The following is a 107079-nucleotide window of genomic DNA, read 5'->3' on the forward strand; positions in this document are numbered from 1 at the left end:
GGCAGCAGCGGCTCGATCAGCCGCCACTCCGCTTCGCTCAGATCGTATCGCGCCATCAAAGCCTCCTGACGGAGACGTTGAATCAGCCAAGACCAGCGGCGGCAACCTTTATGGGTTCAGAACCTAGCGCGCCGCCTTGACGACGTCGAGGAAGGCCCGCAGCGCCGGCGGCACGGCGCGATGGCCGGAATAATAGATCGCGACCCGCTCGGGAGCGGGCGTCCAGGCTGTCAGGATCCGCCGGAGGCGCCCCTCGGCCAGCGCCGTTTCAGCGGCTGGGCTTGCGACATAGGCGATGCCGAGGCCCTTGATGGCGGCGTCCACCATCAGCTCCTCGTCGTCGAGGATCACCGGCCCGCCGGTCTCGATCGTCAGCGACTGTCCGGCCCGGGCGAACTCCCAGCGGTAGAGCTTGCCGTTCGGCACGCGGTGGCCGATGCAGCGATGGCGCGCCAGCTCGTCGGGCGCGACGGGCTCGCCGAAGCGTTCGAGATAGGCGGGCGATGCGACGCAGACGAAGCTGATTTCGTCGCCGAACGGCACGGCGATCATGTCCTTCGGGATCGAGTCGACCAGGCGAACTCCGGCGTCGAAACCAGCCGCCACCACGTCGATCAGCTTCCCCTCGACGACGAGATCGACGATGACCTCGGGAAAACGCTCCGCCATCGCCGGCAGGATGCGGCGAACGAGCAGGGCAGCCGCCAGCCGCGGCGCGTTGATCCGGACCGTGCCGGCCACGCCGCCGCGGAAGCCGGCGACGCTGCCGAGCGCCTCGTCCAGATTGGCGAGCGCGGGCTGAAGCCGGGCGAGCAGTTCCGAGCCGGCCTGCGTCGGCGAGACGCTGCGCGTCGTGCGGTTGAGCAGGCGCACGCCCATGCGCTCCTCGAGCGCGCGCATTGCGTGACTCAAGGTCGAGGGCGCGGTGCCGAGTTCGTCGGCCGCGCGCCGGAAGCTGCGCCGGGTCGCCACGGCGACGAAGGCGGCGAGATCGTTGAGCGATGGGCGAGGCATTACTGGTGATCTTGCATCAGCCTGTGCCGGTTTCAACGGCTAATCCGAACAATGCTCGCCCGCTACCTCCTGTCGGCAAGAGTGCGGCCTCACGAATATCCGCCTGCGCTCGCATAACCGAGAAAGGAGCCAACATGGCCAAACGTGACGCCATTTTCCCGGCTAACGGGCATGCCCTCTACGACGTCCATCAGTATTCGGCCGCCATCCGGCATGGCGACCTGCTCTTCGTCTCCGGGCAGGTCGGCAGCCGTGAGGATGGCACGCCCGAACCGGTGTTCGAGGATCAGGTGCGGCGGGCCTTCGCCAATCTGCGCGCCGTGCTGGCCGCGGCAGGCGCGAGCTTCGACGATGTGATCGATGTCACCTCGTTCCACACCGATCCGCAGGCGCAGTTCGACACGGTGCTGGCCGTGCGCGCGGAGGAGATCGGCGAGCCGCCCTATCCGAGCTGGACCGCCGTCGGCGCGACCTGGCTCGCCGGGTTCGATTTCGAGCTCAAGGTGATCGCCCGCATTCCGCCGGTGGCGGCGGCAGCGCCGACGCACGGAGCTGAAAGCCGTTTCAGCCCGCGCGCAGCAGCCTGATCGCGACGTCGCGCTCGAACAGGTAGAGCAGCGTCCTCGCCGCCTGCCCGCGCGGCGTCTCCAGATGCGGGTCGCGCTCGATCAGCAGGCGGGCATCGTCGCGGGCCGCCGCGAGGAGATCGCCGTCGATCTCCGGCCGGGCGATGCGCCAGTCGGGTGAGCCGGACTGGCGCGTGCCGAGCACCTCGCCTTCGCCGCGCAGGCGCAGATCCTCCTCGGCGATGCGGAAGCCGTCCTCGCTCTCGCGCATGATGGTGAGGCGCGCCTCCGCCACCGGGCCGAGCGGACCCTTGTAGAGCAGCAAGCAGGTCGAGGCGGCGCTGCCGCGGCCGATCCGCCCGCGCAGCTGGTGGAGCTGGGCGAGGCCGAAGCGCTCGGCATGCTCGATCACCATCACCGAGGCGTTGGGCACGTCGACGCCGACCTCGATCACCGTGGTCGAGACCAGGACGCGGGTCCGGCCGGCGGAGAAGGCCGCCATTGCGGCGTCCTTGTCGCGCCCCGGCATCTGGCCGTGCAGCAGGCCGACCTCGTCGCCGAAGCTGGCCTGCAGCGCCTCGAAGCGCTCCTGCGCCGCGGCGACGTCGAGCGTGTCGGATTCCTGCACCAGCGGGCAGACCCAGTAGACCTGGGCTCCGGCCTCGAGCGCGCGGCCGACGGCGCCGACGACCTCGTCATAGCGCTCGAGCGAGATCGCCCGCGTCGTGATCGGCTTGCGGCCCGCCGGCTTCTCCGAGAGGATCGAGACGTCCATGTCGCCGAACCAGGTCAGCGCCAGGGTGCGCGGGATCGGCGTCGCGGTCATCACCAGGATGTCGACCGCCTCGCCCTTGGCGCCGAGCAGAAGGCGCTGGTGCACGCCGAAACGGTGCTGCTCGTCGACCACGGCCAGCGCGAGGTCGTGGAAGGCGACACCTTCCTGGAACAGCGCATGGGTCCCGACGACGATGTCGATCTCGCCATTCGCCAGGCCTTCCAGCACCTGCCGGCGGCCCGGCCCCTTCTCGCGGCCGGTGAGCAGCGCGAGCTCGAGGCCGGCCTTGTCGGCGAGCGGGGCGAGACGCTCGGCATGCTGGCGCGCCAGGATCTCGGTCGGCGCCATCAGTACCGACTGCCGGCGCGCCTCGGCCGCGGCCGCCATCGCCATCAGCGCGACGACGGTCTTGCCCGAGCCGACATCGCCCTGGAGCAGGCGCAGCATGCGCTCGGGTTTCTCCATGTCGTCATGGATATCGGCGATCGCTTTGCGTTGGCCGTCGGTGAGCACGAAGGGCAGGGCGGTCTCGATGGCATGACGCAAGGCGCCGTCGCCGGCCGTGGCGCGCCCGGCCGCCTTCTTCTGCTGGCGGCGGACGAGCGCGAGGGCGATCTGGCTGGCGAGCAACTCGTCATAGGCGATGCGTCGGCGCGCGACCGTCTCGCCGGTCGCGGCCTTGAGGTCGGCAGGGTGATGCAGGGCGTGGACGGCGCCGCGGAAGGGCGCGAAGTCGTTGCGGGCGAGGAACGCCGGGTCCTGCCATTCCGGCAGTTCCGGACAGCGCTCGGCGGCGCCGGCGGCGATGCGCGCCATGACGCGTCCGCCGATGCCCTCGGTCAGCCCGTAGACCGGCTCGACCGAAGGCAGTGTGGCGGCGAGCCTGGGATCGAGGATTCGGTCGGGATGCACCATCTGGCGCATGCCGTCCCAGAGCTCGAGCTTGCCCGAGATGATGCGATGGGCGCCGATCGGCAGGCTCTGCAGGAGATGGCGGACATCGGCATGGAAGAAGACCAGCGTGACGTCGCCGGTCTCGTCCTCGACGATGACGCGATAGGGCGCCTTCGCCTTGGTCGGCGGGGCAGGACGATGCTCGGTCACCCGCGCCGAGAAGGTCGCGACCTCGCCGATCGGCGCCTCCGCGATGCTATTGCTTGGCCGCCGATCGATCGCGCCGGTCGGCAGATGGAACATCAGGTCGATGACGCGGGCGGGATGGGTCTCGTCGCCGAGCAGCCTGTCGAGCGCCTTGGCGAGCTTGGGGCCGACGCCGGAGAGCGCCGTGGCCGGGGCGAAGAGCGGATCGAGGACGGATGGGCGCAATGGTCTCACGGCATGTCAGGAGTGCGGAGCCGGCGGCGTCTCGGCCGCTGACTTCGCGAGATGGCATCGCTATATAGCTCGCCAGAGCAGGATGCGAAAAAGTGGAAACCGGTTTTTCGCGGGAATCCTGCTCTCGATCAGAGGCAGGCTCCGCGACGGGGCCGGCCCAATTTCCATTTCCGCGAGGCCGATGATGAGTGGCTCGACCCGTAGCAGCGCCGATCTCGACCCGCGCCGGCGCAAGATCCTGTTCCGCGCCTGGCATCGCGGCATGCGCGAGATGGACCTGATCATGGGCCGCTTCGCCGATGCCGAGATCGGCGGGCTGAGCGAGGCCGAGCTCGACGAGTTCGAACGGCTGATCGAGGTGCTCGACCGCGACCTGTTGAGCTGGGTGACGGGGGAGGCGCAGGTGCCGGAGAACTACGACAGCGACGTGTTCCGTCGGCTGAAGACGTTCCATCGGCACGACAAGCCGATCCATGTGTGAGGGCTTGGCCTGCTCCCTCCATTGTCATTCCGGGACTTCGCGCAGCGAAGAACCCGGAACCCGCGACCGGGTGAGCTGCCAGGAACTTGCACCAGATTTTCCACCCAGTCGTGGGTTCCGGGTTCGCGCCTGCGGCGCACACCGGAACGACAAGCCATAGTCAGAATTGAAGCGTCCCGATGAGCATTCCGCCTCCTACCCAGATCGCCAAGCCGCAGCTCGAGCGCATCCTCGATGCGCTGAACCGCGGCGACAAGCCGGTGCTCGCCGGTGTGCCCGACGGTTTCGACGCCGTCGTGCTCGCCGACCTGACGCGCGCCCGGGCGAAGAAATCGGAAGGCCCGGCGCTACTCGTCTTCGTCGCCCGCGACGGCCAGCGCTTGCAGGTGCTGGAGAACGCGCTGGCCTTCGTCGCGCCCGATCTCGAGGTGATGACCTTCCCGGCCTGGGACTGCCAGCCCTATGACCGCGTCTCGCCGGCGCCTTCCATCGTGGCGCACCGGATGACGACGCTGTCGCGCCTCGCCAAGACCAAATCCGGCGACCGGCCGCGCCTGCTGCTGACCACGGTCAACGCCGCGCTCCAGCGCGTGCCGGCCTTCGGCAAGGTGGCATCGGAGAGCTTTTCGGCCGCGCCGGGCAACATGGTCGATACCGAGGAGCTGGCGCGCTGGCTCGACGTCAACGGCTATCTCAGGACCTCCACCGTGCGGGAGACCGGCGAATTCGCCGTGCGCGGGGGGATCGTCGACCTCTACCCGCCGGGCATGCCGGCGCCGATCCGGCTCGACTTCTTCGGCGACACGCTCGAATCGATCCGCACCTTCGATCCGGAGACGCAGCGCACCACCGGGCAATTGCGCGGGCTCGACCTGGTGCCGATGTCCGAGGCGCAGATGACGAGCGACTCGATCCGTCGCTTCCGCCAGTCCTATATCGCGACCTTCGGCACGCCCGGCCGCGACGACACGCTCTACGAGGCGGTGAGCGAGGGAAGGCGTCCGGCTGGCCTCGAACACTGGCTGCCGCTGCTGGCCGAGAAGCTCGATACGCTCTTCACCTATCTGCCTGATGTGCCGATCGTGCTCGACCATCATGCCGACGATGCGGTCGGCGAGCGCATCAGCCTGATCAAGGACTATTACGACGCCCGCAAGAGCGCGCTCGACCAGCCGTCGCCGGGCTCGGTGCCGTACAAGCCACTGCCGCCGGAGGCGCTGTATCTCTCGCCGGCCGACTGGCGCGGTATCGTCGGCGAGGCCGGGGTCGCTTCGCTGACGCCGTTCCAGCTGCCCGAGAGCGAGGGCAAGCTCGTCGTCGATCTCGGCGGCAAGCAGGGCCGCAGCTTCGCGGCCGAGCGGGCCGACAATTCCGGTGGCGTCTTCGACGCGGCGGTCGCGCATGTGAAGGCGCTGGAGGCGGATGGGCGCCGCGTCATCCTCGCGGCCTGGTCGGAGGGCTCGCGCGAGCGGCTCGCCCATGTGCTCGCCGATCACGGCCTCAAGACCGTGCAGATGACCGGCAGCCTGCGCGCCGCCTTCGACCTCAAGCCCGGCACCACGGCGCTGGCGGTCTGGGGCTTCGAGACCGGTTTCGAGGCCGGCAAGCTCGCAGTCATCGGCGAGCAGGACATTCTCGGCGACCGGCTGGTGCGGCCGCGCCGCAAGACGCGCCGGCCGCAGGACTTCATCAATGAACTGTCCTCGCTCACGCCGGGCGACATCGTCGTCCATGTCGACCATGGCATCGGCCGCTTCGTCGGGCTGCAATCGATCACGGCGGCCGGGGCGCCGCATGACTGCCTCGAGATCCATTATGCCGGCGACGCCAAGCTGTTCCTGCCGGCGGAGAACATCGAGCTGCTGTCGCGCTACGGCTCGGAGGACACCGAGGTCGTGCTCGATCGGCTCGGCGGCGGCGGTTGGCAGGCGCGCAAGGCCAAGCTGAAGCAGCGCATCCGCGAGATGGCCGGCAAGCTGATCCAGATCGCCGCCGCCCGCGCCCTCAAGGAAGCGCCGCGCCTGACGCCGCAGGAAGGGCTCTATGACGAGTTCTGCGCCCGCTTCCCCTATGAGGAGACCGAGGACCAGCAGAACACGATCGACGCGGTGCTGGAGGATCTCGCCGCCGGGCGGCCGATGGACCGGCTGGTCTGCGGCGATGTCGGCTTCGGCAAGACGGAGGTCGCGCTGCGTGCCGCCTTCACCGCCGCGCTCGCCGGGAAGCAGGTCGCTGTCGTGGTGCCGACGACGCTGCTGGCGCGCCAGCATTATCGCAATTTCGCCGAGCGCTTCGCGGGGCTCCCCGTGAAGGTCGGCCAGGCCTCGCGCTTCGTGCCCTCTGCCGAGCTCAAGGCGGTGAAGCAGGGCATCGCGGACGGCACCATGGACATCGCCGTCGGCACGCATGCGCTGCTCGGCAAGGGCGTCGACTTCAAGGATCTCGGGCTCGTCATCGTCGACGAGGAGCAGCATTTCGGCGTCGCCCACAAGGAACGGCTGAAGGAACTGCGCGCCGAGGTGCATATGCTGACGCTGTCGGCGACGCCGATCCCGCGCACGCTGCAGCTCGCCATGACCGGTGTACGCGAGCTCTCGATCATCGCGACGCCGCCGGTCGACCGGCTGGCTGTGCGCACCTTCGTCACGCCGTTCGATCCGCTGATCGTGCGCGAGGCGCTGCTGCGCGAGCGCTATCGCGGCGGGCGGTCGTTCTATGTCGTGCCACGCATCGAGGACATCGCCGAGGTCAAGGACTTCCTCGACAAGCAGGTGCCGGAATGCAAGGTCGGCATCGCCCATGGCCAGATGGCGGCGGGCACGCTGGAAGACGTGATGACCGCCTTCTACGAGGGCCAGTACGACATCCTGCTCTCGACCACGATCGTCGAATCCGGCCTGGACATCCCGACCGCCAACACGCTGATCGTCCACCGCGCCGACATGTTCGGCCTCGCCCAGCTCTATCAGCTCCGCGGCCGCGTCGGGCGCTCGAAGATTCGCGCCTACGCGCTGTTCACCGTTCCCGCCAACCGCAAGCTGACCGAGCAGGCCGACCGGCGGCTCAAGGTGCTGCAATCGCTCGATACGCTCGGCGCCGGCTTCCAGCTCGCCAGCCACGACCTCGACATCCGCGGCGCCGGCAACCTGCTCGGCGACGAGCAGTCCGGCCATATCAAGGAGGTCGGCTACGAGCTCTACCAGCAGATGCTGGAGGAGGCGGTGGCGGCGCTCAAGGCCGGCGTCGAGATCGAGAGCGACGCGCACTGGTCGCCGACCATCCAGATCGGCGCGCCGGTGATGATCCCCGAGCATTATATCGGCGACCTGACGCTCAGGCTGACGCTCTACAAGCGCCTCTCGACCATGGACGACGACGCCGAACTGCAGTCCTTCGGCGCCGAGCTGGTCGACCGCTTCGGCCCGCTGCCGGAGGAGGTGAAGCAGCTGCTCGAGATCGTCGCGATCAAGGCGCTGTGCAAGCGCGCCAATGTCGAGAAGGTCGAGGCCGGGCCCAAGGGCATCATCGTCGCCTTCCGCGACAACGAGTTCGCCAATCCGGAAGGTCTCGTCTCCTATGTCGCCAAGCAGGGCACCCTGGCCAAGGTCCGCCCCGATATGCGCGTCGTCTTCATCGACGAGTTCGACGATGCCGAGCAACGCCTGAAGGGCACGCGCCGGCTGCTCACCGACCTGGCCCGCATCGCCGAGCGCAAGAAGGCGGCGTAGGCGAGGCATACCGTCATTCTCGGGCGACGCGCTGCGGCGCCCCGAGAATGACGAGAAGGCGCGGGTCGGAGCCTCCTCCGGCCTTGGATGCGTGGGTCAAGCCCGAGCATGACGGCCTACCGGCTTCAGCCCGGGCTGCGCCGCCTGACCTCGACACGCTCCGGCTCGTGCGCGATCACGTCGACGATGGCGAGGTCCGGGCGGTCGAGGCGCGGCAGCCCTTCGTCCTCTCCGGCCCGGCGCGCGACGACGAGGCTGGTCAGCGCCTTGTGACTGCCGAGCCGCGAGCGGGCGAGGGCCGGCTCCATCGCGGCGGGAATGACGAGATGGACCATGCGCCCGCCCTCGAGGCAGGCGCGCAGGTCGTCGAGCACGAACAGGCCGAGCGGCAGCAATTCGACGCCGGTCAGCAGGGCGATGCCGGGGCCGGTCGCGAGCGCGGCGAGATCGCCGCCGACCAGCGTGGTGATCAGGCGCGAGGAGGCGAGCGGCTTCAGCACGCGCGAGATTTCCAGTGCCTTGGCGAGCACGTCCTTCTCGCCGATCGCGAAGGGACCGGCGAGGCTGCGGCCGTCGACGACCCGGATCGGCGCCCTGATCGCGGCCGGCGTCAGCGCCGTGGGCGTGGCGCCGTGGCCGAGCAGCGGGTCGAGCGCCGCGACGCCGTCGGGCACCTGCGTCCCGAAGCCGCCGAGGAAGCGCATGCCGAAGGAACGCGCCGCGACATCGCGCAGCAGATGCAGCGGGCGCAGATCGCCGATCCGCGGCACGCCGAGCGCCATTACCGCGCCGGAGCGCTCGATCAGGCGCAGCAGCTCCGCCTCCTTGGCATAGGCCGGCAGGACCATCGGCGAAAGGCCGGCCCTGAGACTGGCCAGGATCGAGACCAGCGCCTCAGGACCGAGCGGGGCCAGGATCGCGACGCAGGCGCCGGGTTGGGGCTTGGCAAGCAGCAGCAGGCTGGCGAGCCGGTCGACGCGGCTGTCGAGTTCGGCGAAGCCGAAGGCGTTCGGCGCGAAATCGCTCCAGTCGCGCCGGCCGGGCGGGTCGCGAAAGGCCGGCTCGTAGCCGCGGCGGGCGGCGAGCGCCTTCAGCAGGCTGTCGAAATCGAGCCCTTCGACCAGCGCGTCGATGGAGATTTCGTCCGAGCCCATCCGCATCGCCGGGCCTAGATCACGCTGATCTTGGATCGAACCGATCCGAGATCATGAGACGTGATCGATTCCAGGAGCCTGGAGCAGGATTTCTGCGGAAAACCGGTTCCCACTTTTCGCGTCCTGCTCTAGTTGGCGGGCGCCGGCGGGGAGGGCAGCCGCGCCAGCGTCTCGTTGGAGAAGAAATATCTGGGCCGCCGGTTCGGCAGGGCGATGTCGCGCGCTCGCGCCAGCCAGGTCTCCGGCAGATAATAGAGCGGCACCACGTAGAAGCCGGAGAGCAGCAGCCGGTCGAGCGTGCGCACACTCGCGACGAAATCCTCGCGCGTACGCGCCGCCAGCAGCGCCTGCAGCGTCGCATCGACCGCCGGCGAGCGCACGCCGGCATAGTTCAGCGCGCCCCTGCGCTCGGCATTGGCGGAGCCCCAGCGGCCGATCTGTTCGTTGCCGGGCGAGGCGGAGGCCGGCCAGGTCCACTGGATCATGTCGAAATCGAAGGCGGAGAGCCGGCGCCAGTACTGGACGTCGTCGATCAGCCGGACCGAGACGGCGATGCCGAGCCGGGCGAGCGAGGCGGCATAGTTCAGCGCGAGCCGCTCCTGCGGCCGGTTGGTGACGGTGATCTCGAAGCCGAAGGGCTGGTCCTGACCGTTGGTCTCGCCCGCCTTGCGCAATTGCCCGTCGCGCAGGCGGTAGCCGGCGGCCTCCAGCAGATCGAGCGCGCGGCGGGCCTGGTCGCGGTCGCGGCCGGAGCCGTCGGTCGCAGACGGCACCCAGGTCCCGGCGAGGATGTCGTCGCGCACCGCGCCCGGGAAGGCTGCGAGCAGGGCCTTCTCGCGCGGATCGGCCGGCACGCCCAGCGCCGAGAGCTCGCTGTCGGCGAAAAAGCTGCCGGCGCGGCGGTAGACGCCGTGGAACAGGTTGCGGTTGACCCATTCGAAGTCGAACAGCATGGCGAGCGCTTCGCGGACGCGGATGTCGGCAAACTGCGGCCGGCGGGTGTTGAAGACCAGCCCGGTCATGCCCTTGGGCGCCTGGAAGCGGAGCGTGTCGCGGACGATGCGGCCGTCGCGGACGGCCGGAACGTCGTAGCCGGTCATCCAGCGGGTCGGGTCGCTTTCGAGGCGGACGTCATAAAGCCCTGCCTTGAAAGCCTCGAACAATGCGTTGGAATCGCGATAGAAATCATATCGGATCTCCTCCGCGTTGAAGAGTCCGCGGGTCAGAGGATGATCCTCGGCCCAGAAATCCTTGCGGCGCTTCAGGCGCAGCATCTCGCCGGGCTTGACCTCATCGACGAGATAGGGGCCGGAGCCGAGCGCCGGCTTGAAGCTGGTCTCGCCGAACTTCGCGGCGTCGGTGGCGTGCCTGGCGAAGATCGGCATGGCGCCGATCACCAGCGGCAATTCGCGGTTGGAGCCGTCGCCGAGCTCGAAGACGACGCGGTCGGGCGCGGGGGCCTCGACCCTGGTGACGCGAGACAGGCTGGAGCGGTGGAAGGGCTTGCCCTTGGTCTTCAGCATCTCGAAGGTGAAGATCACGTCCTCCGCCGTCACCGGACGGCCGTCGGAGAAGCGGGCGCGCGGGTCGATCTGGAAAGCGAGGCGGGTCCGCTCCGGATCGAGCTCGACCTTGCTCGCCAGCAGGCCATAGGCGGTGAAGGGCTCGTCGGCGGAGCGGAAGAGCAGGCTCTGCTGGACATAGCGCGGCACCGCGTCCGGCGCGACGCCCAGCACGACCAGCGGGTTGAGGCTGTCGAAGGTGCCCTGCTGGCCGAAGATGATTCGCCCGCCCTTCGGAGCCGCGGGATCGGCATAGGGCAGGTGCTCGAAGCCTTTCGGGAGTTCCGGCTCGCCATGCATGGCGATGGCGTTGTCGTTCTCGGCCGCGCGCAGGCGTGCGCCCTCGCCGAGGCCGAAAGTCGCGAGGCCTCCGAGGACGAGCCCGAAAATCCAGGCCGGGCGCGCCGGGGCGCGGAAACGTCGATGCATGCTCAAACCTGATTCCCTGCCGCAGGATAACATGCGATCAAACTTGTCGCGCCGCGCTGTTCGGGCTGGAAACCTGCGACGGAACTCGCTAAACGCAGGCCGGGCGTCATTCAAACGCCTCAATCGCGCTTGATGTGCTCACGCCGCCACCGGCTCCGGCACCTTGCTGGTTGAGCCTTGGGTGATGCGCGCGGCCGGATACCGGCAGCGGAACAAGTTTCCATGGTCAAGGAATCGCAGATGTCAGCTTCGACCCGCCTGTCCCAGCGTCAGGGCGCCACCGCGAAAAGCACGGTCCGCGGCCTCGCGCTCGTGCTGGGCGCCGCCGTCGCTCTCGCTCCCGTCGCCTCGATCGCGCAGCAGGCCCAGCCGCAGCGCCCGGCGGGCCGCCCGGCCCAGCCGGCGCAGCAGCCCGCTCCGGCGCAGCAGCCGGCTCAGGGCCAGGCGGCGCAGACCGGCCCGACCGTCGTCCAGGTCAAGCCCGAGCCCTCGCAGACGACCTGGACCAAGGTCTGCGGCAAGGATCAGGCCGCGAACAAGGAAATCTGCTACACCACGCGCGATTTCGTCTCGGACCAGGGCCAGCCGGTGCTCGCCGTCGCGGTCTACGACGTGAAGGGCGATCCCAACAAGATCGTGCGCTTCCTGATGCCGCTCGGCCTGCTGCTGCAGCCGGGCATCCGCTTCGGCGTCGACACGGCGCAGCCGACCGCGGGCCGCTACGCGGTCTGCTTCCCGAATGGCTGCTTCGCCGAGGCTCAGGTCAAGGACGATTTCATCAACGCGATGAAGAAGGGCACGAATCTCAACGTCAGCGTCCAGAACCAGGCCGCGCGCGAGGTCTCCTTCACCATCCCGCTCTCCGATTTCGCCAAGGGCTTCGACGGCGCGCCGATCGATCCCAAGGTGCTGGAGGAGCAGCAGAAGGCGCTTCAGGACGAGCTCGCCAAGCGCCAGGAGGAACTGCGCAAGCGTCTCGGCGGCGGCGCGGCCGACGCCACGCCCGGCGCAGCGCCGGCTCCGGGAACGCCGGCCGCTCCGGCCCCCGGCGCGACGCCGGCGCCGAAGCCCTGATATCCCTTTCAGGCTGAACGCATATCATCGACGCCGGGCCTCGCGCCCGGCGTTTTCGTTTGCTCAGGAGGCGGCGCGTTCGCTGCGCTTGACCTCTTGCCAGAGCGCTTCGAGCTCCTCCAGCGAAGCCTCGCGCGGCTCGCGCCCGTCCTTCTCCAGCGCCGCCTCGATACCGGCGAAGCGGCGCTCGAACTTGGCGTTCGCCGCCGCGAGGCAGGCTTCCGGATCGGCCTCGACATGGCGAGCGAGGTTGGCGACGACGAAGAGCAGGTCGCCGATCTCCTCCCGGATCGCCGCCTTGTCGCCCGAGGCCAGCGCCTCATCGATCTCCCCCGTCTCCTCTCGGATCTTGTCCAGCACCAGCCGCGCGTCGTTCCAGTCGAAGCCGACGGTCGAAGCCTTGGCCTGCAGCTTCAAGGCACGGGTGAGCGAGGGCAGCGCGGCCGGCACGCCGGCGAGCAGGCCCCTGGTCTCGGCGGGTTCGGGCAGGCCGGCGGCGCGGTGCGCGGCCACCTTGTCGGCCTTCTCCTGCGCCTTGATCTGGCCCCACAGGGCCTTGACCTGCGCCGGTGACAGGTCGCGCGCGTCGCCGAAGACATGGGGGTGCCGGCGGATCAGCTTGGTGGTGATCGCCTCGACCACGTCGGGGAAGGCGAAGCTGCCCTGCTCCTGGGCCATCCGGGCATGGAACACCACCTGCAGCAGGAGGTCGCCGAGCTCGTCCTTGAGATCGACGAGATCGCCGCGGGCGATCGCGTCGGCGACCTCATAGGCCTCCTCGATGGTGTAGGGCGCGATCGAGGCGAAGTCCTGCTCGAGATCCCAGGGGCAGCCCGTGCCGGGCGTGCGCAGCGCCGCCATGATCTCGATCAGGCGCTCGATGTCGCGGGACGGCTTCATCGCTGCAATCCTCTTCCGGTTGAGCTAGCCTCCTCCCATGATTCAAGTCACCCCGTCCATCGCCATCGACGAGAGCGAGATCGAGGAGAGCTTCGTGCGCGCCTCGGGACCCGGCGGGCAGAACGTCAACAAGGTGTCGACCGCGGTCGAGCTCAGATTCGACGTCCGGCGCTCGCCGTCCCTGCCCAACGAGGTGGCGATCCGCCTGATGAAGCTCGCCGGGAGCCGGCTGACGCAGGATGGCGTCGTCGTCATCACGGCGCAGGAGCATCGCAGCCAGAGCCGCAACCGCGAAGAGGCGCTGGCGCGGCTGCTGGAGCTGATCCGGCAGGCCACGGTGACGCCGAAGGTCAGGCGCCCGACCAGGCCGACCAAGGCCTCGCGCGAGCGGCGCCTCGCATCCAAGGAGAAGCGCTCCTCGGTCAAGTCGACCCGCGGCAAGCCGAGGTTGGACTAGCTTGGCCGAGGAGCGGGAAGGGGCGTCCCTGCCGCGGGAGCGCAGGGGTCCGAGGCGGATCGACGAAGCCTATCTGCGCCGCGCCGCGCTGCATTATCTCGAGCGCTATTCGGCACCGGAAGCGCAATTGCGGCGCGTCCTGCTACGCAAGGTCGAACGGAGCTGCCGCCATCACGGCCTCGAGCCGTCGGCATTCTCGACGATGGTGGACGAGGTCGTGACGTCCTGCCTCGCCTCCGGGCTGGTCGACGATCGCAGGTTCGCGGAGGCGAGGGCGCAGAGCCTGCGCCGAAAGGGGCGCTCGGCCCGCGCCGTCGCGGCCGGGCTGGCGGCGAAAGGCGTCGAGCGCGCGCTCGCTGCCGAAATGGCAACGGTGAACGACGAGGCGGAGCTGGCGGCGGCCCAGATCGCCGCGAGGCGCAAGCGCCTCGGACCATGGAGCCGCGGTGACCGGTCGGAGCAGCGCCAGAAACACATCGCGGCGCTGGCGCGCGCCGGATTCAGCCTCGCGGTCGCCCGGGCGGTGATCGACGGCCCGGGCGAGGGCGCATGACGGCGCTTCGGCTCAGTCGGGCTTGACGTTGGCTTCCGCCACGACCTTGCCCCAGCGGGCGACCTCGGACTTGACGAAATCGCCGAAGGCAGGACCGTAAAGGCTCGGGATCTCCGAGCCGTTCTTCTTCCAGGCCTCGGTCACCATCGGCGACGCCAGCGCCTTCTGCACCTCGGCGGTCATCCGGGCGACGATCTCGGGCGGCGTGTTCTTCGGCGCCCACATCGCATACCAGGTCGAGACCTCGTAGCCCGGCACGCCCGCCTCCGCGGTGGTCGGGACATCGGGGAAGGCGCCGGCGCGCTTGGGCGCCGCGACGGCGAGCGCACGCAAGGTGCCGCTGGAGATCTGCGCCGCGGACGAACCGAGACCGTCGAAGGCGAGGTCGACCTGGCCGGCGACGAGGTCCTGCATCAGCGGGCCGGCGCCGCGATAGGGGACATGGGTCAGGTTGACCTTGGTGGTGAGCTTGAACAGTTCGCCGGCGAGATGGTGGGTGGTGCCGTTGCCGGCCGAGCCATAGTTCAGCTTATCGGGGTTCTTCCTGGCGTAGTCGATCAGCTCGGCGAGCGTCTTGGCCTGGACCTTGCCCGGATGGACGACGACGACCTGAGGCGGCTGGGCGATGACGCCGATCGGGATGAAGTCGGTCTGGATGTTGTAGTCGAGCCTGGGATAGAGCGCCGGCGCGATGGCGTGATGGGCGGCGCCGATGAAGAAGGTGTAGCCGTCGGGCGTCGCCTTCGAGGCGGCCGAGGCGCCGACCGTGCCGCCGGCACCGCCGCGATTGTCGATCAGGATGCGCTGGCCCAGCTGCTGTTCGAGCTGCGCGGCAAGGGGGCGCGCGAAGGCGTCGGTGCCGCCGCCGGCCGGGAACGGCACGATGAAGCTCACCGGCCTCTGCGGCCAGGACTGTGCGGTCGCCGGCGCCGCCGGGACAAGCTGAGCAAAGGTGGCGAGCGCCAGTGCGCCGAGCCAGCCGGACTTCAACATCGAATGGACCTCCCTGGAATTGTCTGGACTCTTCACGGTCCTTGCGAGTGCGCGTCGGGCGATCGCCGAGCGGTGGCGGAGATTAGCGCATCGCGACGTCGCAATGGCAAGCCGACCAAGGTCGTGAGTGCGCGGCCTTGTGGGCGCAGGGAGGCTGCGCGCAGCGCTTGCTGATCGAAGCGGCCGCTCGCGTCAGCGCATCTCCGATTCGCATAAGACATATTATGGAACTTAAATCGATGCGCTGTCAGGCAACCGACCGAACTCCCTGGCTCAGACGACGATCGTCATGCCATCGAACGCCGGTTCAATATCGTCCGGCAAGCACTTGGACAGGCTGGCATAATCGAGATCGACATGGAGGTTCGTCAGCACCGTGCGTCGCGGCTTCAGCTGCGCGACCGCATCCAGGGCCTGCTCGAGATTGAAATGGCTCGGATGCGGCGCCTCGCGCAGGCAGTCGAGGATCAGCACGTCTAGCCCGGCCATCGCCGCCATCGCTTCGGGCGGGATCGCGCTGACGTCCGGCGCGTATCCGAGGCCGCCGAAGCGGAAGCCGAGCGCATCGTAGTTCGGGCCGTGCTCGAGCCGGAACGGCAGCGCCTCGACCGCGCCGCCGGCGCCGTCGATCGTGAGCGGCTCCCCGGCCGAGAGCGGCGCCAGATCGAGGATCGGCGGATAGAGGCTGCCGGGCGGCGTCTCGAACAGATAGCCGAAGCGCTGGCGCAACGTCGCCGCGGTCACCGCGTCGGCATGGACCGGGATGCGCCTGCGCATGTGCAGGACGAGCGCGCGCAGATCGTCGATGCCGTGGGTGTGGTCGGCGTGGTCGTGGCTGAACAGCGTCGCGTCGAGCCGGTCGACCTTCGCCGACAGCAATTGCTCGCGCAGGTCCGGCGTGGTGTCGACCAGCACGCTGGTGGCGCCGTGCGGACCGTGGCGCTCGATCAGGATCGAGCAGCGCCGCCGCCGGTTCTTCGGCTCGTCAGGATCGCAGGCGCCCCAGCCGGAACCCGGACGCGGCACGCCGCCGGATGAGCCGCAGCCGAGGATGGTGACGGTCAGGCTCATCCTGCCCTAGGCGACCTGTGGCACCGGCGCGGCATGGTCCATCTTCCAGTAGCAGCGCTTGGCATTCTGCGTCGTGATCCTGGCGATGTCGTTGAAGGACACGGCCTTCACCTCGGCGAGAACCTTCGCGGTCTCAACGACATAGGAGGGTTCGTTGCGCTTGCCGCGATAGGGCGTCGGGGCGAGATAGGGCGCGTCGGTCTCGACCAGCAGGTGCTCCAGCGGGACGATGCGGGCGATTTCGCGCAGCGCCTGCGAGGTCTTGAAGGTCAGGATTCCGGAGAAGGAGATATAGAAGCCGAGCTCGACGCCGGTGCGCGCCAGCATCTCGCCCGCCGTGAAGCAGTGCAGGATGGCGGAGAAGGCGCCCTTCCCCATCTCCTCGGTCAGGATCGCCGCCATGTCCTCGTCGGCCTGCCGGGCATGGATCACCAGCGGCAGCCGCGTCTCGCGTGCTGCCGCGATATGGGTGCGCAGGCCCTGCGCCTGGGCTTCGCGCGGGCTCAGGTCGTAATGGTAGTCGAGCCCGGCCTCGCCGATGGCGACGCAGCGCGGGTGACGCGACAACTCGACCAGCTGCCCGGCGGTGACGTCGAGCTCTTCATGGGCGCCGTGCGGATGGGTACCGACCGTGCACCAGACCGAGGGGAAGCGCTCCGCCAGCGCCGCATAGCTCGCGAAGCGGTCGACACGGGTCGAGATCGTCACCATCCGGCCGACGCCGGCCGCTTCCGCCCGGGCGACGTAAGCTCCGATGTCCTCGGCGAAATCCGGGAAATCGAGATGGCAGTGTGTGTCGATCAGCATCAGGCGGTCTCGCTGCCTTCCGGCTCGACATAGCGCGGGAAGACCGCGCTCGGCGCCGGCAGGGCGGTGCCCGAGATCAGGCGGCCAGCCTCGCCGAGCGCGGCGAAGCTGCGCGCCTCGGCGGGAACCGCCAGCAGGTCGAGCAGCTTGGCCATGGCCTGCGGCATCACCGGCTGGGTCAGGATCGCGACCTGCCGGATCGTCTCGATCGTGGCGTAGAGCACGGTGTCGCGCCGGGCCGGGTCGCTCTTCGACAGCTTCCACGGCTCGTTGTTGGCGAAGTAGCGGTTGGCCTCGGCGATCACCGCCCAGATCTCGGCCAGCACGAGATGCAGGGCGAAGTCCTGCATGGCGGCGCGTGCCTTGGCCAGGAGCCCGTCGGCCTGCGCCAGCATGGCGAGGTCGGCCCCGGTCAGCGTTCCGGCCGGCGGCACCCTGCCCTCGCAGTTCTTGGCGATCATCGACAGCGAACGCTGCGCCAGATTGCCGAGATCGTTGGCGAGGTCGGCGTTGATGCGCCCGACGATCGCCTCGTGGCTGTAGTTGCCGTCCTGGCCGAAGGAGACCTCGCGCAGGAAGAAGTAGCGCAGCTGGTCGACGCCGTAGCTCTCCGCGAGCGCGAACGGGTCGACGACGTTGCCGACCGATTTCGACATCTTGGCGCCCTTGTTCAGCAGGAAGCCGTGGCCGAAGACGCGCTTCGGCAGCGGCAGCCCCGCCGACATCAGGAAGGCCGGCCAGTAGACCGTGTGGAAGCGCACGATGTCCTTGCCGATGATGTGGACATCGGCCGGCCAGTAATGCCAGCGCGGATCATTCTCGTCCGGGAAGCCGCAGCCGGTGACGTAGTTGTTGAGCGCGTCGACCCAGACATACATCACGTGCCGGGGATCGCCCGGGACCGGCAGACCCCAGTCGAAGGTGGTGCGGCTGATCGACAGATCCTCGAGCCCGCCCTGCACGAAGGAGACGATCTCGTTGCGGCGCGTCTCCGGCGAGACGAAATCCGGCACGTCGCGATAAAGCGCGAGCAGCCTGTCCTGATAGGCCTTGAGCCGGAAGAAATAGCTCTCCTCCTCGACCCATTCGACCGGCGTGCCCTGGCCCCCGAGGCGCGTGCCGTCGGGCTGGAGTGTGGTCTCCTCCTCGGCATAGAAGGCCTCGTCCCGGACCGAGTACCAGCCGGAATACTTGGCGAGATAGATGTCGCCATTGGCCTCCATCCGGCGCCAGAGCTCCTGCGTCGAGGGCAGGTGGTCGGCGTCGGTGGTGCGGATGAAGCGGTCGAAGGAGCAGCCGAGCCGCTGCTCCATCTCCTTGAAGCGCGAGGCGATGCCGTCGACGAAATCCTTCGGCGAGAGCCCGTTCTGCGCGGCGGTGCGCTGCACCTTCTGGCCGTGCTCGTCGGTGCCGGTCATGGCGAAGACGTCGTAGCCGTCGAGGCGCTTGAAGCGGGCGATCGCGTCCGCCGACACCATCTCGTAGGCGTGGCCGATATGCGGCGGGCCGTTGGTGTAGTGGATCGCGGTCGTCAGATAGAACTTCGGGGCCGAGGCCATGGTCTGTCCGGTCTCCAGAGCCGGATGATCTCGAACAGCGTCGCCAGCGATGCCGTCTGAAATCCGAATCCGACTCTCATCAAAGCGTTAGAGCAGGATTGTCGCGAAAACCGGCTGCCACGTTTCGCATCCTGCCCCTGGTTTCAGGCCGCGCGCGAGCGGGAAACCGCCTCCGACAGATCGTGGAACAGCGACATGACGAGGGGGCGGCGATCGAGATTGTAGGTTTCGACCTCGTTCGCGGCGCGTGCAAGTCTCTCCCACACCTCCGCGAGGGGCGCAAGCCGGGCCGGCCCGGCGCCGGCATGTGCGTGCAGATGGGCGCCGAGCCAGCCCTGGACGGTCTCGATCATCACCCTGAAATCGGCCTCGCCCGCCCTGCCCGCCACGTCCTCGCCGAGCGCCAGCAGCGCCGAGAGATCGACCGAGGGCAGCGCGTCGAGCCGCGCCCGCACCGCCTCGACCAGCGCAAGCGTCGCCGGGTCGACATAAGTCAGCGCCCGCCTGACCGAGCCCTCCGAGAGCGCGGCGGCACGGCCGAGCGCCGAGGCGTCGTAAGGCAGGCGCATGCGCTCCAGCGCGATCGCGCCCGCCTGCGCGACCTCGCTTTCGCCGAGCGGCTCGAAGGCGAGCAGCCGGCAGCGTGAGCGGATCGTCGGCAGCAGGCGACCCGGCGCATGCGCGACGATCAGGAAGAGCGAGCGCGGCGGCGGCTCCTCGAGCAGCTTCAGCAGGGCGTTGGCGCCGGGGCGGTCGAGGTCCTCGGCCGAATCGACGATGGCGACGCGCCAGCCGCCGCCGCCCGCGCTGGAGCCGAAACGATCGATCACCCGGCGTACCAGGTCGACCGGAATGTTGCTGGTGAAGCTCTTGCCGTCCGGCCTGGGAATCCGGCGCAGCAGGTGCAGGTCGGGATGCGACTGCGCCGCGATGCGGCGGGCGGCGTCGTCCTCCGGCATGGCGAGGTCGACGGCGGCAGCGGCCCGGCGCAGGGGCTCGCCCTCGGCGAGCATAAAGCGCGCGGCGCGATAGGCGAAGCTCGCCTTGCCGATGCCCTCCGGACCGCCGAGCAGCCAGGCATGGTGCATGCGGCCGGAGCGCAGTGCCGTGAGGAACGCCTCCTCCTGCCGGCGGTGGCCGATCAGCGCCAGCGTCTCGCGCGGATGCGGGGCGTTTGGCAGGCGGTCCGGTTCGTTGCTCGATTCGATCATGCGGGCGCAATCTGCGGCAAGGGCAGCCGGCTGGAAAGCGCCTCCCAGGCCTTCTCCGCCAGCGTCTCCGGCGGAAGGCCGGCATCGAGCACGACGCAGCGCCGCGGCTCGGCGGCTGCGATGTCGAGAAAGCCCTGGCGCAGACGGCGATGGAAGGCGATCGTTTCGCTCTCGAAACGGTCCGTCGCCTCGCCCGGCCTGCGGCGCCGCGCCGCGCGCGCCAGGCCGGTCTCGGGCGCGAGATCGAGGATGAAGGTCAGCTCCGGCATCAGCCCGGCGATGGCGACGGCCTCGAGGGCGGCGAGCTTGTCCCTGGCAATCTCGCCGAGCGTACCCTGGTAGACGCGGGTCGAATCGATGAAGCGGTCGCAGATCACCCAGGCGCCGCGCCGCAGGGCCGGCCGGATGCGGCTGTCGACATGGTCGATGCGGGCGGCCTGGAACATCAGCGCCTCGGCGAAGGCGCCGTAGGGCTTGATCCTGCCGGCGAGCAGCGCCTCGCGGATGCGCTCGGCCTTGGGCGAGCCGCCGGGCTCGCGCGTCAGCTCGACGGCGATGCCGAGCGCTTCGAGCCGGGCGGCGAGCGCCCTGGCGAGAGTCGACTTGCCGGCCCCCTCCCCGCCTTCGAGCGTGATGAAATGCCCTTCCGGCCGCCCGGCGTCGTTCGTGCTGGCCTTCGCCACGCTCAGCTCCGCTTCAGGGCCCGGCGGACCCAGCCGGTCGCGGCCTCCATCAGCGCGTCGAGCGCCCGCTGCTGCAACGAGCCGACGGCGACGGTCTCGGCGGCATAGAGCGGGATCTCCAGCGTCTTGACCTCGCCGCGCGTGACCAGCAGGCGGCCGACCTCGGTGCCCTCGGCCACTGGCGCCTGCAGCGGGCCGCGATAGACGATGCGGGCGGCGAGGCGCTCGCTGCTGCCGCGCGGCACCAGCAGGCCGACCGGCCCCTTCGCCCTGAGCGCGACGCGGCCCTTCTCGCCGCCGAAGACGCTGGCCTCGCCGATCGTCTCGCCCTCGGCGAAGATCTGCCGCTGCTCGAAGGAGCGAAACCCCCATTCGAGCAGCTTGCGGGCCTCGTTGCCGCGGTCGCGCGCATTCTTCAGCCCGTTGACCACGACGATCAGCCGCTGTCCCTTCTGCACGGCCGAGCCGACGAGGCCATAGCCGGTCTCGTCGATATTGCCGGTCTTGAGGCCGTCGGCGCCGATGTCCATGGCGAGAAGCGGGTTGCGGTTGCTCTGCTTGATCTTGTTCCAGGTGAAGTCGCGCTGGCCGAAGATCCTGTAGAGCTCCGGATAGGTCTTGATGATGTGGTCGGCGAGCAGCGCGAGCTCGCGGGCCGTCGCCTTCTGCTGCGGGTCGGCCATGCCGGTCGCGTTGCGGAACTGCGATCTGGTCAGGCCGAGCGCGTGGACGCGTTCCGTCATCAGCCGCGCGAAGCTGGCCTCGTCGCCGGCCACCGCCTCGGCGAGCGCGATCGCGGCGTCGTTGCCGGACTGGACGATCAGGCCCTGCAGGAGATCGCCGAGCTTCACCCGGCTGTTGACGATCGCGAACATGGTCGAGCCGCCGGAGACGCCGCCGCCCTTGCGCCAGGCGTTCTCCGAGATCGAGATCTCGGTCTCCAGCGTCATCTTGCCGGCCGCGATCTCCTGGAAGGCGACGAGCGCCGTCGCCAGCTTGGCCATGCTCGCGGGCACCATCAGCTCGTCGGCGGCCTTCTCGTAGAGGACGGCGCCGCTGCCGGAATCGAGCAGGAGCGCGTAGGGAGCTGCCGACTGGAAGGCCTGGGCCCGGGCGAAGCCCGGGCCGAGCGCCAGGAGAACCGCGAGCAAGGCGAGTATCTCGCCGAGAACCCGCGGACGATCGGCGCGCGCCATCCCTGATCGACCCTGCATCATGTCGAGATCAGATGATGCGCGGCTCTGGGCGGTCAAGCCCGGCCGCGACTCAATTCCGCGCCAGCGGCTGCTGCGCCTGCGGCTTCAGCCCGGAGGAGAGCGGGTGACCCTTGGCGAGACGCCCGCCCGAGCTCTTCTCGGGGGCGGCGAACAGGCTGGCGGTGCGGGCCACGGGCATCGGCGCGGTCACGAGGTTCGGACGCAGCACCGGGACGGGCTTGCCGGCATTGGCGATGGTCTCGAGGTCGAACGGCCGCGACGGCGGCAACCGCACGCCACGCACCGGCACGCCTTCCGCGGACGCGGTCGCGGCGCTGGCGAGGATCGGGCTCTGCGCCGCGACCGTGCGCGGCTGCTCGGCGGCGTAGGCCTGCGCGGCGGGCTGGGCCGGAGCCGGTTCGGTCCGGGCGGGTGCAGGGGCGGGCCTGGCGGCCTCGTCGTCGAGATTCGGCCCGGCGGAGCGGCCGAGATCGACCTGCGGCGCAGCGCTGGCGATCATGGTGCGGCTGCTCTGGCCCGGGATCGAGGCGGGCGTGCCGTCGGTGCGCAGCGAAGCCAGCAGCATCTGGTCGTCGGAACCGGCGAGCGAGGCCTGGCCGAGATACTCGACCTTGATGCGCGCGGTGCCGAGATGGCGGAAGGCGAGCGCGTCGGCCGTCTTCTGCGAGACGTCCATGATGCGCCCGCCATGGAACGGGCCGCGATCGTTGACGCGCACGATCATCGAGCGGCTGTTGGCCATGTTGGTGACGCGGGCATAGGCCGGCAGCGGCATGGTCGGGTGCGCGGCGCTGATTCCGTGGCGGTCATAGACCTCGCCATTGGCGGTGCGGCGGCCGTGGAAGGCCTCGCCATACCAGGAGGCGGTGCCGACGGCGGTGTAGCCGACCGGCTTCTCGTAAGGCGTATAGCGCTTGCCGGCGACGGTGTAGCTGCGGCCGACCAGCTCGCGGCCGCCGCCCTTCGGAACCGGTTGCCCCTCCTCCACCACGCGCGGACTGGCGGGGCCGTATTTGGCCTGCGGGAAGGCGCCGATCTCCTTGGAGCGGCCGCGGCGGGCGACCTGGTCGTTGGCGCAATTCGCCAGGAAGACGCCGGCGAGTACGACGCAGCCCAGGCGGGCCGCGGTGGCGAGCGAGGAAGCGCGAGGAACGTCGTCGCAATCGGCCGTAAGGAGGGTGACCGCCGATGCCGAAGTGCCTGCGCCTCGCGTCATGCCGCATTCCCGTTCGTCGCGCCGAAAACGCAGCGACAGCCGAGCCACCATCGTGGCAAGGTCGCAGTTTTCGACCAATTCCATTAAGGGATCGTTAAGCGGGAGAAGCGCGTGCGCGACGCCGTCAACGGAAGCCCAGCCCGGCCTTTGGGCGGGCATAAAGGTGTCGGAAATGCGGCAACTGTCAATCCGCCACCCTTTCGCTGCCATTTTTCGGGGGAGCGTGACAGGCGCGCAACGGCTTCGACAAGGCGATCGGGACCTTGCGCCGCGGCCGCCCTCTGCCGACGCAAGCCGTTGAAAATGGAGCGGTATCCATCCGATCGACGGAAAGCCGCTGCAATCTCCCGTCCCGCGGCTTGCAAAACGCTGCGCGCGGCGGCAATGACGAGCAACCGGAAGGGTGGCCGAGTGGTTTAAGGCAGCGGTCTTGAAAACCGCCGTGGGTGCAAGCCCACCGTGGGTTCGAATCCCACCCCTTCCGCCACTTGTTCCCGATACCGGACACCACTCCAGACCGCCGTGGATTGGCACGCCGCCTTTGCGCTGCGTCAATGCAGGTCGCGGTTCGCCCCGAACCATGGCCGCCATGGCACGGCATCGATTTTCTTCGGACGAGGAACGTGGGCTCTGGGCGCGGGTCGAGGCGCTCTGGCGGCTGGCGGCGGCCCAGGATCGCGCCGGCGTCGTCGCGGCTCTCCACCCCGATTTCTCCGGATGGGTCACGGGACAGCCCGAGCCGCATGACCGCGCTGCGGCGATCGCCTCGGTGGGGCCCTCATGCCCGCGCGTCCTGTCCTATGAGCTGCGGCCGCTCGGCATCGCCATCTTCGACGGCAAGGTCGGCGTCGCTCACTACACCTATGTGGCCGAGGTCGAGTCCGGCGTGAACGGCGCCAGGACCGTGTCCGGCCGCTGGAGCGAAGTCTATCTCCGGCAGGAGGAGCAATGGGCGATGATCTCCGTCAGCGGCGGGCCGGACGGCCAGCGATAGCCGGGCTCGGGCCAACCTTCCGATCGACAGGACCGCGCTGCACGCGAACGCCACATTGCCATGGCAGATTGGAAAAAGAGGCGCGGAGCGCCGCACGGCGCTTCGTCGTGTCCTCGCCGACTGCAACGCAACCAGGAGGACGAGATGAGTCAGCTTGGCAAGGCCGAGCGCGAGATCCGCAGGATCGCCTATGCGCTCTGGATGGAGGAAGGGCAGCCCGAGGGCCGCGACCGCGAGCATTGGGAGGCCGCGAAGGCGATCTGGACCTTCCGCAACCGCAGCGAGGAGATCGCGGACACCGGCGCACAGGACGAGCTCAAGGTCGAGCGCGCCCGCCGACGCGAGCAGGAATGGCTGTCCTGACGAGCGTTTGCGGGGCTGCGCCCGGCCGCAGCCCCGCCATTCCACTCCAGCATGACAGGGCCGCAGACAAGCGGCTGCGCCGCGCCCATATGGTCGAACAGGCGCCGTCCATTCCGGCCGGCGCGTGCGGAGGACGATCATGACGCAGCGATCGGATGGCGGCGCGGCCGAGGTCGTCGAGCGGCCGGAGGCCGGGCGCTTCGAGCTCGATTTCCCGGGCGGGCAGGCCTTCGCGCTCTATCGCAGCGACGGCGACAGGATCGTCGTGACCCATACCGAGGTGCCGGCCGCCTTCAACGGACGCGGCCTCGGCTCGCAGCTGGCAGAAGGCATTTTCCGGATCGCCCGCGTCAGCGGGCGCCGCGTCGTGCCGCGCTGCTCCTTCGTCGCGGCCTGGGCGCACCGGCACCCCGACTATAGGGACGTGCTGGCCTGATCCGCCGGCGGGCCGTTGCCTTGCCGGCGGCGATCGCGTTTGAAGGTCGCCTCGCAGCACGGGGCCAGCCATGCCGGACGATCTCGCCATCACCGATTTTCCGCTGCGCACGCGGGACAAGCTGCGCTATCGCGACACCGACCGCCAGGGACACGTCAACAATTCCGTGTTCTCGACCTTTCTGGAGACCGGGCGGGTCGAGCTGATCTATGACCGCGCCCGCCAGCTGGTCGAACCCGGCGCGGCCTTCGTTATCGCCCGGCTGGAGCTGGATTTCCGGGCCGAGCTGCTCTGGCCCGGCGAGGTCGAGATCGGCTCGCGCATTGCCTCGATCGGCCGGAGCTCGATCCGGCTCGAACAGGCGATCTTCCAGGGCGGGCGCTGCGCCGCCAGCGGCATCACGGTGATGGTCCAGGTGGACGAGGCGACGCGCAGGTCGCGGCCGTTCTCCGAGGCGGTGCGGGAGCGGCTGCAGCAGCTGGCCGGCCCCGCCGCCTGAAGCGCAGGCCGGGCGATGGTCGCGCAATAAAACTTCCGGTTGCATGACGCTTGGGCATCGCGGAGAATGTGGGCGGCCGGCCTGACCAGCGGCCTTCAGTTCGTGCCGGAACCGCTGCTCGCCATGCACCAGATCGCCGATCCCAAGCCAGCCGCGGTCGAGCGGGTCTCGTTCTCCGGCGAGAGACCGGCGTTCCGCCGGCTCGTCATGCGCGGCGCCGGGCTGGAGCTCGTCACCTTCGGCTTCTACCGCTTCTGGCTGGCGACCGACATTCGCCGCCATCTCTGGTCGCATACCGCGGTCGGCGGCGATCCGGCCGAGTATACCGGGCGGCCCCGGGAGCTGTTGATCGGCTTCCTGATCGCCATGGCGATCCTGGTGCCGGTCTACCTCGTCTATTTCCTGATCGGCCTCGAAGCCGAAAGGCTGCAGGCCTTCGCCAGCATCCCGCTCCTGCTGTTTTTCTTCCTGTTCTCCGAGTTCGCCCGCTATCGCGCCCGCCGCTATCGCCTGACCCGCACGGTCTGGCGCGGCCTGCGCTTTTCCATGGGCGGCTCCGGCTGGAGCTACAGCTGGCGCTCGGCTCTGTGGTGGCTGCCGGTCATCCTCGCGGTCGGGCTCGCTTTGCCCTGGCGTCTGGCGGCGCTCGAACGCTTCAAGATGCGCCATGCCGCCTATGGCAGCCTGCAGGGCCGCTTCGACGGGACTGGCGGAGGCCTGTTCAGGAAGACCTGGTGGGTCTGGCTGTCGGCTGTGCTGGTCCTGGCGATCCTTCTGGGGACGCCCGCCCTCGCCCCGCCGACCAGCCGAGCGAATATCGTCCTGTGGCTGATCCTGAGCGGGACCGCCCTCCTGCTTTCGCCCTTCATTTACGCCGCCTTCAAAGCCATCGAATGGCGCTGGTGGGTGTCGGGCATCCGTTTCGGCGATGTCCGCTTCGGGTCACGCCTCGAGACCGGCGCCCTGGTCGGACGCTACTGGGCCTCGATCGGCTGGTTCATGCTGCTTCTGCTGCTGTTCTCGCTGTGGATCGGTTGGGTGTACTGGATCGTCAGCCAGCTCTTCGCGATCGACGGCCCCGGCGAGCAGCGCATGCTGGCGGCGCTGCAGCATCCGGCCTTCATGGTCAGCGGCGGCGTCGGCTACCTGCTCGTCGCGGTCGCGATCGGCGCCGTGGTCCGGCTCTACCTCAATCGCGATGTCTGGGCCCGCGTCGCGCAGAGCGCCCTGGTCTACAATCTCGCGGCGGCGGACGACGTGTCCGGCCAGGGCGAGGCGGCCGGAGCGGTGGGCGAAGGCTTCGCCGACAGCCTCGACATCGCCGGATTCTGAGGACGATGCGGTGGCGCTGCGATGAGTTCGTCTCCGGAAGATCGCCATCCGGCCGTGTATTACGACGGGATCTCGAGCCGCAGGCGGCCGGTCGTACTGCGCTTTGGCGCAGAGCTCGCCATCATGGACGACGATGCCGTGCTCGCCTCCTGGCGCTATGACGACATCCGGCGCGTCGACGGCGCGCGCGGGCTGCGGCTGAGATCGGCTGCGGCGACGGGCCAGGCCCGGCTCGAGATCGAGGACGAGGCCGCCGGCCGGCGCGTTGCCGAGCTTTGCCCTGCGCTCGACCGGGACGGCGGTGGCGGCCAGCCCTGGCGGATCGTCGGCTGGTCGCTCGCTGCCGCGGCCTCGATCGTGCTGATGACGCTCTACGGCATCCCGCTGGTGGCCGACCGGCTGGCGATGATCGTGCCGGCGCCGGCCGAGCAGCGTCTCGGCGAGGCGGTCGACAGGCAGGTGCGGGCGCTGATGGGCGGCAAGCTCTGCACCGGGCCCGAGGGGCAGCGCGCCTTCACGAAAATGGTCGAGGCGCTGAAGCAGGCGGGCGGCGGCAGCGCCGTGCTGGAGGCGCGGGTGCTGTCCTCGCCCGTCCCCAACGCGGTGGCGCTGCCCGGCGGGCGCGTCTACCTCTTCGAGGGGCTGCTGCGCCGTGCCCGCGATCCGGACGAGATCGCCGGCGTGATCGCGCACGAGATCGGCCATGCCGAGCATCGCGACGGGCTGCGCGGCGTGATCCGGACCGGCGGCACCTCCTTCCTGTTCGGCCTGCTGTTCGGCGACATCAGCGGCAGCGGCGCGGTGATCTTCGCCTCGCGCACCTTGCTCAACGCCTCGCATTCGCGCGAGGCGGAGACCGCCGCCGACGATTTCGCGATCAGGGCGATGACGCGGCTCGGCCGCTCGCCGGCGTCGCTCGGCGAGTTCCTCGTGCGGATCACCGGCAGTGGCGGCCGGACCACGCTGCTCGACAGCCATCCGGTCAGCAGCGAGAGACTGGAGCGCATGAAGCAGGCGGCGCCGGCGGAAACCGGGCCGCCGATCCTCACCGAGCAGGAGTGGCGGGCGCTGCAGCGCGTGTGCTCTCAGGGCTGAGCGATCCGCCCTCCTCCGGCCAGCCGACCAGTTCGGTCGGCGTCCAGCGCGCCTTCCGGCGCGCGCGCCGCCCTGCAAGCGCTTCGCCGCTGAAGTCGCGCGGCTCGGCCGGCCTGGTGAAGCGGGCGCGCTCGTCGAGGGCGTCGACATTGATCGTGGTCCAGGCCGCGCCATCCTCGCGCATCAACATGGCGAGATAGACGCCGCAGCGACGGCAGAGGACGACCTCGGAGGCGGAGAGGCCGAAATCGTAGCACTGCAACTGAGCCGGCTCACGAACCACCAGGCGAGCCTTCGCCCCGGCATCCGACACCGTCCGGGCGTTGTGCTTGCGGCAGAAGGAGCATTGGCAGGCTCCGACGATCTCCTCCTCCGGCGGCCGCGGCAGCAGAAGTTCGACGCCGATTGCGCCGCAATGGCAGCCGCCCTTCAGCCGGTGAACCATGACTCCCTCCCGACCCGTGCGCCTCATCACGGCAATTGTGCCCTTGCCGCGATCCTATCAACACAAATGATTGGATGTCGCCTCGAATCGAGGGAACGGAATCGCTCCCGCCGCGTTCGTGCCCCAAAATGCGGGAGGACATCATGAGCAGCCTTGTTGCGGTCTCGGCGCTGTTCCTGGCCGGCGGATTGTCCGGCGTGACCATGGGGATGGTGCCCCTGCAGGGCGTTCTCAACGATTTCTTCTGGGCCGGCCTCGCCCTCTCCGCCTTCATCACCACCGCCGGGCTCGAAGCGTCGAGCTGAGAGCGTCCGCGACTCCGCAGATCATCCCGCAACCGCTCCGCCCCCGCCGCGCATGTGCGCAGGCTCGGCTGCGCGCCGCGCGGCGCCATCCTTATGCCGCCCTTATGCCGCGGCCTTCCCTTCCCGCTCGACCGCTTAGCAGCCGAGGCACCACATCTCCGGCCTGAACCAGGCTGGAGATCCGTCATGGCCGACATCGTCTTCCTCGCGCTCGGAGCCGGGGCCTTCGCGCTCTTCGGCGGCTACGCAGCGCTGCTGCGCAAGGTCTGACGCGATGGCGCTCACCTTGCTCTATGCCGCCGCGGCGCTCGGGCTCGCGCTCTACATGGTCGCCGCGCTGCTGCGCCCCGACCGCTTCTGACACAACGACGAGAGGAGACCTCGCATGGACTGGCGGGGCTGGGCCGAGATCGTCTTCACGATCGCGCTGACGGTGGCCGTGGGCTGGCCGCTCGGCATCTACATGACACGCGTCTGGACGGGCGAGCGAACCCCGCTCGATCCCGTGCTGAAGCCGGTCGAGGCCGGCTTCCATGCCGCTCTCGGCATCGACCGGAACAAGGGGCAGAGCTGGCTCGGCTATGCCGTCGCCTTGCTCGCCTTCAGCGCGGCCGGTTTCGTGCTGCTCTACGCATTGCTGCGGCTGCAGGGCCTGCTGCCGCTGAACCCGCAGGGCTTCGGCGGCGTCTCGCCGCATCTGGCCTTCAACACCGCCGTCAGCTTCGTCACCAACACGAACTGGCAATCCTATGGCGGCGAGACGACGCTGAGCAGCCTCAGCCAAATGGCCGGCCTGACCGTGCAGAACTTCGTCTCGGCCGGTGCGGGCCTCGCCGTGGCGGCCGCCATGGCGCGGGCCTTCGCCGCCGATCGCGGCGAGAGCCTCGGCAATTTCTGGGTCGATCTGACCCGCAACGTTCTCTACGTGCTGTTGCCGCTCTCGATCGCAACGGCGCTGGCGCTCGTCGCCGCGGGCGTGCCGCAGAGCCTCCTCGCCGGCGTCACCGCCAGGACGCTGGAGGGGGCCGACCAGGTCATCGCCCTCTTCCCGGTCGCGAGTCAGGAGGCGATCAAGCAATGGGGCACCAATGGCGGCGGCCTGTTCAACGTGAATTCGGCCCATCCCTTCGAGAATCCGACGCCGCTGACCAACCTGATCGAGGTCGTCTCGCTGAACGCCCTCGCCTTCGGCACCGTCGTCGCCTTCGGCCGCGTCGCGGGAGCCCGCAGGGAGGCGCGTGCCCTGCTCGCCGCGATGGTGATCCTGGTCGGCCTCGGCGCCGCCGCGATCTATTCCTCGGAGACGCTGACGCCGCAGCCCGCCATGGTCGCCGCCGGCATCATCGACGCGCCCGCCAATATGGAAGGCAAGGAGGTGCGCTTCGGCGCCGCCGCCTCGGCGCTCTGGGCGGCGATGACCACCGGCGCCTCGAACGGCTCGGTCAACTCGATGCACGCCAGCTACATGCCGCTCGGCGGCGGCGTCGCGATGTTCCTGATCCAGCTCGGCGAGATCCTGCCCGGCGGCGTCGGCTCCGGCCTCTACGGCATGGTCGTGATGGCGCTGCTCGCGGTGTTCGTCGCCGGGCTGATGGTCGGGCGCACGCCGGAATATCTCGGCAAGAAGGTCGAGGCCCGCGAGATCAAGTTCGCCATGCTGGCGGTGCTGATCCTGCCGCTCGCCATCCTCGGCTTCTCGGCCGTCTCCGCGGCGCTGCCGGCGGCGCTCGAGAGCCTGCTGAACACGGGGCCGCACGGCCTCTCGGAAATCCTCTACGCCTATTCCTCGGCGGCGGGGAACAACGGCTCGGCCTTCGCCGGCCTCAGCGCCAACACGCCCTGGTGGAACACGACACTCGGCATCGCCATGCTGCTCGGCCGCTTCGCCTATGCGGTTCCGGTGCTGGCCATCGCCGGCGCCATCGCCGCCAAGCCGAAGCTCGCGCCGACCGCCGGCACCTTGCCGAGCGATTCCCCGCTCTTCGTCGGCCTGCTCGTCGGCATCATCCTGATCCTGGGCGGGCTGCAATTCTTCCCCGCGCTCGCGCTCGGGCCGATCGTCGAGCACTTCCAAGTGCTTGCGGCGGCCCGCTGAGCAAGTTCCGCAAAAGTGGGAACCACTTTTGCGATGAGAACATGCTCAACAAATTCAATTGGCGCGAATTCTTCTCGTTTGGCCGGAATCGGCCGAACGGAAAGCGCGCCGGCCGTCAAAGGAACTGTGTCGATGAGTGTCTCACTCGCCAAATCCGCTGCCTTCAACCAGGCCGTGGTGCTCACGGCGCTGAAGAGCGCCGTGAGCAAGCTCGATCCGCGCCCACTGACCGGCAACCCGGTCATCCTCGCGACCGAGGTCGTCGCGGTGCTCGCCAGCGTCTCGGCCGTCGTCGCGCTCGCAGATGGCAAGCCCGCGACCTTCCCGATCCAGATCGCGGTCTGGCTCTGGCTCACCGTGGTCTTCGCCAATTTCGCCGAGGCGATCGCCGAGGGGCGCGGCAAGGCGGCGGCGGATTCGCTGCGCGCAACCCGCGTCACCACCAAGGCCAAGCTGATCATCGACGCGTCCCGCGACGCGATGATCCCGACGCCGGCTCACGAACTCGCGCCGGGTGACGTCGTCCTGGTCGAGGCCGGCGAGGTCATCCCCGCCGATGGGGAGATCATCGCGGGCGTCGCCTCGGTCAACGAGGCCGCGATCACCGGCGAATCCGCCCCCGTGATCCGCGAGAGCGGCGGCGACCGCTCGGCCGTCACCGGCGGCACCACGGTGGTCTCCGACTGGATCAAGGTGAAGGTGACCTCGCGGCCCGGCTCCTCCTTCCTCGACCGCATGATCGCGATGGTCGAGGGCGCCGACCGGCGCAAGACCCCGAACGAGCTCGCGCTCGCCGTGCTGCTCGCCGGCCTGACCCTGGTCTTCCTGATCGCGGTGGTGACGCTGACCGGGCTCGGCGCCCTGTCCGGCGTCTCGCTCGACCCGATGGTGCTGGGCGCGCTCTTCGTCACGCTGATCCCGACCACGATCGGCGGCCTGCTGAGCGCGGTCGGCATCGCCGGCATGGACCGGCTCCTGAAAGTGAATGTGCTGGCGACCTCAGGCCGCGCCGTCGAGGCCGCCGGCGACGTCGACACGCTGCTGCTCGACAAGACCGGCACGATCACCTTCGGCAACCGCATGGCGGTTGAGGTGATCCCGGTTCCCGGCGTGCGCCCGGATGCGGCGCTGCGGGCAGCGCTGATGGCCTCGCTCGCCGACGAGACGCCGGAAGGCCGCTCGATCGTCGCGCTCGCCCGCGACCAGGGCGTCACCGCCGAGATCCCGGCCGGGGCGACCGCGATCCCGTTCAGCGCCACCACGCGCCAGTCCGGCTTGGACCTCAATGGAAAATCCTGGCGCAAGGGCGCGGTCGACGCGGTGATCCGGACGCTCGACCTCGCCGACAGCCAGGTGCCGGCGGAGCTGCGCCATGCCGTCGACGGCATCGCCCGCTCGGGCGGCACGCCGCTCGCCGTCAGCGAGAACGGCGCGCTGGTCAGCGTCATTCACCTGAAGGACGTGGTCAAGCCGGGCGTGAAGGAGCGCTTCGCCGATCTGCGCCGGATGGGCGTGCGCACGGTGATGATCACCGGCGACAACCCCGTCACCGCGGCGGCGATCGCCTCGGAGGCCGGCGTCGACGACTTCCTCGCCGAGGCGACGCCGGAGGACAAGCTGCGGATGATCCGGGCCGAGCAGGCCAAGGGCCGGCTCGTCGCCATGTGCGGCGACGGTGCCAACGACGCCCCGGCCCTCGCCCAGGCCGATGTCGGCGTCGCGATGCAGACCGGCGCGCAGGCGGCGCGCGAAGCCGGCAACATGGTCGATCTCGACAGCGACCCGACCAAGGTCCTGGAGATCGTCGAGGTCGGCAAGCAATTGCTGATCACCCGCGGCGCGCTGACCACCTTCTCGATCGCCAACGACGTGGCGAAGTATTTCGCCATCATTCCGGCGCTCTTCGTCGGCTCGCTGCCGGCGCTCGGCGCGCTCAACATCATGGGGCTGGCGAGCCCGCAGAGCGCGATCCTCTCGGCGGTGATCTTCAATGCGCTGGTCATCATCGCGCTGATCCCGCTGGCGCTGCGCGGCGTGCGCTACCGGGCGATCGGCGCGGCCAGGCTGCTCTCGCGCAATCTCACCCTCTACGGCATCGGCGGCCTGGTCGCGCCCTTCGTCGGCATCAAGCTGATCGACCTCGTCGTCGCGGCCTTCGGGCTCGCCTGATGATCGAAACTGGACACTTGCCATGATCGCCAATCTCCGCCCCGCCATCGTCTCGATGGTCCTCTTCACCGCCCTGCTGGGCCTGGCCTATCCGCTCGGCGTCACCGGGCTGGCGCAGCTCCTCTTCCCGGCGCAGGCCGGCGGCTCGCTGATCCGCAACGCCGCCGGTGGGATCGTCGGCTCGCGCTGGATCGGGCAGAGCTTCAGGGACGAGGGCTATCTGCGTCCCCGCCCTTCCGCCGCCGGCGAGGACGGCTATGACGCGTCGAATTCCTCCGGCTCGAATCTGGGGCCCCTGAACCAGGACCTCGCCGCTCGCGTCAAGGCCGACGCCGCGGCCCTGCGCGGCGAGAGCGACGCGCCGATCCCTGTCGACGCGGTCACCACATCCGGCTCGGGCCTCGACCCGCATGTCTCGCCAGCCAATGCGGAAAGGCAGGTTCTGCGCATCGCCGCGGCCCGCAAGGCTCCGGCGGCGGAGGTTCAGGCGCTGATCGCGGCGAATACTGAGGGTTCGACCTTCGGCCTGTTCGGCGAGCCGCGCGTCAACGTGCTCGCCGTCAATTTGGCTCTCGACGCGCGCTGGCCGCGCGCTCAACGTTAGGTGCTATGGCGAACGACGAATCCCAGTTCCGCGAGGCAGGGCGGCCCGATCCCGACGCCCTGCTGGCTTCAGCCGGCCGCGGCAAGCGCGGCCGGCTGAAGATCTTTCTCGGCATGGCGCCGGGCGTCGGCAAGACCTACGAGATGCTGACCCAGGCCAGGCGCGTCCAGGAGGAGCATGGCGAGGTGCTGGTCGGCGTCGTCGAGACGCATGGGCGCCGCGAGACCGAAGAGCTGCTCGACGGGCTCGAGGTGATGGCGCGCCGGCCGCTCGAGCATCGCGGCCGGCTGATGATGGAGTTCGACCTCGACGCCGCGCTCGCCCTGAAGCCGAAGCTGCTGCTGGTCGACGAATACGCCCACTCGAACGCGCCGGGCAGCCGCCATCCCAAGCGCTGGCAGGATGTCGAGGAATTGCTCGCCTCCGGTATCGACGTCTGGACGACGCTGAACGTCCAGCATCTCGAAAGCCTGGTCGACGTCGTCTGGAAAATCACCGGTGTCCGCCAGCGCGAAACCGTGCCGGACAGCGCGCTGAGCCGCGCCGACGAAATCGAGCTGATCGACATCACGCCGACCGAGCTCCGCCAGCGCATGGAAGAAGGCAAGGTCTATGTCCCCGAGACCGCGCGGCTCGCTGCCGGCAACTTCTTCAAGCCGGAGAATCTGACGGCGCTGCGCGAGCTGGCGCTGCGCCGGGCGGCGCAGACGGTCGACGACCAGCTCAGCCAGGCGATGAAGCGGGCCGGCGTCCAGGGGCCGTGGGCGGCGGGCGAGCGCATCCTCGTGCTGATCGGCCCCGATACGATGGCCGGATCGCTGGTCAGGGTCGGGCGGCGGCTGTCGGACATGATGATGGACGCGCCCTGGACGGTCGCCCATGTCGAGCGGCCCAATCGCGGCGGTCCGGACGAGGGCAAGGGCGCCCATCTCGTCGAGGCGCTGCGCCTCGCCGAGCAACTCGGCGGCGCCAGCGTCGTGCTGACCGGCGACGATCTCGTCGGGACGGTGCTGGACTACGCCCGCCGCAACAACGTCACCCAGATCGTCGTCGGCAAGTCCCATCACAAGGGCTGGCGGGCCTGGTTTCGGCGCTCGCTCGCGCCTGAGCTGCTGAAGGCGGAGAACGGGGCGGCTCTCCACATCGTCACCGAGGTCACGAGCGGGCCGGCGCGGCATACGCTCCCTCTTTCGGCCCGAACAAGGCCCGACTGGCTCGGTCATGCCGGCGCAGTCGCCATGGTCGGGGCGGCGATCGGCCTCGCCGAGCTGATCGACAGGCGGGTCGAGAACGTCAACCTGGCCATGCTGTTCATGGTGAGCGCGCTCGGCGCCGGCCTCGCCTTCGGCCTCTGGCCGGCGGTGACGGCCGCGGCGCTTGCGGCCTTCGCCTACAATTTCTTTTTCCTGGAGCCGCGCCTGACCGTCTGGATCGGCCACCCGGCCGATGTCCTGACCTTCCTGGTCTTCTTCGCCGTCGCGATGACCACGGGCAGCCTCACCGGGCGTATCCGCGACCAGGCCAAGGCGACGGCGCGGCGGGCCTCCGCGATCACTGCGCTGTTGGCCGCCAGCCGGCGTCTCTCGGCGGTCTCGCGCCGCGAGGAGGCCGCCGCCATCCTGGCGGAGCAGGTCTCGGCTGCGACGTCGGGCCGGGTGGTCGTCCTGCTGCCCAGCGACGGCGAGATCGTGGCCGTCGCCGGTGCCCCTGCACTCGAGGCGTTGTCCACCGCCGACATGACCGCCGCGCGCTGGACCTGGAATCGCGGCGAGCCAGCGGGCGCAGGCACCGGAACCCTGCCGAACGTGGCCTGGACCTTCCGGCCGCTGCAGGGCGTACGTGCCCGCTCCGGCGTGGTCGGCTTCGAGCCGAAGGCGCTGGCGACGGCCGAGAACGAGCGCTTTGCGCTGGCGCTGCTCGATCAGGGGGCGATCGCGATCGAACGGGCCGAGCTCGCCGCCGCCGCCGTCGATGCCGAGGCGCTGCGCCGCAGCGACCGGCTGCGCTCGGCGCTGCTGAACTCGGTCAGCCACGATCTGCGCACGCCGCTGGCCACCGTGCTCGGCTCGGCGACGACGCTGATCGACTATGGCGAGGGCCTGAGACCGGCGGTGCGCGACGACCTCCTGCTCTCGATCCGCGAGGAGGCCGAGCGGCTGAACCGCTATGTCGGCGACCTGCTCGACATGACCAGGCTCGAAGGCGGGGCGCTGGTGGCGCGGCGCGACTGGATCGACGTCCGCGACGTGATCGCGGCGGCGCTGGGGCGCGTCGCGAGGCGGCTGGGTCAGCGCCGGGTCCAGCGCGATTTCCCGGCCGAGCTCTCTCTGGTCCGGGCCGATCCGGCCCTGCTGGAGCAGGTGCTGGTCAACATCCTGGAGAACGCCATCGCCTATAGCGAGGATGGTGCGCTGATCGATGCCGCAGCCTATGAGGACCGCGGCAATGTCGTGATCTCGATCGAGGACGAGGGCCGCGGCATCCCGACCGCCGAGCTGGAGCGCGTCTTCGAGAAATTCCGGCGGCTGGAGGAATCGACAGATCGCGGGGGCGAGCGCGGCAAGGGGGCCGGCCTCGGCCTCGCCATCGCCAAAGGTTTCGTCGAAGCGATGGGCGGCCGCATCGCCGCCGCCTCCCCGATCCACGACCGCCCGGACGGCAGCAAGGACGGTTCCCGCATCCTGATCAGCCTGCGCAAGGACGCCGCGGGCGCCGACAGCACGAGCCCGCGATCATGACCGCCTTCCGCCCGCGCATTCTCGTCATCGACGACGAGCCGCAGATCCACCGCTTCCTGGGGCCCGCGCTGGACGCCGCCGGCTACGAGCCGATCCGCGCCGACGACGCCACCGCGGGCCTGCGCGAGATCGCCCGCAAGCCGCCGGACGCGGTCGTGCTCGATCTCGGCCTGCCCGACATGGACGGCAAGGAGGCGCTCGCCAAGGCGCGGGCCTTCTATGACGGGCCGGTGATCATCCTGTCCGCCCGCGACCGGGAGACCGAGAAGATCGACGCGCTCGATGCCGGCGCCGACGATTATGTCGAGAAGCCCTTCGGCGTCGGCGAACTGCTCGCCCGCCTGCGCGTCGCGCTGCGCCATCGCATCGAGCGGCAGGGCGCGGCCCCCGCGCTCCTGGTTGGCGATGTCGAGATCGATCTCGTGAACCGCCGGATCAGCAAGGGCGGGGCAGCGGTGAAGCTCTCGCCGAAGGAGTACGACCTGCTCGCCTGCCTCGCCGGCGGGAACGGCCGGGTCCTGACCCACAGGCAGATCCTCACCGCCGTCTGGGGCCCCGCCCATGAGCACGACGTGCAGTATCTGCGCGTCTTCGTCGGCCAGCTCCGGCAGAAGCTGGAGGACGATCCGGCCGAGCCCCGGCTGATCGAGACCGAGCCGGGCGTCGGCTATCGGCTGGGAGGACTGGTCTGAGGCACATGACGTGCAATCTCTTGCCGTGACCTGGCAAGGCTCATAGCGTTTGCGTCGTGGCGGAGACGGAACGGCGATGCGCAGCCTGACTCTGGGCCTTCTGCTTTGCGCCGGCTCAGCGGCCGGGGCCGCGGCGGAGTGGAGGCCGAGCATCTTCGACGGCGAGAGCAAACGGGCGATCCAGGGCTGCTCGGCGACGATGACCGACGACGCCTGGTCCTGTGCCTTCATCCGCTGCGAGGCGGACAGGCAGCTGGGGCTCTATCTCGATATCCCCGGCGTGCTCTCGGAAGGACCGATCACTCTCGCGATCGACGGCCGCGATTTCCGGCTCGCGCTGCAGCCGACGCGCGGCCCGTTCGGCGACGCCCATCGGGTCGCCGGCGCCGGCGCCGAGATGTTCGCGGCCTTCGCGACCGGCCGCTCGCTGCGCATTCGGCAGGACGGCATCAAGAAAGGCTATGATGCGATCCCGCTCGCCGGGATCGCCCCGGCGCTGCGGAAGCTGAGCCAATCCTGCCAGCCGCGCTGAGCGCGTTCCAGGCGGCTGCCGCGCTCGCTCGCAGAGAAGAAAGTTCCATCGCGGCCAGCGCCGCGCAGCTTGGAAGAGAGATTTCCTCTTTTCGAATGGCAATAAGAAAAATCACACTACCGACCGTGAATTGATGCTCGATGGTCGCTGCTTTATGTAAAACGTTCGGAATAGCGAACGTGTCGAGCATCATTCATGGCTGCCGCCAAGCGCCCTGCCCTGCCGGTGATCCTGCTGGCAAACGACCTGCTCGACGGCGACGTCGTCTTCGCGACGGGTGATGCTCACGGCCTGTGCTGGTCGCGCGACCCGGGCGCGGCGCTGATCGGGCATGACGAGGCGACGGCCGATCGGCTCGATGCCTTCGCCGCCGCCGAGCTCGGCGGTCAGCGCGTCGTCGATGCCTATCTGGTCGACGTCGCGGTCGAGGGCGGTGTGCCGGTGCCGCGCCATTACCGCGAGCGGATGAAGACGACCGGCCCAAGCGTCCGGCGCGATCTCGGCAAGCAGGCCGACCTGCCGCTCGCCGAGGCCTTCACAAGAACTGCCTTTGCGAGGGCCTGACGCATGTACCGCTACGACGAATTCGACGAACGCTTCGTGCGCGAGCGCGTCGCCCAGTTCCGCGACCAGGTCGGCCGGCGGCTGAGTGGCGCGCTGACCGAGGACGAGTTCAAGCCGCTGCGCCTGAAGAACGGCGTCTATCTGCAGCTGCACGCCTATATGCTGCGGATCGCGGTTCCCTACGGCACGCTGTCGGCGAGGCAGATGCGCCAGCTCGCGCTGATCGGCGAGCGCTATGACCGCGGCTACGGTCATTTCACCACGCGCACCAACCTCCAGTTCAACTGGCCGAAGCTGCGCGACATCCCGGACATTCTCGACCTGCTCGCCGATGTCGAGATGCACGCGATCCAGACCTCGGGCAACTGCATCCGCAACGTCACGGCCGACCATTTCGCCGGCGTCGCGCCGGACGAGATCGAGGACCCGCGCCCGACGGCCGAGCTGATCCGGCAATGGTCGAGCCTGCATCCCGAATTCGATTACCTGCCGCGCAAGTTCAAGATCGCGGTGACCGGCGCCGCGCATGACCGCGCGGTGATCAAGGCGCACGATATCGGCCTGCGCATCCTGCGCCATCCGGACACGAACGAGATCGGCTACGAGGTCGTCGTCGGCGGCGGCCTCGGCCGGACGCCGATGATCGGCAAGACCGTGCGCGAATTCCTGCCCAAAGCCGACCTGCTCGCCTATCTCGAGGCGATCATGCGAGTCTACAATCTCGAAGGCCGGCGCGACAACAAGTACAAGGCCAGGGTCAAAATCCTGGTCCACGAGATCGGCACCGCGGAGTTCTCGCGCCGGGTCGAGGAGGAATTCGCCCGGCTCGACGGCCCGTCGGTGAATGCCGATCCCGCCGAGGTCGCCCGCATCGCCGCCTATTTCGCGCCGCCGGCCTATGAGGCGCTGCCTGCGACCAGCGGCGCCTTCGAGACGGCCAAGGCCGGCAATCCCGACTTCGCCCGCTGGGTCGAGACGAACGTCACGCCGCACCGCCAGCAGGGCTATGCGGCGGCGACGATCTCGCTGAAGCCGATCGGTGCGCCTCCCGGCGACGCCTCGAGCGCGCAGATGCGCCTCGTCGCCGACCTGGCCGAGGCGTTCTCCTTGTCCGAGATCCGCGTCACCCATGCGCAGAACCTCGTCCTGCCGCATGTGAAGCTGTCGGACCTGTTCGCGCTCTGGCAGCGCCTCGGCGAGGCCGGGCTGGCGACGGCGAATGCCGGGCTGATCACCGACATCATCGCCTGCCCCGGCCTCGACTATTGCGCACTGGCGACGGCCCGCTCGATCCCGATCGCGCAGGCGGTGGCGAAGCGCTTCGCCGATCCGGCGCGGCAGAAGGAGATCGGTGTGCTCAACGTCAAGATCTCCGGCTGCATCAATGCCTGCGGCCATCACCATGTCGGCCATATCGGCATTCTCGGCCTCGAGAAACGCGGCATCGAATCCTATCAGATCACGCTCGGCGGCGACGCGACCGAGACCGCGGCGATCGGCGAGATCCTCGGTCCGGGCCTGGCGGCGGAAGACGTGCCCGACGCGATCGAGCGCATCGTTTCCGTCTATCTGGCGCAGCGCCGGGCGGGCGAGAGCTTCATCGACAACGTCCGCCGGATCGGGCTCGCACCCTTCAAGGCGGCTTTCCAGGAGGCGAGCCATGCCGTTGCTTGATCGCCACGGAGCCAAGGCCGATCTCTGGACCCGCAGCGAGGGCGCCGCTATCGGCAATCTCTCGCATGCGCTCGTTGCCTGGGCGGCGCTGCCCGAGGCGCTGGCGCAGAGGAGCCGCGACCAGCGCATCGGCGCCGTCCTTCCCAATACCGTGCGGATGTCCGAGTTGAAGCTGGTGATGCGGCAGCTCTCGCTGATCGCGATCGGCTTCCCGTCCTTCGCCGACGGGCGCGGCTTCAGCCTGGCGCGGCTGATCCGCAATCACGGCTTCGCCGGCAGCCTGCGCGCCAGCGGGCCGCTGATTCCCGATCAGTTCGCCTACGCGCTGGCCTGCGGCTTCGACGAGGTCGAGCTGCCGCAGGAGAGCGCGGCGCGCCAGCCGGTCGAGCAATGGCTGACGGCGCTCGGCCGGATCAGCCATGGCTATCAGCGCGGCTATGGCGACAGTGGCAACATCCTCGACCGGCGCCGCGCGGCGCGGCTGAAGCATGCCGCGGCCTGCTGACGCCATGCCCGGCTCGGCCCCATCCGGCATGCGGCGGCCGGCCGACCGCCACAGCGACGATCAATGGGAGGAGGCCATGCTGAACGACGTCCTCGAGCGTGGAATCGGCCGGTCGGCTCCCGGTCCACGCGAGCGCTGGTTCGATCTTTGCTTCCGGCTTATCATCCTGGTGCTTGCCGGTCTGTGGCTGTTCGTGCCACCTGCGGGCGACACCCGGACGCAACCCGTTGTGAAGGCCGCAGCGACGCAAAGATGAGCGCAAGACGCCCGGAAGCCACCGCCCCGCGCCGGATCGACCGGCTGGCGACCCTGCCCCTCTTCCACAGGCTGGAGGGACGCAGAATCGTGCTCGCGGGAGCGAGCGAGGGCGCGCTCTGGAAGGCCGAGCTGCTCGCCGCGGCGGGCGGAGACCTGCTGATCCTCGCCGGCGATGCGCCCGAGCTGTTCGCCGGCCTCGCCGCCGACCCGCCGGCCGGCTCGGTGACGGTGCTGCCGCGCGTCTGGCGCCCTGACGATCTCGCCGGCGCCGCGCTCGCCGTCGCCGATGTCGAAGCGCTCGCCGAAGCCGGCGCCTTCGCGGCCGCGGCGCGGCGGGCCGGCGTCCCGGTCAATGTGGTCGACAGGCCGGAGTTCTGCGATTTCGCCTTCGGCTCGCTGGTCAATCGCTCGCCGCTGGTGGTCGCGATCTCGACCGACGGGGCCGCTCCCGTCTTCGGCCAGGCGATCCGGGCGAAGATCGAGGCGCTGCTGCCGGCGGGCCTCAAGGCCTGGGCGCAGGCCGCGCACGATTGGCGTCCATTGGTGAGGGCGCGCGAGCTCGCCTTCCCCCTGCGCCGCGATTTCTGGGAGCGCTTCACCGCCAGGGCGCTGGCCGAGCCGCAGCGCCAGCCCGATGACGGCGACCGCGGCGACCTTCTGGCGGCGCTCGAGCAGATCGAGCGCACCGGAGCGGCGCATGGCCGCGTCACGCTGGTCGGCGCCGGCCCCGGCGATCCGGAGCTGCTGACGCTGAAGGCGATCCGGGCGCTGCAGAGCGCCGACATCATCCTCTATGACGATCTCGTCTCGGCCGGCGTGCTCGAGCTCGCCCGGCGCGAAGCCAGGCGCATGCTGGTCGGCAAGCAGGGTTACGGCCCGGCGGTGAAGCAGGACGACATCAATGCGATGCTGGTCTCGCTCGCCGGCCAGGGCAAGCATGTGGTTCGCCTGAAGGGCGGCGATCCCGGAATCTTCGGACGCGCCGGCGAGGAAATCGAGGCCTGCCGGCGCGCGGGCATCCCGGTCGCCATCGTGCCCGGCATCTCGGCGGCGCAGGGCGCGGCGGCAGCGCTCGGCCTTTCGCTCACCCATCGCGATCACGCCCGCCGGCTGCAATTCGTCACCGGGCACGCCCGCGACGGCAAGCTGCCGCAGGATCTCGACTGGAAGGCGCTCGCCGATCCGGCGGCGACCACGGCGCTCTACATGGCGCGCGCCACCCTGCCGCTGTTCCGCGAGAAGGCCCTCGCGGCCGGCCTCGACCCGGCGACGCCGGCGATCGCGGTGCTCGGCGCCACCACGCCCGCGGAAGCGCGGATCGCGAGCACGATCGCGCAATTGCCCGAGCAGCTCGGCGAGCTGCCGAGTCGAGGACCGGTCCTCGTCCTGATCGGGCATGCCATGGGCGCGGCCCTGCCGGCCGCCGCCAGCGCGAGGCTGGCCAAGGTCTGAAACCAACCAAAGCAGCGGAGATCGGTTTTCTCTCTGGCGCGGAAAGTTCGAAAGGGCTCTACTGCCCTCACCGGTTGAGGGACGACCGCCAATCCAGTACGTTCTGTTTGTTATTCAGAACACATTTGAACTGTTCGAACGGTTCGAAGCGCTGTTCCGCACGGAGCACTGAGATGACGCGACAGAGACTTCGCCACCTTGTGCAGGCCGGGCTGACGCTCGGGGCCTTCGCGCTGTGCTTCGGCGTGATCGGCGGGGCGCGCGCCCAGACCGAACTGCTGAACGTCTCCTATGATCCGACCCGCGAGCTCTACCGCGAGATCAACGCCGCCTTCATCGCCGACTGGAACGGCAGGAACGCGAAGAAGATCGGCACGATCCGGCAGTCGCATGGCGGCTCCGGCGCGCAGGCCCGCACCGTCATCGACGGCCTCAACGCCGATGTGCTGACGCTCGCGCTCGCCGGCGACATCGACGCGGTGGCGCAGCGCTCGAACAAATTACCCGCGGACTGGCAGAAGCGCCTGCCGCACAATTCATCGCCCTACACCTCGACCATCGTCTTCCTCGTCCGCAAGGGCAATCCGAAGGCGATCAAAGACTGGGGCGACCTGGTGAGGCCCGGCGTGCAGGTGATCACGCCGAACCCGAAGACCTCCGGCGGGGCGCGCTGGAACTACCTGGCTGCCTGGGCCTATGCCGAGAAGGCGTTCGGCAAGGACGAGGCCAAGGTCCGCGACTATATCGGCAAGCTGCTCGCCAATGTGCCCGTCCTCGACACCGGTGCGCGCGGCGCGACCACGACCTTCACCCAGCGCGGCATCGGCGACGTCTTCCTGTCCTGGGAGAACGAGGCGTTTCTGGCGCTGAAGGAGTTCGGCGAGGGCAAGTTCGACATCGTCGTGCCCTCGCTCTCGATCCTGGCCGAGCCGCCGGTCGCGGTCGTCGACGGCAATGTCGACGCCAAGGGCACCCGCGCCGAGGCCCAGGCTTATCTCGACTTCCTCTACACGCCGAAGGGGCAGGCGATCATCGCCAGGCACTACTATCGGCCGCGCAATCCGGAAGCCGCCGATCCCAAGGACATTGCCCGCTTCCCGAAGGTCGAGCTCGTCACCATCGACCAGGCCTTCGGCGGCTGGGCCAAGGCACAGCCGGCGCATTTCGGCGATGGCGGCACCTTCGACCAACTCTACAAGCCGGCGCGCTGAGCGATGACGGCGTCGGTCACCCGCTGGCGCGAGCCCAGCATCCTGCCGGGTTTCGGCCTGGCGCTGGGCATCACCGTGACGGCGCTGTCGCTGATCGTTCTGGTCCCGCTCGCCGCGCTCTTCCTCAAGGCGGCGAGCGCCGGCCCCGCCGACATCTGGGCGGTGGCGACCTCGCCGCGCACGCTCGCCGCGCTGAAGCTCTCCTTCCTCGGCGCGCTCTTCGCCGCGGCGGTCAACGCCGTCTTCGGGCTGGTCCTCGCCTGGGTCCTCGTCCGCTACGACTTTCCGGGACGGCGCCTGATCGACGCGGCTGTCGACCTGCCCTTCGCCCTGCCGACCGCGGTCGCCGGCATCGCCCTGGCGGCGATCTACGCGCCGAACGGCTGGGTCGGCGGCCTGCTGGCGCCCTACGACATCAAGGTCGCCTATACGCCGCTGGGGGTGATGGTGGCGCTGATCTTCATCGGCCTCCCCTTCGTGGTGCGCACGATCCAGCCCGTGCTCGAAGATCTGCCGGCCGATATCGAGGAGGCGGCGGCCCTGCTCGGCGCCGGCCGCTGGCGCACCGTGTTCAGCGTGCTGCTGCCGCCGGTTCTGCCGGCGCTGCTGACGGGCTTCGTCCTCGCTTTCGCGCGCGCCGTCGGCGAATACGGCTCGGTGATCTTCATCGCGGGCAATGTGCCGATGGTCTCGGAAATCGCCCCGCTCCTGATCGTGATCAGGCTGGAACAGTTCGACTATGCGGGGGCGGCCGTGGTCGCGACGATCATGCTGCTCCTGTCCTTCGCGCTGATCCTGCTGGTCAACCTGATCCAGGCCGGCGCCCGCCGGAGGATCGGCGATGTCTGACGCCACCCTGCCCTACCAGATCGAGGATCTCGCCCCGGCCCGCGCGGCCCGGCGCGTCAAGGGCGAGTCGCCGCTCGTCCAGCTCGTGCTGGTCTCGGTCTCCCTCGCCTTCCTCTGCCTCTTCCTGTTCCTGCCGCTGGTCTCGGTGTTCGTCGAGGCCGGGGCGCGCGGCTGGCAGGTGTATCGCGAGGCGATCCTCGAGCCCGACGCGCTGGCGGCGATCCGGCTGACCCTGCTGGTGGCGGCGCTCGCCGTGCCGTTCAACGTTCTGGTCGGCCTCGCCGCCGCCTGGGCGATCGCGAAGTTCGAGTTCCGGGGCAAGAGCCTGCTGATCAGCTTCATCGACCTGCCGTTCTCGGTCTCGCCTGTGATCTCGGGCCTTGTCTTCGTGCTGCTCTTCGGCGCGCAGGGCTATTTCGGCCCCTGGCTCGCGGCGCATGGGCTGAAGATCGTCTTCGCCGTGCCGGGCATCCTGCTCGCGACGATCTTCGTCACCTTCCCCTTCGTCGCGCGCGAGCTGATCCCGCACATGCAGTCGCTCGGCTCGGCCGATGAGGAGACGGCCATGACGCTGGGCGCCTCGGGCTGGCGCACCTTCTTTTCGGTGACGCTGCCGAATGTGAAGTGGAGCCTGTTCTACGGCGTCCTGCTCTGCAATGCCCGTGCCATGGGCGAGTTCGGCGCGGTCGCGGTCGTCTCCGGCAAGATCCGCGGCCTGACCACCACGATGCCGCTGCATGTCGAGATCCTCTATAATGAATACATGAGCGCCGCCGCCTTTGCCGTCGCTTCGCTGCTGGCCGGCCTCGCCCTCGTCACGCTCGTCCTGAAAACCGTCCTGGAATGGCGTTTTGCCGACGCGATCGCCGCCAGCCGCCGCCACTGAGATTGGGGAACGCCCATGTCGGTCGCCGTCATCATCGAGAGCGTCGAGAAGCGCTTCCAGAACTTCCCCGCCCTGCGCGGCGTCTCGCTCGACATCCAGCCGGGCGAGCTCGTCGCCCTGCTCGGCCCCTCCGGCTCCGGCAAGACGACGTTGCTGCGCGTCATCGCCGGGCTGGAGCAGGCGGAGCGCGGCCGCGTGCTCTTCGGCGAGACCGACTCGCGCGAGCTCTCGCTGCGCGAACGCCGGATCGGCTTCGTCTTTCAGCACTATGCGCTGTTCAAGACGATGAGCGTCGGCGACAACATCGCCTTCGGGCTGAAGTCGCGGCCGCGGGCCGAGCGGCCGAGCCCGGCCGAGATCAGGAAGCGCGTGGCCGCGCTGCTGGAGCTCATCCAGCTGCCGGGGCTGGAGAAACGCTATCCGAGCCAGCTTTCCGGCGGCCAGCGCCAGCGCATCGCTCTCGCCCGGGCGCTCGCGATCGAGCCGCGGGTCCTGCTGCTCGACGAGCCCTTCGGCGCGCTCGACGCCAAGGTCCGCAAGGATCTGCGCGCCTGGCTGCGCCAATTGCACCAGCGCACCGGCCACACTACGGTGTTCGTCACGCATGACCAGGAGGAGGCGCTGGAGCTGGCGGACCGGGTCGCGATCCTCAACGACGGCCGGCTCGAACAGGTCGGCTCGCCCGACGATGTCTACGACCATCCGGCGACGCCCTTCGTCTGCCAGTTCCTGGGAGACGCCAACCATCTGCCGGTCAAGGTCGTCGGCAGCCAGGCCTTCTTCCAGGACCGGCCTGTGCTCGGCGGCCTGCGCCAGAACCAGGGCGGGCCGGCCTCGCTCTATGTCCGCCCGCAGCACCTGCGCATCGTCGACGACGCGCCGCTCGCCCTGCCGGGCGTCGTCGAGCATCTGCGCCGCAACGGGCCGTTGCGGCGGGCCGAAGTCGCCGTCGACGGGCTGCCGAAGCGGCTCGACGTCGATCTCGCCAGCCAGGTCGCGCCGGCGATCGGCGAGCGCGTGCGGCTGCGCATCACGCATGGCAACCTGTTCGCCGCCGCCTGAACCCGGCCTCGCCTCGGCATCCCGAGCGGGTTATGCCTGTCGGCCGACAAGCCGTGGCGACAGGAGCGTGCAATGAAGGCGCGGGCGAAATGGGTCGAGGGCATGGCCTTCATGGGAGAGGCCGGCAGCGGCCATGCCGTGATCATGGATGGCGCGCCTGACTATGGCGGCCGCAATATCGGCATACGGCCGATGGAGATGCTGTTGATCGGTCTCGCCGGCTGCACCGGCTTCGACGTGGTGCAGATCCTGAAGAAGGGCCGCGAGGCGGTCACCGGCTGCGAGGTCGAAGTCGAGGCCGAGCGCGCGAGCGAGGATCCAAAGGTCTTCACCAGGATCCACATCGCCTATCGCGTCAGCGGCCGCGGCCTGTCGCAGGCGAAGGCCGAACGCGCCGTCACATTGTCGAAGGAAAAATACTGTTCCGCTTCGATCATGCTGGGGGCGACCGCCGAGATGACCACCGCGCTGACGGTCGTCGACGAGCTGCAGCAGGAGGCCGCGGAATGACGAACATCCCGATTTCGGGACTGGTATCTCCCGATGTCCTGGCCGACGCGCTGGGCTCGCCCGACCTCGTCATCATCGACATCCGCAGCGCCGCCGAGGGCGGCCGCCAGGCCTTCGAGGCGGGCCATGTCCCGGGCGCGGTGCACAGCGACTACGCGGCCGACGGCTGGCGCGCCAAGGTCGGCAACGCACCCGGCATGCTGCCGCCGCTCGATCAGCTCGCGCGCCTGGCCGGACGGCTCGGGATCGCGCCGCCGAGCAAGGTCGTGATCGTGCCGGCCGGGCTCACCGCCAGCGACCTCGCCGCCGCGACGCGCGTCTACTGGACATTGAAGCTGATCGGGCATGGCCAGCAGGCCATCCTCGATGGCGGCTTCAAGGGCTGGCAGCTCGACCCGGCCCGCCCGGTCGCGACCGGCCCGGACGCGCCGAAGACCGCTCCCGCCTATCCCGTCGTGCTCCAGCAGAAGCTGCGCAGCACCGCCGATGCCACCCTCGTCGCCTCGCGCAGCAAGCTCGCGACCCTGGTCGACGCCCGCTCCGCCAGCTATTTCGAGGGCAGGGAGAAGGCGGCCGAGGCGATGCGGGCCGGACACATCCCCGGCGCCGTCTCGCGCGACTATGCGGCGGCGTTCGACCCGGCGACGGGAGGCTTCAAGCCGGTCGCCGAGCTGGCGACGCTGTTCGGCGCGGTGCCGAAGGGGCCGGCGATCTCCTATTGCAACACAGGCCACACCGCCTCGCTCAACTGGTTCGTCATGTCGGAGCTGCTCGGCCGCGAGGAGGTCTCGCTCTATGACGGCTCGATGACCGACTGGACGCAGGACCCGGAGCGGCCGGTCGTGGCCGGCGCGGGCGGATGAGCGACTGGCGGCTGCCCTGGACCGGAGGCTGCCGCTGCGGACGGACGCGGCTGCGCGTCACCGCGCCGCCGCTGCTCGCCTCGGCCTGTCATTGCCGCGGCTGCCAGCGCATGACGGCGAGCGCCTTCTCGCTGTCGCTGACCCTGCCGAGCACGGGCCTCGAGGTGACGCAGGGCGAGCCGACCATCGGAGCCTTGCATGGGCCGACGCGGCACTATTACTGCCCGCATTGCCTCAGCTGGATGTTCACCCGGCCGGAGGGCTTCGACGCCTTCGTCAACCTGCGGCCGTCGGTGCTCGACGATCATGGCTGGTTCAGCCCCTTGATCGAGGTCCAGACGCGCGACAAGCTGCCCTGGGCGACGACGCCGGCGGTCCACAGCTTCGAGACCGAACCGGAGATCCCGGCCTATGACGCGCTGATCGCCGAGTATGCGGAGACGGGGGCCCGGCCCGGCTGACGGCCGCGGCGCGCGGATTTGCAAATCCAGCCAAAACGGGTCAAAGGAGGCGCCGACGCGCCGGCCTTGCCGCGCCATCCCCTTCTCCGTTCCGAGTTCCGCCGCCGATGAATGCCGTCGCGCCGAAAATCTCGTTCGTCTCGCTCGGGTGCCCGAAGGCGCTCGTCGACTCCGAACGCATCATCACCTCGTTGCGCTCCGAGGGCTACGAGCTCAGCAAGAGCCATGCGGGCGCCGACGTCGTCATCGTCAACACCTGCGGCTTCCTCGACAGCGCCAAGCAGGAATCGCTCGAGGCGATCGGCTCGGCCATGGCCGAGAACGGCAAGGTCATCGTCACCGGCTGCATGGGCGCCGAGCCCGAGCAGATCCGCGACGCCTTCCCGAACCTGCTCGCGATCACCGGCCCGCAGGCCTATGAGAGCGTCGTCTCGGCCGTGCACCAGGCCGCGCCGCCCAGGCACGACCCGTTCGTCGACCTCGTCCCGGACCAGGGCGTCAAGCTGACGCCGCGGCACTACGCCTATCTGAAAATTTCGGAAGGCTGCAATAATCGCTGCAGCTTCTGCATCATCCCCAAGCTGCGCGGCGACCTGGTCTCGCGGCCGATCGGCGAGGTGCTGCGCGAGGCCGAGAAGCTGGTCAGGGCCGGCGTGAAGGAACTGCTGGTGATCTCGCAGGACACCAGCGCCTATGGGCTCGACATCAAATATGCGCCGTCGCTGTGGAGGGACCGCGAGATCCGCACCCGCTTCTTCGAGCTGGCGCGCGAGCTCGGCCGTATGGGCGTCTGGGTGCGGCTGCACTATGTCTACCCTTATCCGCATGTCGACGAAGTCATCCCGCTGATGGCGGAAGGGCATGTGCTGCCCTATCTCGACATCCCGTTCCAGCACGCCTCGCCCTCGGTGCTGAAGGCGATGCGCCGGCCGGCCCATCACGAGAAGACGCTCGAGCGCATCCGGACTTGGCGCGAGATCTGCCCCGACCTCGCCATCCGCTCGACCTTCATCGTCGGCTTCCCCGGCGAGACCGAGGACGATGTCGCCTTCCTGCTCGACTGGCTGAAGGAGGCCAGGCTGGAGCGCGTCGGCTGCTTCAAATACGAGCCGGTCAAGGGCGCGACCGCCAATGATCTCGGCCTGACGCCGGTCGCGGAAGACGAGAAGGAAGCGCGCTGGCACCGCTTCATGAGGACGCAGGCCGAAATCTCGGCACGCATCGTCAAGGCGCGCGTCGGCAAGCGGATTCCGGTGATCATCGACGAGGCCGGCCCGACCGTCGCCAGGGGGCGATCGAAATGGGACGCGCCCGAGATCGACGGCAACGTCTATGTCGCGAGCCGGCGGCCGCTGCGGGCCGGGGACATCGTCACGGTGAAGATCGAGCGCGCCGACGCCTACGATCTGCACGGAATCGCCGTCTGAGCCCGGGCGGTTCAGACGAAGGCGGCGACCCACTCCGGCCGCGGCATGGAGCGGGTCTGCGCGGCGCGGGTCAGGCGAGCCCGCGCCGGCTTTTCGACGCTGACCTGTGATGCGCCGACCTGCGTCGCGATCTGGATGGTCGGGCAGGCGGAGAGCTGCGCGTGAAGCGTCGTCGTGACGATGGCGAAGCAGAGGATGAAGCCGACGCGGCGCAGGAACGGGGACATGACGCAGGGACCAGATCGTGTTGTTGGTCCCGCTTTGCCGGCTCCAGGAGCGCTTTCGCTTCCAGGTTTCGAAGCTTTCGATTTTTCGCCCGAACAGGAAACGGCCGCCCGGGGGCGGCCGCAGATCAGGATGCCCGGAACCGCGCCGTCATCCTGCACAAGCGGCGAAGCCGCGCAGCTCCGGGATCCATCCTAAGGCTCCGGCGCTCTGCGATGGATCCCGGGTCGAGCTGCGCTCGCCCAGGATGGCGATGCTGGTTCCGTGCAGAAGCAATACGCTCTACGGGATGATCACGGTCGAGCCCGTGGTCCCGCGGCTTTCCAGCGCCCGGTGGGCGTCGGCGGCGTCCTTCAGCGCGAAGCGGGCATTGACCGAGACCGTGACCTTGCCGGAGCCGACCGCGCCGAACAGGTTCTTCGCCATCTCGACCAGGGTCTCACGCCTGGCCGTATGCGTGTTCAGCGTCGGCCGGGTGACGTACAGCGAACCCTTCGCGGCGAGGATGCCGAGATTGAAGGCCTCGACCGCGCCGGAGGCGTTGCCGAAGCTCGCCAGCAGGCCGAAGGGCTTCAGCGAGTCGAGCGAGGCCATGAAGGTATCCTTGCCGACGCCGTCATAGACCACGTCGCAGAGCTTGCCGCCGGTGATCTCCTTGACGCGGGCCGCGATATCCTCGTCGCGGTAGAGGATGACGTGATCGGCTCCGTGCGCCCTGGCGATCTCGGCCTTCTCCCTGCTGCCGGCCGTGCCGATCACCGTCGCGCCGAGCGCCTTGCCCCATTGGCAGAGGATCGTGCCGGTGCCGCCGGCCGCGGCGTGGACGAGGATGATGTCGCCGGGCTTCACCTTGTAGGTGCGGTGGAGCAGGTACTCGGCGGTCAGTCCCTTCAGCATCATGCTGGCGGCCGCCTCGTAGGAGATGTCGTCCGGCAGCGCGACGGTCGCGGCGGCGGGAACGATCCGTTCTTCGGCATAGGCGCCGTGCGCGGCGACCACGGCGACGCGGTCGCCGGGCTTGAACTCGCCGACCTCCGGGCCGACGGCGAGCACCTCGCCGGCGGATTCGTTGCCGAGCGTGATCGGCAGCGGCGCGGGATAGAGGCCGGTGCGGAAATAGGTGTCAATGAAATTCAGCCCGATGGCGCGGTTGCGGAGCAGGAGCTGACCCGGCCCCGGCGCCGGCAGCGTCACCTCCTCCAATTGCAGCACCTCGGGCCCACCGGTCCTGTGCAGGCGGATAGCTTTCGCCATGGCGATCTCCTGATGTCGATATTTGTGACGATAGGGACTTGCCTTCCCTCCGCGCAACGGCTGCACTGCACGGCAGACCCGCGCAAACGCCGAGTCGGTCCGGCAAAACTGCATGATCGGTTCCTGATATGAACAGCCAAGGCGCCCCTCTCGGTGGCGACAGAATTCTGCGCGAGGCCTTCACCCCCAAGCTGATCTCCGCCCTGCGCGAGGGCTATGGCGCGGCGCGTCTGCGGGCGGACGCACTCTCCGGATTGACGGTCGCGATCGTCGCGCTGCCGCTCTCGATGGCGATCGCCATCGCCAGCGGCGCCACGCCGGCGGCCGGGCTCTTCACCGCCATCGTCGGCGGCTTCATCGTCTCGGCGCTCAGCGGCAGCCGCCACCAGATCGGCGGGCCGGCGGGCGCCTTCATCGTCCTCATCGCGGCGACGATCGACCAGCACGGCTTCGACGGGCTGCTGCTCGCGACCATGCTGGCCGGCGTCTTGCTGATCGCGGTCGGGGCGCTCCGGCTCGGCACCTACATCAAGTACATTCCGCATCCTGTGCTGGTCGGCTTCACCACCGGCATCGCGATCATCATCTTCGCGAGCCAGGTCCGCGACCTGCTCGGGCTGACGCTTCCCGGCAAGGAGCCGGCGGCGCTGATCCCGAAGCTCCAGGCGCTCACCGGCGCGCTCGGCACGCTCAACCCGGCGGCGTTCGGCCTGTCGGCCCTGACCGTCGCGACGATCCTCGGCCTGAAACGCTGGCGGCCGACCTGGCCGGGGCTACTGATCGCGGTCGCGCTCGCCGCCGCCGCCACCTATCTGTTCCACCTGCCGGTCGAGACCATCGGCAGCCGCTTCGGCGGCATTCCGCGCGCCCTGCCCGCCCCGCACCTTCCGGCCTTCAGCCTCGACAAGCTGATCGCGGTGTTGCCGGCGGCGCTCTCGATCGCTGTCCTCGGCGGCATCGAGTCGCTGCTCTCGGCCGTGGTCGCGGACGGGATGAGCGGACGCCGGCACCGCTCGAACATGGAGCTCGTCGCGCAAGGCATCGCCAATATCGGCTCGCCCCTGTTCGGAGGCATCTGCGTCACCGGCACGATCGCGCGGACCGCGACGAACATCCGCGCCGGCGGCGTCACGCCGATCGCCGGCATGCTGCACGGGCTGTTCATCCTGCTGTTCATGCTGGTGGCGGCGCCGCTCGCCTCCTACATCCCGCTCGCGGCCCTGGCGGGCGTGCTCGCCGTGGTCGCGTGGAACATGGCGGAGAAGGCCGCCTTCGCCGCGATCCTGAAACATTCGCGCGCCGATTCGCTGGTGCTGCTCGCGACCTTCCTGCTGGTGATCTTCGAGGACCTGATGGTCGGGATCGGCGTCGGCGTCGTGCTCGGCTCGCTGATCTTCATGCACCGCATGGCCAACATCGTCACGGTCGAGGCCGGCATGGACAGCGCACTCGTCGACTATGACGAGGAAGGCCGTGACGAGCCGCTGGCGAACGGCAACGGCAAGCGCGACGGCGGAGCCTTTCATTACAAGATCACCGGCCCGCTGTTCTTCGGCGCCAGCACGAATGTCGCGATGGTGCTCGACCGGATCGGGCCGTTCCCCGAGCGGATCGTGCTCGATCTCTCCGGCGTCCCCTTCGCCGATTCGAGCGCGGCGGTCTCGCTGAAGACCGTGATCGACAAGGCGCTGCATCACGGCTCCACGGTCGAGATTCGCGGCGCGGCGCGGCAGGTGCGGGCCGTGCTCGGCCATGAGGGGATCGACGAGCGGCTCGTCTCCTTCGCGGAGAGTGCGCACAAGCCGGCCGAGGGCGTCGTCTGGGGCTAGAGGCTGCGGCAGTCGCGCGCTCGCCAGCGGCGGCGGCATCGGCTACCGAATGACCATGACTGACGAGCACCACAGCGAGATCGCCATCGTCGGGGCCGGCGCGGTCGGCTTAGCGGCCGCGCTGGCGCTCGCCGCGGCCGGGCGCGAGGTCGTGCTGTTCGGGCAGGCGAGCGCTCCGCGCGACGGCCGTACCATCGCCCTGCTCGACGGCTCCTGGCGGCTGCTCGGCGCGCTCGGCCTCAGCGAGGCCCTGGATGCGATCGCGTCGCCGCTCGCCGTGATGCGCCTCGTCGACGATACCGGCAGCCTGTTCCGGCAGCCGCCGGTCGAGTTCAAGGCGGCCGAGCTCGGCCTGCCGGCCTTCGGCTGGAATGTCGAGAACGCCGGGCTGGTCGGGGCGCTGGCGGCCAGGGCGGCGACCGAGCCGCGCATCCGCATGGTCGCGCAGGCCGTGACCGAGATCGTCCCCGGAGCGGATTCCGTCAGGCTGGCGGGAGACGGCTTCGCCCCGGTCGAGGCGCGGCTCGTCGTCGGCGCCGACGGCCGCAGGTCGCGGGTCCGCGGGGCCGCCGGCATCGCCGCCCGCGAATGGAGCTATCCGCAGGTGGCGCTGACCGCGATCCTCGCCCACCGGCGCGAGCATCGCGATGCCTCGACCGAATTCCACACGCGCGCCGGCCCCTGCACGCTGGTGCCGATGGGCGGGCGGCGCTCCTCGCTGGTCTGGCTGCTGGAGCCGCGCGAGGCTGACCGGCTCGGCGGCATGGATGACGCCGGCTTTGCCCGCGCGGTCGAACGGCAGACCCATTCGATCCTCGGCGCGATGACGATCGCCGGTCCGCGCGGCCGCGTGCCGATGGGCGGGCTCTCGGTCGACCGCTTCGCCGCGGGACGCATGGCGCTGATCGGCGAGGCGGCGCATGTCTTTCCGCCGATCGGCGCGCAGGGCCTCAATCTCGGCCTGCGCGACGTCGCGGCGCTGCGCGATGCCGTCGCGGGCACCGGCGATCCCGGCGACGCGGCGGCGCTCGCCCGCTATGACGGCGCCCGCCAGGCCGATGTCCGGCTGCGCACCGGCGCGGTCGACGCGCTCAACCGGACCCTGCTGACCGACCTCCTGCCGGCCGATCTGATGCGCGGCGCAGGCCTGCTGGCCTTGTCGCGGATCGCGCCGCTGCGCCGGCTGGTGATGCGGCAGGGCCTGGCCGGCGGAACCGCGGCCGGCTGAGCTCAGATCTCGTAGTCGCCGACCGGCGGGCTGCGCCGAAGGGCTGGCGCGGCGTCGCGGATGATCGGCGCGAGCGGCAGCGGCGTCGAGACCATGCGCCGCCCGCCGGGCTCCTCGACCTGCCGGTCGAACAGGCCGCGCGCGGTCAGATGCGGATCGGCCAGCGCCTCGTCGAGCGTCCTCACCACCGTGCAGCAGCAGTCGAGCGGCTCGATCGTGGCTCGCCAATGGTCCGCCGGCCGCGATGCAATGATCTCCGCGATGGCTGCCTGCGTCGCCGCCGGATCGCGCCGGTCGTCGCGCAGCCCTTCGTCGAGGCCGATGCCTTCGCAGAAGCTCGCCCAGAACTTCTGCTCGATCGCGCCGACGGCCAGGAACCAGCCATCGGCCGTGGCATAGAGGCCGTAGCGGGGGCTCGCGCCGGTGAGCAGCCCCTCCCCGCCGGCCGGGTAGCGGCCCGAGGCCTGGCCCTGCGCCAGCGCATACCAGGCGAAGGCGAGCATCGCATCGGTCATGGCGATGTCGAGATGGCAGCCCCGGCCGGTGCGATCGCGCTCGCGCAGCGCCAGCAGGATGTTGATGACCGCGGGCATCGCACCGCCGGCGATGTCGGCGACCAGCGTCGGCGGCAGGGGCGCCTCCCGGCCGCGGGCGAGCGACTGGCCGAGCAGCCCGCCGATCGCCTGATAGTTGATGTCGTGTCCGGCCTCGGAGGCGCGCGGGCCCTCCTGGCCGTAGCCGCTGATCGAGCAATAGACGAGCCGCGGGTTGAGCGCCCTCAGCGCCTCGTAGCCGAAGCCGAGCCGCGCCATGACGCCCGGCCGGAACTGCTCGATCACGATGTCGGCCGTCCTGATCAGCGGCGCAAGGCGCTCGAGCGCACCCAGTGCCTTGAGATCGACGGCGAGGCTCTCCTTGCCGCGGTTGAGGGCGGCGAAGGGCGCGGAGGTCTCGCCGAAGCGCGGCGGAAAGCGGCGCATGTCCTCGCCCTCCGGACGCTCGATCCGGATCACGCGGGCCCCGGCCTCGGCGAGGAAGAGGCTCGCCAGCGGCCCGGGCAGCAGGGTCGAGAAATCGAGGACGAGGAGGTCGGAAAGCGGCTGCATCGGCGGGCCTGCGGGCTGCGGCCCGGCGAGCGGGCCGTCAGGGAAAGAGGTCGGCCGCCATCCTGCCCGTCTTCACCAGCCACAGGAAGCCCGTCAGCGTCACCGTCGAGACGATCGTGCCGACGAGGATGCAGGCCGAGGCGCGCTCGACGCCGACGCGATACTGCGTCGAGATGACGAAGATGTTCAGCGCCGGCGGCAATGCCGCCATGATCACCGCGGCGTAGACCCAGGGCGCCGAGAAGTCGCCGAGGCCCGAGAGCAGCAGCCAGACCAGCAAGGGATGCACCAGCAGCTTGATCGCGACCAGCGCCGGCAGTTCGCCGGGCATCCGGCGCAGCGGCTGCAGCGCCACCGTGACGCCGAGCAGGAAGAGCGCGCAGGGCGCCGCCGCCTGCGAGAGCCAGAGCGTCATCTTGTCGAGCGCCGTCGGCAGCTCGAGCTTCAGGAAGGCGGCGAGCACGCCGGCGACGGTCGCGACGTTGAAAGGATGGGTGACGACCCGCCGGACCACTTCCCCGGCCGTCGCCGCGAAGCTCTTCTTCTCGACGCCGGCCAGCGCCATCAGGAACGGAATCAGCGAGAACAGCAGCAGATTGTCGAAGACGAAGATCAGCACGACCGGCGCGCTCGCGACCGGGCCGAGCGCGGCCAGGATCAGCGGCGGGCCCATATAGCCGATATTGGAATAGGAGCCGGCGACGCCCTGCATCACCGCCTGCGGCATGTCGCCATGGGTGTGACGCCAGCCGAGCGCGAAGGACAGCACGAAGGCGCAGAAGGTGGCCAGCGTCGTCACCGCGACGAAACGCCAATTGGTGAGTTCGCTCAGCGGCTTGTCGGCGATCAGGCGATAGAACAGGCAGGGCAGCGCGACATAGATCAGGAAGAACTGCATCCAGGCGAGCCCCTCGCCCGGCAGCCGCTTGTAGCGGCCGATGACGAAGCCGAGCAGGATCAGTCCGAAGAAGGGGGCGACGAGATTGAACAGATTGGCGATGTCGGCCATGCGGCGGGTACCTTGGGCGGGCCAGGGCCGACAGGTGCGTGTTCGATCCACGGACAGCGGCGACGGCCGGCGTTATAGGCTGCCCGTCGGCGCATGAGAACCCGCCTTCCCCGCCAACGTGATGTCACCGTTTCCCAGCAGGTTAACCTTTCGGGTTCCCAACTGGAGTTGACGTACGCCAGAGCAAGGCTCGCTGTGCGCAAAGTGGCCGCATCGCCTCTGCCAGCCAAATTCTTGGGGATACAAATCGGGACTCCGTGGAGCAGCCCCGGTTTTCCCCGTTTGGATCATCGTTATTTTTCAGCCGCTTAATCCAACCTGAGAAGGTGGCGCGATCTCTTGAATAGATGGCGCGGTCTACGGGAATCGAACCCGTCTTCCCAGCGTGAAAGGCTGGTGTCCTAACCGATAGACGAAGACCGCGGGCCGGAGCGCGAAGCGCTCTTGCGAGGCGGGGCGAGCTATAGTGTCCCGGCGAAGCTTGGGCAAGCCCGCTCGTCGCGTTTTTCGCAGCCGGTCAGGCGGGCCGGGCGAGATCAAGGACGCGCAGCTCGGCGCGCTCGCTGCCGCCCCAGCGATTCAGCGTCAGCGTTCCGGCGAGATGGACGCTCTCGCCGCGCGCCGCCAGGAGGGCCTGCCCGAGCGGCTCCTGCGCGGCGCGGAAGGCGATGCCGCCGATCGTCGCGCCGTCGCCAGCGCGCAATCGCACGCGCAGATGGCCGCCGGAGCCGACCTCGACCACATCGGTCAGCCGGTGCGCGGGCAGGACGAAGACCGGTTCGGGGCAGCCAGCGCCGAACGGTCCGGCCCGATCTACCTCGGCGAGCAGGCGCGGATTGGCGCCGCCGGCGCTGATCGCCGCGTCGACCAGCAGCGCCTCCGCCTCGCGCGAATTGGCGACGCCCGCCGCCAGCCTCTCGCCGACGAAGGCCGCGAAGGCGGCCTCCTGGCCCGGCGCCAGGGTGATTCCGGCCGCCATGGCATGGCCGCCGCCCTTGACCGCGAGGCCGGCCTCGACGGCCTGCCGGACCACCGAGCCGAGATCGACGCCGGCGATCGAGCGACCCGAGCCGGTCGCAGCACCATCGCCATTGCGCGCGAGCGCGAAGGCGGGGCGCCGGAACCGCTCCTTCAGCCGCCCGGCGATCAGTCCGACGATGCCGGGATGCCATTCGGCCGAGCCGACCACCAGCACCGGATGGGCGGCGACGTCGCCGAAACGGTGATCGACCTCGGCGACCGCTTCCGCGACCGCGATGCGCTCGATCTCCTGGCGCTCCTGGTTGAGGCGGTTGAGCTCGGCGGCGATGGCGCGGGCCTCGACCTCGTCACGGCTGAGCAGCAGCTTCGCGCCGAGGCTGGCGTCGCCGATGCGCCCGCCCGCATTGATGCGCGGGCCGAGCAGGAAGCCGAGATGCCAGGGCTGCACCGGCCCGTCGAGGCCGGCGACATCGAGCAGCGCCGCGAGCCCGGGCCGCCCGCGCAGCCGCATCATGGCGATGCCCTGGCGGACGAAAGCCCGGTTGAGACCGATGAGCGGAACGACATCGGCCACGGTCGCCAGCGCGACGAGGTCGAGCGACGCCAGCAGGTCGGGCTCGCCGCCTTTCGCCTGCCAGGCGCCGCGGCGGCGCAATTCGCGATTCGCCGCCACCAGAGTGAGGAAGACCACGCCGGCGGCGCAGAGATGGCCGAGGCCGGCGAGATCGTCCTGCCGGTTCGGATTGACCAGGGCGCGGACGTCCGGAAGCAGCTCGGGCGCCTGGTGGTGGTCGAGCACGACCGTATCGAGCCCGAGCCGGGCCGCTTGCCGCAAGGGCTCGTGGCTGGTCGTGCCGCAGTCGACGGTGACGAGCAGCGTCGCCCCCTCCCCGGCCAGCATCGCGATCGCCTCGGCATTCGGGCCGTAGCCCTCGATCAGCCGGTCGGGGATATGGATGCGCGGCCGCGCCCCGGCTTCCGTGAGGAAAGCCGCGAGCAGGGCCGCGGAACAGGCGCCGTCGACATCGTAGTCGCCGAAGATCGCGACCTTCTCGCCGGAGATCGCGGCCTGCGCCAGACGCTCGGCGGCGCGGTCCATGTCGCGCAGCACGGACGGGTCCGGCAGGAGATCGCGCAGCTTCGGCTCGAGATGGCGCACCGCCTCGCTGGAGACGACGCCGCGGCCGGCGAGGATCCGCGCCAGCGTGTCGGGAATCCCCTCGACCTGCGCCAGCGCCTCGGCCTGCGCCAGGCCGGCGGCGTCGAGCCGGTCGCGCCAGGGCCGGCCGAGGGCCGAACATCCGACGCCGAGGAACAGGCGATTCTGGCCCAGGGTCATGCGCCACCGCTGGCGCAGCGGCGCCGCTTCGTCAATCGGCGCGGCGTCATTCGAGCGGTTTCTGGTCCTCGATCGCCTGCGCCGTGACCTTGCGGGCGCTGACGGGCGCGTGGCCGGAGACCTCCGCGCCGGCCTCCGGCCTGAGCCGCGCCATCCACAGCGCCGACGAGGCCGAGATCAGGCCGACCATCAGGAAGGCAGGCCAGAAATCGCCGGCGCCGAGCGCCTTGCCTCCGTGGAGGAGGTTGGTGCTCTCCAGCGCGAACGCCCCGGCGGTGACGCCGAGGCTCAGCGACAATTGCTGGGCGACGCTGGACAGGCTGGTCGCGCTCGACATGTCACGATTGGAGACGTCGGCATAGCTCAGCGCATTGATGCCGGTGAACTGCAGCGAGCGGAAGCAGCCGCCGATGAAGAGCACGCCGAGCATCAGCCAATGCGGCGTCGCAGGCGTGAACAGGCCGGAGCTCGCCAGGAAGGCCGAGCCGATCACGGCGTTGACGGTGAGGACGCCGCGGAAGCCGAAGCGGGCGAGGATCGTTTTCGCGAGCGTCTTCATCAGGAGCGCCCCCGCCGCCGAGGCGAAGGTGATCAGCCCCGATTGCAGCGCGTCGAGGCCGAAGCCGAGCTGGAGCATCAAGGGCAGCAGGAACGGGATCGCGCCGATGCCGATCCGGAAGACCGAGCCGCCGAGCACGCCGATCCGGTAGGTTGGGATGCGCAGGAGCGAGAGATTGAGCACGGGATAGGCCAGCTTGCGGGCATGGAACCAGTAGGCGGCCAGCGCGAGGATGCCGAAGCCGACGCAGGCATAGGACACCGCCACCGGGACGAGATGGCGCCCGCCGGTGGCGAGGCCGAGCATCAGTGCCGCAAAGCCGGTGGCGGAGAGCAGGAAGCCCCTGAGGTCGAGCGGCGCGACATCCTCCTCCCGGATATCCTCGAAGAACATCGTCGCGAGGGCTATGCCGAGCAGCCCGATCGGCAGGTTGATGAAGAAGATCCAGCGCCAGTCGAAATAGGTGGTGATGAAGCCGCCGAGCACCGGCCCCATCACCGGTCCGACCAGGGCCGGGACGGTGAGATAGGCCAGCGCGCTGACGATCTGCGACTTCTCGACGCTGCGCAGGATGACGAGCCGTCCGACCGGCACCATCATCGCCCCGCCCATGCCCTGGACGAAGCGCGCCGCGACGAAGGCGCCGAGCGAATTCGAGAAGGCGCAGAGGACGGAGCCGGCCATGAAGATGGCGAGTGCGATCCTGAAGATGGTGCGGGCCCCGAACCTGTCGGCCATCCAGCCCGAAATCGGGATGAAGACGGCGAGGCTGACGAGATAGGAGGTCAGGGCCAGCTTGAGCGCGATCGGGTCCTCGCCGAGCGATTGCGCGATCACCGGCAGCGCGGTCGCGATCACCGTCGAGTCGGTGTTCTCCATGAACAGGGCGCAAGCGACGATCAGAGGCAGGAGCTTGGCGCGCTGCAAGGATTCGCACTTTCGGGTTCGTCCGCCGGCGCGCTTTACTGCGGGTGCAGGCGGCTGGCGAGGACGGATCGGCACCTGATGACGAGGGTTGCGTCCGGCGCATGGCGAACGGGACCCGCCGCTTCAACCCAAGCCGGCTTCAGATCTGCTCTCGGAGCGTCACAAGGATGTGATTGCGGCTCCGCCATGCGTTTCCGGCAGGGCGCGCGCGCCGCTGCATGCCTATCTCAAGGCGGAAGGGGTCACGCTTTCGCATACGCCGACGCGGCCTGTCCGCGGGCAAGAGGTGTTTCATGATCAGGTCCAATCACGCCCAGACCCGCTCCGTCGCGGCGAGCGCGCTCCGGCGGGACGCAGCGCTCGCTCTCCTCGCGGGAGCCGCCTTCGTCGCTCCGGGGCAGGCTCCGGCCCTGGCGCAATCGATGAGCTGGGAGGATGGCTGCGCGATGCGCGTCGTCACGCCGGGCTCCGGTGACGCCCTGCGGGTCTATAACTGCGCGCGGCAGAAGGAGTGCCAGCAGATGGCCGACGCCAAGGGCCACATGATGATGGGCATGGGCTGCTTCTTCGTCGCGCCGAAGGGCACGGCTCCGGCCGGCCAGCAGGCCGGGCGGACGCGCCCCGCCCAGCAGCAATAGGTCCGACCGCCGCATCTCCGCGGTTGCGCGCCGCGGCCGCGGAGGCATTTTTTCGCATTGCCCCTAGCGGGCACGTCACACGCGTGATAACGGGCCTCGTCAACTCGGCTTAGGGCCCCTCCTGCCCGGCCCCTTTCAGAGCCGGCACGGCCGGCCCCCGGAGTTGACGATGGCGACGATCACAGACGGTCTCATTCGCGACGGTTTCACCTTCGACGACGTGCTGCTGGAGCCGGGCCCGTCGGAGGTGATGCCGGGCGATGTCGACATCTCGACCAAGCTCACCAAGACCATCTCGCTCAACCTGCCGATCATCGCCTCGGCGATGGATACGGTCACGGAGGCGAAGATGGCGATCGCGATGGCGCAGGCCGGCGGCCTCGGCGTCGTCCATCGCAATCTCGACCCAGAGCAGCAGGCCGCCCAGGTCCGCCTCGTCAAGAAGTTCGAATCGGGGATGATCGCCAACCCGATCACCATCCATCCGGACGAGACGCTCGCCGATGCGCTGGCGCTGATGAAGAACAACGGCATCTCCGGCATCCCGGTGGTCGAGCGCGGCCCGCAGGGGCACAAGGGGCGGCTCGTCGGCATCCTGACCAATCGCGACGTGCGCTTCGCCGCCAATCCCGACCAGCCCGTCGCCGAGCTGATGACGAAGGACCGGCTGATCACCGTGCGCGAGGGCGTCAGCCCCGACGAGGCCCGCCGCCTGCTGCACCAGTTCCGCATCGAGAAGCTGCTGGTCGTCGACGACCATTTCCGCTGCATCGGCCTGATCACCGTCAAGGACATGGAGAAGCAGGTCACGCATCCGAACGCGGCCAAGGACGGCCAGGGACGGCTGCTCGTCGCGGCGGCGACCACCACCGGCGATCTCGGCTTCGAGCGCTCGGAGATGCTGATCGATGCCGGCGTCGACATCATCGTCGTCGACACCGCCCATGGCCATTCCGCCAAGGTGCTCGAGGCGGTGACGCGGGTGAAGAAGCTCTCCAACGCCGTGCAGGTCGTGGCCGGCAACGTCGCCACCGCCGGCGGCGCGCAGGCCCTGATCGACGCCGGCGCGGACGCGATCAAGGTCGGCATCGGCCCGGGCTCGATCTGCACCACCCGCATCGTCGCAGGCGTCGGCGTGCCGCAGCTCACCGCGGTGATGGACGCGGCCTCGGCGGCGCAGAAGGCGGGCATCCCGATCATCGCCGATGGCGGCATCAAATATTCGGGCGACCTCGCCAAGGCGCTCGCCGCCGGAGCCGCCTGCGCCATGGTCGGCTCGCTGCTCGCCGGGACCGACGAGACGCCGGGCGAAACCTTCCTCTACCAGGGGCGCTCCTACAAGGCCTATCGCGGCATGGGCTCGGTCGGCGCAATGGCGCGCGGCTCGGCCGACCGCTATTTCCAGCAGGACATCAAGGACGCGCTGAAGCTGGTTCCGGAGGGCATCGAGGGCCAGGTCGCCTATAAGGGGCCGGTCTCGAGCGTGCTGCACCAGCTCGCCGGCGGCCTGCGCGCGGCGATGGGCTATGTCGGCGGCCGCAATCTCGAGGATTACCGGAACAAGGCGCGCTTCATCCGCATCACCAGCGCCGGCCTGCGCGAGAGCCATGTCCACGACGTGACGATCGTGCGGGAGAGCCCGAACTATCCGACGCGGTCCTGACGAGGGATCGCCTGCCGGCTATCTTCTGTTCATCCCGCATCGGGTTTCCCGGGCCCCGATGCTTCGAGACGAGGCCGACATGACGCTCAAGCTGATCTATCCGGCGCTGGCCCAGATCCTGTGGAGCTTCGTCGTCCTCGTCATCGTGTTCCTGCGGCGCCGAAAGGCGTTCGCCGACCGCGAGGTCGGGCTCGCCGACGTCGCGGTCTCGCCGGAACGTTACCCGGAGCCGGCGCGGCTCGCCGCGGCGAACTTCAGTAATCAGTTCGAGACGCCGGTGTTGTTCTTCGCGCTCACGCTGATCGCGATCCATGTCGGCGCCACCGGCTACGTCATGGCGGCGCTGGCCTGGGGTTATGTCGCGAGCCGCATCGTCCATACACTGATCCATACCGGCAGCAATCGGCTGCAGCAGCGGGCGCTCGTCTTCACGATCGGCGTCGTGTGCTTGTTCTTCATGTGGATCGGCATCGTGATCGCTGTCGTCTGAGCAGTTCTTCTTCGTGCACGCAAGACGTGTGGCGGCGCATCCGATCCGCCATTTTCCATCCCTGTCACGTCGTGGCTACAGCGGGCGATAAACCGTATCGGACACTTGTCAGCAAAACACGCGGTCTTCATGCTAAATACTTGCGGTGAAGACGATTAGGAGACCGGCCGTCCGGATGCGCTGGACATGGCCTCTCCGGGTGCAAGGCTTTCGATGGCTGTGCTGACTTTCGGGCGTGTGGCTCTGGTCTCGGCCGCAGGCGTTCTCGCCGCGGGCGCGTTTCTTCATTACACCGGGCGCCAGATTCCCTGGCCGCTCGACCAGGTTCCTTTCGGCAAGGTGATCCCGGGACCGGCCAAGCCGGCCGCGACCGCTGCGGCACCTGCTCCCAGCGGCGGCCGCTCCGGCCAGGCCAACCGGCCGCCGGTGACCATCGTGAGCGCCAGGGCCGAGCGCCGGCCGATGCCCGTCAGGATCGACGCCATCGGAACGGTGCAGGCGATCTCGACGGTGAACATCCGCTCCCGGGTCGACAGCCAGATCATGGCGGTCGAGTTTCGCGACGGCGCCACGGTGAACAAGGGCGACGTGCTGTTCCGGCTGGATTCGCGCCAGCTCGAGGCGCAATTGCGCCAGGCCGAGGCCAATGTCGCCCGCGACAAGGCGTCGCTGATCGCGGCGGAAGCCGATCTGCGCCGTGCCGAAGAGCTTTCGCGCCGCGAGATCGCCACCGACCAGCGCCTGGACACGGCCCGGACGGCGGTGAGCACCCTGCGCGCCGCGATCCGCGGCGGCGAGGCCGCCGTCGACAGCCTGCGGGTCCAGCTCAGCTACTACACCATCACCGCCCCCGTTTCCGGGCGCGTCGGGGTCGCCGGGCTGAAGGAAGGCAATATCGCCAAGAGCGGCGACAGTTCGGCCACGCTGGCGACGATCAACCAGATCGACCCGATCTATGTCAGCTTCGCCGTGGCGCAGCGCTACCTGCCCGAGATCCGCGAGGCGATGCAGGCGAAGACGGCGGCCGTGCTGGCGACCCAGCATGGCGTCGGCAAGAGCGTCGAGGGCACGATCGCGGTGATCGACAACGCGGTCGATGCGACGACCGGCACGATCCAGATGCGCGCGAGCTTCGACAATCCGGCGGAGACGCTCTGGCCGGGAGCCCTCTGCCAGGTCCGGCTGACGCTGAGGATCGAGCCCGACGCCGTCACCGTGCCGCGCGAAGCCGTCCAGACCGGGCAGAACGGCGCCTACGTCTTCGTCATCGAGGGCGGCGTCGCCCGTGCCCGGCCGGTCGTGGTTTCACGCAATGTCGACGATCGCGCCGTCGTCGCGTCGGGGCTGAGCGGCGGCGAGACGGTGGTGATCGACGGGCAACTGCTCCTCACCGAAGGCGCGCGCACCATCGAACGGGGCCGGGGCGGACAGAGCCCGCCGCCGGCGAACCTGACCTCCCAGCGCGGGAGCGCCGGCTGATGAACCTGCCCGAGCTCTGCATCCGTCGCCCGGTCATGACGACCCTGCTGATGGCGACGTTCCTGATCTTCGGGCTGTTCGCCTTCAAGCAGCTGCCGGTCGCGGCGCTGCCCCGGGTCGATTTCCCGACCATCAATGTCAGCGCCCGCCTGCCCGGCGCCAGCCCGGAGACGATGGCCTCCTCGGTCGCCGCGCCGCTCGAGCGCGAATTCGCCTCGATCTCGGGCATCACCTCGATGTCCTCGGTCTCGCAGCAGGGCTCGACCTCGATCACGCTGCAGTTCGACCTCAACCGCAATATCGACGGCGCCGCGCTCGACGTGCAGGCCGCGCTGAGCGCGACCGTGCGCCGCCTGCCGCCGGAGCTCCCTGCCCCGCCGAGCTTCCGTAAGGTCAACCCGGCCGACCAGCCGGTGCTGTTCATGGTGCTGACCTCGGCGACCAAGCCGCTCTACGAGGTCCATGAATTCGGCGAGAACATCCTGCAGCAGCAGATCTCGCAGCTGCCGGGCGTCGCCCAGGTCAACATCTTCGGCGCGCAGAAATACGCCGTGCGGGTGCGGGTGAATCCGGACGCCGTCTCGGCGCGCGGCCTCGCCCTGAGCGATGTCCGCAGCGCCATCGCCGCCGCCAACTCGAACTCCCCGGTCGGCACGCTGAACGGCGCCAACCAGCGCCTGACGCTCGGCGCCACCGGCCAGATGGAACGCGCCGGCGAATACGGCAACCTGATCATCTCACAGAAGGGCGGCGTGCCGATCCGTCTCAACGACGTCGCGCAGATCTTCGACTCGGTCGAGAACGACCAGACTGGCAGCTGGTACAACGGCCAGCGCTCGATCATGCTGGCGGTCTACCGCCAGTCGGACGCCAACACGGTCCAGGTCGTCGACAGCATCAAGAGCCGGCTCGAGGCCTACCGGGCGCAACTGCCGGCCGCGATCGAGCTGCATGTCCTCAACGACCGTTCGATCCCGATCCGTGAGGCGGTCGAGGATGTCGAGGTCTCGCTGATGATCGCGATCGCCCTCGTCATCATGGTGATCTTCCTGTTCCTGAAGAGCCTGGCCGCGACGCTGATCCCGACGCTGGCGCTGCCGATCTCGCTGGTCGGCACCTTCGCGATCATGTACGCGCTGGGCTATTCGCTCGACAACATCTCGCTGCTGGCGCTGACGCTGGCCGTCGGCTTCGTCGTCGACGACGCCATCGTCATGCTGGAGAACATCATCCGGCATATCGAGATGGGCAAGAAGCCGTTCCAGGCGGCGCTCGACGGCTCGCGCGAGATCGGCTTCACCATCCTGTCGATCACCATCTCGCTGGTCGCGGTCTTCATCCCGGTCTTCTTCATGGGCGGCGTGGTCGGCAAGGTCTTCGTCGAGTTCGCCGGCACGATCGCGGCGGCGATCATCGTCTCCGGCTTCGTCTCGCTGACGCTGACGCCGATGCTCTGCGCCCGCTTCCTCAAGGCGCACGACCACCACAAGCAGCCGACCATCGTCGAACGCGTGTTCGAAGCGGGCTTTCAGGGCATGCTGAGCGCCTATCGCTGGACGCTCGACGGCGTGCTGAAGGCGCGGATCCTGATGCTGCTGCTGACCCTCGGCACCGTCTATGTCTCGGTCCAGCTCTATATCGACGTGCCCAAGGGCTTCTTCCCGACCGAGGATACCGGCTTGCTGCGCGGCGCCACCGAAGGTCCGCCGGATACGTCCTTCGAGGCCATGGCGGCACGCCAGATCCGCGTCGCCGAGATCGTGCGGGCCGATCCGGCCGTCGACTACCTCACCTCCAATATCGGCGGCTTCAACGCCACCAATAACGGCTTCATGTTCATCGCGCTGAAGCCGAAGGAGCAGCGCGACAAGGCCGATGTGGTGATCGGCCGCCTGCGCCGTGCCGTCTCGGAAGTGCCGGGCATCACCGCGGTGTTCCAGCAGGTCCAGAACATCAACCTCAATGCCGGACGTTCCTCGCGGGCGCAGTATCTCTACTCGCTGCAGGGACCGGATCTCGGTGCGCTGTTCAACTATGCGCCGCTGATGCAGCAGCGCCTGTCGCAGCTGCCGCAGCTGCGCGACGCCAATATCGACCTGCAGCTGCGCAATCCGCAGCTCTCGATCGATATCGACCGCGAGCGCGCCGCCAGCCTCGGCATCTCGAGCGACCAGATCCGCCAGGCGCTCGGCAACGCCTTCGGCTCGCGCCAGATCGCGACGATCTTCACCCCGGCGACCGACTATCAGGTGATCATGGAGGCGGAACGCGCCTACCAGCAGGATCCGGCGGTGCTGTCGCGGCTGATGCTGAAGGCCGGCAACGGCCAGAACGTGCCGCTGGAGACGGTCGCGACGATCAAGCCGAGCGTCGGGCCGCTCGCGGTCAACCGGATCTCGCAGCAGCCCGCGGTGACGATCTCGTTCAACACCGCGCCCGGCGTCTCGCTCGGCGACGCCGTCAACGCGATCCGCGCCGCCGAGCGCGAGGTGAATCTTCCAGCTTCGATCGTGACCAGCTTTGCGGGCTCGGCCCAGCTCTTCCAGGATGCGCTGAAAGGCCAGGGGCTGCTGATCTTCGCGGCGATCCTGGTGATCTACATCATCCTCGGCATCCTCTACGAAAGCTTCATCCACCCGATCACCATCCTGTCCGGCCTGCCGTCGGCCGGCCTGGGCGCCCTGCTCGCGCTGCAATACTTCCGCATGGACCTGTCGGTGATCGCGATCATCGGCATCCTGATGCTGGTCGGCATCGTCAAGAAGAACGCGATCATGATGGTCGATTTCGCGATCGAGCGCCGCAAGATGGGCGATGACGCGCTGACCGCGATCCGGGAGGCGGCGCTGGTCCGCTTCCGGCCGATCATGATGACGAGCTTCGCCGCGATCTTCGGCGTGCTGCCGATCGCGCTCGGCGCCGGCGCCGGCGCCGAATTGCGCCAGCCGCTCGGCATCGCCGTGGTCGGCGGGCTCGTCGTCTCGCAATTGCTGACGCTCTACATCACGCCCGTCGTCTATTTCTATCTCGACAAGGTCGACAGCTTCATCTCCGGCCGCGGCCGTGGCGAGCGGGACGACACCGCCGTGGTCTCCGGCGCGGTGCCGGTCGCGGTCGTGCCGGCGGTGCATCGCCGGCCGGACTGAGCCGCCGATCGCGGCATTAAGGATGACGCAGGCTTTGCGGTGACGGTCGCCCCGCGGTCGTTGAGTCTTAACGAAAAGTAAACTAAGCCGATCCTGCGGCGGACAATGAACCAGCGAGCGATGGAGTGTCGCGGTGCTTCGTGTCCGTAATGTCGACTGCCTGCGTTCCGATCCCGTCCCGCCGACCGGTTCCAGCTCCTCGACGAAGGTGAATCCCGATTCGCGCGGCCGCAATGGTGGCCTGCGCCTCGCCGCCATGGCCGGTCTCGGCCTGGCGCTCGGCGCGGCGAGCACGATTGCGACGATTTCGCTGGTCCAGGCCGAGGACGATGCCGGCATCCGCGCCTTCCATCGCGAGGAGGCGGCGCGCCAGGCGCAGCGCGCGCCGGTACGGGCCGTCCAGGCTTCGGCTTCCCCGACCGCCTATGCCCCGGCCCACCGGGGCTGGGCGCTGCCGTTCTTCCAGGCGCGACCGGATGGGCGCCTCGCCCAGCCGCCGGTCGAGCTCAACCCGTTCCGGCAGCGCGCGGCGTCGCCGAAACAGGCGCAGCACCGGCCGAAGCTGCCGGCGCTCCGCCATGATACGGTGTCGGGGGCGGCCGAGACGGCGCGGACGATCTGCGTCCGTCTCTGCGACGGGTTCCATGCTCCGCTCGGCCATCTGCGCAGCCAGGGCGACCTGCGAGCACATGAGGCGCTCTGCCAGGCCGCCAATCCGGGCGTTCCGGTCAAGGTCTTCAAGGTCGCGGCGGGGGCTGCGACGATCGACGAGGCGGTCGCCCCCGACGGCAGGACCTATCGCTCGCTGCCGATGGCCTATGCCTATGAGCGCGGGGCCGATCCGGCCTGCCGGCCGGCGATCGTCGCCGCAGGCGAGCGCCGCGTCTCGCTGCTGCGCGATTTCACCCTGCGCCCGGGCGACAGCGTCGTGCTCGACGGCCGGGTGCGGACCTTCACCGGCGGCAAATGGCCCTATACCGCCGCCGATTTCCGCGACTTCCGCGGCTCGCCGGAGCTCACCGCCGGCAATCGCCGGCAGATCGACGAGAAAGTCGGCATCTCGCACGCCGAAGCGCAACTGCGCAGCCTGCGCCGGCAGATGCGGGTGCGCGAGGCGGCGCTGCACGAGGACAATCACGCCAGTGACGCGCTCGGCCTGCGCGGCGGCTTCGATGTCCAGGCGCCCGCCCAGCCGGCGCGCGTGGTGCTTCAGACGCCGTTCCTGCGGAACTGAGGCCCGATAGGGTAATCATCCTAGGCTATTGGTCCTAGGACAATGAACCCAGGGATCGCCGAAAGACCGGTGGACGCCCGCCCGCGCTTCCGGCACATTCGCTGCATTGCAGCATGGAGCCGAGCATGACGACCAAGACGCCGCGCCAGTTCTTCCGACCGCTGGCGATCGGCGCGCCCGAGCCCTATCGCGACCTGCCGCTGCGGCTGGAGCGGATGATCCATTTCGTGCCGCCGCATCTGGAGAAGGTGCGCGCCAAGGTGCCGGAGCTCGCCTCGCAGGTCGACATCGTGCTGGGCAATCTCGAGGACGCGATCCCCGTCGAGGCCAAGCAGGCGGCGCGCGACGGCTTCATCGAGCTGGCCAAGGCGACAGATTTCGGCACGACCGGCCTGTGGACGCGCGTCAATGCGCTGAACTCACCCTGGTTCCTCGACGATATCGCCGCGATCATGGGCGAGATCGGCGGCAAGCTCGACGTCGTGATGGTGCCCAAGGTCGAGGGGCCCTGGGACATCCACTATGTCGACCAGCTGCTGGCGCAGTACGAGGCCCGGCACGCCCTGCCGAAGCCGGTGCTGATCCACGCCATCCTCGAGACGGCCGAGGGCGTGAAGAATGTCGACGCCATCGCGACCGCTTCCCCGCGCATGCACGGCATGAGCCTGGGGCCGGCCGATCTCGCGGCCTCGCGCGCGATGAAGACGACGCGGGTCGGCGGCGGGCACCCCGAATACAAGGTGATCGCCGATCCCACGCCGGACGGCGGCGCGCGCGCCGTCGCCCAGCAGGATCTGTGGCACTATACGCTGGCGAAGATGGTCGACGCCTGCGCCTCGGCCGGGCTGAAGCCGTTCTACGGGCCCTTCGGCGATTTTTCCGACGGCGCCGCCTGCGAAGCCCAGTTCCGCAACGCCTTCCTGCTCGGCTGCGCCGGGGCCTGGACGCTGCATCCCTCGCAGATCGAGATCGCCAAGCGCGTCTTCAGCCCCGATCCCGACGAGGTCGCCTTCGCCGTCCGCATCCTGGCGGCGATGCCGGACGGGTCGGGCGCGGTGATGATCGACGGCAAGATGCAGGACGACGCGACCTGGAAGCAGGCCAAGGTCATCGTCGACCTGGCGCGGCAGGTGGCGGCGCGCGATCCGGCCCTGGCGGCACGCTACGGGTTCTGAGCGGGGACGTCCGCGATACCGCGCGAGGTTGACGCATTTGCGACGTAATCATAGGCCAAGCGCTGGACGTGGCGACGTGCCGGCGGTGACGGGCCGGTTTGAGGTTGAACGAGGGACATGGAAGCACGCACGGCGAAATTCCGCATCGGCGAAGTGGTACGCCATCGCGTCTACCCGTTCCGGGGCGTGGTTTTCGACGTCGATCCGGTGTTCTCGAATTCGGAAGAATGGTGGCTGGCGATCCCCGAGCATCTGCGCCCGTCCAAGGACCAGCCCTTCTATCACCTGTTCGCCGAGAACGAGGAGACCGAGTACGTCGCCTATGTCTCCGAACAAAATCTCGTGATCGACGAGTCCGGCCAGCCGATCCGGCATCCGCAGGCGCGCGAGTTTTTCCGGCGCGACCGCAGGGGCAAGTACCGGCTCGACAAGGCCGAGCTGAACTAGCGCCTTTCCGTCCGATCGGAACCGATCCCGGGCGCGCGTCAGCTTGCGCGCTCGGCCCGCGGGAAGCGCGCCGAGAAGGCCCCTTCCCGCTCGGGGGGCAGGCGCACCAGCAGATCGAGCGCACCGTCCTCCGCATCCTCGCGCTGGAGGATCTCACCATTGCTGTGCAGCCAGGCCAGCGACTTGCCGTCTCCCGGCGCCAGGGTGAGCCGGTAGACCGGCCGGCTGCGCGCGATGCGCTGCTCGATCGCGCCGGTGAGCTGGTCGATGCCCTCGCCGGTCAGGGCCGAGACCAGGACCGGGCGCGAGGCGCCGGGCCTGAGCGTCGTCAGCGCGGCCTGCCGCTCGCGCTCGGCACCCGAGAGCAGATCGGCCTTGTTCCAGACTTCGACGACGCGGTCGCCATCCTCGGGGTCGATGCCGAGATCGCGCAGGATGCCCTGGACGTCGGCGGCCTGGGCCTGCGTGTCCTCATGCGAGACGTCGCGGACATGCAGCAGGAGGTCGGCTTCGATCGCATCCTCCAGCGTGGCGCGGAAGGCGGCGACGAGCTGCGTCGGCAGGTCGGAGATGAAGCCGACCGTATCGGACAGCATGATCCGGGCGCCGTGCGGCAGCTTCAGCGCCCGTGCCGTGGGATCGAGCGTCGCGAACAGCATGTCCTGCGCCAGCACCTCGGCCGAGGTCAGCCGGTTGAACAGCGTCGACTTGCCAGCATTGGTGTAGCCGACCAGTGCGACCACCGGATAAGGCACGCGCTTGCGGCTGGCGCGATGCAGCGAGCGCGTGCGCTTCACGCTCTCGAGCTCGCGCTCGATCTTGCTCATCCGCTCCTGGATGATGCGCCGGTCTGCCTCGATCTGGGTCTCGCCGGGGCCGCCGAGGAAGCCGAAGCCGCCGCGCTGGCGCTCGAGATGGGTCCAGGAGCGTACGAGCCGGCTCTTCTGGTAATTGAGATGGGCGAGCTCGACCTGCAGCGCACCTTCGCGCGTGCGCGCCCGGCGGCCGAAGATCTCGAGGATCAGGCCGGTCCTGTCGATGACCTTGCAGCCGAACGCCTTCTCGAGATTGCGCTGCTGCACCGGAGACAGCGCGCAATCCATCACGACGAGGCCGATCTCCTCGATCCTGACGCGCTCGGCGAGCTCCTCGACCTTGCCCTTGCCGAGATAGGTCGCAGGGCGCAGCGCGGTCAGCACGACGGGGATCGCCTCGACGATCTGGAGATCGATGGCGCTCGCCAGCCCGAACGCCTCGTCGAGCCGCGCCGCGTGGCTGCGCTGGTTCTCGTCCGCGGCCGCGGCCCGGCCAGCGGCGTGGCGGGCCAGATAGGGGCCGACGACGAAGGCCCGGGTATCGGCCGCGAGGGCGTGCTCGGCCGCGTCGATCGTGAGTCCGACCGCGCCTGCGCCGCCCGGCGTGGACGGGGCCTTGCCCGCCACGGCTCAGGCCTTGTCCGTGTCCTCGGGCTCGAACAGCTGCACCGGGTGCCCGGGCATGATCGTCGAGATCGCGTGCTTGTAGACGAGCTGGGAGTGCCCATCACGGCGCAGCAGCACGCAGAAATTGTCGAACCAGGTGACGACGCCCTGCAGTTTGACGCCGTTCACGAGAAAGATGGTGAGTGGGATCTTCTGTTTGCGGACGTGGTTGAGAAAGGTGTCCTGAAGATTCTGAGCCCGCTCTGCGGCCATGGGTAGCCCCTGTTGTTGGGATCGCAACTCGGCTTGAACATGCGATCCAGATCGTTCCGTTCGGCTTTGGCGCCAATCGCCTCGCATTCGGAACACCGACGCCGCATTAGATCGTGAGCAGGCGACGGCGCGCAAGGGTTGCGAGGCGCGAATTTCGGTCGGTCGCCTTGCACGCGATGCAAGGCGACGGCCGGCATTCAGCCGACGCCCAGCGATTTGAGCTTACGGTGCAGGGCTGAACGCTCCATGCCGATGAACTCGGCCGTCCGCGAGATGTTTCCCGAGAAGCGGGCGATCTGCGCCATCAGGTATTCCCGCTCGAAGATCTCGCGAGCATCGCGCAGCGGCAGGCTCATCAGCTTCTCGCCGCCGGAGCCCGAGGGCGTGGTCGGCACCATGGCGCCGACCTCGGCCGGCAGCATGTCGACCGTGATCTCCGCCCCGGGATCGCCCTTGGTCAGGATCATCAGCCGCTCGACATTGTTGCGCAGCTCGCGGACATTGCCCGGCCATTCATGCGACTGCAGGATCGCCATCGCGTCGCTGCCGATCCTGCGCCTGGGCAGGCCGGTCGCGACCGAGATCTGGTCCATGAAGAAGTCGATCAGCTCGGGCACGTCCTCGCGCCGCTCCGACAGGGGCGGCACGCGGATCGGCACGACGCCGAGCCGGTGGTAGAGATCCTCGCGCAACTGTCCCTCGGCGATCAGCCTGGCGAGGTCGCGGCTGCTGGACGAGATGATGCGGACGTCGACATGGACCCGGGTCGCTCCGCCGACGCGCTGGAAATTCTGGTCGACCAGGACACGCAGGATGCGGTTCTGGGTCTCGCGCGGCATGTCGCCGATCTCGTCGATGTAGAGCGTGCCGCCATGGGCCTCCTCGAGGGCGCCGACGCGGCGCGAGCGCCCCTCGCCGCCCTCGACGCCGAACAGCTCCTCCTCCATCGTCTCGGGCGTGATCGTCGCGGCGTTGATCACGACGAAGGGGCCGGCCGAGCGGGTCGAGGCCTCGTGCAGCGTGCGCGCGGTCAGCTCCTTGCCGCAGCCCGGCTCGCCGGTGATCAGCACGCGGGCATTGGTCGGCGCGACGCGCTCCAGCGTCTGGCGGAGCTGGTTGACCGCGGTCGAGCGGCCGACGATGCGGCTGGCCTGGACCGAGCGGGTCTTGAGCTCGCGCACCTCGCGCCGCAGCCGCGAGGCTTCCAGCGCACGCTCGGCGACCAGGACGAGCCGGTCGGCCTTGAACGGCTTCTCGATGAAATCATAGGCGCCGCGCTTGATCGCCGAGACGGCGGTCTCGATGTTGCCGTGCCCGGAGATCATCACCACCGCGAGGTCGGGATGGCTCTCCTTGATCAGCTCGAGCACCTGCAGCCCGTCGAGCCGGCTGCCCTGCAGCCAGATGTCGAGGAAGACGAGATTGGGCCGCCGGGCCGCGATCGCGGTCAGCGCCTCGTCGGCGGAACCCGCCTTGCGCGTCCTATAGCCTTCGTCCTCCAGGAGGCCGGCCACCAGCTCGCGAATATCGGCCTCGTCGTCGACGACGAGAATATCAGCACTCATGCCTTCGTCCCGTTCACCTGCGGTGCGGCGGTATCCGCCGTGCTATTGCCTGTCTCTGGTCCTTCTTCGCCGGCCGGCGGCGGCCCTGTCTCGACGAACCAGAGCCGGATCCGCGCGCCGCGGGCTCCGTCCGGACGGTCGAGCAGCTCGATGCCGCCGCCATGGTCCTCGAGGATCTTGCCGACGATGGCGAGGCCGAGGCCCGTGCCGCCGTCGCGCGTGGTCATGTAGGGCTCGAGCAGCTTCTGGCGCTGGTCGGCCGGCAGACCCTTGCCGTTGTCGACGATGTCGATGACGATGCGGCCGTCCAGGAGCCGCTCGAAGCCGATCTCGATGCGGCCCTTGCCGCGCTCCTCGGCCGGCACGGCCTCGACCGCCTCGGTCGCGTTCTTGATGACGTTGGTCAGGGCCTGCGAGATCAGGCGCCGGTCGAACCGGGCCAGCACCGGCGTGTCCGGCAGGTTGTCGGAAATGGCGATCTCGGGATTGCCGACCCGCATCAGGAAGGCGACCTGCCGGATCGTCTCGACGATGTCGTCGCGGGCCGGCGAGGGCTTCGGCATCCGGGCGAAGGAGGAGAACTCGTCGACCATGCGGCGGATGTCCTCGACCTGCCGCACGATGGTGGCGGTGCACTGGTCGAAGATCTCCTTGTCGTCGACGATGATGCGGCCGAACTTGCGGCGGATGCGCTCGGCCGAAAGCTGGATCGGCGTCAGCGGGTTCTTGATCTCGTGGGCGATGCGGCGCGCGACATCGGCCCAGGCGGCGGTGCGCTGGGCCGAGACGAGATCGGTGATGTCGTCGAGCGTCACCACCAGCCCGGCACCCGCCCCTTCGCCTTCGCGCGTCGCCCGGATATTGACCATGCGCTCGCGGCCGCCGCGCGTGATCGCGACCTGGCCGGAACTCAGGCGCTGCCGGCTGGCGAGGGCTTCCGAGACGAAGCCGGCGATCTCCGGCGCGACCCGCGTGACCGGCTCGCCGAGCAGACGGCCGCCGGCGCCGAGCAGGGTCTCGGCCGAGCGGTTGCTGATGGTGATGTGCCCGTCCTCGTCGATGCCGAGCACGCCGGAGGAGACGCCCGATAGGACGGTCTCGGTGAAGCGCCTGCGCCGGTCGATGACCTCGCTCGCGGTCACCAGCCCGTCGCGCTGGCGGCGCAGCTCGGCGGTCATCTTGTTGAAGGTCTCGCCGAGATGGGCGAGGTCGCCTTCGGCCCGTCTGATCGGCACCTGGACGTAGAAATTGCCGCTGGAGACCTGGTCGGTGGCATGGATCATCCGGCGGATCGGCGCGACGAGGCCGTTGGCGAAGTTGAGTCCCAGCCAGATCGCCGAGAGCAGCAGGATCACCGAGATCAGCGCGTACATCGAGGCGAAGGCGATCTGGACGCCCTTCCGCCGCGCATCGATGCCGAGATATTCGACCGCGGCCCCGCGGGCGACCGCGGGAAATTCGACGGCGAGCGGATCGACCTCGCGTGCGACGTAGAGAAATGTGCCGTCATAGCTCGGCAGCTTCATCAGCGCGCCGAAGACACGCCCCGTCGACGGCAGGACGCAGATCGGCTCGGGCGAGCTCTGCGCGTCGTCGAAGGCTTCGGCGTTCGGCTTGCTGGCGTCGCGCAGCACGTCGATATTGGCGCGGACGAGGATGGTGTCCGGCGGCTTCATGATCCAGACCACCGGCAGGCCTAGCGCCGTGGCGCGGGCCGTCAGGAAGTTCTCGAACCAGCGCCGGTCGGCGTCATAGGCCGAGCGTGCCCGCCCGAGATCGTCGGCGAGCAGCCGGATCTCGCGGCCGAGCGAGCGGCACTGGCCGGTGGTGTAGGCATCGGCGACCTCGACGGATTTGAAGATCACGTCGCGCATCCGGTCCGAGAACCAGGGCTCGAGCCCGCGCTCGAGCGTCGCCGTCGCGATCACCGCGACGAGCACGGCCGGCAGCGCCGCGACGATGCTGAACAGGCTGACGATGCGGACATGCAGGCCGGCGGCGGCCACGCCCTTGCGCCGGGCGCGAATCAGCACCGCCGCCTCGAAGGCGACGATGATCAGCAGCAGCAGGATCAGCAGGCCGTTGATGACGAAGACGCCGACCACGACCTCGTGGACCGGCGCGACCGGGGTCGCCCCGGAGAGGACGAGGAAGGTCGTCAGCGCCGAAACCAGCGCGAAGCCGACCACGAGGGCCCCGAGCCAGCCCGAGACCCGGCGGGGCGGGTCCTCGGTCCTGGGCGCCACGCGCATGTCGCCGGTCGAGGCAGTCAAGACGATGTCGATGCTCCGTTGTCCGTGGCTCCTCCGGCACGAAGGCGTCACGCGACGCACTGATGCGCCGCCGCAACGGTGTTGTCAAAATATGACAGATGCAAGGCAGCCACAGTCCGGAGCCTTGCTGTCCAGCCTGCGCTGGTTCCGGCAGGCTGCTCCGCCGCGGTCAGCGCGGCGAGCGCACCACCTGCATGTCGAGCTCGCGGATCTTCTTGCGCAGGGTGTTGCGATTGAGTCCCAGCAGCTCCGCAGCACGGATCTGATTGCCTCTGGTGGCGGCCAGCGCCGCGGCGATCAGCGGCGGCTCGACCTCGCGCAGGATGCGGTGATAGAGCCCCGGTGGCGGGATCTGGTCGCCGAAACCGCCGAAATACTGGCTGAGATGGCGCTCGACCGAACCGGACAGGGTTTCCGCCCGCTCCGGGGTGCCGCCGCCTCCGGTCTGCGCCGGGGCGCCGGCGGCGGGCTGCAGCTCCGCCTCGACGATCGGCGCGGTGATCGTCTCCTGCGGATAGAGCGCGGCGAGGCGCCGCACCAGATTCTCCAGCTCGCGCACATTGCCCGGCCAGCGATAGCGCCGCATCACGTCCATCGCCTCGGAATCGATCTGCTTGCGCGGCAGCCCCTCCTTCTCGACCAGGAGGAAGAAATGCCGGACGAGGTCGGGAATGTCCTCGACGCGCTCGCGCAGGGGCGGCAGCCGAATCGGCACGACGTTCAGGCGGAAGAACAGGTCCTCGCGGAAGAGCCCGTGCGCGATCGAGATGCGCAGGTCCTTGTTCGTCGCGGCGACGATGCGGACATTGGTCTTGATCGGGGTTCGGCCGCCGACCGTGGTGTATTCGCCCTGCTGCAGCACGCGCAGCAGCCGCGTCTGCGCCTCCATCGGCATGTCGCCGATCTCGTCGAGGAAGAGCGTGCCGCCCTCGGCCTGCTCGAAGCGGCCGGAGGAGCGGGTCAACGCCCCGGTGAAGGCGCCCTTCTCGTGCCCGAACAATTCGGATTCGATCAGGTCCTTGGGGATCGCCGCCATGTTGATCGCGACGAAGGGGCCGTTACGGCGCTTGCCGTAATCGTGGAGGGCGCGGGCGACGAGCTCCTTGCCGGTGCCGGATTCGCCGTTGATCATGACGGTGAGATCGATCGGCATCAGCCGCGCCAGCGCGCGATAGACGTCCTGCATCGCCGGCGAGCGGCCGACGAGCGGAATGTCGTCGGGCTCGGCGGCATGGTTGCGCGCCGCATCGCCGCGCGGGCGCGACAGGGCCCGGCCGACGATGGCGACGAGCTCCTTCAGATCGAACGGCTTGGGCAGGTACTCGTAGGCGCCGCGCTCGGACGCCTTGATCGCCGTCATGAAGGTGTTCTGCGCGCTCATCACGATGATCGGCAGTTCGGGGCGGACCCGCTTGATCCGCGGCAGGAGATCGAAGGCGTTGCCGTCCGGCATCACGACGTCGGTGATGATCAGGTCGCCGAGGCCCTGCGCGGCCCAGGTCCAGAGCGTCGCCGCCTGACCGGTGGTGCGCACTTCGTAGCCAGCGCGGGCGAGTGCCTGATTGAGGACGGTGCGGATCGCCGCATCGTCGTCGGCGATGAGAATGTTACCCGTCGGCATGCGGTTTTCCGTGTCCTGCTCTCACCCTGCCTGAAGCGGCTTCGCTTCGTGCAGGGGCAATCGAATTCGGAATGTCGTGCGCCGCGGCGCGGACTCGCATTCGACAATTCCGCCGTGATCGCCGATCACCTTGGCGACAAGTGCAAGTCCAAGGCCACTCCCCTGCGCCTTGGTGGTGACGAAGGGATCGAAGAGGTGCGCATGCAGGTCCGGCGGCACGCCCGGGCCATTGTCGCGAACGCCGATTTCGAGCGGCAAAGCGAGCCGGGTTCCCGAACCCGGCGCCTGCATGCGGATGCCGGGACGATAGGCGGTGCTGAGGGTGATCTCGCCGTCGATGGCGTCGTTGCCGATCGCCTCGGCCGCGTTCTTGACCAGGTTGAGCAGCACCTGGACCAGCTGGTCGCGATTGCCGGCGACGGGCGGCAGCGAGGGATCGTAGATTTCGCTGAAGCGGATGTGCCGGGCGAAGCCGGACTGGGCCAGGCGTTTCACATGATCGAGCACGTCGTGAACATTGACCGGGCCGCGCTCGGCGGGCCGGTCGTCGCCGAACAGCTCGACGCGCTCGACCAGCTTGACGATCCGGTCCGCCTCCTCGCAGATCAGCTGCGTCAGCAGCCGATCGTCGTCCTGGACCGAAGATTCGAGCAGTTGCGCCGCGCCGCGGATGCCGGAGAGCGGATTCTTGATCTCGTGCGCCAGCATCGCGCCCAGAGCGGTGATGGAGCGGGCCGCGCCGCGATGCGTCAATTGCCTGTCCATTTTTTCGGCAATTGTCCGTTCCTGCAGCAAAAGCACCACCGCGTCCGGCTGGCTGGGCAGCAGAGAGGCAAAGACGTCGACCACCCGGTCGAGGCCGAGCCGCGGCGAGCCGAGCTCGAGCCGGTACTCGCTGACGCTCGCGCCGCGCCGCTGCACCTCGTCGACCAGCGCCAGAACCGGGGAGCCGAAGGCGATCAGGTCGTCGAGGCGCTGGCGCTTCAGCACGAGCGCGCTGGCCTGGAAGAAGTCCTCGGCGGCGGTGTTGGCGTAGAGGATGCCATGCCCCTCCCCGATCACCAGGACGGGCATCGGCAGGACATTGAGGGCCTGGATTTCGAGAACGTCGTACAAGGCCTCGTGCTGCCCCTCCGCTCCGTTGTCGAACATCGCCATTGTCATGGGCGGAACTTTCCTGGTCAGGCGGCGGCGCCGAGATGGTCGGTGGCGAACAGCCGCCCGAGGGCGGCGATGGCGCGGTTGGGTTCGTCGGTGGTCAGCAGGTCGCGGCGGGCCTGCTCGTCGGGCTCGAGCCCGCAGGCGAGCGCTTCGTCGGCATAGGCGGCCAGATGCTTGCGGGCATGGCGGACGCCCGTCTCGCGCCCCATCAGCGACAGCAGGCCCTCATAATGCTCGCGAGCGACATCGTGCTTGACGGCGAGCGGAATCTCCGCCGGCCTGCCGCCGGCGAGCGCGGCGCCGATCGCGCCGGGCAGCCATGGCCGGCCGAGCGCGGCCCGCCCGATCATGACGTAGTCTGCTCCCGACTGCTCGAGGCAGCTCGCGGCCTGCGCCGGCGTCGCGATGTCGCCGTTGGCAATCAGCGGGAAGGCGCCTTCCGCCCGGACCGGACGGATCGCGGCCCAGTCGGCCCGGCCCTTGTAGAATTGCTGGCGCGTGCGGCCATGGACCGTGATCGCCGCCGCCCCGGCGGCGACGGCCCGCCGCGCCAGCTCCGGCGCGTTGCGGCTGGAATCGTCCCAGCCGAGCCGCATCTTGACGGTGACCGGAACCGACACCGCCGCCACGACCGCCTCGATCAGCCCGATGGCATGGTCGAGGTCGCGCATCAGCGCCGAGCCGGCCCAGCCGCCGACGACACGCTTGGCCGGGCAGCCCATATTGATGTCGACGATGTCGGCGCCCGATGCCTCGGCCACGCGCGCGGCCTCGCCGAGCCAGCGCGCCTCGCAGCCGGCGAGTTGCACCACATGCGGTGTGACGCCGGCTCCCTCGGCGCGCAGCCGCGCCTCCTCGCTGCCGCGGACGAGCTCGTCGGACGCCACCATCTCGGACACGACCAGGCCCGCGCCGAAACGCGCCGCGATCCGGCGCATGGCCAGATCGGTCACACCCGACATCGGCGCGAGGAAGGCGCGCGATGCCGGCTGCAGCCCTCCGATCAGCTTGCGAAGGTCGCCTGAATTTAAGGCAAATTCCATAGTGCTGATTTATTGGACAAATGGTGCGCCGCGCAAGAAGAATCCATGGTGTGCTGCATTGCAATATCGCCGCGTGCGCCGCACGAGGCGGCCGCGAGACGTCTTCGTCGACGCCGGCGCTTGGCGGGCGGCCTCCGTCGTCCTATCAGCGAGGTCCCGAGCGCGGAGCCATGAGGACCGATGAGACCGGCCGTCGCAGCCCTGATCGTCGCCGCCGGACGCGGTTTGCGCGCCGGCGCCGAGGCGCCGAAGCAATACCGGCGTCTCGGCGGCGTGCCGGTGCTGTGCCGCACGCTCTCGCCCTTGCTGGCGGAGCCGCGGATCGGCACCGTGCTGGTGGTGATCGGCGCCGGCGACGGGCCACGCTATGACGAGGCGGTCGGCCTGCTTCCGCAGAGCGCCCGCGCCCGCCTCGCCGCGCCGGTCGAAGGCGGGGAGAGCCGCCAGGATTCGGTTCGAGCCGGGCTGGAGGCGCTCGCCGCTGCCGGATTCGAGGGCAGCGTGCTCGTGCACGATGCAGCGCGCCCCTTCCTCTCGCCGGCCCTGATCGACCGGGCCTTGGCGGCCTCGGCGGAACATGCGGCGGCGATCCCGACGGTCGCGGTGACCGACACCGTCAAGCGCATCGACGCCGCCGGGCTGATCGAGGAGACCCTGCCGCGCGACCGGCTGGTCTCGGTGCAGACGCCGCAAGCCTTCGCCTTCCGCCCGTTGCTCGCTGCCCACCGGGCGGCGCATGACGGCGGAGCGGGCGGCTTCACCGACGATTCCGCCATCATGGAATGGGCGGGCCACCGTGTCGCGACCTTCGCCGGGGAGCCGATGAACCTGAAACTGACCTATCCGAGCGATTTCGAGCTGGCCGAGCAGCGCTTCGCCCGTCCGCTGGTGAGCCGCAGCGGCACGGGCTACGACGTCCACGCCTTCGCCGAAGGCGACCATGTCTGGCTCGGCGGGATCCGGATCCCGCATGGCCGCGGCGTCGCGGCGCATTCGGATGGCGACGTCGCCCTGCATGCGCTGACCGATGCGCTGCTGGGCGCGCTCGCCGACGGCGACATCGGCAGCCATTTCCCGCCGAGCGATCCGCAATGGCGCGGCGCCTCCTCGGACCGCTTCCTCGCCTTCGCCGCCGGGCGCGTCCGGCAGCGCGGCGGCCGGATCGACCATCTCGACCTCACCATCGTCTGCGAGGGACCGAAGGTGGGCCCGCATCGCGACGCGATCCGCGCCCGCATCGCCGAGATCGCGGGCCTGCGCCTCGACCAGGTCGGGGTCAAGGCGACAACCTCGGAACGTCTCGGCTTCACCGGCCGCGGCGAGGGCCTGGCCGCGCTCGCCACCGCCACGATCCGCCTTCCCGAGCCGGAGTGACGCCAATGTTCGATCTCGATGTGCTGTCGCTGGCGGCCGAGCTCCTGACCCTCTCGCGTGAGCGCGGCATCACCGTCGCGACGGTCGAGTCCTGCACGGGCGGCCTGGTCTGCGGGGCGCTGACCGCGATCTCGGGCTCGTCCAACATGGTGCTCGGCGGATTGGTCACCTACTCCAACGAAGCGAAGACGGCGCTGGCCGGCGTTCCGGTGGAGTTGATCCGCGAGCATGGCGCGGTCAGCGAGCCGGTCGCGCGGGCGATGGCGGAAGGCGGCCGGGAGCGTCTGTCGTCGCGGCTGTGCGTCTCGATCACCGGCATAGCCGGGCCGGATGGCGGCAGCGAGGCCAAGCCCGTCGGGCTGGTGCATTTCGCCTGTGCCAACGGCGCCAGAACCCTGCACCGCGAGCGACGTTTCGGCGCCCAGGGCCGCGACGAGATCAGGCGGCTCAGCGTGCTGGAAGCGCTCGATCTGCTGCGGGAAGCCTCGCTCAGCCTGAAGTGACCGGCGCCGCCGCCCCGCCCGGACCGTAGATGCGGTCGGCGCGCTTCTCGAAGGCCTCGGCGAATTTGTGGAAGGCCTTGTCGAACATCGCGCCCATCAGCAGGCCGAGCATCCGGCTGGCGAATTCGTAGGAGATGAAGAAGCCGACCTCGCAGCCATTCTCCAGCGGCTTGAAGCTCCAGCGGTTCTCGAGATAGCGGAAGGGCCCGTCGACATATTCGACCAGGATCTTGAGATTGGCCGGGTCGAGCGTGACACGGCTGGTGAAGGTCTCGCGGATCGCCTTGTAGCCGACGGTCATGTCGGCGAGCACGACCTCGCCGCCGCCTTCGCGCGGCGTGCGGCGGCGCACCGTCAGGCCCTCGCAGAGCGGCAGGAACTGCGGATATTTCTCGACGTCCGCCACGAGCGCGAACATCTCTCCGGGCGAGTGCTTCACCCGGCGGGTGCTGTTGAACATCGGCATCGGCGATGCCGGTCAGGCGCCGGGCCTGGCCGCGCGCGCCGCGCGCAGCCGCGCGAAATCCTCGCCGGCATGATGCGAGGAGCGCGTCAGCGGCGTCGCGGAGACCATCAGGAAGCCCTTCACATAGGCGATGGTCTCGAAGCTCTTGAACTCGTCCGGGGTGACGAAGCGCACGACCGGATGATGCTTGCGCGACGGCGCCAGGTACTGGCCGATGGTGATGAAGTCGACATCGGCCGAACGCAGGTCGTCCATCAGCTGCAGGACCTCGTTCCGCTCCTCGCCAAGCCCGACCATGATGCCGGATTTGGTGAAGATGGCCGGATCGAGCTCCTTCACCTGCTGCAGCAGCCGGAGCGAGTGGAAGTAGCGGGCACCCGGACGCACCTTGAGGTACTTGCCGGGCACGGTCTCGAGATTGTGGTTGAAGACATCGGGCTTCGCCGCGACGACGACTTCGAGCGCGCCGGGCTTGCGCAGGAAATCCGGCGTCAGAATCTCGATCGTCGTGGCGGGCGAGGCCTCGCGGATGGCGCGGATGACGCGGGCGAAATGCTCGGCGCCGCCATCCTTCAGGTCGTCGCGATCGACCGAGGTGATCACGACATGCTCGAGGCCGAGCTTGACGACGGCCTCGGCGATCTTGCGCGGCTCGTCATGGTCGAGCGCCTCGGGCACCCCGGTCTTGACGTTGCAGAAGGCGCAGGCCCGCGTGCAGGTGTCGCCCATGATCATGAAGGTGGCGTGCTTCTTCTCCCAGCACTCGCCGATATTGGGGCAGCCAGCCTCCTCGCAGACGGTGACGAGCTTCTCGGCCTTCACGATCTCCTTGGTCTGCGCCCATTTCGGCGAGCCGGGCGCCTTGACCCGGATCCAGTCCGGCTTGCGCAGGATCGGATTCTCCGGCCGCTTCTGCTTCTCCGGATGGCGCAGCTCCGGCTTCACCTCGGATTTCGGATTGCCCGCATTGGGACGCGGATCGCGGTTGAGGAGATCGAGCACGACGGCCATGGACGGGTCCGCTTCCTGCTGCCGCCATGAGGGCGGCCATCGCCGTCTAGCTAATGCCGAAGCGCGGCGCGGGCAACCCGCGGCGCATGTTCCGCAAAAGTGGACACCACTCTTGCGACGAGAACATGCGCCAGAATTTTGAGTTGCACGAATTCTGATCGCTCGACCGTCCCGGTCGAGCGGAAAGCGCGCCTGACGCGGCTCAGTTGCGCACCGCGCGCCAGACCACGATCAGCAGGCAGGCGCCGGCGATGGCGGCGGTCAGCGTGCGCCAGAAGCCGAAGACCGGGATGTCGAGCAAATCCGCGATGCGGCTGCCGACGAAGGAGCCGGCGACGCCGACGATCATGTTGGTGAAGAGCCCGTGGTCGGAGGACGTGACGCGCTCGGCGATCCAGCCGGCGATGACGCCGATCAGCAGCGTCATGAAGAAGCCGTAGCCCGGCGTGCCGAGCGCGGCGTAGAGCTGGTCGTTCATGGCAATCCCCCTGCCCTTCAGGCCGGTCCGGCGGCCCGTCGACCACAACGCTCGCGCAGGCCGGTCGGTTCCGGCCTCAGGCGATGAAGCGCGCCAGCAGCACGACCAGGATCGCGCCGATCACCGCCATCGCCATCGAGTCGAGGAAACGGTAGCCGGTGCTCGCCCGCCAACCGGTGACATGGACGATGCCCTGGCCGACCAGCATGCCGAGCAGGCCGACCACGGCATGGCGCAGAAAGCCGCCACCGCCGACGACGAGGCTGGCGATGAACCCCGCGGCGGTGCCGAAGGCGACCGGCGGCAGCAAACGGCGCCAGTCGAGCGTCAGCCCTCCGCGCGGCGGCAGGATCTCGACCCTGTCGTCGGGAACGACCCGATCGGGCCTGGCGGATTTGCGGGCGCGGCTCATCGGCGGGATATGGCCTGCGCCATGCCGGAATTCCAGCGTCGGAGATCAGGCGATCAGCCGGGCCAGGAAGACCACGACGATCGCGCCGATCGTCGCCGTGACGATCTGCGAGATCAGCGGGTTGCCGATGCCGAGGCTGATGCCGAGCGCCTGGAGCAGGAAGCTGCCGACGAAGGCGCCGATCAGGCCGGTGACGATGTAGCGGATCAGCCCGCCGCCGCCCATGACGATGCTGGCGAGCCAGCCGGCGACGGCGCCGATGGCGATGGCGACGAGAATGGCACGAAGGTCCATGAATGATCCTCCCAGGTCGGCAACAGCAGGATCAGCAAGTCTGCATGAAGCGGGTGTGAACGATGTCGCGCTTTCCCGTCATTGCGAGGAGCGCAGCGACGAAGCAATCCAGGCACGGCGGAACCCTACGCTCTGGATTGCTTCGCTGCGCTCGCAATGACGGAAGGGCTCAGGCGTTCAGCACCTTGCCATAGGCGTCGAGCACGGCCTCCTTCATCGTCTCCGACAGGGTCGGATGCGGGAAGATGGTGTGCATCAGCTCTTCCTCGGTGGTCTCGAGGTTCATCGCGACGACGAAGCCCTGGATCAGTTCGGTCACTTCCGGACCGACCATGTGCGCGCCGAGGAGCTTGCCGGTCTTGGCGTCGAAGATCGTCTTGACCATGCCGCTGTCCTCGCCGAGCGCCACCGCCTTGCCGTTGGCGACGAAGTTGAAGCGGCCGACCTTGAGCTGGTGGCCGGCCTCCTTCGCCCTGGCCTCGGTCAGGCCGACGCTGGCGATCTGCGGGTGGCAATAGGTGCAGCCCGGGATCATGGTCTTGTCCATCGGGTGCGGATGCAGCCCCTTGATCGCCTCGACGCAGATCACCCCCTCGTGCTCGGCCTTGTGGGCCAGCATCGGCGGGCCGGCGACGTCGCCGATCGCGTAGATGCCCTTCACATTGGTGCGGCAGAGCCCGTCGATCGCGATCACGCCGCGATCGAGCTTCACGCCGAGCGCCTCCAGGCCGAGATTCTCGACATTGGCAACGACGCCGACGGCCGAGATCATCCGCTCCGCCTGAATCGTCTGCTTGTTGCCCTTGTCGTCCTCGACATGGGCGGTGATCGAGTTGGGCCCCTTCTCGACCTTGGTGACCTTGGTCGAGGTCAGGATCTTGATGCCCTGCTTCTCGAAGGCCTTGCGCGCGAAGGCGCCGATCTCGGCATCCTCGACGGGAACGACCTGAGGCATCACCTCGACCACCGTGACCTCGGCGCCGAGCGTGCGGTAGAAGGAGGCGAACTCGATGCCGATCGCGCCCGAGCCCATCACCACCAGCGATTTCGGCATGGCTGGCGGCACCAGCGCCTCGAAATAGGTCCAGATCAGCTTGCCGTCCGGCTCCAGCCCCGGCAGGACGCGCGGGCGGGCGCCGGTCGCGACGATGATGTGGTCGGCCGTATAGGTGCCCTCGCCCTTGGCGCCCTTCGGGATCGGCCCCTGCGGCTGCATCGCCGGCTTCCCGGTCGGTGCGACGACGATGGTGTTGGCCTTGGTCAACCTGGCCTCGCCCCAGATCACGTCGACCTTGTTCTTCTTCATCAGGAACTGGACGCCGTTGTTCATCCTGACCGCGATGCCGCGCGAGCGCTTCACCACCGCGTCCAAATCGGCCTTGAACGAGCCTTCCAGCGTCAGCCCGTAATCCTTGGCGTGCTGGCCGTAGTGCAGGATCTCGGCCGAGCGCAGCAGCGCCTTGGTCGGGATGCAGCCCCAGTTCGAGCAGATGCCGGCGAGGTGCTCGCGCTCGACGATCGCGGTCCTGAAGCCGAGCTGGGCCGCCCGGATCGCCGCGACATAGCCGCCGGGGCCGGAGCCGATGATGATGATGTCGTAGTCAGCCATGGCTAGCGCTCCGCCCCTGCCGCTCGTGGTGAGGGGTTGGTGTTGCGGGGCAAGGCCCCGTTTGGGTTCCGTTCACGGTCCGCTGATCCGCAGCGCCGGGCCGCGCGTCGGCAGCGGCAGGCCGAGCAGGCCGTCGACGACCGGCGCCAGCGCGAGGCCGATGGCGCGGGTATTCTCGGCATCGAGATGGATGCCGTCCTCGCCGCTCACCGTCGCAACCGCCGCCGCATCGAAAAAGCCGACGCCGATCTCGTCGGCGATGCGGCGATAATAGGTCGCCAGCAGCGCCATCTTCTCGGGGGCGCCCTCCATGAAGAAATTGGCTTCGTGCTCCGGATCGTCCGGCCTGCGCGCGACCGGCGGCGCGACGATCAGCACCTCAGGCACCGGCATGCCGGGCTCGACCGGCGGACGCTGCGCCACCTGCGCCAGCATCCGCATCGAGCGGGCGACGTCGTAGGCGCTGAGCGAGTGCTGGCGCTGGCAGTCATTGGTGCCGAGCATCAGGATGACGAGGTCGAGCGGCGCGTGGCACTCGATGAACAGCGGCAGCAGCGATATGCCGGAGCGATAGGGCCGCAACGGGTCCTCCAGCGCGATCCGCCGGCCGTTCAGCCCCTCCTCGATCACCGTGGCGTAGCCGCCGAGCGCCTTCTCCAGCACGCGCGGCCAGCGCACATCGTCGCCATGCCGGTCGGGCCGGTTGGCGATACGGCCCCAGGTCAGTGAATCGCCGAAGGCGAGGATGCGGGCCTGGCGTGTCATCGTGAGGCTCCCACACGTTTCTGGAGTGCGGCGATGGTCTGTGCTTCGCGTCCGAGCGGGAACGGCGCGGAAGAGCGCGTCGCCAGGCCGAAGACGTCGCCCTTGCGGGTCTCCTTCACGGTCTCGCGCTGCCGCGCATAGGAGCCGCACGTGAAACCGCCGCGACGCGCGGAGGCCGGGTCGGCGCTGTTCGCGCCATAGCGGAAGCAGACATAGCTGAGCTTGACCTGGCCGCGATAGCGCCCGTCCTGCGGATCGTCGATCTCGGCGGAGGCGTTCTCCCAGAGCACGGCGAAGGAGCCGCGCAGGATGGCCTCGTTGCCGGGATACCAGAGGAAGCTGTCGCCATTGGCGGCGATGTACTCGATCTGCGTGCCGTGCCGGGGACTGTGGGTCAGGACGGTCCGGTCGCCGAAAAAGGCGGCCACGACCTCCGGATCGGCGGCCGCACCCGGCAGGGAGGCGCCACGGGGGGCGGCGTTGCGCGCCATGTACTCGGCCTGGCTCAGGACCGGCCGCGCTGCGAACGGGCTGCGCGCGCGCCGGAACTGGCCCGAGGTGCCCGGCCCGAACGCGATGACGGGCGGATGATCGGCTGACGGAGTCGCCGCAATCCGGGCCTGCTCCGGCGACGAGACGCAGCCCGCGAGCCCGAGGGCGAGAGCTGCCGCCATGATCGCGCCAGCCTCGCGCCATTGCCGGGGGCCGGCCTGCCGCTCGATGACGGCTCGCGATGTCGCCTGTCGCTCGCTCATGCGCTCACGCCTCGCCCGCGCCGTGCCGGCCCGCCCTCGGCGAGCTAGACCAGCATCGCCATCGGCTTCTCGATATAGCCCTTGAAGGCCTGGAGCAGCTCGGCGCCGAGCGCGCCGTCGACGGCGCGGTGGTCGGTCGAGAGCGTCACCGACATCACGGTCGCGACCCCGAGCTGGCCGTTCTTGACGACCGCGCGCTGCTCGCCGGCGCCGACCGCCAGGATCGTCGCATGAGGCGGGTTGATCACCGCGGCGAAATCCTTGACGCCGAACATGCCGAGGTTCGAGACCGCCGTGGTGCCGCCCTGATACTCCTCGGGCTTCAGCTTGCGCGCCTTGGCGCGCGCCGCGAAGTCCTTCATCTCGTTGGAGATCTGCGACAGCGTCTTGTGGCAGGCGTCGCGCACGATCGGGGTGATGAGACCGCCCGGGATCGAGACGGCGACGCCGACATCGGCATGCTTGTGCTTCAGCATCGCGCCGTCGGTCCAGGAGACGTTGGCGTCCGGCACCGCCCTGAGCGCCAGAGCCAGCGCCTTGATCACCATGTCGTTGACCGAGAGCTTGTAGGCCGGCTTGCCGTCCTTTTCCGGCGCCGCGGCGTTGAGCTCGGCCCGCAGCTTCAAGAGCGCATCGAGCTCGCAGTCGAGCGTGAGGTAGAAATGCGGGATGGTCTGCTTGGCCTCGGTCAGGCGGCGCGCGATCGTCTTGCGCATGCCGTCATGCGGGATCTCCTCATAGGAGTCCGGCGCGAACAGCTTCTTGACCTGCTCGTCCGAAGGGCCGGCAGCCAGTGGCGCGGCGGCCGGCTTCGGCGCGGCGGGCGCGCCGGCTGCCGGGGCCGGCGCGGCCTTGGCCGCTCCACCACCCTGCTTCGCAGCCTCGATGTCCTTCTCGACGATGCGGCCATGCGGTCCGGAGCCCTGGACCCTGCCGAGATCGATGCCGGCCTCCTTGGCGAGGCGGCGTGCCAGCGGCGAGGCGAAGGGGCGGTCGCCGGAAGCGGGCGTCGCAGCCTGCGCCGCCGGAGCCGGAGCGGCCGGAGCAGCCGGGGCGGCGGGAGCAGGCTCCGCCGCTTTCGGGGCAGGCTCGCTCTTGGCCGGGGCGGCGCTCGGCGCCGAGACGCTCTTGGCGTCCTCGCCCTCGCCGGCGATGACGCCGATCACCTCGTTGACCGCGACATCGGCCGTGCCCTCCGGCACCACGATCCTGGCGAGGATGCCCTCGTCGACCGCCTCGACCTCCATCGTCGCCTTGTCGGTCTCGATCTCGGCGATGATGTCGCCGGACTTGATCGTGTCGCCTTCCTTCTTCAGCCACTTGGCGAGATTGCCCTTCTCCATCGTCGGAGAGAGCGCGGGCATCAGGATGTTGGTCGGCATCGGTCGGCCCTCTCTCAGCGGTAGCAGACGGCCTTGGCCGCCGCGACGACCTCGCCGATATTGGGCAGCGCCAGCTTCTCGAGGTTGGCGGCGTAGGGCATCGGCACGTCCTTGCCGGTGACGCGCGCGACGGGGGCGTCGAGCCAGTCGAACGCCGCCTCCATGATCCTCATGCCGATCTCGGCGGTGACGCCCGATTGCGGGAAGCCCTCCTCGACCGCGACGCAGCGATTGGTCTTCTGGACCGAGGCGACCACGGTCTCGATGTCCATCGGCCGGATGGTTCTGAGGTCGATGACCTCGGCCTCGATGCCCTCCTTGGCGAGCGCCTCGGCGGCGCCGAGCGCATAGGTCATGCCGATGCCGAAGGAGACGATGGTGACGTCGCTACCGGGCCGAACGACCTTGGCCTTGCCGATCGGAATGGTGAAGTCGTCGCCCTTCGGCACGTCGAAGGAGCGGCCGTAGAGAATCTCGTTCTCGAGGAAGATCACCGGGTTCGGGTCGCGGATCGCGCTCTTGAGCAGGCCCTTGGCGTCGGAGGCGCTGTAGGGCATCACCACCTTGAGGCCCGGGACGTTCGAGTACCAGGCGGCATAGTCGTGGCTGTGCTGGGCGGCGACGCGGGCGGCCGCGCCGTTCGGGCCGCGGAAGACGATCGGGCAGCCCATCTGGCCGCCGGACATGTAGAGCGTCTTCGCCGCCGAGTTGATGATCTGGTCGATCGCCTGCATGGCGAAGTTGAAGGTCATGAACTCGACGATCGGCTTGAGGCCGGTCAGCGCCGCACCGACGCCGACGCCGGCGAAGCCGTGCTCGGTGATCGGGGTGTCGATCACGCGGCGCGCTCCGAACTCCTGCAGCAGGCCCTGCGTCACCTTGTAGGCGCCCTGGTACTCCGCGACCTCCTCGCCCATGACGAAGACGTCGGCATCGCGGCGCATCTCCTCGGCCATGGCGTCGCGAAGCGCCTCGCGCACCGTCATCGAGACGATCTCGGCGCCGGCCGGAAACTCAGAGGAGGCGTCGTAGGCCTTGGGCTGCGGCGGCGCGGCGGCGGCCGATTCCGCCTTCGGAGCGGGGGCGGCCCTGGGCGCCTCGCCGACCGCCGCCGGCGGGGCGGATTCGGCTGCCTGCGGCGCCGTTTGCGCCTTGCCGCCGCCGCTCGCCGCGGCGGAGATATCCTCGCCATCGGCGGCGATCACCGCGATCGGCGTGTTGACCGCGACGTTCTCGGTGCCGTCGGCGACCAGGATCTTGGCGAGCACGCCCTCGTCGACCGCCTCGACCTCCATGGTCGCCTTGTCGGTCTCGATCTCGGCGATGATGTCGCCGGCCTTGATCGCGTCGCCCTCGGCTTTCAGCCATTTGGCGAGCTTGCCCTGTTCCATGGTCGGCGACAGGGCGGGCATCAGAATGTCGATCGGCATGAACGCACCCGGGAGTTCTGGAGCGGCCGCGAGGGCCTCGATGTCGGGGAAAGGAGGCTTGGCGCGGCGCTTCAGGCCTGCGCCGGCTCCAGCAGGATGTCGGTGTAGAGCTCGGACGGATCTGGCTCGGGATCGTGCGTCGCGAATTCGGCGGCGTCGTTGACGATCTCGCGGACCTTGGCGTCGATCGCCTTGAGCTCGTCCTCGCCGAGCTTGTGCTCGCGGGTCAGGCGGGCGCGGACCTGCTCGATCGGGTCGTGCTCCTCGCGCATGCGCTGGACCTCGTCCTTCGAGCGGTACTTCGCCGGGTCGGACATGGAATGGCCGCGGTAGCGGTAGGTCTGCATCTCGAGGATGTACGGGCCCTTGCCGGTGCGGGCATGCTCGATGGCGCGGCTCGCGGCCTCGCGCACGGCGCGGACATCCATGCCGTCGACCTGCTCGCCCGGGATGCCGAAGGAGACGCCGCGCTTGGAGAAGTCGGTCTGGGCCGAGGCGCGGTTGACCGAGGTGCCCATGGCGTAGCGGTTGTTCTCGATCACGAACACGACCGGCAGCTTCCAGAGCTGGGCCATGTTGAAGCTCTCGTAGACCTGGCCCTGATTGGCGGCGCCGTCGCCGAAATAGGCCAGCGCGACGCGCCCGTCCTGGCGGTACCAGTTGGCGAAGCCGAGGCCGGCGCCGAGCGAGACCTGCGCGCCGACGATGCCGTGGCCGCCATAGAAGTTCTTCTCGCGGCTGAACATGTGCATCGAGCCGCCCTTGCCGTGCGAGTAGCCGCCGCGGCGCCCGGTGAGCTCCGCCATCACGCCGCGCGATTCCATGCCGCAGGCGAGCATGTGGCCGTGGTCGCGATAGCCGGTGATGACCTGGTCGCCGTCCTTCGAGGCCATCTGCATGCCGACGACCACGGCTTCCTGGCCGATATAGAGATGGCAGAAGCCGCCGATCAGGCCCATGCCGTACATCTGGCCGGCCTTCTCCTCGAAGCGGCGGATCAGCAGCATTTCGCGATAGGCGTGGAGCTCCTCCTCCCTGGTGAAGGTCGGAACGTTCGGGATCGCCTTGGCCGCGCCCTTCGCAGCCCCCTTCGCCGCCGTCCTCGGCGCCTTTCCGGCTGCCTTCGCAGGTGTTCCTGCTTTCGTCTTCCGCGCGGCAATGGCCATGTACGGGTCCTCCCAAGCTCTACTGCTTTGGTTGTAGAGGAAGCCCCAGGCCTTGGCGAGAGCGGCATCTCGCAGTGCAACATGAATTAAGTTGCTGATTTAACTGAGCTAATGTCTTTTAACTGCTTTTCGGTTGATCGATCTTTTTGCGACCAATCCGACCTGGAAAGCCGGCTTACCGACCCATCACGACGACATCGTTGCGATGGACCCGGCCGAGCATGGCGCGAGCCCTTTCCTCGAGCAGATCGCGGTCGACCGCCTCGTCGCGCATCAGGCCGAGACGCTTCTCCCAGTCCTGGCGCTCGCTGGTCAGGGCCGCGAGCTCGGCCTCGATCTCGCCGAACTTCTCGCGGAGCCCGCCGAGCGCCTCCAGTCCACGGGCGCCATGCTGGGCGTGGAACAGGAAATAGCCGACGACGGCGCTCGACACGAGGTAGAGCGCGAGCGTGACGAAGATGGAGCGGAGGCCGCGACGGATGACCATGCCGCCACGCTAGAATCGCTTGGTTGACGCGCCGTTAACGATGCGGCGCGAGCACGGTCAGAGCGGGGTCGGCCGGAGCCGGCTCGCCGCGGCCGAGCGCGATCAGATCGGCCTCGATCCGGCGTGCGATCGGCAGGCGGTAATGCGCCGGGTCCCAGTAGTTCGCATCCTCGCGGGTGAGCGGCGAGGCATGGGCATAGTCGGCGACGATCGCCTGCCGGCGCGCGGCGATCGCCGCGATCTGCGCCTTGCAGGCCTCGAGGCGCTGCCAGGCGGCGCTCCCTTCGCGCGGCAGGGCTCCGGCATGGACCGGCGGCAGCACGACGAGGCGCCGCGTTCCGGCCGGAAAGGCTGCGAGCCCCTGCTCCAGCCAGGCCAGGGCGGGAAAACGCCAGGCGGCCCGCTCGGCGGCCCCGACCGGGACCGGCGGCGTCAGCGGCGCCAGCTCCGGCGCGTGGCCGCCATGGCCGCGGTAGAGGTGGAAGCGGGCGCGGGCGAGGTCATAGGTCGCCTCGGGCGGGGTGAAGACCTCGTAGCCGTCGCCGCGCAGGCGCTGCGGCTGCAGGCCGAGCCGGTGGGCGGCGAGCCGCAGCGCGATCTCCAGCGTGGTGACGTTGAGCTGCCCCGGCCAATCGTTCCAGGCGTCGTCGTCGTAGAGCCAGGGCGGAAAGGGCCGCGGCGTGAGCCGGCGTGCCGCGTCGGTGGCATCGGCCTCGCACCAGGTCTGGTCGACCCCCCAGATCACGAAACGCGGTGCCGCGACCCGGCGCGCGAACAGGCCGGCGAGCTGCGCCTGCTCCCAGGGCGTCGCCGCGTTCATGCCGAGATTGGCGAAGCGGGCGGACAGGCCGCGCGACAGGATGGCGGGATCGAGCAGGCGCAGGGTCGAGGTGCCGAACACCGCCGAATCGAAGGCGCCGGACCTGACGATCTGCGGGTACATGAAGCGCTGGTTGAGATCCATCAGCGGCCGCGCCGGCCGGCCGGCCTCGACGCGCACGCCGTAGGGGTCGAGCACGGCGATGAAGCCGAACAGAAGCGCCGTCAACGCCGCGGCGGCGACCAGGAACGCCCCGCTCCAGCCGCGCCAGCGCCGCGCCGCGCCGACCGTATCCGCCCCAGCCATGATTTCGTTCGCCATCGGCGCGGCTTCTGCCACGATGCGGCCGCCGGAACAATGTTGACCGATGCGCGCGCTCTGCCTATGTCAGCGCGCCAGTGAGGGCGGGTAGCTCAGTGGTAGAGCACGTGACTTTTAATCATGTGGTCGAGGGTTCGATCCCCTCCCCGCTCACCAGATCTTCCCCGCTCAGCCCAGCCGGCTGACGCTCCGCCGCGGCGCGCGGGGAGCGGGCGAGCCTGGTCCCGGACCCTGCCGGAATTCGGGAGGCGGCGCGATCGCTCCGGCATAGCCGTCGAGTTCCCAGCAACGCCAGCGCTGATAGTCGGCATGCGTCGCCGCTTCGGAGCAGGCGAGCCATTGCGAGCGCGGCCAGAACGCCGCTGCCGGCGCGGCCGCGGCCGCCATGCCGAGCATGGCGAGCCCGGTGAGCGCGAGGGTCCTGTGCATCGCTGTCGGCTCCGGATCGTGACCGTCGCGCGCAAGCAAGCGCCCGCAGCCCTTACCGAACCTCTAATCCGCGCCATCGCCCCGCAGCGCGCCTCCCGGTCAGGCGCCGCGCGCATGGCTCCGGTCCGAACCAAAACCCGGTTACCGCGTTGTTCCCTCATTCCGCAGATGCGGAAACGACAGGAGGACACCGATGTACAAGCGTCACGTTGCACTGACGGCGATTGGCGGCGTCATGCTTGCCGCCGCTGCCGTTGCGCAGACCAGCTCGCCTTCGAACCAGCCGCCGAGCCCGCAGCCGACTTCGCCCTCGACGAGCGCGCCCGCCGCGCCGGCGCCTGCGGCCGAGACTGCCAAGGCCCCCGAGAACAACCTCGCCGGGCAGGGCAAGTGGCGGGCTTCCAAGCTGATGGGCGTCGACATCTACGGCCCCGACAACAAGAAGGTCGGTGACGTCACCGAGGTCGTGTTCGACAAGACCGGCAAGATCGAGCTCGTCACCGTCGGCGTCGGCGGCTTCCTCGGCATCGGCTCCAAGGATGTGGCGATCCCGTTCGAGCAGGTGCAGTGGAGCGAGGAGCCGATGGCCGCGGCGGCCCCGGCTCCGTCCGGTGGCACCGGAGCCGCCGGCAGCAGCGCCAGCGGCACGAGTGCCGGCGGCAGCACCGCGATGAACGCGCCGGCGGCGAAGCGTGGCGCCGAGATGTATCCGGACCACGGCAAGATCACGATGACCAAGGAACAGCTTACCGCCGCTCCGGCCGTGACCTATGCCGCCCGCTGATCCCGGCCGCGAGGATCATCACAGGCCCGCCCCTCGGGGGCGGGCTTCTCCATACCTGCGGCCTCAGCGGTCGAACGCGGCCAGCAGCCCGGGGAGTGCCTCCGGGAGGTCGTCGGCGATCAGGCCGAGGCCGAGCCGTTCGCCGGCGCGGCCATGCAGCCAGACGGCGGCGCAGGCCGCCTCGAACGCAGGCGTCCCCTGTGCCAGCAGCCCCGCGACCATCCCGCCGAGCACGTCGCCCGCGCCGGCTGTGGCCAGGGCGGGCGATCCGGTCGCGTTGACCGCGGCCCGCCCGTCCGGAGCGGCGATGACGGTGTCCGGCCCTTTCAGGACGACGACCGCTCCGGTCAGCTGCGCCGCCTGCCTGGCCCGCGCGAGCTTGCCCCGCTCCGCCTCGTACCCGGCGAGGCCGGCGACGAGACGGCTGAATTCGCCTTCATGAGGCGTCAGCACCGCGGGGCCGGCCCGTGGGCCGAGCCGGCCGGCGAGTACGGCCCGATCCGCGGCGATATGCGTCAGCGCATCGGCGTCGAAGACGCAGGGCCAGTCGCCGTCCACCGCCGCCGCCACCCATGAGCGCGCCTCGGCGTCGAGACCGAGCGCCGGCCCGATCAGCAGCGCACCGATCTTGCGCGCCGACAGCGCTGCCGCGAAGGCGCCGGCGTCCGCGGCTGCCATCTGCATCAGCGCATCGGGCCCGCGCGCCGCATGCGCCGCCAAGGCCTCGGGCCGGCAGATGATCGTCGCCAGCCCGGCTCCGATGCGCAGCGCCGCCCGCGCCCCGAGCCGCGGCGCCCCGACGCCGGCGAGCCCGCCGGCCGCAACGGCAACCGCACCGCGGCCGTATTTGTGGACGTTCGGGGCGTGGTCCGGCCGCGCGGACCGCCACAGGGCGGGATCATTGCGGAAGACCGACGGTGCGATCCTGCCGACGCCGAAGGCGATGTCGGGCCGGATGCCGATATCGGCCAGGGTGACGACGCCGCAGAGCGCCCGGCCGGGATGCAGCAGATGGCCGGGCTTCAACCGGAAGAAGGTCACTGTCTCGTCGGCCCTGACGGCGGGGCCGTCGACGAGGCCGGTGTCGCCGTGGACGCCGCTTGGAACGTCGACGGCGACGACTGGCCGGGCAGAGGCATTGACGCGCTCGACCAGGGCGGCGATGTCGCCGGCGATCGGCCGGCCAAGGCCGGCGCCGAAGAGGGCGTCGACGACGAGATCGTGCTGGGCCGGATCCACGTCCGTGATCGCGGCAATCGGGCCGGTCCATCGCGCCGCCGCCAGCGCGGCGTCTCCCGACAGCGCGGCGCGGGCGCCCGCCAGCGCGAGCGCGACATGACAGCCGCGCTCGGCCAGGATACGCCCGGCGACGAAGCCGTCGCCGCCATTGTTGCCCGGGCCGCACAGCACGAGCACGCGCTGGCCGGGGCGGGCCCGCCGCGTCACCGCGTCGGCGACCGCCCTGCCCGCCTGCTCCATCAAGGCGATGCCGGGCGTGCCGGAGGCGATCGCGAACGCATCCGCCGCCGCCATCTCGGCGACGCTGAGCAAGGCGAGATCAGTGCGGGTCTCTTCCGTCATCGACCGATATTGTCAGCCAGCGCGCGAATCCGGGCAAGGACGCCCTCGACGCCCATGATTGACCAATTTATGTGCACATGCATGTTTTTTGGACGGTTTTGCGCCGCTTGAAGAGGCGGTTTGCCCCCGGGACCATCATGGCGGCCCGCCTGCGCCGATGCTATGAGCAGGACAGGCGAGGTTTTGCTGGACGCGCCGAGGTTGATCCGGGCTGGCCGACATGGTGAGAACGGTGTCAGGCTGCGGACAGCGGTGCAAGCTCACGCCAAGGAGGTCGGTCGGCGCATGAAGAAGATCGAAGCGATCATCAAGCCCTTCAAGCTCGACGAGGTGAAAGAGGCGCTGCAGGAGGTCGGCCTCCAGGGCATCACCGTGCTCGAGGCGAAGGGATTCGGCCGCCAGAAGGGCCATACGGAGCTCTATCGCGGCGCGGAATACGTGGTCGACTTCCTGCCCAAGGTGAAGATCGAGATCGTTCTGGCCGACGACATGGTCGAGCGCGCCATCGAGGCGATCAAGAAGGCCGCACAGACCGGCCGCATCGGCGATGGCAAGATTTTTGTATCGAGCGTGGAGGGGGCGATCCGCATCCGCACCGGCGAGTCCGGCGCGGACGCGATCTGAGGATTAATCCCAACACCCAAGGAATGCGCGCGCCGGCGGATCTGAAGGCCCCGCGGGCAGCGTCAGTTGTGAGACCCTTAAGTCGATAAAGGAAGTCGAGAGATGAAGAACGCCAAAGAGGTCCTGAAGGCGATCAAGGACAATGACGTCAAGTATGTCGACTTCCGCTTCACCGATCCGCGCGGCAAGTGGCAGCACGTCACCTTCGACGTCTCGATGATCGACGAAGAGATCTTCGCCGAAGGCACGATGTTCGACGGCTCCTCGATCGCCGGCTGGAAGGCGATCAACGAGTCCGACATGCTGCTGATGCCCGATCCGGCGACGGCCTGCATCGACCCGTTCTTCTCGGCCTCGACCATGGTCATCACCTGCGACGTGCTCGAGCCCGCCACCGGCGAACCCTATGGCCGCGACCCGCGCGGCATGGCCAAGAAGGCCGAGGCCTATCTCAAGTCGACCGGCATCGGCGACGCCATCTATGTCGGTCCGGAAGCCGAATTCTTCGTCTTCGACGACGTGAAGTTCTCGGCCGATCCGTACAACACCGGCTTCAAGCTGGACAATGTCGAGCTGCCCATCAACGGCCAGACCGAGTACGAAGGCGGCAATCTCGGCCACCGCATCGCGATCAAGGGCGGCTACTTCCCGGTTCCGCCGCAGGACTCGGCGCAGGACATGCGCGGCGAGATGCTGGCAGCCATGGCCGCGATGGGCGTCAAGGTCGAGAAGCACCATCACGAGGTCGCCTCGGCCCAGCACGAGCTCGGCATGAAGTTCGACTCGCTGACGCTGATGGCCGACCAGATGCAGGTCTACAAATACGCCATCCACAACGTCGCCCAGAGCTACGGCAAGACCGCGACCTTCATGCCGAAGCCGGTCTATGGCGACAACGGCTCGGGCATGCACGTCCACCAGTCGATCTGGAAGAACGGCAAGCCGCTCTTCGCCGGCAACAAGTACGCCGACCTGTCGCAGGAGTGCCTCTGGTACATCGGCGGCATCATCAAGCACGCCAAGGCGCTGAACGCTTTCACCAACCCGTCGACCAATTCCTACAAGCGCCTGGTCCCGGGCTATGAGGCTCCGGTGCTGCTGGCCTACTCGGCCCGCAACCGCTCGGCGTCGTGCCGCATCCCGTGGACGACCTCGCCGAAGGCCAAGCGCGTCGAGGTCCGCTTCCCGGATCCGATGGCGAACCCCTATCTCGCCTTCGCCGCGCTGCTGATGGCCGGCCTCGACGGCATCGTGAACAAGATCGATCCGGGCCCGGCGATGGACAAGGATCTGTACGACCTGCCGCCGCGCGAGCTGAAGAAGATCCCGACGGTGTGCGGCTCGCTGCGCGAGGCGCTCGACGCGCTGAAGAAGGACAACGCCTTCCTCAAGGCCGGCGGCGTCTTCAACGACGACTTCATCGAGAGCTACATCGAGCTCAAGATGCAGGACGTGGCCCGTTTCGAGATGACGCCGCACCCGGTCGAGTTCGCGATGTACTACTCCTACTGAGCCCTCGATCGCGCTGCCTTTGGACGGAATCGTCCAAGGGCAGAGCATGCTCGAAGCTCGGCAGGCGATTTCCTCCCGACTGCGGCGATCCGCAGTCCACCTTGCGAACCGGGGCGGCGACGCCCCGGTTTTTTGTCGGACGCTGCGGCGGCGCTAGGAGGCGCGATTATGCGCAATCAGGATCTGCGAGGCGGAGCCGACGGTCTGCGACAAGGTGTTGGCATTGTAGCTCACCAACGGAGGCGCAAGCCCGATCGTCGGTGCTGACACGATGGCATTGCTGCCGGCGCCGGTGATGACATTGCCGGAGATCACCATCTTGCCGGCGGAGCTGTTGGCCGAGAAGGCGATGCCGACGCCGCATTGCCGCAGCAGATTGCCCTCGCAGACGAGGTCTCGCGCGCCCTGCGCGACGCCCAACTTGATTCCGCCGAGGGCGCTTTCGACGATATTGCCCGTGACGATGCAATCCTGTTCAACGGTCACGCCTATCGCCATGGTCGAATACGGCCCGATCCCGCCGGAGCCCGGAATAGCATTCGAGGAAAGATTGCTGATCTGGTTTCCCTGGATGATAGCTCTACGGGCCGTGCCGTCGCCGAAATAGCCGGAATTCGTCACATAGATGCCGTCGCCGGCCGTATCGACCTTGTTGTTGACGATCGTAACGCCCGTGCCGTTCTGCCCTGCGGCCGGAGCCTCGTAGTACAGGCAGCCCTCCCGGATGTTCCAGCACGTATTGTCGGCGATGGTGCAACGCGATCCGCCGTTGATTCGAATTGCCGAAAAATCGCAATTCATAATGATATTGTCTTTGATGGAGACATCATTGGCCAGGTGACGGCGATTCCATTTCCGTTGGCACCGGTCCCATAGTCGCTCGTGACGAAATTGATTCTATTGTTACGAATTACGGACAGGTTGCCGCCGCTCCCCACAGTGCCCCAGACGGCGATACCGTTGTTCTTGGCACCGGTAATGCTGCAGCCGTCGGCGAGAATCTCGGAGCTGAATGCCCAGATCGCGATGTCGACATTGTCGAAGGCACAGTCGGCGACGACCGGCTGCGAGTCGTTGACGCAGAGCAGGCCGGCCTTATAGGCGCCGCCAGGCTCGCCGTCGGTCTTCACCGTATTCCGGAAGGTGCAATCGCGGAAGGTCGCGTCCCTGGCGTTGTCCAAGATCACCAATCCGGCAGCTGCAGTAATGACGGTCGGGGCGTTGTAGGCGGGGATATCGAGGTTCTGACCGTCGAAGGTGAGATTGCGGAACGTCATGCCGGTCTGGCCGGCTATACGCAGGCCGTAATTGCCACCGGAGAAGAACAGCGTGGCGGTCCCGGCAGGACAATAGATCTCGATGCCGCGACCGGAACCAGTCGTTGTCGAAATGTCAACATTGGCGATGTCATAGCTGCCGGGCCGGAGCAGCAGCGGCCTGCCGGTGACGCGCGCAGCATCGATCGCAGCGCCGATGGTCGCGCTGGTGAAGCCGGCTGGCGGCGGCGTCGCGGGATCGGCTACGACAACATCGTCGAAGAGCGATATCCGGGCATTGGAGCTCCTCATGGGGAAGGTCGAAGCGACCGCTCTCATTCTTAAAGGCGCCAGAGGCGACGGGGATAAGTGATGCGCTCCGTGCTTCGGATCAGGGATCTCGCCATCAAGGCTCTGGTCCGCCGCCAGTGGGCGGCGCTGCGCAGCTCCTCGCCCCGCCTGGCGGTGATTCCGCACGAGCATGTCGGCCTCGCTGTCCTGACCAACGGCCTCTACGAGCGGGAGGAACTCGATTTCCTCGCGAAGCTCATCCGCGAAGTGCGCCTCGGCGACGGCATCTGCCTCGATATCGGAGCCAATATCGGCAACCATGCCGTTATCTGGCCACGGCTGTTCAAGACCGTCCTGTGCTTCGAGCCTAATCCGCAAATGAGCGCGGTCCTTCGCGCCAATCTCACGCTGAACGCCTGCGTAAAGTCCGAGTCCTCGATGTCGGGCTGGGGACCGAGGATACCGAGCTGCCATTCGCCTTCCATGAGGAGGGCAATGACGGTACCGGAACCTTCGCCAAGGGCGTGGGGGAACGGCGCCTGCCGGTGCGGCACGGTGACGGCCTTATCGCCACCCTTGATCTTGGCGAAGCTGCCATCACCTTCGTCAAATGCGATGTAGAAGGCTTCGAACCACACGTGTTCGAAGGTCTGGCCGATACCCTGACGCGGCATCGACCGGTCATCGCCTTCGAGAGCAATAGCGCAGAGGTGGGCGCCGAGAGCTGGGCGCGGTTGCGCGGCTACGGCTATGATCGGCTGTACGTCCTGCAGCATACAGCGCAATCGGCGCCGCCGGCATTGCGCGAGGTCGTCCGCCTCGTCCGAGGTCATCGATGCTGGCTCGAGCCTATCGACAGGCCTCCCGCCTACCCGGCCAATCTGCTCGGATCGACCAGGCCTCTGATCTGAGGCTCAGGCGGCGGCGGCCAGGAGCGTTCCATAGCTGCGCGACAGGGCCTCGACATGCCGCGCGAGCGTCGGTGGATCATTCCAGTAGGCGCGATAGGAGGACAGGCCGAGACGCGCCGCGAATGTATCGTCAGTCATCGCGACGAGTGACGTCTTCAGCGCATCACCATCGATGCCTCGAAGCAACAACCCGTCGATTCCATCCCGAATGCGCTCTGCCGCTCCTGTCGTACCGGAGAGCACCGAGGGCACACCTTGCGCCATCGCCTCCATCACCACCAGCGGGCCGGTCTCGTACCAGAGCGACGGCGCAACCAGACAGCGGGCAGCGCGCAGCTCGGCGATAACCGCGTCGGAAGCGCGCCAGCCAGTGATCTCGGCTTTGGGATTGAGCGCCGCGATAGCGGACTTGATCTCCTTCTCGCCATCGCCGACCAGGCGGAGCGGGATATCCGCTTCCCGGGCCGCCTGCGCCAGCAGCAGCACGCCCTTCTCCTGCGTAAGGCGGCCGATGAACAGCGCGTGCCGGTTCTTCGCCACCTCGGCCGGCGAGCGCTTTTCCGCCTCCATCATGTTCTCGACCACGACATGCCGCGCCTGCTTCGGCAGGAAAGGCTCGGCGAAACGGCGGGCGAAGTCGCTGACATGGACGAAGAGCGGCGCCCGGAGCTTGCGCATGGCCTCGTCGGAGCGCCACTGGCGGGCGACGCGCACGAGCTTGTGGACATAGGAGGCGCGGTCGCAGCTGGCCGAGACGCAGCCGACCGACATCGGCTTCTGCCGGCAGGGCGCGTTGGCCTTGAAGTCGAAATAGCCGCCGACCGGGCAGAAGGAGAAATAGTCGTGCATGGTGACGGCGACCGGCAGCCCGCTCTCGCCGGCCGCCGCGATCGCCGCCGGGCTGAACGCCTTGGTCCATTGATGCAGGTGCACCAGCGTCTCGGCCCGCGGCTGGCGCGCCAGCAGCCTGGTCAGGAAGTCATGCGCCGGCGCGTTCCAGATGCCCTGCCGGGCCGCGGCGAGCCTGCTGTCGACCTGCCAGATCTCCTCGCCGGCAAAGCGCTCCACGCTGATCCGCGGATGCGACAGCCGCTCGGAGACCGGCCCGATCGCACAGGCGAAGACGATCTCGACGCCGGCTTCAGCCAGGCCGCGTGCGCTTTCGATCGCGACCTTGGCGGCGCCGCCATTGACCGAACCGAAATCGCTGACGATGACCACGCGCATGCCCGAGCCTCCCGCGGGAGCTCTTCTAGCGGCCAAAGATTGAGGAAGCGCTGACGGCGGCTCAGCGCAGCGCGACGACCGCCAGGCCGATCACCGCGACGATGGCGGCGATCCACCAGAGCCGGCGCAGCTGCGCGGTCTCGGCATCCTGCCGCCCGCCCCCCGCCAGCTCCTCATAGGCGAAGGATTCGCCGGCAAAGCGCGCGGCCCGTTCCAGGCCGGCCAGGCGGATCTTCGGAACTGCGGAACGCGACGCCACGTGACCCTTCCCCCCTTTGGACCAGCTTAGCCGAATGCGCGCCCGGGCCTAGTCCCGAATCGCGAGGCGATGATGAAACCGCCGCTGTTAACGGCTGCTGAACCCGCGCAAGACGGCCAAGGTTCCATGCGCGGCTGTGCCACCTTCCAGTGAGGCTTCGGCGACAGCCCGTGTCGGGTCCGGGCACCGGCGGCCATCGGGCTGGTTTATCGCGGGCGAGCGGCAGGTTATAGGGCTCCGGCGAGCGGCCGAGCGGCCGATGAGATATCCTGCGGGCAAGACGAATCAGCGAGCGCGGCGACGATGACGGACGATCTCTTCGGCGATGACGGCGGCAGGGATGCGCGTGCGGAACCGCGCGCGCCGGCCGCGGCGCCGAAGCCGGCCGCGCGCCCTGCCCCGACACAGCGCACCGGCACCCCGTCCGAGGCGGGCTACGACGCCTCGGCGATCGAGGTGCTCGAAGGGCTCGAGCCGGTCCGGCGCCGGCCGGGCATGTATATCGGCGGCACCGACGAGCGTGCGCTGCATCACCTCTTCGCGGAGGTGATCGACAACGCCATGGACGAGGCGGTCGCCGGCCATGCCAGCTTCATCGATGTCGAGCTGTTCGTCGACGGCTCGCTCGCCGTCACCGACAATGGCCGCGGCATCCCGGTCGACCCGCATCCGAAATTCCCGGGCAAGTCGGCGCTCGAAGTGATCATGACCACGCTGCACGCCGGCGGAAAGTTCGACTCCAAGGTCTACGAGACTTCGGGCGGCCTCCACGGCGTCGGCGTCTCGGTGGTCAACGCGCTCTCGGACATGCTCGAGGTCGAGGTCGCGCGCGGCCAGACGCTCTACCGCCAGACCTTCTCGCGCGGCGTTCCGCAAGGGCCGCTGGAGACGGTCGGGCGCGCGCCCAACCGGCGCGGCACCCGGGTGCGCTTCCACCCCGACGCCCAGATCTTCGGCGAAGGCGCGCGCTTCGCGCCGGCCCGCCTGTTCCGCATGGCCCGCTCGAAGGCCTATCTCTTCGGCGGCGTCGAGATCCGCTGGCGCTGCGCCGCCTCGCTGATCGAGCCGGCGGGGGACGTCGCGGCCGAGGCGGTCTTCAAGTTCCCCGGCGGCCTGCGCGACTATCTCGCCCGGGAGATCGAGGGCAAGGATCTGGTCGCCGAGCCGATCTTCGCCGGCAAGATCAGCAAGGAAGGCAGCCACGGCTCGCTGGAATGGGCGATCGCCTGGCTCGCGACCGGCGAGGACGGGTTCTCGTCCTCCTACTGCAACACCATCCCGACCCCGGAAGGCGGCACGCATGAGCAGGGTTTGCGCATCGCCCTGCTGCGCGGCCTGCGCGACCATGCCGAACGCATCGGCCAGAGCAAGCGGATGGCGCAGGTCACGGCCGACGACGTGATGGCGACCTGCGCCGCCATGCTGTCGGTCTTCATCCGCGAGCCGGAATTCCAGGGCCAGACCAAGGACAAGCTGGCGACGCTGGAAGCCGCCCGCATCGTCGAGAACGCGGTGCGCGACGCCTTCGACCACTGGCTCGCCGCCTCGCCGCAGCAGGCGCTGAGGCTGCTCGACTGGTCGGTCGACCGGGCCGAGGAGCGCCTGCGCCGCCGGCTCGAGAAGGAGGTCTCGCGCAAGACCGCGACCCGCAAGCTGAGATTGCCCGGCAAATTGGCGGATTGCAGTTCCGCCGGCGCGGCGGGGTCCGAGATCTTCATCGTCGAGGGCGATTCGGCCGGCGGTTCGGCCAAGCAGGCGCGCGACCGCGCGACGCAGGCGATCCTGCCGCTGCGCGGCAAGATCCTCAACGTCGCCAATGCGACGCGCGACAAGCTCAACCAGAACCAGCAGCTCGCCGACCTGATCCTGGCGCTGGGCTGCGGCATCGGCAGCCAGTTCCGCGAGGACGATCTGCGCTACGACAAGGTCATCGTGATGACCGACGCCGATGTCGACGGCGCCCATATCGCCTCGCTGCTGGTGACCTTCTTCTGGCGCCAGATGCCGCGGCTGATCGAGAAGGGCCATCTCTATCTGGCGGTGCCGCCGCTCTACCGGCTCCAGCATGGCGGCAAGAGCGTCTATGCGCGCGACGATGCCCACAAGAACGAACTGCTGGAGACCGTGTTCAAGGGCAAGAAGCCGGAAGTGAGCCGCTTCAAGGGCCTGGGCGAGATGATGCCGGCCCAGCTCAAGGAAACCACGATGGATCCGAAGAAGCGGATCCTGCTCAAGGTCATGGTCGACCACGAGGCGAAGGAGGAGACGTCGGATACGGTCGAGCGGCTGATGGGCAACAAGCCGGAGGCGCGCTTCAGCTTCATCCAGGAGCGGGCCGCCTTCGCAGGCGAGCTGATCGACCTGTGAGGTCCGCGAGACGGCCCTGCGTGCCGGGCACCCCCGCGCACCCGCCGGGCTGCCTCGCCGCCGGCCGTCGCGCATCCTGCGCGCATGCCGACCGACCCACACGATGCCGACCATGACGCCCCGCCGCGCCATCCATGCGCCCGCTTCTGGCCGCTGAGCGCATGGGCGAGCCTGCTGCCGCTGCACCTCGACGCGATGCCCCGGCCCAGACCTCGCTCTGGGCCGATCTCGAGATCTTCCACGCCGTCGCCGCCAGCGGCGGACTCGCCGTGGCCGCGGCCGCGCTCGGGCTGAGCGAGACGACCGTCGCGCGGCGCCTGAAGGCTTTCGAGGCCCGGCTTGGCCTGTCGCTGTTCCGCCGCGGTGCCAACCGGCTGATCCCGACCGAGATCGGCCTCGCGCTCGCCGCGGATGCGGCCGCGGCCGCCGAATCGGTCGCGCGCTTCGAGACACGGGCGAGCGCGGCCCGCGCCCGCGACGATGCTCCGGTGCGCATCACCGCGACGACGTCGATCAGCCTGTTCCTGACCCAGCACGCAGCCCGGCTCTCGGCCGCGGCCGGCGGCATCGAGATCGTCATCATCAGCACGCGCGAGCGCCTCGATCTCGCCCGCGGCGAGGCCGAGATCGCGATCCGCATGCGCCGCCCGCCGGACGGGGCCGGCTATTTCGGCCAGAAGATCGGCAGGCTGGCGCAGGCCTTCTATGTCCGCCGCGACGTCGACCCGGCGACGGCGCCGATCATCTCCGTCAGCCGGGACGTCTCGTCACGCATCGAGCAGCGCATTCTCGCCTGGGCCGGGGGGCGCCCGATCGCCGCGCGCGTCGGCGATTCGGCGGCGCGCTATGAGAGCATCCGCTCGTCGGGCGCGGTCTCGATGGCGCCGTGCTTCCTGGCCGATGCCGACACGTCGCTGACGCGGCTGGGCGAGCCGCCGGACGACACCGCCGACGAGATCTTCCTGGTCTCGCACGAAAGCGGCCGTCAGCGGCCCGCCGTCCGCGCGGTGCTCGAGGCGCTGCGCAAGCTGTTCCGCGAGCATCGCGGCAGGCTGGAGGGCGCCTCTTGCCCGGTGGATCCGCAACGGTGACGCTGCGCTAACCAAGTTTTTACAGCCGCCGGAGCAAGATTCGCCGATCGGCGCCTGGCGCCTCGTCCCCAAGCCGGAGTGCAGCGATGCGCCTCGTCGTCGCCTTCCTGCGCAACCAGCGCGGCACCATCGTCGCCGACATCGCCAAGGCCGCCGCCGCGATCGCCTTCCTCTCCGTCATCGCCGCCAACTTCGTCTCGAGCCAGACGGCGCAGCTCGATCGCGACACGATGCGGCAGCTGGCCCAGGCCGCAGCCAAAGGCCAGGCGATCGATCCGCTCGTGACGGGTTCGATCGTCAGGCGGGCGAGCGAGACGAAGCTCGACCCCTGCGCGGTCCAGCGCTGAGGCTCAGCCGAGCCAGTCGAGCAATCCCCGCGTCACCAGGTCGGGCGCCTCCAGCGTAGAGAGATGTCCGCAGCCCGGCAGCTCGAGACAGCGCGCCCTCGGCCCGATCCCGGCGGCGATCTCGCGCGCTTCCTCGGGCGGCGTGATCGCGTCCTTCGCGCCGACGAGGACCAGGGTCGGAACGGCAATCGTCGCGAGGACCGGCCGCGCATCCGAGCGGCCCATGATGGCGCGCTGCTGGCGGATGAAGCCTGCGGGACCGACTGCCTCGGCCATCGCCCGCACCGCGAGCCGCAGAGCCTCGTCCGCCAGCCGATCCGGCGCGACCAGCTTCTGCCAGAGCACGGTCACGACATTGTCGAAGGCGCCCTTCTGCGCCAGGGCGATCATCTGCTCGCGCGGCGCGTTCGTCTCGGGCGTCGGCGGCTTCGCGGTGGTGTCGAGCAGCGCGAGGCGCGTCACCCGCTCCGGCGCCCGCCGCATCACCTCGAAGGCGACATAGCCTCCCATGGAGAGGCCGCACAGCGCGAAGCGTTCCGGCGCGGCCGCCAGCAGGCGCTCGGCCATGGCGCCGATCGTCTCGTCGGCGCTGTTCTCGGCGACGAGGATCAGCCGTCCCGCCGCCAGTGCGGGCCATTGCGGCGCGTAGAGAGCGGGCGTGCAGTTCAGCCCCGGGATCAGGACGAGCGGCTCGGGCCGGCTGGTCTGCGTCGCACTCATTCGTCATTACCCTCGCTGTTGCCGGGGCCCGCTCCGCACGGACGGGCCGCGCGACGAATCCGTGCCCGCGTCAGGTCCTGAAGCCGCCTCGCCGGCCCGCTGTGCCGCAGGCCGATCGAAACGGGCTCTAGAATGTTGACTTTGCCCTGTTTTTTCTGCATTGCACGGGCGTCCGAAGGCGCGCAAGCAAGTGAAGTCGCGCCACCGTTGCGGTCGATCGGTCATCCCGCCACGTGTCACCGACCCTTGAGAAGCGCAACCATCGATGTCTTTTGCCGAACTCGGCCTGAGCGATAAGGTTCTCGCGGCGGTCTCCGCCGCCGGCTACACGACGCCCACTCCCATCCAGGCCCAGGCCATCCCCCACGTGCTCGCCCGCAAGGACGTGCTCGGCATCGCCCAGACCGGCACCGGCAAGACCGCGGCCTTCACCCTGCCGATGCTGACGATCCTGGAAAGCGGGCGCGCCCGGGCCCGGATGCCACGCACGCTGATCCTCGAGCCGACGCGCGAGCTCGCCGCCCAGGTCGAAGAGAATTTCGTCCGCTACGGCGTCAACCAGAAGCTTTCGGTCGCGCTGCTGATCGGCGGCGTCTCCTTCGGCGACCAGGACGCCAAGATCACGCGCGGCGTCGACGTGCTGATCGCGACGCCCGGCCGCCTGCTCGACCATGTCGAGCGTGGCAAGCTGCTGCTCACCGGCGTCGAGCTGCTCGTCATCGACGAGGCCGACCGCATGCTCGACATGGGCTTCATCCCGGATATCGAGCGGGTCTGCAAGCTCGTCCCCTTCACGCGGCAGACCCTGTTCTTTACGGCGACGATGCCGCCGGAGATCACCCGGATCAGCGAGCAGTTCCTGCACAATCCCGTGCGGATCGAGGTCTCGCGGCCCGCGACCGCCGCCGCGACGATCACGCAGCGCCTGATCGCCTCGCACAGCCAGGATTACGAGAAGCGCGAGACGCTGCGCCGGCTGATCAAGGACGCCAGGGACCTGCAGAACGCGATCGTGTTCTGCAACCGCAAGCGCGATGTCGCGACGCTGCACAAATCCTTGCAGAAGCACGGCTTCCCCGCAGTCGCCCTGCATGGCGACATGGACCAGTACGCGCGCATGGCGGCGCTCGATTCCTTCCGCTCCGGCGAGAATCCGATCCTCGTCGCCAGCGACGTCGCGGCCCGCGGCCTCGACATTCCCGCCGTCAGCCACGTCTTCAATTTCGACGTCCCGACCCATGCGGAGGACTATGTCCACCGCATCGGCCGCACCGGCCGTGCCGGCCGCGAGGGCGCGTCCTTCACCATCGTCACGCGCCATGACGACAAGCTCGTCGCCGCGATCGAGAAGCTGACCGGGCAGAGCATCGCGTGGGAAGGGCCGGGCCTCGAGAGCCTGCCGGCGGCCGAGCCGCGCGAAGAGCGGCGTGGCCGGCGCGGCGAGGAACGACGCGACGGGCGCTCGCGGCGCGGCCGCGAGGCCAAGCCCGAGCGCTCGGCGAGCCGGCCGGAGCG

At 69.1% G+C, this 107079-nt stretch carries 99 protein-coding genes and 3 tRNA genes; 53 read left to right on the top strand and 49 right to left on the bottom strand.

The window, feature by feature from the left end; translation table 11 throughout:
• Positions 1–123: 123 nt before the first annotated feature.
• Positions 124–1014, bottom strand: a complete 891-nt coding sequence (locus CS1GBM4_RS23210) for a LysR family transcriptional regulator (RefSeq protein WP_186421136.1) — start codon at positions 1012–1014, stop codon at positions 124–126.
• Positions 1015–1148: 134 nt separating this feature from the next.
• Here CS1GBM4_RS23210 and CS1GBM4_RS23215 point away from each other — a divergent pair, with 134 nt between their 5' ends.
• A complete protein-coding gene (locus CS1GBM4_RS23215) occupies positions 1149–1601 on the top strand; it encodes a RidA family protein (protein ID WP_186421137.1) in 453 nt (150 codons plus the stop codon).
• On the opposite strand, the gene recG is transcribed toward CS1GBM4_RS23215, so the two are convergent.
• Positions 1579–3690, bottom strand: coding sequence for an ATP-dependent DNA helicase RecG (gene recG / locus CS1GBM4_RS23220; RefSeq protein WP_244607373.1), 2112 nt, complete (start codon positions 3688–3690; stop codon positions 1579–1581). The genes CS1GBM4_RS23215 and recG overlap by 23 nt on opposite strands.
• Before the next feature lie 184 nt (positions 3691–3874).
• Here recG and CS1GBM4_RS23225 point away from each other — a divergent pair, with 184 nt between their 5' ends.
• Both CS1GBM4_RS23225 and mfd read left to right on the top strand, forming a co-directional pair.
• Entirely contained in the window at positions 3875–4171 is a 297-nt protein-coding gene (locus CS1GBM4_RS23225) for a succinate dehydrogenase assembly factor 2 (RefSeq protein WP_186421139.1), read from the top strand.
• A 179-nt stretch (positions 4172–4350) separates the two neighbouring features.
• Entirely contained in the window at positions 4351–7899 is a 3549-nt protein-coding gene (gene mfd / locus CS1GBM4_RS23230) for a transcription-repair coupling factor (RefSeq protein ID WP_186421140.1), read from the top strand.
• 125 nt (positions 7900–8024) lie between these two features.
• Here mfd and CS1GBM4_RS23235 read toward each other — a convergent pair whose 3' ends face one another.
• Together CS1GBM4_RS23235 and CS1GBM4_RS23240 are read right to left on the bottom strand one after the other, a co-directional pair.
• Positions 8025–9053 (bottom strand): AMP-binding protein, encoded by a 1029-nt coding sequence (locus CS1GBM4_RS23235; RefSeq protein WP_186421141.1) that lies wholly within the window; start codon positions 9051–9053, stop codon positions 8025–8027.
• 128 nt (positions 9054–9181) lie between these two features.
• Positions 9182–11044: an extracellular solute-binding protein gene (locus CS1GBM4_RS23240; protein WP_186421142.1), complete on the bottom strand. Its 1863-nt coding sequence runs from the start codon at positions 11042–11044 to the stop codon at positions 9182–9184.
• A gap of 240 nt (positions 11045–11284) precedes the next feature.
• Here CS1GBM4_RS23240 and CS1GBM4_RS23245 point away from each other — a divergent pair, with 240 nt between their 5' ends.
• Positions 11285–12118 carry an invasion associated locus B family protein gene (locus CS1GBM4_RS23245; RefSeq protein WP_186421143.1) on the top strand — a complete coding sequence of 278 codons (834 nt, stop codon included), beginning with the start codon at positions 11285–11287 and terminating at the stop codon, positions 12116–12118.
• Between the two features lie 63 nt (positions 12119–12181).
• Here CS1GBM4_RS23245 and mazG read toward each other — a convergent pair whose 3' ends face one another.
• The gene (gene mazG, locus CS1GBM4_RS23250; protein ID WP_186421144.1) at positions 12182–13018 is read right to left on the bottom strand and encodes a nucleoside triphosphate pyrophosphohydrolase; all 837 of its coding nucleotides are present in this window, start codon (positions 13016–13018) and stop codon (positions 12182–12184) included.
• Positions 13019–13055: 37 nt separating this feature from the next.
• On the opposite strand from mazG, the gene arfB reads away from it, so the two are divergent.
• A complete protein-coding gene (gene arfB, locus CS1GBM4_RS23255; protein ID WP_186421145.1) occupies positions 13056–13475 on the top strand; it encodes an alternative ribosome rescue aminoacyl-tRNA hydrolase ArfB in 420 nt (139 codons plus the stop codon).
• Position 13476: 1 nt separating this feature from the next.
• Positions 13477–14028 carry a RecX family transcriptional regulator gene (locus CS1GBM4_RS23260; protein ID WP_186421146.1) on the top strand — a complete coding sequence of 184 codons (552 nt, stop codon included), beginning with the start codon at positions 13477–13479 and terminating at the stop codon, positions 14026–14028.
• Between the two features lie 12 nt (positions 14029–14040).
• Here the strand turns inward: CS1GBM4_RS23260 and CS1GBM4_RS23265 are convergent, their stop codons facing one another.
• From CS1GBM4_RS23265 to CS1GBM4_RS23300, 8 genes are all read right to left on the bottom strand, one after another.
• Positions 14041–15021, bottom strand: a complete 981-nt coding sequence (locus tag CS1GBM4_RS23265; protein WP_186421147.1) for a tripartite tricarboxylate transporter substrate binding protein — start codon at positions 15019–15021, stop codon at positions 14041–14043.
• Between the two features lie 273 nt (positions 15022–15294).
• Entirely contained in the window at positions 15295–16092 is a 798-nt protein-coding gene (locus tag CS1GBM4_RS23270) for an MBL fold metallo-hydrolase (protein ID WP_186421148.1), read from the bottom strand.
• A gap of 6 nt (positions 16093–16098) precedes the next feature.
• Positions 16099–16899: a TatD family hydrolase gene (locus tag CS1GBM4_RS23275; protein WP_186421149.1), complete on the bottom strand. Its 801-nt coding sequence runs from the start codon at positions 16897–16899 to the stop codon at positions 16099–16101.
• Complete coding sequence (gene metG, locus CS1GBM4_RS23280) at positions 16899–18458, bottom strand: methionine--tRNA ligase (RefSeq protein ID WP_186421150.1); 1560 nt, start codon at positions 18456–18458, stop codon at positions 16899–16901. The genes CS1GBM4_RS23275 and metG overlap by 1 nt, the downstream gene beginning before the upstream one ends.
• A 143-nt stretch (positions 18459–18601) precedes the next feature.
• Positions 18602–19669: a DNA polymerase III subunit delta' gene (locus CS1GBM4_RS23285; protein ID WP_186421151.1), complete on the bottom strand. Its 1068-nt coding sequence runs from the start codon at positions 19667–19669 to the stop codon at positions 18602–18604.
• Positions 19666–20352 carry a dTMP kinase gene (gene tmk / locus CS1GBM4_RS23290; protein ID WP_186421152.1) on the bottom strand — a complete coding sequence of 229 codons (687 nt, stop codon included), beginning with the start codon at positions 20350–20352 and terminating at the stop codon, positions 19666–19668. Before tmk ends, CS1GBM4_RS23285 begins: the two co-directional genes overlap by 4 nt.
• A gap of 2 nt (positions 20353–20354) precedes the next feature.
• Entirely contained in the window at positions 20355–21566 is a 1212-nt protein-coding gene (locus CS1GBM4_RS23295) for a D-alanyl-D-alanine carboxypeptidase family protein (protein WP_186421153.1), read from the bottom strand.
• 52 nt (positions 21567–21618) lie between these two features.
• On the bottom strand, positions 21619–22785 hold the full coding sequence (locus tag CS1GBM4_RS23300) for a septal ring lytic transglycosylase RlpA family protein (protein ID WP_186421154.1): 1167 nt from the start codon (positions 22783–22785) through the stop codon (positions 21619–21621).
• A 397-nt stretch (positions 22786–23182) separates the two neighbouring features.
• Here CS1GBM4_RS23300 and CS1GBM4_RS23305 point away from each other — a divergent pair.
• The 7 genes from CS1GBM4_RS23305 to CS1GBM4_RS23335 all read left to right on the top strand — a co-directional run bounded on the left by CS1GBM4_RS23305 (position 23183) and on the right by CS1GBM4_RS23335 (position 27504).
• Positions 23183–23272: transfer RNA gene (locus tag CS1GBM4_RS23305), tRNA-Ser, on the top strand.
• A gap of 102 nt (positions 23273–23374) precedes the next feature.
• Positions 23375–23779, top strand: coding sequence for a nuclear transport factor 2 family protein (locus CS1GBM4_RS23310; protein WP_186421155.1), 405 nt, complete (start codon positions 23375–23377; stop codon positions 23777–23779).
• Between the two features lie 144 nt (positions 23780–23923).
• On the top strand, positions 23924–24142 hold the full coding sequence (locus tag CS1GBM4_RS23315) for a DUF2934 domain-containing protein (protein WP_186421156.1): 219 nt from the start codon (positions 23924–23926) through the stop codon (positions 24140–24142).
• Positions 24143–24281: 139 nt separating this feature from the next.
• Complete coding sequence (locus CS1GBM4_RS23320; protein ID WP_186421157.1) at positions 24282–24578, top strand: GNAT family N-acetyltransferase; 297 nt, start codon at positions 24282–24284, stop codon at positions 24576–24578.
• A gap of 70 nt (positions 24579–24648) precedes the next feature.
• Positions 24649–25077: a thioesterase family protein gene (locus CS1GBM4_RS23325; RefSeq protein WP_186421158.1), complete on the top strand. Its 429-nt coding sequence runs from the start codon at positions 24649–24651 to the stop codon at positions 25075–25077.
• A gap of 66 nt (positions 25078–25143) precedes the next feature.
• Complete coding sequence (locus CS1GBM4_RS23330) at positions 25144–26409, top strand: DUF898 family protein (protein ID WP_244607374.1); 1266 nt, start codon at positions 25144–25146, stop codon at positions 26407–26409.
• Positions 26410–26532: 123 nt separating this feature from the next.
• Positions 26533–27504 (top strand): M48 family metallopeptidase, encoded by a 972-nt coding sequence (locus tag CS1GBM4_RS23335; RefSeq protein WP_244607375.1) that lies wholly within the window; start codon positions 26533–26535, stop codon positions 27502–27504.
• Here CS1GBM4_RS23335 and CS1GBM4_RS23340 read toward each other — a convergent pair.
• Positions 27455–27949 carry an aldehyde-activating protein gene (locus CS1GBM4_RS23340; RefSeq protein ID WP_186421160.1) on the bottom strand — a complete coding sequence of 165 codons (495 nt, stop codon included), beginning with the start codon at positions 27947–27949 and terminating at the stop codon, positions 27455–27457. The two genes, CS1GBM4_RS23335 and CS1GBM4_RS23340, sit on opposite strands and share 50 nt — an antisense overlap.
• Positions 27950–28092: 143 nt before the next feature.
• On the opposite strand from CS1GBM4_RS23340, the gene CS1GBM4_RS23345 reads away from it, so the two are divergent.
• From CS1GBM4_RS23345 to rimO, 20 genes are all read left to right on the top strand, one after another.
• Positions 28093–28254 carry a hypothetical protein gene (locus CS1GBM4_RS23345; protein WP_186421161.1) on the top strand — a complete coding sequence of 54 codons (162 nt, stop codon included), beginning with the start codon at positions 28093–28095 and terminating at the stop codon, positions 28252–28254.
• A 385-nt stretch (positions 28255–28639) separates the two neighbouring features.
• Complete coding sequence (gene kdpA, locus CS1GBM4_RS23350; protein ID WP_186421162.1) at positions 28640–30349, top strand: potassium-transporting ATPase subunit KdpA; 1710 nt, start codon at positions 28640–28642, stop codon at positions 30347–30349.
• Between the two features lie 132 nt (positions 30350–30481).
• On the top strand, positions 30482–32518 hold the full coding sequence (gene kdpB, locus CS1GBM4_RS23355) for a potassium-transporting ATPase subunit KdpB (protein ID WP_186421163.1): 2037 nt from the start codon (positions 30482–30484) through the stop codon (positions 32516–32518).
• Positions 32519–32540: 22 nt separating this feature from the next.
• Positions 32541–33122 (top strand): potassium-transporting ATPase subunit KdpC, encoded by a 582-nt coding sequence (gene kdpC / locus CS1GBM4_RS23360; RefSeq protein ID WP_186421164.1) that lies wholly within the window; start codon positions 32541–32543, stop codon positions 33120–33122.
• Between the two features lie 5 nt (positions 33123–33127).
• Positions 33128–35860 carry a sensor histidine kinase KdpD gene (locus CS1GBM4_RS23365; RefSeq protein ID WP_186421165.1) on the top strand — a complete coding sequence of 911 codons (2733 nt, stop codon included), beginning with the start codon at positions 33128–33130 and terminating at the stop codon, positions 35858–35860.
• On the top strand, positions 35857–36552 hold the full coding sequence (locus CS1GBM4_RS23370; protein WP_186421166.1) for a response regulator: 696 nt from the start codon (positions 35857–35859) through the stop codon (positions 36550–36552). Before CS1GBM4_RS23365 ends, CS1GBM4_RS23370 begins: the two co-directional genes overlap by 4 nt.
• A gap of 76 nt (positions 36553–36628) precedes the next feature.
• Entirely contained in the window at positions 36629–37084 is a 456-nt protein-coding gene (locus CS1GBM4_RS23375) for a hypothetical protein (protein WP_186421167.1), read from the top strand.
• A 195-nt stretch (positions 37085–37279) separates the two neighbouring features.
• Positions 37280–37648: a DUF2849 domain-containing protein gene (locus tag CS1GBM4_RS23380; protein WP_186421168.1), complete on the top strand. Its 369-nt coding sequence runs from the start codon at positions 37280–37282 to the stop codon at positions 37646–37648.
• Between the two features lie 3 nt (positions 37649–37651).
• On the top strand, positions 37652–39322 hold the full coding sequence (locus CS1GBM4_RS23385; RefSeq protein ID WP_186421169.1) for a nitrite/sulfite reductase: 1671 nt from the start codon (positions 37652–37654) through the stop codon (positions 39320–39322).
• Positions 39309–39827 carry a DUF934 domain-containing protein gene (locus CS1GBM4_RS23390; protein WP_186421170.1) on the top strand — a complete coding sequence of 173 codons (519 nt, stop codon included), beginning with the start codon at positions 39309–39311 and terminating at the stop codon, positions 39825–39827. The genes CS1GBM4_RS23385 and CS1GBM4_RS23390 overlap by 14 nt, the downstream gene beginning before the upstream one ends.
• Before the next feature lie 76 nt (positions 39828–39903).
• Positions 39904–40083 (top strand): hypothetical protein, encoded by a 180-nt coding sequence (locus CS1GBM4_RS23395; RefSeq protein ID WP_186421171.1) that lies wholly within the window; start codon positions 39904–39906, stop codon positions 40081–40083.
• Complete coding sequence (gene cysG / locus CS1GBM4_RS23400) at positions 40080–41537, top strand: siroheme synthase CysG (RefSeq protein WP_186421172.1); 1458 nt, start codon at positions 40080–40082, stop codon at positions 41535–41537. Before CS1GBM4_RS23395 ends, cysG begins: the two co-directional genes overlap by 4 nt.
• Before the next feature lie 173 nt (positions 41538–41710).
• The gene (locus CS1GBM4_RS23405) at positions 41711–42748 is read left to right on the top strand and encodes a sulfate ABC transporter substrate-binding protein (RefSeq protein ID WP_186421173.1); all 1038 of its coding nucleotides are present in this window, start codon (positions 41711–41713) and stop codon (positions 42746–42748) included.
• A 3-nt stretch (positions 42749–42751) separates the two neighbouring features.
• On the top strand, positions 42752–43597 hold the full coding sequence (gene cysT / locus CS1GBM4_RS23410; RefSeq protein WP_186421174.1) for a sulfate ABC transporter permease subunit CysT: 846 nt from the start codon (positions 42752–42754) through the stop codon (positions 43595–43597).
• Positions 43590–44483 carry a sulfate ABC transporter permease subunit CysW gene (gene cysW, locus CS1GBM4_RS23415; RefSeq protein ID WP_186421175.1) on the top strand — a complete coding sequence of 298 codons (894 nt, stop codon included), beginning with the start codon at positions 43590–43592 and terminating at the stop codon, positions 44481–44483. Before cysT ends, cysW begins: the two co-directional genes overlap by 8 nt.
• Positions 44484–44498: 15 nt before the next feature.
• A complete protein-coding gene (locus CS1GBM4_RS23420) occupies positions 44499–45545 on the top strand; it encodes a sulfate/molybdate ABC transporter ATP-binding protein (RefSeq protein ID WP_186421176.1) in 1047 nt (348 codons plus the stop codon).
• 72 nt (positions 45546–45617) lie between these two features.
• On the top strand, positions 45618–46055 hold the full coding sequence (locus CS1GBM4_RS23425) for an OsmC family protein (protein ID WP_186421177.1): 438 nt from the start codon (positions 45618–45620) through the stop codon (positions 46053–46055).
• A complete protein-coding gene (locus CS1GBM4_RS23430; RefSeq protein ID WP_186421178.1) occupies positions 46052–46918 on the top strand; it encodes a sulfurtransferase in 867 nt (288 codons plus the stop codon). The genes CS1GBM4_RS23425 and CS1GBM4_RS23430 overlap by 4 nt, the downstream gene beginning before the upstream one ends.
• The gene (locus tag CS1GBM4_RS23435) at positions 46915–47379 is read left to right on the top strand and encodes a GFA family protein (protein ID WP_186421179.1); all 465 of its coding nucleotides are present in this window, start codon (positions 46915–46917) and stop codon (positions 47377–47379) included. The genes CS1GBM4_RS23430 and CS1GBM4_RS23435 overlap by 4 nt, the downstream gene beginning before the upstream one ends.
• Positions 47380–47486: 107 nt before the next feature.
• Positions 47487–48806, top strand: coding sequence for a 30S ribosomal protein S12 methylthiotransferase RimO (gene rimO, locus CS1GBM4_RS23440; RefSeq protein WP_186421180.1), 1320 nt, complete (start codon positions 47487–47489; stop codon positions 48804–48806).
• A gap of 11 nt (positions 48807–48817) precedes the next feature.
• On the opposite strand, the gene CS1GBM4_RS23445 is transcribed toward rimO, so the two are convergent.
• Complete coding sequence (locus tag CS1GBM4_RS23445; RefSeq protein ID WP_186421181.1) at positions 48818–49033, bottom strand: hypothetical protein; 216 nt, start codon at positions 49031–49033, stop codon at positions 48818–48820.
• A 280-nt stretch (positions 49034–49313) separates the two neighbouring features.
• Positions 49314–50285 (bottom strand): quinone oxidoreductase, encoded by a 972-nt coding sequence (locus tag CS1GBM4_RS23450; protein WP_186421182.1) that lies wholly within the window; start codon positions 50283–50285, stop codon positions 49314–49316.
• A 128-nt stretch (positions 50286–50413) separates the two neighbouring features.
• Here CS1GBM4_RS23450 and CS1GBM4_RS23455 point away from each other — a divergent pair, with 128 nt between their 5' ends.
• The gene (locus CS1GBM4_RS23455) at positions 50414–52114 is read left to right on the top strand and encodes a SulP family inorganic anion transporter (RefSeq protein ID WP_186421183.1); all 1701 of its coding nucleotides are present in this window, start codon (positions 50414–50416) and stop codon (positions 52112–52114) included.
• Positions 52115–52169: 55 nt separating this feature from the next.
• Positions 52170–53342, top strand: a complete 1173-nt coding sequence (locus CS1GBM4_RS23460) for an FAD-dependent monooxygenase (RefSeq protein ID WP_186421184.1) — start codon at positions 52170–52172, stop codon at positions 53340–53342.
• Between the two features lie 2 nt (positions 53343–53344).
• Here the strand turns inward: CS1GBM4_RS23460 and CS1GBM4_RS23465 are convergent, their stop codons facing one another.
• The 5 genes from CS1GBM4_RS23465 to CS1GBM4_RS23485 form a co-directional block, all read right to left on the bottom strand.
• On the bottom strand, positions 53345–54448 hold the full coding sequence (locus CS1GBM4_RS23465; protein ID WP_186421185.1) for a CaiB/BaiF CoA-transferase family protein: 1104 nt from the start codon (positions 54446–54448) through the stop codon (positions 53345–53347).
• Between the two features lie 37 nt (positions 54449–54485).
• Positions 54486–55457, bottom strand: a complete 972-nt coding sequence (locus CS1GBM4_RS23470; protein ID WP_186421186.1) for an AEC family transporter — start codon at positions 55455–55457, stop codon at positions 54486–54488.
• Positions 55458–55805: 348 nt separating this feature from the next.
• Positions 55806–55880 (bottom strand) — tRNA-Glu (locus tag CS1GBM4_RS23475).
• Positions 55881–55974: 94 nt separating this feature from the next.
• Positions 55975–57777: a single-stranded-DNA-specific exonuclease RecJ gene (gene recJ / locus CS1GBM4_RS23480; protein WP_186421187.1), complete on the bottom strand. Its 1803-nt coding sequence runs from the start codon at positions 57775–57777 to the stop codon at positions 55975–55977.
• Between the two features lie 46 nt (positions 57778–57823).
• The gene (locus tag CS1GBM4_RS23485; RefSeq protein WP_348522343.1) at positions 57824–59338 is read right to left on the bottom strand and encodes an MFS transporter; all 1515 of its coding nucleotides are present in this window, start codon (positions 59336–59338) and stop codon (positions 57824–57826) included.
• A gap of 218 nt (positions 59339–59556) precedes the next feature.
• Between CS1GBM4_RS23485 and CS1GBM4_RS23490 the strand changes: the two genes are divergently transcribed.
• The 8 genes from CS1GBM4_RS23490 to hspQ all read left to right on the top strand — a co-directional run bounded on the left by CS1GBM4_RS23490 (position 59557) and on the right by hspQ (position 69535).
• Positions 59557–59901 carry a hypothetical protein gene (locus CS1GBM4_RS23490; RefSeq protein WP_186421189.1) on the top strand — a complete coding sequence of 115 codons (345 nt, stop codon included), beginning with the start codon at positions 59557–59559 and terminating at the stop codon, positions 59899–59901.
• A gap of 169 nt (positions 59902–60070) precedes the next feature.
• The gene (guaB, locus tag CS1GBM4_RS23495) at positions 60071–61564 is read left to right on the top strand and encodes an IMP dehydrogenase (RefSeq protein WP_186421190.1); all 1494 of its coding nucleotides are present in this window, start codon (positions 60071–60073) and stop codon (positions 61562–61564) included.
• 79 nt (positions 61565–61643) lie between these two features.
• Positions 61644–62054: an MAPEG family protein gene (locus CS1GBM4_RS23500; protein WP_186421191.1), complete on the top strand. Its 411-nt coding sequence runs from the start codon at positions 61644–61646 to the stop codon at positions 62052–62054.
• Between the two features lie 213 nt (positions 62055–62267).
• A complete protein-coding gene (locus CS1GBM4_RS23505; protein ID WP_186421192.1) occupies positions 62268–63533 on the top strand; it encodes an efflux RND transporter periplasmic adaptor subunit in 1266 nt (421 codons plus the stop codon).
• Positions 63533–66679, top strand: coding sequence for an efflux RND transporter permease subunit (locus tag CS1GBM4_RS23510; protein WP_186421193.1), 3147 nt, complete (start codon positions 63533–63535; stop codon positions 66677–66679). The genes CS1GBM4_RS23505 and CS1GBM4_RS23510 overlap by 1 nt, the downstream gene beginning before the upstream one ends.
• Positions 66680–66812: 133 nt before the next feature.
• The gene (locus tag CS1GBM4_RS23515) at positions 66813–67913 is read left to right on the top strand and encodes a DUF2865 domain-containing protein (protein WP_186421194.1); all 1101 of its coding nucleotides are present in this window, start codon (positions 66813–66815) and stop codon (positions 67911–67913) included.
• A gap of 125 nt (positions 67914–68038) precedes the next feature.
• Entirely contained in the window at positions 68039–69088 is a 1050-nt protein-coding gene (locus CS1GBM4_RS23520; protein ID WP_186421195.1) for a CoA ester lyase, read from the top strand.
• Between the two features lie 117 nt (positions 69089–69205).
• A complete protein-coding gene (hspQ, locus tag CS1GBM4_RS23525; protein ID WP_186421196.1) occupies positions 69206–69535 on the top strand; it encodes a heat shock protein HspQ in 330 nt (109 codons plus the stop codon).
• 38 nt (positions 69536–69573) lie between these two features.
• Here hspQ and hflX read toward each other — a convergent pair whose 3' ends face one another.
• The 7 genes from hflX to dusB form a co-directional block, all read right to left on the bottom strand.
• Positions 69574–70923, bottom strand: coding sequence for a GTPase HflX (gene hflX, locus CS1GBM4_RS23530; RefSeq protein ID WP_186421230.1), 1350 nt, complete (start codon positions 70921–70923; stop codon positions 69574–69576).
• 57 nt (positions 70924–70980) lie between these two features.
• Entirely contained in the window at positions 70981–71229 is a 249-nt protein-coding gene (gene hfq, locus CS1GBM4_RS23535) for an RNA chaperone Hfq (RefSeq protein WP_057192822.1), read from the bottom strand.
• Between the two features lie 197 nt (positions 71230–71426).
• Positions 71427–72794 carry a sigma-54 dependent transcriptional regulator gene (locus CS1GBM4_RS23540; RefSeq protein WP_186421197.1) on the bottom strand — a complete coding sequence of 456 codons (1368 nt, stop codon included), beginning with the start codon at positions 72792–72794 and terminating at the stop codon, positions 71427–71429.
• Positions 72791–75067, bottom strand: a complete 2277-nt coding sequence (locus CS1GBM4_RS23545; protein WP_244607376.1) for a PAS domain-containing sensor histidine kinase — start codon at positions 75065–75067, stop codon at positions 72791–72793. The genes CS1GBM4_RS23540 and CS1GBM4_RS23545 overlap by 4 nt, the downstream gene beginning before the upstream one ends.
• A gap of 169 nt (positions 75068–75236) precedes the next feature.
• Positions 75237–76688 carry a nitrogen regulation protein NR(I) gene (gene ntrC, locus CS1GBM4_RS23550; RefSeq protein ID WP_186421198.1) on the bottom strand — a complete coding sequence of 484 codons (1452 nt, stop codon included), beginning with the start codon at positions 76686–76688 and terminating at the stop codon, positions 75237–75239.
• A gap of 21 nt (positions 76689–76709) precedes the next feature.
• On the bottom strand, positions 76710–77762 hold the full coding sequence (locus CS1GBM4_RS23555) for an ATP-binding protein (protein WP_244607380.1): 1053 nt from the start codon (positions 77760–77762) through the stop codon (positions 76710–76712).
• Positions 77763–77869: 107 nt separating this feature from the next.
• On the bottom strand, positions 77870–78892 hold the full coding sequence (gene dusB / locus CS1GBM4_RS23560) for a tRNA dihydrouridine synthase DusB (protein ID WP_186421199.1): 1023 nt from the start codon (positions 78890–78892) through the stop codon (positions 77870–77872).
• A 180-nt stretch (positions 78893–79072) separates the two neighbouring features.
• Between dusB and CS1GBM4_RS23565 the strand changes: the two genes are divergently transcribed.
• Positions 79073–80266, top strand: a complete 1194-nt coding sequence (locus CS1GBM4_RS23565; protein WP_186421200.1) for a bifunctional 2-C-methyl-D-erythritol 4-phosphate cytidylyltransferase/2-C-methyl-D-erythritol 2,4-cyclodiphosphate synthase — start codon at positions 79073–79075, stop codon at positions 80264–80266.
• A gap of 5 nt (positions 80267–80271) precedes the next feature.
• Positions 80272–80769: a CinA family protein gene (locus CS1GBM4_RS23570; RefSeq protein ID WP_186421201.1), complete on the top strand. Its 498-nt coding sequence runs from the start codon at positions 80272–80274 to the stop codon at positions 80767–80769.
• On the opposite strand, the gene CS1GBM4_RS23575 is transcribed toward CS1GBM4_RS23570, so the two are convergent.
• From CS1GBM4_RS23575 to CS1GBM4_RS23635, 13 genes are all read right to left on the bottom strand, one after another.
• Positions 80756–81235, bottom strand: coding sequence for a type II toxin-antitoxin system RatA family toxin (locus tag CS1GBM4_RS23575; protein WP_186421202.1), 480 nt, complete (start codon positions 81233–81235; stop codon positions 80756–80758). The genes CS1GBM4_RS23570 and CS1GBM4_RS23575 overlap by 14 nt on opposite strands.
• 12 nt (positions 81236–81247) lie before the next feature.
• A complete protein-coding gene (gene lipA, locus CS1GBM4_RS23580; RefSeq protein ID WP_186421203.1) occupies positions 81248–82246 on the bottom strand; it encodes a lipoyl synthase in 999 nt (332 codons plus the stop codon).
• Positions 82247–82448: 202 nt separating this feature from the next.
• Positions 82449–82724 carry a GlsB/YeaQ/YmgE family stress response membrane protein gene (locus tag CS1GBM4_RS23585; RefSeq protein WP_186421204.1) on the bottom strand — a complete coding sequence of 92 codons (276 nt, stop codon included), beginning with the start codon at positions 82722–82724 and terminating at the stop codon, positions 82449–82451.
• Positions 82725–82800: 76 nt separating this feature from the next.
• Complete coding sequence (locus CS1GBM4_RS23590; RefSeq protein WP_186421205.1) at positions 82801–83136, bottom strand: GlsB/YeaQ/YmgE family stress response membrane protein; 336 nt, start codon at positions 83134–83136, stop codon at positions 82801–82803.
• A gap of 45 nt (positions 83137–83181) precedes the next feature.
• Positions 83182–83430 carry a GlsB/YeaQ/YmgE family stress response membrane protein gene (locus CS1GBM4_RS23595; RefSeq protein ID WP_186421206.1) on the bottom strand — a complete coding sequence of 83 codons (249 nt, stop codon included), beginning with the start codon at positions 83428–83430 and terminating at the stop codon, positions 83182–83184.
• A gap of 169 nt (positions 83431–83599) precedes the next feature.
• On the bottom strand, positions 83600–85039 hold the full coding sequence (lpdA, locus tag CS1GBM4_RS23600; RefSeq protein WP_186421207.1) for a dihydrolipoyl dehydrogenase: 1440 nt from the start codon (positions 85037–85039) through the stop codon (positions 83600–83602).
• 72 nt (positions 85040–85111) lie between these two features.
• Positions 85112–85804, bottom strand: a complete 693-nt coding sequence (locus tag CS1GBM4_RS23605) for an SGNH/GDSL hydrolase family protein (RefSeq protein ID WP_186421208.1) — start codon at positions 85802–85804, stop codon at positions 85112–85114.
• Complete coding sequence (locus tag CS1GBM4_RS23610) at positions 85801–86559, bottom strand: hypothetical protein (protein WP_186421209.1); 759 nt, start codon at positions 86557–86559, stop codon at positions 85801–85803. The genes CS1GBM4_RS23605 and CS1GBM4_RS23610 overlap by 4 nt, the downstream gene beginning before the upstream one ends.
• 44 nt (positions 86560–86603) lie before the next feature.
• A complete protein-coding gene (locus CS1GBM4_RS23615; protein WP_186421210.1) occupies positions 86604–87941 on the bottom strand; it encodes a pyruvate dehydrogenase complex dihydrolipoamide acetyltransferase in 1338 nt (445 codons plus the stop codon).
• A gap of 14 nt (positions 87942–87955) precedes the next feature.
• Positions 87956–89371, bottom strand: coding sequence for a pyruvate dehydrogenase complex E1 component subunit beta (locus CS1GBM4_RS23620; RefSeq protein ID WP_186421211.1), 1416 nt, complete (start codon positions 89369–89371; stop codon positions 87956–87958).
• 71 nt (positions 89372–89442) lie between these two features.
• Entirely contained in the window at positions 89443–90537 is a 1095-nt protein-coding gene (gene pdhA / locus CS1GBM4_RS23625) for a pyruvate dehydrogenase (acetyl-transferring) E1 component subunit alpha (protein ID WP_186421212.1), read from the bottom strand.
• 175 nt (positions 90538–90712) lie between these two features.
• The gene (locus CS1GBM4_RS23630) at positions 90713–91024 is read right to left on the bottom strand and encodes a septum formation initiator family protein (protein ID WP_186421213.1); all 312 of its coding nucleotides are present in this window, start codon (positions 91022–91024) and stop codon (positions 90713–90715) included.
• A 34-nt stretch (positions 91025–91058) separates the two neighbouring features.
• On the bottom strand, positions 91059–92165 hold the full coding sequence (locus CS1GBM4_RS23635) for a hypothetical protein (RefSeq protein ID WP_186421214.1): 1107 nt from the start codon (positions 92163–92165) through the stop codon (positions 91059–91061).
• An 81-nt stretch (positions 92166–92246) separates the two neighbouring features.
• Between CS1GBM4_RS23635 and CS1GBM4_RS23640 the strand changes: the two genes are divergently transcribed.
• Positions 92247–92321: transfer RNA gene (locus CS1GBM4_RS23640), tRNA-Lys, on the top strand.
• A 12-nt stretch (positions 92322–92333) separates the two neighbouring features.
• Here the strand turns inward: CS1GBM4_RS23640 and CS1GBM4_RS23645 are convergent.
• Entirely contained in the window at positions 92334–92594 is a 261-nt protein-coding gene (locus CS1GBM4_RS23645) for a hypothetical protein (RefSeq protein WP_186421215.1), read from the bottom strand.
• Positions 92595–92787: 193 nt separating this feature from the next.
• Between CS1GBM4_RS23645 and CS1GBM4_RS23650 the strand changes: the two genes are divergently transcribed.
• Entirely contained in the window at positions 92788–93378 is a 591-nt protein-coding gene (locus tag CS1GBM4_RS23650; protein ID WP_186421216.1) for a PRC-barrel domain-containing protein, read from the top strand.
• A gap of 63 nt (positions 93379–93441) precedes the next feature.
• Here the strand turns inward: CS1GBM4_RS23650 and CS1GBM4_RS23655 are convergent, their stop codons facing one another.
• Entirely contained in the window at positions 93442–94959 is a 1518-nt protein-coding gene (locus CS1GBM4_RS23655; RefSeq protein ID WP_244607377.1) for an NAD(P)H-hydrate dehydratase, read from the bottom strand.
• A 285-nt stretch (positions 94960–95244) separates the two neighbouring features.
• On the opposite strand from CS1GBM4_RS23655, the gene CS1GBM4_RS23660 reads away from it, so the two are divergent.
• On the top strand, positions 95245–95583 hold the full coding sequence (locus CS1GBM4_RS23660) for a P-II family nitrogen regulator (RefSeq protein ID WP_057192756.1): 339 nt from the start codon (positions 95245–95247) through the stop codon (positions 95581–95583).
• A gap of 102 nt (positions 95584–95685) precedes the next feature.
• Positions 95686–97095 (top strand): type I glutamate--ammonia ligase, encoded by a 1410-nt coding sequence (glnA, locus tag CS1GBM4_RS23665; RefSeq protein ID WP_186421217.1) that lies wholly within the window; start codon positions 95686–95688, stop codon positions 97093–97095.
• Between the two features lie 153 nt (positions 97096–97248).
• Here glnA and CS1GBM4_RS23670 read toward each other — a convergent pair whose 3' ends face one another.
• The 5 genes from CS1GBM4_RS23670 to CS1GBM4_RS23695 all read right to left on the bottom strand — a co-directional run bounded on the left by CS1GBM4_RS23670 (position 97249) and on the right by CS1GBM4_RS23695 (position 101039).
• Complete coding sequence (locus tag CS1GBM4_RS23670) at positions 97249–97896, bottom strand: right-handed parallel beta-helix repeat-containing protein (protein ID WP_186421218.1); 648 nt, start codon at positions 97894–97896, stop codon at positions 97249–97251.
• Positions 97893–98963, bottom strand: coding sequence for a right-handed parallel beta-helix repeat-containing protein (locus CS1GBM4_RS23675; protein ID WP_244607378.1), 1071 nt, complete (start codon positions 98961–98963; stop codon positions 97893–97895). The genes CS1GBM4_RS23670 and CS1GBM4_RS23675 overlap by 4 nt, the downstream gene beginning before the upstream one ends.
• Entirely contained in the window at positions 98864–99475 is a 612-nt protein-coding gene (locus CS1GBM4_RS24715; RefSeq protein ID WP_244607379.1) for a hypothetical protein, read from the bottom strand. The genes CS1GBM4_RS23675 and CS1GBM4_RS24715 overlap by 100 nt, the downstream gene beginning before the upstream one ends.
• A gap of 81 nt (positions 99476–99556) precedes the next feature.
• A complete protein-coding gene (locus CS1GBM4_RS23690; RefSeq protein ID WP_186421222.1) occupies positions 99557–100780 on the bottom strand; it encodes a glycosyltransferase family 4 protein in 1224 nt (407 codons plus the stop codon).
• 61 nt (positions 100781–100841) lie between these two features.
• The gene (locus CS1GBM4_RS23695) at positions 100842–101039 is read right to left on the bottom strand and encodes a hypothetical protein (RefSeq protein WP_186421223.1); all 198 of its coding nucleotides are present in this window, start codon (positions 101037–101039) and stop codon (positions 100842–100844) included.
• 303 nt (positions 101040–101342) lie between these two features.
• Here CS1GBM4_RS23695 and parE point away from each other — a divergent pair, with 303 nt between their 5' ends.
• The 3 genes from parE (at position 101343) to CS1GBM4_RS23710 (ending at position 104844) form a co-directional block, all read left to right on the top strand.
• Positions 101343–103406, top strand: a complete 2064-nt coding sequence (gene parE, locus CS1GBM4_RS23700; RefSeq protein WP_186421224.1) for a DNA topoisomerase IV subunit B — start codon at positions 101343–101345, stop codon at positions 103404–103406.
• Between the two features lie 134 nt (positions 103407–103540).
• Complete coding sequence (locus CS1GBM4_RS23705; RefSeq protein WP_186421225.1) at positions 103541–104497, top strand: LysR family transcriptional regulator; 957 nt, start codon at positions 103541–103543, stop codon at positions 104495–104497.
• 86 nt (positions 104498–104583) lie between these two features.
• Positions 104584–104844, top strand: a complete 261-nt coding sequence (locus tag CS1GBM4_RS23710) for a hypothetical protein (RefSeq protein ID WP_186421226.1) — start codon at positions 104584–104586, stop codon at positions 104842–104844.
• A 3-nt stretch (positions 104845–104847) separates the two neighbouring features.
• Here CS1GBM4_RS23710 and CS1GBM4_RS23715 read toward each other — a convergent pair whose 3' ends face one another.
• Positions 104848–105564: an alpha/beta fold hydrolase gene (locus CS1GBM4_RS23715; RefSeq protein ID WP_186421227.1), complete on the bottom strand. Its 717-nt coding sequence runs from the start codon at positions 105562–105564 to the stop codon at positions 104848–104850.
• A 265-nt stretch (positions 105565–105829) separates the two neighbouring features.
• Between CS1GBM4_RS23715 and CS1GBM4_RS23720 the strand changes: the two genes are divergently transcribed.
• Positions 105830–107079 (top strand): DEAD/DEAH box helicase (locus CS1GBM4_RS23720; protein WP_186421228.1); only part of this gene is annotated, 1250 nt, incomplete at its 3' end.

The sequence above is a fragment of the Allobosea sp. CS1GBMeth4 genome, from assembly GCF_900185715.1.
GTDB lineage: Bacteria > Pseudomonadota > Alphaproteobacteria > Rhizobiales > Beijerinckiaceae > Allobosea.

Coding starts and splice junctions, on each gene's coding strand:
- CS1GBM4_RS23210 (WP_186421136.1), bottom strand. CDS start 1,014: ATGCCTCGCCCATCGCTCAACGATCTCGCCGCCTTCGTCGCCGTGGCG.
- CS1GBM4_RS23215 (WP_186421137.1), top strand. CDS start 1,149: ATGGCCAAACGTGACGCCATTTTCCCGGCTAACGGGCATGCCCTCTAC.
- CS1GBM4_RS23225 (WP_186421139.1), top strand. CDS start 3,875: ATGAGTGGCTCGACCCGTAGCAGCGCCGATCTCGACCCGCGCCGGCGC.
- mfd (WP_186421140.1), top strand. CDS start 4,351: ATGAGCATTCCGCCTCCTACCCAGATCGCCAAGCCGCAGCTCGAGCGC.
- CS1GBM4_RS23235 (WP_186421141.1), bottom strand. CDS start 9,053: ATGGGCTCGGACGAAATCTCCATCGACGCGCTGGTCGAAGGGCTCGAT.
- CS1GBM4_RS23240 (WP_186421142.1), bottom strand. CDS start 11,044: ATGCATCGACGTTTCCGCGCCCCGGCGCGCCCGGCCTGGATTTTCGGG.
- CS1GBM4_RS23245 (WP_186421143.1), top strand. CDS start 11,285: ATGTCAGCTTCGACCCGCCTGTCCCAGCGTCAGGGCGCCACCGCGAAA.
- mazG (WP_186421144.1), bottom strand. CDS start 13,018: ATGAAGCCGTCCCGCGACATCGAGCGCCTGATCGAGATCATGGCGGCG.
- arfB (WP_186421145.1), top strand. CDS start 13,056: ATGATTCAAGTCACCCCGTCCATCGCCATCGACGAGAGCGAGATCGAG.
- CS1GBM4_RS23265 (WP_186421147.1), bottom strand. CDS start 15,021: ATGTTGAAGTCCGGCTGGCTCGGCGCACTGGCGCTCGCCACCTTTGCT.
- CS1GBM4_RS23270 (WP_186421148.1), bottom strand. CDS start 16,092: ATGAGCCTGACCGTCACCATCCTCGGCTGCGGCTCATCCGGCGGCGTG.
- CS1GBM4_RS23275 (WP_186421149.1), bottom strand. CDS start 16,899: ATGCTGATCGACACACACTGCCATCTCGATTTCCCGGATTTCGCCGAG.
- metG (WP_186421150.1), bottom strand. CDS start 18,458: ATGGCCTCGGCCCCGAAGTTCTATCTGACGACCGCGATCCACTACACC.
- CS1GBM4_RS23285 (WP_186421151.1), bottom strand. CDS start 19,669: ATGATCGAATCGAGCAACGAACCGGACCGCCTGCCAAACGCCCCGCAT.
- CS1GBM4_RS23295 (WP_186421153.1), bottom strand. CDS start 21,566: ATGCAGGGTCGATCAGGGATGGCGCGCGCCGATCGTCCGCGGGTTCTC.
- CS1GBM4_RS23300 (WP_186421154.1), bottom strand. CDS start 22,785: ATGACGCGAGGCGCAGGCACTTCGGCATCGGCGGTCACCCTCCTTACG.
- CS1GBM4_RS23310 (WP_186421155.1), top strand. CDS start 23,375: ATGGCACGGCATCGATTTTCTTCGGACGAGGAACGTGGGCTCTGGGCG.
- CS1GBM4_RS23315 (WP_186421156.1), top strand. CDS start 23,924: ATGAGTCAGCTTGGCAAGGCCGAGCGCGAGATCCGCAGGATCGCCTAT.
- CS1GBM4_RS23320 (WP_186421157.1), top strand. CDS start 24,282: ATGACGCAGCGATCGGATGGCGGCGCGGCCGAGGTCGTCGAGCGGCCG.
- CS1GBM4_RS23325 (WP_186421158.1), top strand. CDS start 24,649: ATGCCGGACGATCTCGCCATCACCGATTTTCCGCTGCGCACGCGGGAC.
- CS1GBM4_RS23330 (WP_244607374.1), top strand. CDS start 25,144: ATGTGGGCGGCCGGCCTGACCAGCGGCCTTCAGTTCGTGCCGGAACCG.
- CS1GBM4_RS23335 (WP_244607375.1), top strand. CDS start 26,533: ATGGACGACGATGCCGTGCTCGCCTCCTGGCGCTATGACGACATCCGG.
- CS1GBM4_RS23340 (WP_186421160.1), bottom strand. CDS start 27,949: ATGGTTCACCGGCTGAAGGGCGGCTGCCATTGCGGCGCAATCGGCGTC.
- CS1GBM4_RS23345 (WP_186421161.1), top strand. CDS start 28,093: ATGAGCAGCCTTGTTGCGGTCTCGGCGCTGTTCCTGGCCGGCGGATTG.
- kdpA (WP_186421162.1), top strand. CDS start 28,640: ATGGACTGGCGGGGCTGGGCCGAGATCGTCTTCACGATCGCGCTGACG.
- kdpB (WP_186421163.1), top strand. CDS start 30,482: ATGAGTGTCTCACTCGCCAAATCCGCTGCCTTCAACCAGGCCGTGGTG.
- kdpC (WP_186421164.1), top strand. CDS start 32,541: ATGATCGCCAATCTCCGCCCCGCCATCGTCTCGATGGTCCTCTTCACC.
- CS1GBM4_RS23365 (WP_186421165.1), top strand. CDS start 33,128: ATGGCGAACGACGAATCCCAGTTCCGCGAGGCAGGGCGGCCCGATCCC.
- CS1GBM4_RS23370 (WP_186421166.1), top strand. CDS start 35,857: ATGACCGCCTTCCGCCCGCGCATTCTCGTCATCGACGACGAGCCGCAG.
- CS1GBM4_RS23375 (WP_186421167.1), top strand. CDS start 36,629: ATGCGCAGCCTGACTCTGGGCCTTCTGCTTTGCGCCGGCTCAGCGGCC.
- CS1GBM4_RS23380 (WP_186421168.1), top strand. CDS start 37,280: ATGGCTGCCGCCAAGCGCCCTGCCCTGCCGGTGATCCTGCTGGCAAAC.
- CS1GBM4_RS23385 (WP_186421169.1), top strand. CDS start 37,652: ATGTACCGCTACGACGAATTCGACGAACGCTTCGTGCGCGAGCGCGTC.
- CS1GBM4_RS23390 (WP_186421170.1), top strand. CDS start 39,309: ATGCCGTTGCTTGATCGCCACGGAGCCAAGGCCGATCTCTGGACCCGC.
- CS1GBM4_RS23395 (WP_186421171.1), top strand. CDS start 39,904: ATGCTGAACGACGTCCTCGAGCGTGGAATCGGCCGGTCGGCTCCCGGT.
- cysG (WP_186421172.1), top strand. CDS start 40,080: ATGAGCGCAAGACGCCCGGAAGCCACCGCCCCGCGCCGGATCGACCGG.
- CS1GBM4_RS23405 (WP_186421173.1), top strand. CDS start 41,711: ATGACGCGACAGAGACTTCGCCACCTTGTGCAGGCCGGGCTGACGCTC.
- cysT (WP_186421174.1), top strand. CDS start 42,752: ATGACGGCGTCGGTCACCCGCTGGCGCGAGCCCAGCATCCTGCCGGGT.
- cysW (WP_186421175.1), top strand. CDS start 43,590: ATGTCTGACGCCACCCTGCCCTACCAGATCGAGGATCTCGCCCCGGCC.
- CS1GBM4_RS23420 (WP_186421176.1), top strand. CDS start 44,499: ATGTCGGTCGCCGTCATCATCGAGAGCGTCGAGAAGCGCTTCCAGAAC.
- CS1GBM4_RS23425 (WP_186421177.1), top strand. CDS start 45,618: ATGAAGGCGCGGGCGAAATGGGTCGAGGGCATGGCCTTCATGGGAGAG.
- CS1GBM4_RS23430 (WP_186421178.1), top strand. CDS start 46,052: ATGACGAACATCCCGATTTCGGGACTGGTATCTCCCGATGTCCTGGCC.
- CS1GBM4_RS23435 (WP_186421179.1), top strand. CDS start 46,915: ATGAGCGACTGGCGGCTGCCCTGGACCGGAGGCTGCCGCTGCGGACGG.
- rimO (WP_186421180.1), top strand. CDS start 47,487: ATGAATGCCGTCGCGCCGAAAATCTCGTTCGTCTCGCTCGGGTGCCCG.
- CS1GBM4_RS23445 (WP_186421181.1), bottom strand. CDS start 49,033: ATGTCCCCGTTCCTGCGCCGCGTCGGCTTCATCCTCTGCTTCGCCATC.
- CS1GBM4_RS23450 (WP_186421182.1), bottom strand. CDS start 50,285: ATGGCGAAAGCTATCCGCCTGCACAGGACCGGTGGGCCCGAGGTGCTG.
- CS1GBM4_RS23455 (WP_186421183.1), top strand. CDS start 50,414: ATGAACAGCCAAGGCGCCCCTCTCGGTGGCGACAGAATTCTGCGCGAG.
- CS1GBM4_RS23460 (WP_186421184.1), top strand. CDS start 52,170: ATGACTGACGAGCACCACAGCGAGATCGCCATCGTCGGGGCCGGCGCG.
- CS1GBM4_RS23465 (WP_186421185.1), bottom strand. CDS start 54,448: ATGCAGCCGCTTTCCGACCTCCTCGTCCTCGATTTCTCGACCCTGCTG.
- CS1GBM4_RS23470 (WP_186421186.1), bottom strand. CDS start 55,457: ATGGCCGACATCGCCAATCTGTTCAATCTCGTCGCCCCCTTCTTCGGA.
- recJ (WP_186421187.1), bottom strand. CDS start 57,777: ATGACCCTGGGCCAGAATCGCCTGTTCCTCGGCGTCGGATGTTCGGCC.
- CS1GBM4_RS23490 (WP_186421189.1), top strand. CDS start 59,557: ATGATCAGGTCCAATCACGCCCAGACCCGCTCCGTCGCGGCGAGCGCG.
- guaB (WP_186421190.1), top strand. CDS start 60,071: ATGGCGACGATCACAGACGGTCTCATTCGCGACGGTTTCACCTTCGAC.
- CS1GBM4_RS23500 (WP_186421191.1), top strand. CDS start 61,644: ATGACGCTCAAGCTGATCTATCCGGCGCTGGCCCAGATCCTGTGGAGC.
- CS1GBM4_RS23505 (WP_186421192.1), top strand. CDS start 62,268: ATGGCTGTGCTGACTTTCGGGCGTGTGGCTCTGGTCTCGGCCGCAGGC.
- CS1GBM4_RS23510 (WP_186421193.1), top strand. CDS start 63,533: ATGAACCTGCCCGAGCTCTGCATCCGTCGCCCGGTCATGACGACCCTG.
- CS1GBM4_RS23520 (WP_186421195.1), top strand. CDS start 68,039: ATGACGACCAAGACGCCGCGCCAGTTCTTCCGACCGCTGGCGATCGGC.
- hspQ (WP_186421196.1), top strand. CDS start 69,206: ATGGAAGCACGCACGGCGAAATTCCGCATCGGCGAAGTGGTACGCCAT.
- hfq (WP_057192822.1), bottom strand. CDS start 71,229: ATGGCCGCAGAGCGGGCTCAGAATCTTCAGGACACCTTTCTCAACCAC.
- CS1GBM4_RS23540 (WP_186421197.1), bottom strand. CDS start 72,794: ATGAGTGCTGATATTCTCGTCGTCGACGACGAGGCCGATATTCGCGAG.
- ntrC (WP_186421198.1), bottom strand. CDS start 76,688: ATGCCGACGGGTAACATTCTCATCGCCGACGACGATGCGGCGATCCGC.
- CS1GBM4_RS23555 (WP_244607380.1), bottom strand. CDS start 77,762: ATGCCCGTCCTGGTGATCGGGGAGGGGCATGGCATCCTCTACGCCAAC.
- dusB (WP_186421199.1), bottom strand. CDS start 78,892: ATGGAATTTGCCTTAAATTCAGGCGACCTTCGCAAGCTGATCGGAGGG.
- CS1GBM4_RS23565 (WP_186421200.1), top strand. CDS start 79,073: ATGAGACCGGCCGTCGCAGCCCTGATCGTCGCCGCCGGACGCGGTTTG.
- CS1GBM4_RS23570 (WP_186421201.1), top strand. CDS start 80,272: ATGTTCGATCTCGATGTGCTGTCGCTGGCGGCCGAGCTCCTGACCCTC.
- CS1GBM4_RS23575 (WP_186421202.1), bottom strand. CDS start 81,235: ATGCCGATGTTCAACAGCACCCGCCGGGTGAAGCACTCGCCCGGAGAG.
- lipA (WP_186421203.1), bottom strand. CDS start 82,246: ATGGCCGTCGTGCTCGATCTCCTCAACCGCGATCCGCGTCCCAATGCG.
- CS1GBM4_RS23585 (WP_186421204.1), bottom strand. CDS start 82,724: ATGAACGACCAGCTCTACGCCGCGCTCGGCACGCCGGGCTACGGCTTC.
- CS1GBM4_RS23590 (WP_186421205.1), bottom strand. CDS start 83,136: ATGAGCCGCGCCCGCAAATCCGCCAGGCCCGATCGGGTCGTTCCCGAC.
- CS1GBM4_RS23595 (WP_186421206.1), bottom strand. CDS start 83,430: ATGGACCTTCGTGCCATTCTCGTCGCCATCGCCATCGGCGCCGTCGCC.
- lpdA (WP_186421207.1), bottom strand. CDS start 85,039: ATGGCTGACTACGACATCATCATCATCGGCTCCGGCCCCGGCGGCTAT.
- CS1GBM4_RS23605 (WP_186421208.1), bottom strand. CDS start 85,804: ATGACACGCCAGGCCCGCATCCTCGCCTTCGGCGATTCACTGACCTGG.
- CS1GBM4_RS23610 (WP_186421209.1), bottom strand. CDS start 86,559: ATGAGCGAGCGACAGGCGACATCGCGAGCCGTCATCGAGCGGCAGGCC.
- CS1GBM4_RS23615 (WP_186421210.1), bottom strand. CDS start 87,941: ATGCCGACCAACATCCTGATGCCCGCGCTCTCTCCGACGATGGAGAAG.
- CS1GBM4_RS23620 (WP_186421211.1), bottom strand. CDS start 89,371: ATGCCGATCGACATTCTGATGCCCGCCCTGTCGCCGACCATGGAACAG.
- pdhA (WP_186421212.1), bottom strand. CDS start 90,537: ATGGCCATTGCCGCGCGGAAGACGAAAGCAGGAACACCTGCGAAGGCA.
- CS1GBM4_RS23630 (WP_186421213.1), bottom strand. CDS start 91,024: ATGGTCATCCGTCGCGGCCTCCGCTCCATCTTCGTCACGCTCGCGCTC.
- CS1GBM4_RS23635 (WP_186421214.1), bottom strand. CDS start 92,165: ATGGCGAACGAAATCATGGCTGGGGCGGATACGGTCGGCGCGGCGCGG.
- CS1GBM4_RS23645 (WP_186421215.1), bottom strand. CDS start 92,594: ATGCACAGGACCCTCGCGCTCACCGGGCTCGCCATGCTCGGCATGGCG.
- CS1GBM4_RS23650 (WP_186421216.1), top strand. CDS start 92,788: ATGTACAAGCGTCACGTTGCACTGACGGCGATTGGCGGCGTCATGCTT.
- CS1GBM4_RS23655 (WP_244607377.1), bottom strand. CDS start 94,959: ATGACGGAAGAGACCCGCACTGATCTCGCCTTGCTCAGCGTCGCCGAG.
- CS1GBM4_RS23660 (WP_057192756.1), top strand. CDS start 95,245: ATGAAGAAGATCGAAGCGATCATCAAGCCCTTCAAGCTCGACGAGGTG.
- glnA (WP_186421217.1), top strand. CDS start 95,686: ATGAAGAACGCCAAAGAGGTCCTGAAGGCGATCAAGGACAATGACGTC.
- CS1GBM4_RS23670 (WP_186421218.1), bottom strand. CDS start 97,896: ATGAATTGCGATTTTTCGGCAATTCGAATCAACGGCGGATCGCGTTGC.
- CS1GBM4_RS23675 (WP_244607378.1), bottom strand. CDS start 98,963: ATGGTTGCCGATATTGGCTCCGATATCGAGGCAGATGCCGTCGCCGAG.
- CS1GBM4_RS24715 (WP_244607379.1), bottom strand. CDS start 99,475: ATGACCTCGGACGAGGCGGACGACCTCGCGCAATGCCGGCGGCGCCGA.
- CS1GBM4_RS23690 (WP_186421222.1), bottom strand. CDS start 100,780: ATGCGCGTGGTCATCGTCAGCGATTTCGGTTCGGTCAATGGCGGCGCC.
- parE (WP_186421224.1), top strand. CDS start 101,343: ATGACGGACGATCTCTTCGGCGATGACGGCGGCAGGGATGCGCGTGCG.
- CS1GBM4_RS23705 (WP_186421225.1), top strand. CDS start 103,541: ATGCGCCCGCTTCTGGCCGCTGAGCGCATGGGCGAGCCTGCTGCCGCT.
- CS1GBM4_RS23710 (WP_186421226.1), top strand. CDS start 104,584: ATGCGCCTCGTCGTCGCCTTCCTGCGCAACCAGCGCGGCACCATCGTC.
- CS1GBM4_RS23715 (WP_186421227.1), bottom strand. CDS start 105,564: ATGAGTGCGACGCAGACCAGCCGGCCCGAGCCGCTCGTCCTGATCCCG.